This window comes from Alphaproteobacteria bacterium (assembly GCA_019635875.1).
Lineage (GTDB): Bacteria > Pseudomonadota > Alphaproteobacteria > Reyranellales > Reyranellaceae > JAFAZJ01.
The window spans coordinates 1-110,914 of the sequence record JAHBYP010000010.1; the positions used below are offsets into that span (position 1 = coordinate 1).

The window sequence follows — 110,914 nt, forward strand, 5'->3', positions numbered from 1 at the left end:
GCGCTTCGTCTCCCTCCCCCCGCGGGGGGGGGGGGGGTGGGGGTGAGGGGTCGTTTCCGGTTGCGCACGGACAGCGGTGCGCCACCTGCTTCAGCCCCTCACCCCGACCCTCTCCCCGCAGGCGGGGAGAGGGAGGAAGACGACACGCCGCGCGCCGCCGCGATGGCGCGCCAGATGCGTTCGGGGGTTGCCGGCATCTCGATGTGCTCGACGCCGAGATCGGCCAGCGCGTCGACGATGGCGTTGACGATCACGCCCAGCGCCGGGGTGATGCCGCCTTCGCCGCCGCCGCGCATGCCCAGCGGATGGGTGGTCGACGGCACCTCGCTCAGCGCCGTGACGAAGGACGGCAGGTCGAGGGCGCGCGGCGTCGCGTAGTCCATGAACGAGGCGCTCAGCATCTGGCCGTGCGCGTCGTAGACGCAATGCTCCATCAGCGCCTGGCCGGCGCCCTGGGCGATGCCGCCATGGGTCTGGCCGTGCAGGATCAGCGGATTGACCGCGCGGCCGACATCGTCGATGGCGCAGTAGGCGACGATGCGCGCCACGCCGGTCTCGGCGTCGACCTCGACCTCGCAGACATGCCAGCCATAGGGATAGGCGCCGACGCGGCTGTCGACGTCGCCGCTGCCGGCAATCGGCCCGTGCCGCTCGGCCAGCGCCAGCAGGCTGACGCGGCGATCGGTGCCCTTCACGGTGAAATGCCCGTCGGCGAAGGCAAGGTCGGCGGTATCGGCCTCGAGCGCCTCGGCCGCCAGCACTTGCGCGCGCTCGACGATGATACCCGAGGCCTGGTGGATCGTGGTCGCCGCCAGGCGCATCGAGCGGCCGGAATGCGAGCCGCCGCCGGCCTGCACCCGCGCCGTGTCGCCGGCCACCAGGCGCACGCGCTGAGCCTCGATGCCGAGCCACTCGGCGATCAGCTGGGCGAAGCTGGTGGCGTGGCCCTGGCCGGCCGAGAGCGTGCCGATCACCACCTCGACGATGCCCTCGGGCAGCACCGTGACCTCGGCGCGTTCCTGCGGCGCGCCGCTTTGCGCTTCGACATAGCCGGCCAGGCCGATGCCGCGGCGCAGCCCGCGCGACGCCGATCGCGCGCGGCGCGCGGCGAAGCCGTCCCAGTCGGCCAGCTGCAGCACGCGCTCGAGCGCGCCGGGGTAGTCGCCGCTGTCGTAGGTGACGCCAAACGGATTGGTGTAGGGCATCGACGATCGCGGCACGAGATTGCGCCGCCGCAGCTCGACGCGGTCGAAGCCGTGGCGCCGCGCGGCGATGTCGATCAGCCGCTCGATCATGAACATGGTCTCGGGCCGGCCGGCGCTGCGATAGGGCGCGGTCGGCGGCGTGTTGCTCATCACGGCGCGCGCATGCGAGGCGGCGGGCAGGCGGTACAGGCTGGTCATCACCTGCGTGCCCTTGGTCAGCGGGATGAACGAGGCGGTGAAGGCGCCGACATTGGACAGGCCGGCGGCGCGCAGCGCGAGGAAGTTGCCCTCGCCATCGAGCGCCAGCTCGCCGCTGGCGCGCAGATCGCGGCCCTGGTAGTCGCTGACGAAGCACTCCTGGCGCTGCGCCGTCCATTTCACCGGCCGGCCGATGCGCTTCGCCGCCCAGGCGACCAGCGCGAACTCGGCATAGAAGAAGTTGCGGGTGCCGAAATTGCCGCCGGTGTCCTCGGCGATGACGCGCACGCGCTCGGGCGCGATGCCCAGGATGATCGCCAGCTCCCGCTTCGGCCGCACCACGCCGCCGCCGCCGGCCCACAGGGTGTAGCTGTTGTCGGCCGCGTCGTAGGCCGCCAGCGCCGCGCGCGGCTCCATCGGCACGCCGGTGACGCGCTGGATCAGGCTGTCGAGCCGCACGACATGCGCGGCGCCGGCGAAGGCGGCCTCGACCGCCTCGCGCGCGCCGACCTGCGCATCGACGGCGATGTTGTGCGGCCGGTCGCCCCACAGCGGCGGCGCGTCGGTCGCGGCGGCGCATGCGCTGTCGGCGACGGCCGGCAGCGCCTCGTACGCGACCTCGACCAGCTCGGCGGCGTCGCGCGCGATGGCGAGCGTCTCGGCGACGACGAAGGCCACCGGCTCGCCGACATGGCGCACGGCGTCGAGTGCCAGCACCGGCTGGCGCAGCACGCGATGCGCCGAGCCGTCGGTGTTGGGCAGGCGGATGTCGGGCGGGCTCATCGCCGCGGGGATGTGCGGGATCGGCTGCAGCCCGTCGGCGATCAGCTCGGCACCCGTCAGCACGCAGAGCACGCCGGGCAGGGCGCGGGCGGCCGTCGCGTCGATTCCGAGAATGCGCGCATGCGCATGCGGCGCGCGCAGCACCACGGCATGCGCCTGTCCCGGCAGGCAGACATCGTCGCTGTAGCGCCCCTTGCCGGTCAGCAGCCGCGCATCCTCGAAGCGCCGCAGCTCGGTGCCGATGCCGTCTTTCATCTAACTTCCCCTGGAGGGGGAAGGTGGCGCGCAGCGCCGGAAGGGGGATGTCGAAGCCGGACGGCGGTGTCGTTGAACCATCCCCCTTCCGCCCTTCGGGCACCTTCCCCCTCCGGGGGAAGGGAGACGATGGTGGCTCATGGCCGGCGCAGCAGCTCTTCCTCGGGCACGCCGGATTCGTAGCGGCGGACCATGTCGTCGGGGTCGAAGGGCACGCCGATCGGGTTCTTCAGGAACGCCTCGGTCTGCAGATAGGCGGCGGCCGCCTCCTTGGTCGCATAGGCGTCGACCTGCAGCTCGATCGAGGTACCGTCGGGGTCATGGTAGTACAGCGACACCGTGGGCCCGTGGTTGATCGGCCGGTAGGGCACGATGCCCTGCGCCTTCAGTCGTTTGTAGGTCGACAGCAGGTCGCCCAGGGTGCGGTAGCCATAGGCGAAATGCGCCAGGCCCCAGGCCTTGGCGTCGGGCGCCAGCAGGTCGGGCACGTTGACGATGGCCAGCCGGTGGTGCTCCTCGTCGTAGGTCAAAAAGCAGATGCGCCCGTCGTCGAACACGGTGCGCGCATTGAGCACGCGCTCGTACCAGCGGCGCATCGCATCGTATTTCGAGGTGCGCACGACGAAATGCGCGAAGATCGCCGGCGATCGCGGCGTGGTGTCGAGCGGGCGCCTGAGGTTGTCGGCTGTCGAGTCCATGGCGCGCACCTCAGCCGATCGCCGGCGGCGGGCCGTCGGGCCGGCGCATCAATTCCTGCTCCGGCACGCCGGACTCGAATCGCCGCACCATGTCCTCGGGATCGAAGTTCACGCCGATCGGGTTGGCGCGGAACGACTCGCTGGTGAAGAACGCCGAGGCCTCCTGCTTGCTGGCGAAGACGTCGACCTGCAGCTCGACCGAGTTGCCGTCGGGATCGCGGTAGTACAGCGACACCGTGGGCCCGTGGTTGATCGGCCAGTAGGGCTCGATGCCCGCCGCCTTGAGCCGGCGATACGTCGCCAGCAGGTCGCCCAGGGTGGCGTAGGTGTAGGCGACGTGGTGCACGCCGCGCGCCTTCTCGTCGCGCGCCGCGAGGCCGGGCATCTCGATGATGGCGACGCGGTGGTGCTCCTCGTCGTAGGTCATGAAGCACAGCACGCCGTTGTCCTGCACGACGCGCGCGTTGAGCACGGTCAGGTACCACTGGCGCATCGCCGCGAGATTGGATGTCTGCAGGACAAAGTGCGCGAAGAGGCTGGGCGAGACCGCGCGCGCGTCGAGCGGGCGCCTGAGGTTGTCGGCTGTGGAGTCCATGGACGAGCTCCGGATGGCTGGATCAGGCTTCCGACAATACTCCCTTCCCCCGCAGGGGGAAGGTGCCCGAAGGGCGGAAGGGGGATGCCTCAACGACATCGGTGTCCGTCTTCGACATCCCCCTTCCGTCGCTGCGCGCCACCTTCCCCCTCCGGGGGACGGCAGGGCATAGTGGCGCCATGAGCCTCGAATTCCTGATCACCACCTTCATCATCGTCGCCTCGCCCGGCACCGGCGTGCTCTACACGCTGGCCGCCGGGCTGACGCGCGGCTCGCGCGCCAGCGTCGTCGCCGCCTTCGGCTGCACGCTCGGCATCGTGCCGCACATGGCGGCGGCGATCCTGGGACTCGCCGCCCTGCTGCACACCAGCGCGCTCGCCTTCGAGATCTTCAAGTATGTCGGCGTCGCCTACCTGCTGTGGATGGCGTGGAGCACGCTGCAGGAGCGCGGCGCGCTCAGGGTCGAGGAGGGCGCGGTCGGCGGCCGCTCCTTCCTGCAGGTCACGCTCGAGGCGATCCTGATCAACATCCTCAATCCCAAGCTCTCGATCTTCTTCCTCGCCTTCCTGCCGCAATTCGTCAGCGCCGAGGAGGCGCGGCCGCTGGCCAGCATGCTGATGCTCAGCGGCGTCTTCATGCTGATGACCTTCGTGATCTTCGTCGGCTACGGCCTGCTCGCTGCCTCGGTCCGCGACCACGTGATCTCGCGCCCGCGCGTGCTCGCCTGGATGCGCCGCACGTTTGCGGCGGCGTTCGTGGCGCTGGGCGCCAGGCTCGCGGTGGCGGATCGGTAGTCGTTGTCATTCCGAGCGCAGCGAGGAATCCAGTCAGCGTCGCTGGATTCCTCGCTGCGCTCGGAATGACAGAGGAGGATGCGGCGAAGCCCTACGACTCCAGCTCGCTGTCCCAGTACAGGAAGTCGCGCCAGCTCTGGTGCAGGTGGTTGGGCGGGAAGGCGCGGCCGTGGTCCTGCAGCTCGGCGGTCGAGGGCTCGTAGGGCGCGCGGATCGGGTACATGCCGGCCTGCTTGGGCAGCTTGTCGCCCTTCAGCAGGTTGCACGGGCTGCACGCGGTGACGACGTTGCGCCAGGTCGTGATGCCGCCGCGCGAGCGCGGCACGACGTGGTCGAAGGTCAGGTCGGGCGCGTTGAACGGCTCGGCGCAGTACTGGCAGGTGAAGCTGTCGCGCAGGAAGACGTTGAAGCGCGTGAAGGCCGGGCGGCGCTCGGCCGGCACGAACTCCTTCAGCGCGATGACGCTGGGCAGGCGCATCTCGATGCTCGGGCTGCGCACCCGGCGGTCATACTCGGCGACGACGTTGACACGATCGAGGAACACCGCCTTGACGGCATCCTGCCAGCTCCAGAGAGACAAGGGGAAGTACGACAACGGCCGAAAATCGGCGTTCAGCACCAGAGCGGGACAGGACTCGGGCGCCGCGTACATGGCTATCGACTTTGCGCGACAAAGCGCGCGCGTTGTGCTTCGTACTCCATGGCGGGCGCATAGTGGCGGATGCGGCCGCGAAACACAACGGGTTGATTCCGCGCGGGCGTGACGGCGCGGTGAAGTGTCTGTGGCACAGGTGTTACAGCCTTCTCCCTCTCCCCGCGTGCGGGGAGAGGGTCGGGGTGAGGGGCTGATTCAGGTTGCGCACGACCGTGGTGCGTCACTCGATGCAGCCCCTCACCCTAACCCTCTCCCCGCGTGCGGGGAGAGGGAATGACTATTCCGCCGCGACCTTGAGGCTGGTCGGCACGGGCTGTCCGGCGAGCAGCGCGGCGCGGGCGGCCTCGTACTCGCGCGCCAGGCGGTCGACGATCTCCGCCGCCGGCGGGGTGTCGAAGATCTGGCCGACGCCCTGGCCGGCGCCCCAGATGTCGCGCCAGGCCTTGGTCTTCATGTTGCCGCCCGAGCCGAAGTTCATCTTGCTCTTGTCGGCGGTCGGCAGGTCGTCGGGGTCGAGCCCGGCGGCGGCGATCGAGCGCTTCAGGTAGTTGCCGTGCACGCCGGTGAACAGATTCGTATAGACGATCTCCTCGCCCGAGCTGTCGACGATGCACTGTTTGTTGCCCTCGGAGGCGTTGGCTTCCTTCGACGCCGTGAAGCGCGTGCCGATATAGGCGAGGTCGGCGCCCACCGCCTGCGCCGCCAGCACCGAGGCGCCGTTGGCGATCGAGCCCGAGAGCAGGATGCAGCCGTCGTAGAACTGGCGCACTTCGGGGACCAGTGCGAAGGGCGACAGCGCGCCGGCATGGCCGCCGGCGCCGGCGCAGACCAGGATCAGGCCGTCGACGCCGGCCTGCAGCGCGCGCTTCGCATGCTTGGTGTTGATCACGTCGTGGAACACCAGGCAGCCATAGCGATGCGCCGACTTCACCACGTCGTCGGGCGCGCGCAGCGAGGTGATCTGGATCGGCACCTGGTACTTCTCGCAGAGATCGACGTCGTGCTGCAGCCGGTCGTTGGAGCTGTGCACGATCTGGTTGACCGCGAAGGGTGCCACGATCTTCTCGGGATGCTTGGCCTTGTACTCGGCGAGCTCGCCAGTGATTCGCTTGAGCCACTCCTCGAGCAGCTCCTTGGGGCGCGCGTTGAGCGCCGGGAAGGAGCCGACGATGCCCGCCTTGCACTGAGCGATGACGAGATCGGGATTGGACTGGATGAACAGCGGCGCACCGACCACGGGGATGCGCAGCCGGCCTTGCAGCTTGGCGGGGAGAGCCATCGTCTAACTTGCTCCTGTCACTTCAGCAATTCGTAGGCGCCGCCCTTGTCGAGCGCGCGTTTGTAGGCGGGGCGGGCGTGGATGCGCTCGACGAAGGCCGAGAGCTTCGGCAGCTGCCTGAACAGCGGCGAGCGCGCCGCCGCGGCTTCCAGCGGGAAGCTCATCTGGATGTCGGCGGCGGTGAACGCCGCGCCGGCGAACCACTCGTGCTTCTGCAGCTCGCTCTCGAGGAACATGAAGTGATTGCCGAATTGCGGGTTGAGCAGCGTCTTGTCGGCGCCGGCGGCGATCGCTCTGGCCACCGGCTTCATGAACCACGGCACGCGCGCGGGCAGGCGGCCGAACACCAGCTTCATGAGCAGCAGCGGCATCAGCGAGCCTTCGGCGTAGTGCAGGAAGTAGCGGTAGCGCAGCAGCTCCGGCGTGCCGGCGGCGGGCCTGAGCCGGCCGTCGCCGTAGGTCTCGGCGAGGTATTCGAGGATCGCGCCCGATTCGGCCAGCGTCCGCTCGCCGTCGCTGATCACCGGCGCCTTGCCCAGCGGATGCACGGCGCGCAGCGAGGCCGGCGCCTGCATCGAGGGCTCGCGCTCGTAGCGCTTGATCTCGTAGTCGACGCCCAGCTCCTCCAGCGCCCACAGGATGCGCTGCGAGCGCGAGTTGTTGAGGTGGTGGACGGTGATCATGGGGTCAGCCTCTTGCCTTCCCCCGGAGGGGGAAGGTGGCGCGCAGCGACGGAAGGGGGATGCATCAACAACATCGGTGTTCGTCTTCGACATCCCCCATCCGCCCTGCGGGCACCTTCCCCCTCCGGGGGAAGGTAGTCTTCAGAGCGCACCCGGCCGCCAGTTGCCGTGGAAGCCGGCGGGCACGCGGTGCGACAGATGGGCCAGCGCGATCGGCCCCTTGTCAACGCCCGTGGCGTCGAACACCGCGAGATCGCTGCGGTTTTCCGCTGCGCGATAGATCGTCGTCACCAGCCAGCCATCGCCTTCCGCCGCCGTATCGCTGCGCGGCACGAAGATCGGCTCGCCGCAGAAATCGCCGTTGTCGGGCTGCCAGTGCAGCACCTTGCCGGTCGCCAGGTCGATATGCGCCAGCCCGGCGCGCTTCTCGCGCTCGACATCGGTCTCGGTCGGCACGCCGGCCTGAAAATAGCCGTGGCGGTTGGGCAGGCAGGCGAAGCGCTCGTCGAGCCGCGGGAACTCGCCGGGATGATCGTCGAGCGCCTCCTCGCGATACGAATTGCTCGTGCCCGCCGGATCGAAGGTCCAGCGCACCAGGGTCGCTTTCGGCGAGTGCTGCGTCGGCATCGAGCCGTCGGGGCGCGGGAAGAGCGGCGCCACCGGATACTTCATCATGTCGCAGACGATCCGGCCACCCTCGGCGTCGAAGGCGTTGAGCGGATGGAAAACGTAGCAGGCATCGCCGGTGATCCACTTGACGTCGGCCACCGTGCCGTCGCGCGGGATCAGCGCGACATGGGTGCCCTTGTCGGGCTCCCAGGCGAAGGCCGGCTGGCCCTTCATCGCCCGCTCCATCGAGCCGGTCAGCGGGAACACCGGCAGGATGATCCAGCGCTCGGTGACGACGAAGTCGTGGATCATGCTGGAGTAGGGCGCCGCGAAGCGCTCCTTGCGCTTGAGCGTGCCATCGGCGCCGACGACGATGAGGTCGACCTCGGGCGTGAAGCGGCCGGCGGCGGCATAGGCGAAGGCCACCATGTCGCCGTTGCGCGGATCGATCTTGGGATGCGCGGTGAAGCGGCCGACCTCGCCGTTCCAGTCGCGGTAGCCTTTCGGCATGAGCGTTTTCGCATCGACCTCGAAGGGTGCATGCGCCTCTTCGAGCGCCAGCAGGCGGTCGCCGTGCCAGACGACATTGGTGTTGGCCAGTGTCGAGTCGAAGCCCCAGTGCTTCTGGTCGGTCCACATCGGGTTGCCGAAGGCGCCGATCAGCGCCTCGCCGGCCTTGTGCTCCAGCTCCCATTTGGGCGTGCGCACCCAGCGATTGCGATAGGAGACGCGGCCGTCCTCGAGGTGGAAGGCATGCAGCATGCCGTCGCCGGCGAACCAGTGATAGAAGCCGCGCGGCGCGAATTGCGGGTTGGGCCCGTTGCGGTAGAGCGTGCCGCAGAGCGCCTTCGGGATCTCGCCGGTGATCGGCAGATGATCCGCATCGCACTCCATGTGCAGCGGCGCGTAGTAGCCGCGCAGGAAGGGATGGTCGGGGAAAGCCTTGGCCATGAGCGTTCCTCCACGCCGGGAGTTTTAAGGGTAACGCTGTGAATTTATAGAACCTAACAATGTTCAGATGATCGCGCAAGGGGGAAGCGGAGTCTGTCATCCCTCGCTGCGCTCGGGATGACAGGCCAGGTTCCTCAATCGCCGGTGGACGAGTCCTGCGGCGGCACGAACATGCGGCCGAAGTAGAAGCTGCCGGCGAGGCCGACGGCGAGGATGAACAGGCCGCTGGCCAGCACCGTCGAGGTGACGCCCAGGCGCTCGAACAGCACCGTGGCGCCGAGGCTGGCGAGCAGCTGCATGCCGGCCATCAGCGCCATGCGGATGCGAAAGACGCGCGCGATGTCGGCGCCGCGGAACACGGTCTGCAGCCGCGTGATCATCGGGATGAAGAAGAACGGCCCGCCGATGCCGGCGATCAGCGCCGTCAGCATCATCGCCGGCAGGAGCCAGTCGGGCTGGATCGCCCAGGTCGCCAGCGCCATCAGCACGAAGCCGCCGCCCATGGCGATGTAGCCGACATACATCACCTGCAGCGGCCGCCGGAAGCGCACGCTGCCGACATAGAGATTGGCGAGGAGGTCGCCGACGCCATAGGCGCCCATGACCACGCCATAGGCGGCGAGATCCCCGATGCCGAGGAAACGCGGGTCGTAGGTCTTCACCAGCAGCGCCACGCCGAGCATCAGCGTGACCATCCACGGCCCGTTCACCATGGCGTTGCTCAGCATCAGGATGGTCATCACCCGGTCGCGGAACAGCAGCAGGCGATAGCCGATCGCCATGCTCGACAGCAGTCCGCGCCAGCCCGGATCGATCTTGGGGATGTCGGCGGGATCGCGCTGGATGCGCGCGCGGATCGAGAATACCGCCGCCGCCGCCCACAGCATGCCCGCCGCCGTGACGGTGAGGAAATGGATGACCGGGATGATCGCCGAGAGCAGCGCGGCGATCGCCGGGCCGAGCAGGCGCGCCAGCCGCCACGTCGTGTCGAGCAGGCCGTTGACCGCCTGCAGCCAGTCGCGTTCGCGCACCAGGGTGGGCACCACCGATTGCAGGGCCGGGGCGTAGAAGGTGCGCAGCATCGCCAGCCCGACCACGGTGGCGATCAGCAGCGCCAGGGTGACGCTGTAGAGGCTGCCGATGATCACCGGCAGCATGACGATCGCCGCCGACATCAGGCTCACCGCGACCATGGTGCGGTCGGGCTTCCAGCGCTCGGCGATGGCGCCGGCGGTCAGCCCGACGATCAGCATGGTGGCGTTCTGCGCCGCGGTGACCAGAGGCGCCTGGTTGCCGGCGATCTCGACGGCGAGCCAGACGATGGCGACGCGGAAGACATCCTCGCCGATGGTCGAGGCCGCCATGCCGAGCCACAGGATGGCGATGGCGCGGTCCTGGAACGGGCGCAGGATGGGCAGCATCACGCGCTCCGCAGAAGAGAAGACCAACCACAGAGACACAGAGACACAGAGGAAGACCAAGACCACTGCGCGCTGCGCGCGCGCATGAACTTTCTCTTCCTCTGTGTCTCTGTGTCTCTGTGGTGATCCTTCTTCATCATCACAGCCGTCCGGCGAAACTTCCTTCCCCCGGAGGGGGAAGGTGGCGCGCAGCGCCGGAAGGGAGATGTCGAAGACGGACAGCGATGTCGTTGAGACATCCCCCATCCGCCCTTCGGGCACCTTCCCCCTCCGGGGGAAGGTAGGAGATCGTGTTCCTCATCACAGCCGCTTCTCGAGCACGACCTCGTAGTCGCTGAATCCGGCCTTGCGGTAGGCGCGGATGGCCTGCTCGTTGCTGGCGAGCGATCCCAGGCGCAGGCGCGTCACGCCGTGCGGCCGCACGCGACGCTCGGCCTCGGCGACCAGCAGCGCGGCGATGTTGCGGCCGCGCATCCCGGCCACGACAAAGACGTCGGAGATGTAGCCGAAGACGTTGGAATCGGCGGTTTCCGCCGGCGCGTCGTCGGTCTCGATGCGGCAGGCCATGTAGCCGACGCGCTCGTCGCCGTTGAAGGCGACGACGATGCAGCCGTGATCGGTCGCGATCTTGCCGTGGATCTTGTTGAAGTAGGCTTCGGCGATCTCCGCGCCCGGCAGGCGGGTGTCGTGCAGGGCGCGTTCGTGGTCGTTGAGCTGGGCGATGGCGCTCAGCAGGAACGGACGGTCTTCGGGCGTGAAGTCGCGCAGGACGATGCTCAGCGTTTCCACACCCCGGCATCCTTCGAGGTGAAACCGAGCGCGCGATAGGTCGCGTCGACCAGCGACTGGCCACGCTCGTTGAGCAGCAGGCCGGGACCCATGCGGTTCATGCTGTAGCCGAAGCTCAGGCCATTGGCCGGATCGGCGAAGCCCAGCGAGCCGCCGGCGCCGACATGGCCGAACGCCGTCGGCCCCATGATCACGCTGTCGCAGTCCTCGCCCCAGATCGAGGGCGCCAGGCTGCGCCTGCGGTTGTCCATCGACTTCATGAAGCCCAGCGCGAAGCGGGTCGGGATGCGCAATGTCGCATCGTCGTGCGTCGCCATCGACACCTCGCCCATGCGCGCCAGGGTCGCCGGGTCGACCAGCGACCCGCCGCCATTGGCCAGCGGCGCGTACATGCCGGCCAGCCCGCGCGCGTTGGTCACGCCATTGGCTGCACCGATCTCGGCGGCGCGGCCCTCGCGCGTGTTGGCGCCGCCGGTGCGCCACTTGCCGGTGTTGAAGTAGAACAGCGCCGGGATCGACTGCGGCTCCTTGGCCAGCGCGATCATGAACGGCGTGCGCGCGTCCTTGGCGGCATAGACAAAGGGGATGATCGGCGCGACGCGCGGCTCGATCGCCTCAGGCAGGCCGATCCAGAAATCGATGCCCAGCGGTTTGGCGATCTCGTCCTGGAAGAACGTGCCGAGCGATTTCTGCGACACGCGGCGCACCATCTCGCCCACCGTCCAGCCGAAGGTGAAGCCGTGATAGCCGTTGCGCGTGCCCGGCTCCCAGAACGGCGCCTCGGCCGCCAGCCGGCTGGTCATGTAGTGCCAGTCGTAGGACAGGTCCTTGTCGACCGGATCGCGCAGCGCCGGCACGGCCGAGGAATGGTCGAGCATCATGCGCGTGGTGACGCGCTCCTTGCCCTGGGCGGCGAAGGCCTCCCATGTCTCCTTCACCGGCGCGTCGATATCGAGCTGGCCGCGGCTGGCGAGCACATGGGCGCACAGCGCCGTGGCGCCCTTGGTGCAGGAGAAGACGACGCTCACCGTGTCGCGCGTCCACGGCGTGCGCGCCTTGGGATCGGCCAGCCCGCCCCACAGATCGACCTTGGTCTCGCCGCCCACGGTGAGGCAGAGCGAGGCGCCGACCTCGCCGTGCTCGCGGAAGTTCCGGATGAAGGCTTGCGCCACGGCGTCGAAGCCCGACGCCACCGTGCCCTCGACGACGCCATGCTCGCCGATCGTCTCTTTCAGCGCGCTCATCTGGCCCTCACTCCGAAGGCGCGCAGCAGGAAGCGCGCGCATTGCTCCAGGCCCTGGCCGTCGATCGAATGGCCGACGCCCCGGGCGACGTGGCTGCCGACCGTCACGCCCAGCGACCGCAACGCCGTCTCGGCGCGATCCATCATCTCGAACGGCACCATGGGATCGGCGTCGCCATGGATCAGCAGCACCGGCGGCTTCGAGCGGATCTCGTCCGGCAGGGTCTCGATGCCCGGCAGCAGGCCGGAGAAGCCGACGATGCCGGCGAGGGGCTTCTCGCGGCGCAGGCCGACATGCAGCGACATCATCGTGCCCTGCGAGAAGCCGATGAAGGCGGTGTCGGCCTCGCTCAGATCGTACTCGGCCAGCTTGGCGTCGAGGAACGCCTCGACGAAGGGCGCCGAGCCGCGCACGCCGGCCAGCATCAGGTGCGGATCCAGCCGCGAGATGCCGAACCACTGATAGCCGAACGGGTTGCCGTCGCAGGGATAGGGCGCGTTGGGCGCATGAAAGACCACGTCTGGCATCAGCGGCGCCAGCGGCTCGGCCAGCCCGATCAGGTCGTTGCCGTCGGCACCGTAGCCGTGCAGCAGGATCGCCAGCTTCCTCGGCTGACCGCCGCCGGCGGGCGCGTGCACCGGGCCTTCGAGCTCGAACATCAGGACCTCCGGCGCGGTGCGGGCTTCTTCTTCGCCGCCGCCTTCTTTTTCGCGGCGGGCTTCTTCGTCTTCTTCTTCGCAGCCGGTTTCTTCGGTGCGGCGGCGCGTTTGGCCTTGCGCTCTTCCTTCGCCAGGCGCTCGGCGGCGCGGCGCGCGATGGCGGCGGGGCTGTCGCTGAAATCCGGCATGTTGTGGCGATAGTGCCAGAGGAACAGCGAGGCCACCGTGCGCCACGGCCGCCAGGCCTCGGCCATCGTCAGGAGCCGCTTGGGATCGGGCCGCCGGCGCAGGCCGAAGAAATGCTGCGCGGCGACGATGATGCCCAGATCGTTGGCCGGCATCACGTCGGGCCGGCCGAGCGCGAACATCATGTAGATCTCGGCGGTCCAGCGGCCGATGCCCTTGGCCTGGGTCAGCATGGCGATCACCGCATCGTCGTCGAGCTCCGGCAGATGCTCGAAGACGATGCGCTTCTCAGCCGTGTCCAGCGCCAGCGAACGCGCGAACTTCACCTTGTTGTTGGAAAGCCCGCAGGCGCGCAGCTCGGCGTCGCTGAACTCCAGCAGGCGCTGCGGCGTCATCGGCACGACCAGGGCGGCCACGCGATCCCAGATGCTGCGCGCGGCGTAGACCGAGACCTGCTGGCCGACGATGGCGCGCAGGAGCGCGGCGTAGCCTTCCTCGGCGCTGCGCAGGGGCGGCTGGCCGTAGGTTGCGAGCCCGGCGGCGAAGCGCGGATCGATTGCGCCCAGCGCCGTCATGCCCTCCAGCACATGCTCCTCGGTGAGGCGAAAGGGAATCGACATGGCCGGCGACATAGCACGCCGCCACAGGCCGCGCTAACCTCGCGACCCATGACCCCTGTGGTTACCCGCTTTGCGCCCAGCCCGACCGGATACCTGCATCTGGGCCACGCGTTTTCCGCGCTCACCGCCTGGCATGCCGCGCGCGACATCGGCGGCCACTTCCTGCTGCGCATCGAGGACATCGACATCCGCCGCTGCAAGGCGGAATTCAGCGAGGCCATCCTGGTCGATCTCGCCTGGCTCGGGCTGGACTGGGACGGCGCGGTGCGTCGCCAGTCCGAGCACTTCGGCGATTACGGCGAAGCGCTCGACCGGCTGTCGGGCATGGGGCTGGTCTATCCCTGCTTCTGCACCCGCGCCGACATCGCCGCCGCCACCAGCGCGCCGCATGGTCCCGACGGCCCGCTCTATCCCGGCACCTGCCGCCATCGTCCGGCCGGCGAACGCCGTCGCCTGATGCAGGCGGGCACCGAGTTCGCGCTGCGCCTCGACGCGGCGAAGGCGGCAGAGACGGCCGGAGCCTACGCCTTCCACGACGCGCTGCACGGCGACGTCACGGGCGAGCCGCTGCTGCTGGGCGACGTGGTGATCGCGCGCAAGGACACGCCGACGAGCTATCACCTCGCCGTCACGGTCGACGACCATCTGCAGGAGGTCACCCTGGTGACGCGCGGCGAGGATCTCTATTCCGCCACGCATGTCCATGTCCTGCTGCAGCGCCTGCTGGGCTACGCCACGCCGCGCTACGCCCATCACCGGCTGCTGACCGACGCCGAGGGCCGCCGTTTCGCCAAGCGCGACAGGGCGCTCACGCTGCGATCGATGCGCGAGGCCGGCCTCTCGCCCGACGACGTGCGAGCACAGGCGGGATTCGATTGACTCCTGCCCTCCCACGCCAGCGGGGGAAGGAATGAACCGTCACTGCAGCCCGAGCGCCGTCTCGGCCGGCGGCGCGTTGCGCCTCGCCCAGTCGTCGAGCAGCTTGCCGTAGCTGGGCGCCAGCGGCGGATTGACCATCTTCAGGATCGCCGCCAGGGCGTAGCAATTGGCCGGGCGAGAGGCCCAGGAATCGAGCATCGGACCGTAGAGATCGGCGACCGGTGGATTGACCTGCTTGAGGATGTCGACCAGCACGCGCTGGCAGCCCATGCCGGGCGCGCAGGCTGCGAGTCGCACCCATTCGTCCAGCCGCGCGCCATATTGCGGCGCCAGGGCCGGATTGATCCGGCGCACGATGCGCGCGAGGTCCTCGCGTTGCGCGGCCGATCGCAGCCCGCTCATCGGCGTCGCTCGGCGACCAGACGACCGTGCGCTCGTGTGGCGGCCAGCTTGCCCGCCCAGGTGTCGAGCGCCGGGCCATAGGCCAGAACCGTGGGCGGATTGACCAGCCGCAGGATGCGCGCCAGCTCGAGGCGATCGGCCGGCTTGGCGGCCCAGGCATCGAGCAGCGGTCCATATATCGCGGCCGATTCGGGGTTGACCGCCTTCAGGATGTCGGCCAGGGCGCGGCGACTCGCCAGATTGGGGGAGATGCGCGCGAGCAGGCCCCACGACGCAAGCATGGGGCCATACGCGCCCGCGGTGATGGGGTTGATCGTACGGACGATGGTGAGGAGTTCCTCGCGATCGTCGTTGGAGAAGCAGAAATCGGACATCGAAGGCTCCAGCGCTGCGCCATGCGGGAGCCATCGTCGGCGATCCGCACCGGGTCGCGCTGTTCCCTGCGTCACATCCCGGGCGACGGACAGAGGCCCGGAGCCGACCGGGGACCTGGCGGCGTTCGGCTGTCTTCGGGCCGCGTCGCTGGAGCGACGCGGCCCGAACACCTCGAAGGCCGCAAAGGAGAGTCCCTACACCGCCTTGCGCGCGCGCAGGTCGGCGATGGCGGCGGTGTCGTAGCCCAGCTCGGCGAGGATCTCCTCGGTGTGCTCGCCGGCCTCAGGCGCGCCGTGATGGGTGTCGAGCGCCGTGCGGCTCATGCCGATCGGCTGGTTCACCAGATGGATCTCGCCCAGCTTCGGATGCTGGACCGGCACTTCCATCCTGTTGTGGATCACCTGCTCGTCGGCGAAGACCTGGTCCATCGAGTAGATGTGGCCGCAGGGCACGCCGCCCCTGTTGAGCGCATCGACCCAGTGCTGGCTGGTGTTGGTCCTGGTGATCGCGTTGATCTCAGCGTTCATCTCGACGCGGTTTTTAGAGCGATCCGGTGGCGTCCTGAAGCGCGGATCGGTCATCCAGTCCTCGCGCCCCATGATGGCGCAGAAGCGCTCCCAGATCGCGCCGGGCGAGGTGGCGATGTTGATGTGGCCGTCGCTGGTCACGAACACGCCCGTCGGGATGCCCGTGGGATGGTCGTTGCCGGCCTGCGGCGCCACCTTGCGGTCCATGGTCCAGCGCGCCGCCTGGAAATCGCACAGCGCCAGCAGCGCCTGCAGCAGCGAGGTGTGCACCCACTGGCCCTCGCCCGAGGTCTCGCGCTCGAGCAGGGCGGCGAGGATGCCGAAGGAGAGGTAGATGCCGGCGCTGGAATCGGCCACGGCGATGCCGGCGCGCACCGGTCCCTGGCCGGGCAGGCCGGTGACCGACATCAGGCCGCTCATTCCCTGGGCGATCTGGTCGTAGCCCGGTCGGTTGGCGTAGGGCCCGCTCTGGCCGAAGCCGGAGATGGAGCCCAGCACGATACGCTTGTTGATGGCGCGCAGGGTCTCGTAGTCGAGCCCCAGCCGCTGCTTCACGTCCGGCCGGTAGTTCTCGACCACGACGTCGGAGACCTTCACCAGCCTGTGCAGGACGGCGCGGCCTTCCGCGGTCTTGAGGTTCAGCGTGATCGAGCGCCGGTTGCGCTGCAGGTTCTGGAAGTCGCTGCCGTGGCGGCCGCCGCCCAGGATCTCGACCGTGCCGGCATCCTCGATCTTGATGACGTCGGCGCCCCAGTCGGCGAGCTGGCGCGCCGCGGTGGGTCCGGCGCGGGCGCGGGTGAGGTCGAGCACCTTGAAGCGGGCCAGGGGTCCGCTGCGGCGGCTACGCGTATCGGGCATCGGTCGAATGTCTCGTTGTTTCCTCGAACTCTGCTAGCATCGCGCGGAACCAACGCCACTGTCGAGGAGCCGGCCATGTCGCATCCGACGGATCCGAATTGCATCTTCTGCAAGATCGTCGCCGGCACGATCCCGTGCTTCCGCCTGCACGAGGACGACAGCACCATCGCCTTCATGGACATCAACCCGGCCAACGAAGGCCATGCGCTGTCGGTCGCCAAGGGCCACTGGCCGACGGTGCACGACATCCCCGCCGAGGTGCTGGGCGCCGTCGCCGGCACCGCGCAGCGCGTGGCGAGGGCGGTGAACCGGACGCTGTCGCCCGATGGCATCAACCTGATCCAGGCCAACGGCCCGGGCGCGGCGCAGAGCGTGCCGCACCTGCACATCCACATCCTGCCGCGCTGGAAGGACGACGGCCTGTCGATCAACTGGCACCCCAGGCCCGGCGACATGGCGAAGATCAAGGCGCTGCACGAGCGCCTCCTGGCGAATATGGGTTAGTGGGACCGCCGGCGTCCCGCCGGCCTCTTCGCGATGAGCCGGCGGGACGCCGGCGGTCCCAGTCACTGCCGATCCGCCGCCTTCATCGCCTCGACGCGGTGCGCGATCTCGTCGAAGTCGAGCAGGCCGACGGGGTTGTCGCGGCGCGGGCTGAAGAGGCGGGAGTAGGCGAAGCGTTCGCGGCTGACCTGCTCGAGGCGCTTCAGCTCGTCGAGCGGCTCGACGTGATCGTCGACGCGCCAGTCGAAGTCGGGATAGTCCTCGGTCGAGACGATCTTCAGCGCCGCCGATTGCTTGCCGCGCTTGTCGCCGCCCACCGCCTCGCCGGCGCGCAGCGCCTCGATCAGCCGTCGCGGGAAGGACAGAAGCGGATTGGCTTCGTAGAACCGCGCCGTCTCTTCGATCACCTGCGGGCCGGCCAGCATGTTGCCGGCGACCGAGAAGGTGTCGCGCACGAGATGGCCGCACCACTCCACGCAGCTGGCGCCGGTGTGCGCGGCGATGCCGCCGCGCGCGTCCTGGATGTGCAGCTGGCGATGATCGCGGCCGTCATCGGCGGCGGTCAGCAGGCGCACGGCGTCCGCGGCGCCCACGCCCTGGCGCAGCAGGCGCAGGCCGCGCGTGCCGTACATCGCGTTGGTGTTGGCCTGCGTGGCGATGGCGCCGACACCACTCTCCAAATGCGGCACGCGCGAGCCGACACAGAACGACTTGGTGGCGACGCAGACGCCGAACGCGCCACTGCCGGGATCGCGCGCGACGATGGACCAGGTCATGGAGTCCCCCATTGTTGCCTTCCCCCGGAGGGGGAAGGTGCCCGAAGGGCGGAAGGGGGATGTCGAAGACGAACGGAGGAGTCCGTCTTCGACATCCCCCATCCGGCGCTGCGCGCCACCTTCCCCCTCCGGAGGAAGGCAAAACCATATCACGCCGCGGGCGGCAGGCTGATCCATTCCGGCATCAGTGGCTTCAGGGTCGCGTCGCCGGCCGTGAGCCGGGCGCCCGACTCGCGCGCCTTGTCGAGGGCTTCCAGCCGCAGCAGTGCCAGACCCTGCGTGCCCAGGCCCGAGCGCATCTCGCCGGCCTCCTGGCCGTTGATCGTCACCGGCGTGCCGGGCGCCGGCATCGGGCCATCGACCGCGACCGGCAGCAGGCGCTTCTTCACCAGCCCGCGATACTTGGTGCGGGCGGTGAGCTCCTGGCCCATGTAGCAGCCCTTCTTCCAGTCGACGCCGTGCAGCTCGTCGAAGCCGCTCTCGAGCAGCAGCGCCTTCTCGACCGGCAGGTCGCGGCTGCCGTCGGGAACGCCCAGTGTCAGACGGACATGGTCCCAGGTCTCGAACGGCGCGGGCGCGAAGCCGCGGGGCGGCAGCATGGTGGCGATATGGCCGTCGGGCGCGATCACGCGCACGCCCAGGCCGGGCAGCCGCGGATCGACATAGGCGACGGCATCGTCGATGGCGATGGCGGCGCCCGGCTGATCGCGCAGGCCCAGCGCCGCGGCGGCGCCTTCACCGGTCACCGCGACGACCTCCCAGCCGGTGCCGCGGTTCTCGATCGTCACCTTCGAGCGCAGCCTGTAGAGCGTGAGCTTCTTCGCAAGGTCGGCGGCGCGGTCGCGCTCGACCTCGAGCATCAGCGCGCCATTGTGCTCGACGATGAACATGTCGAACAGGAAGCGGCCCTGCGGCGTCAGAAGCGCGGCGTGGATCGCGCGGTCGGGCGCGACGCGGCTGACGTCGTTCGACACCAGTCCCTGCAGGAAGTCGCGGCGGTCGTCGCCGGTCACCGCGATCACGCCGCGGTGACCGAGCGACGAGAATACGAGCGCCGTCATGGTCGGTGACTCCGGTCGGTCTTGACCCATGAAGGTGGGCACCAAGCGCGCCGCCCGCAAGGGCCTTTCGCGGCTGCAGCACGCGCGGTATTTCCTTGTTCCCCGCGGAGGCGAGGAGAAGGAAGGGCGGGAATGGCCGAAACCTACGATCTGATCGTCGCCGGCGGCGAGTGCTTCACCACGGCGGGGCTGGTGCGCGCCGATCTCGGCGTGCGCAACGGCCGCTTCGTGGCGATCGGCGATCTGTCCGCCGCCTCGGCCGGCGAGCGCTTCGACGCGCGCGGGCTCACCGTGCTGCCCGGGGTGATCGACAGCCAGGTGCATTTCCGCGAGCCCGGGCTGGAGCACAAGGAGGACCTCGAAAGCGGCACGCGCGGCGCGGTGCTGGGCGGCGTCACGGCGGTCTTCGAGATGCCCAACACGAAACCCAGCACGCTCACCGCCGAGGACCTCGCGGCCAAGCTGGCGCTGGCCAAGGGCAGGGCATGGTGCGACTACGCCTTCTACATGGGCGGCTCGGCGGAGAACGTCGAACAGCTGCCGATGCTGGAGCGCCTGCCGGGCTGCTGCGGCGTGAAGGTCTTCATGGGCGCCTCGACCGGCACCCTGCTGGTTCCCGACGATCCGACGCTCGATCGCATCCTCGCCCACGGCGTGCGCCGCATGGCGGTGCATTGCGAGGACGAGGAGCGCATGAACGCGCGCAAGAAGCTCGGCCAGGTGCCGGGCGCGACGGCGCATCTGCACCCTGTCGTGCGTGACATGGAATCGGCGCTGATCGCCACCCAGCGCCTCATCCGGCTGGCCCGCAAGCGTGGCCGCCGCGTGCATGTGCTGCACGTGACGACGGAGGAGGAGATGGCCTTCCTCGCCGATCACAAGGACGTCGCCAGCGTCGAGGCGACGCCGCAGCATCTCACCCTGTTCGCGCCGGACTGCTACGACCGGCTCGGCACCTTCGCGCAGATGAACCCGCCGATCCGCGAGGCGCGCCATCGCGAGGGCCTGTGGCGCGCGCTGCGCGAGGGTATCGTCGACGTCATCGGCTCCGATCACGCGCCACACACGAAGGAAGAGAAGTCGCAGCCGTTTCCCAATTCACCTTCGGGCATGCCGGGCGTGCAGACCTTGCTGCCGCTGCTGCTCGATCACCTCGCCGCCGGGCGGCTGTCGCTGGCGCGGCTGGTCGACCTGACCTCGGCCGGCGCGCAGCGCATTTTCGGCCTGGCACGCAAGGGTCGCATCGCGCTCGGCTACGACGCCGACCTCACCGTCGTCGACCTGAAGTCGAGGCGCGAAATCGCCGAGAAATGGATGGCGACCAAGTCGGGCTGGACGCCGTATGCCGGGATGACGGTGACCGGCTGGCCCCGGGCGACGATCATCCGCGGCCGCGTGGTGATGCGCGAGGACGAGCTGATCGGCCCGCCGGCCGGCGAGGCGCTGCGCTTCGTCGAGACGCTGCGGCCCGAGGTTTGATTCACCGCCTTACCTTCCCCCGGAGGGGGAAGGTGCCCGAAGGGCGGAAGGGGGATGTCGAAGACGAACAGAGGAGTCCGTCTTCAACATCCCCCATCCGGCGCTGCGCGCCACCTTCCCCCTCCGGGGGAAGGTAGGATGAGAGGAAAAGGAGATAGTGCGTATGGCGACGTTCAGGGCGCTGGTGTCGGAGCAGGGCGCCGACCGCAAGGTGACGAGCGCGGTGCAGGAGCTCGAGACGGCGACGCTGCCGGCGGGCGACGTGACGGTGAAGGTCGAGCACTCGACCTTGAACTACAAGGACGGGCTGGTGCTGACCTCGGGTGGCGGGCTGGTGAAGACCTGGCCGCATGTCGGCGGCATCGATCTAGCCGGTGTCGTGGAAGAATCGTCGAACGCCGGCTTCAAGGCCGGCGATCGCGTCGTGCTCAACGGCTATCGCGTGGGCGAGCTGCATTGGGGCGGCTATGCGACCATGGCGCGGGTCAAGGGCGACTGGCTGGTGAAGCTGCCCGACGCGATCTCGACGAAGCGCGCGATGGCGATCGGCACCGCCGGCTACACCTCGATGCTGTGCGTCGCGGCGCTCGAGCGGCATGGGCTGAAGCCAGCGCAGGGCGAGGTGCTGGTGACCGGCGCGGCCGGCGGCGTCGGCTCCGTCGCCGTCGCGATCCTGGCGAAGCTCGGCTATCAGGTGGTCGCCGCGACGGGACGGCCGAGCGAGGCCGATTATCTCAAGGGCCTCGGTGCCGCGACGATCATGGAGCGCAAGGAGCTCACCGAGGCGCCCGACCGGCCGCTGCTGTCGGAGCGCTTCGCGGGTGTCATCGACACCGTCTCCGGCGTGATGCTGGCGCGCGCGCTTGCCATGGTGAAGTACGGCGGTGCGGCGGCGGTGTGCGGCCTGGCCGGCGGCGCGTCGTTCCCGGGCAGCATCCTGCCCTTCATCCTGCGTGGCGTGTCGATGCTGGGCATCGATTCGGTGATGCTGCCGATGGCGCCGCGTGTCGACGCCTGGAAGCGTCTCGCCACCGACCTGCCGCTCGACAAGCTCGACGCCATGGTCGTCGAGGCGAAGCTCGCCGACCTGCCGGGCCTGGCGCCGAGGATCCTCAAGGGCGAGGTGCGCGGCCGCGTCGTGGTCGACGTCGCCGCGTAGCGCATGCCTCGACCAAACGGGCCCGCCTGTCATTCCGAGCGCAGCGAGGGATCCACACCCTCGCTGCGCTCGGGATGACAGCGTGACCGCGCCATGGCCGCGCGCCTGCCGCCGTTGGGCGCCATCGAGGCCTTCGCGGCGGCCGCGCGTACGCTCTCCTTCACCGACGCCGCGCGCGAGCTCAACCTCACCGCCTCGGCAATCAGCCGGCGCGTGGCTCAGCTCGAGCACACGCTGGGCGTCGCGCTGTTCCATCGCGTCACGCGCGGCCTGCGGCTGACGGCGGCCGGCGAAACCTATCTCGCCGCGATCGCCCCGGCGCTCGAGCAGCTGCGCGCCGCCGGCGTGGCGCTGGCGCCGGCGACACGCGGCAGGACCGTGCGCCTGGCGGTGCTGCCCTCGTTCACCGCCCTGTGGCTGTTTCCGCGCATTGCCGCCTTCGAGACGGCGCATCCCGACATCGATTTGCGCGTCTCGACGATCGCGCGTGCGCCCGAGGCGACGCGCGAGGACGTCGATCTTGCGATCGCTGTCGGCACCGGCGACTGGCGCGGCTGGACGTCGGAGCGGCTGATGGCAATGCGCTGCCGGCCGGTCTGCGCGCCGTCCTTGCGCGACGGCAGGCCGGGCCTGCGAATGCCCGCCGATCTCGAGCACCACACCCTGCTGAGCGTCAGCCAGCCGCGCGGCTTCTGGCGTCGCTGGTGCCGCGAGGCCGGGCTGCCGGCGTTCACGCCGCGCCGCAACCTGCGCTTCGACGGCCTGCATCTGCTCTACGAGGCGGCCGCCAGCGGCCTGGGCGTGGCGATGGCGTTCGACGATCTGGTCGCGCCCTACATCGCCGACGGCAGGCTGGTCGAGCCGTTCGACCTGAGCTTCGTGCCCGAGCACGCCTACTGGCTGCTGGGGCGGCCGGGCGAGCGGCGGCGCGGCGTGCGCTTCGTGCGCGACTGGCTGCTGCGCGAGACGCGCGCCTGATCGTTGCGCGTGGCGCACGCATGCGTGCGCACGGCGCGTTTGTCGCGGCGCGGCCGCTGGCGTAGCGACGGGCATCGTCCTGGAGCCGACCGATGCTGGCGCTGCCCGAAGGTTACGTCCCGTTCCACCGTTCCGGCCCGTTCCTCGACCTGGTCGGGCCGCTCTACGAGCGTCTCGACGGCGCGGCGCTGCTGCTGGGCCTGCGCGTCGAGGCGCGGCACTGCAATCGCCGCGGCCTGGCCCATGGCGGGCTGATGATGACCCTGGCCGACCTGGTGCTGGGCTACAACCTGGTGCGCGTCGGCGGCCATGGCGGCGGCATCACGGTGAGCCTGACCACCGACTTCGCCGGCTCGGCGCGCGTCGGCGACTGGCTCGAGGCGCGCGCCGACGTGCAGAAGGCCACCGGCAGCGTCGCCTTCGCCAATTGCTACATCAGCGTCGGCGACAGGCGCATCGTGCGCGCCAGCGGCATCTTCCACATCCCCGCGCCGAACGCCTCCGCCGCGCCCTGAAGGGCGAAGCGCCCGCCGCGCGCCTGAAACGATGCCTGGTGGCTTGGACATCCTGTCATCCCTCGCTGCGCTCGGGATGACAGGTGACGCCGCGCTAGAAGAAGACGTACGAGCGGACCACGACGTTCTTGCGGCAGCGCGCGTTGGCCGGCGCGGTCGGGTCGATACAGGCGGTGTGGAACGACCAGCGCGAGACCGAACCGTCGGTCACCGAGTCGTAGCACTTCAGCATCGAGACCTCGGTGCTCTTCTGCTGCGGGAACCAGTACCATTCGTGGTCGGGCCGGTAGGTGAAGCGCGTGGTCTCGCCGACGCGGTCGTCGTAGATGCGGTAGTTGTTGATGTAGGGCTGGTCGGCGAAGGATGGCCAGGCGCAGAGCACGAAGGGGAACTGCTCGACCGTCTCCATCGGCTTGGCGAGATTGAGCGACATGAAGCGCCGCGACATCTTCGCGTCGGCCTCGGCTTCCGTGTAGTGCTGCGGACGCCCGAAATTGCGCAGGTTCTTGGTCAAAAGCTCGCGGCAGCGCACGCGGCCCGAATTGTCGTTGAGGTCGTTGTGCACGAGGTTGACGTAGCGCGCGTTCACGCCGGGGTTCTTGTTGTCCTGGTCCTCCGTCCGGTCGCCGGTGTAGTCCTTGTCGAAGACGTCGTGGTTGTAGACCAGCGCGTCGGTCGCATCGGGGAAGAACTCGAGCAGCAGTTTCTCGATCTCGGGGTAGAAGACACGCTCGACCTCGGCCGAATCGTAGAAGTTCGTGCACTTGGATTCGAGATGGGCCAGCGACACGCCGAGCCGGTCCATGCATTGCGGGCTCGACGGCGACAGACCCGGATAATACTCGCCGATGCGGCGCGCATCGCGCAGGACGTGCGGGAAATAGAGGTTGCGCCGCCGGTTGTCTTCCTCGTTCTGGCGCAGCCGCGCCGCGATCGCGGCCTGCGCCGGGTCGCGCCACACGGCGTTGGACGGAACGATGGAATAGCTCGGCCGCTCGTGGACGGTGTAGGCCAGCGGCAGCACCACGCCGCCCTCCGGTGCCTTGAAGCTGTTTGACTCGCGGATGTAGCGTACGCACTCCTCATACTCGCGGAAGGCGATTCCCCATTTCGTCTTGATCGGACCCGGGGGCGCCTTGTCGATCATGTCGATGACGCGCTGGCTCTCGCCGCTGGCGATCTCGGCCAGCGCGTCCTCGATCGCCCTGGCGGTCCCGGCGTCGCCGTCCCTGTCGAACGTCATGTAGGACAGGCCGCCATTCGCCGCGATCGGCGGCGGCTGCCCTTCGGTGCGCTCGAGCGACGGCACATAGGGAGAGGAAACGGGGGGAGAGGAAACGGGGGGAGACGAAACGGGCTGCTTCCCGCCGGATTCGAGCTGGGCCATGGCGCACCTCCGATGGTTTCGAGGGCACGCTGGCATACCGGGCCCGAGCCTTCCAGAACAGGAATCTCGACGCCTCATGAATCCGCGTCATGCGAAGGCGCGTTGCGCCCGGCCGGGTCAGTCGCAGACCAGCCCGGTTTCGCGCTTCACGGCGGCCGCCTCCTGCGGCTTTTCGCGGGCGAGCAGGGCGCAGAGCGTGAAGTTGCCCACCATGCCCCGCTTGACGTTGGTGAAGCCGTAGTCGACATACATCCAGTCGTAGATCTCCGCGCGCGAGAATCGCACGACCTGGCCCTGGCGCACATTCGTGACCGAGCGCGGCGTATTGTCGATGCGGCCGCTGAAGCCGTCACCGTCGCGGTTCAGGTCGCCGACCCAGAAGAACTCGACCTTGTTGTTGGCCGGGTCGACGATGCGGAGCATCACCGCGTAGACATCGGTGTTCGGCGGCGGCCTGTCGAGCAGGGCGAGGAAGTCGTCAAGCGTGGCGCGCGCCCTGGCGAAGGCGGCCTCCGTCGCCGAATCGCCGCGTGGCAGGCTCACGGTCTGGTCCTGCCGCGCGGTCCAGTGCGGTCTGCGCCGCCGCCATGCCGCACGGCAGCAGAAGCGACGATGCGGCGACAATCATCCGGGCGAATGCCATGCGCACAGCCCAGGACCGGTCTTTGTCTGGTTTGCCGCTCATGTCCCCCACCATGCCCGGGCAACATGATAAGAGATGAGTATTCTATCCGCAATACAACTTAGAAGAGTAGGCCGTTGCCGTTCTAGGCGACCCCACGCCTCAGATAGTCGATCGCGAGATACGCCAGCGCACGCACGCCGTACTTCAGCGCCGGCTCGTGGACGAAGAACAGCGGCGAATGGTTGGCCGGCGCCTGCACCGGGTCCTGCTCCGGCGGCGTGATGCCCAGGAAGAAGAACATGCCCGGCACGACCTGCGCCAGGTAGGAGAAGTCTTCGGCGCCCATCACCGGGCGGATCTCGGTGACGCGCTGGGTGTCGAGGCTGTCCTTGAGGCTGCCGGTGCCCCAGTCGGTGAGGCGCGGATCGTTGTAGGTGACGGGCACGCCCTGGAAGACCGTGACCGTGGCCTTGGCGCCCGCGGCCCCCGCGATGGCGGTGGCGGTCCTGTCGATCCGCTTCCAGATGTCGGCGCGCACAGCCTCGTCGTGGGTGCGGATGGTGCCTTCCATGACCACCGAGTCGGGCAGGATGTTGTTGCGCACGCCGCCATGGATGGTCGAGACCGAGACCACAGCCGGCGACAGGGTGGGATCGAGCTGGCGGCTGACGATGGTCTGCAGCGCCAGGATGATCTGCGCCGAGGTGACCACCGGGTCGACGCCGCGCCACGGCATCGAGCCGTGCGTCTGGCGGCCCTCGACGTCGATCTTCAACCGGTCGGCGCTGGCCATCAGCCCGCCGGGCCGAAGCGCGATCACGCCCGAGCGCACGCCTGAGGTGACGTGCAGGCCGAACACCGCCGATGGCGCGGGATTGGCCATCGCGCCGTCGTCGATCATCGCCTTCGCGCCCGACGGACGGCCGTCGTTGGAGCCTTCCTCGTTGGGCTGGAAGATCAGCTTCACCGTGCCCGGGATCTCTGCCCGCATGCCGGCGAGGATCTCGGCCACGCCCATCAGGATGGCGACGTGGCAGTCGTGGCCGCAGGCATGCATGACCGGGACGGTCTGGCCGAGATACAGCGCCGTGGCCCTCGACGCGAACGGCACCTCGGCGCGTTCCGCGACCGGCAGCGCGTCCATGTCGGCACGCAGCGCGACCACGCCGCCCGGCTTGCCGCCCCTCAGCACACCGACCACGCCGGTGACGCCGATTCCGGTCTGCACTTCGTAGCCCAGCGCCTTCAGGTGCTCGGCCGCCAGCGAAGCCGTGCGGACCTCCTGGTATGAGAGTTCGGGATTCTGGTGGATGTCGCGGCGCCAGGCGATGACCCTGTCCTCGATCCTGAGCGCCGCATCGGAGATGTGCTGGGAGAGTTCGTTGGGGGTCGTGATGTCCATGCGCGCAAGCTTGCCACCGCGGAAGCGCAGATCGCAACCGGCCCGGTCTAGAAACCGTCCGCCGCGTGTGCGAGCCTTTCTTCTCCCGCGAAGGCGGGGAGTAGGGAAACAAGCGGAAAGGATCGACCCGTGACCCTCACCCTTGCGGATGCCAACCGCGTGATCGCCGGTGCCATCGAAAAGGCGAACCAGATCGGCGCCAAGATGAACATCGCCGTGTGCGATGCCGGCGGACGGCTGCTTGCCTTCCAGCGCATGGACGGCGCCATGTGGGCCGGCTCCTTCGGCAGCCAGGGCAAGGCCATGGCCTCGGCCGCATTCGGACGCCCGAGCGGCGATCTGACGCCACGGGCCGACCATCCGACCCTGCGCGGCATCGCCGCGGCCGAAGGCAATCACATGTTCTATGGCCAGGGCGCCGTGCCGATCTTTCGCCAGGGTGTCCTGATCGGCGCCTGCGGCGTGGGCGGCGGCAGCGCGCAGGAAGACGAGGATTGTGCCCGCGCCGGCGTCGAGAAGCTCTGAAACGCTGCTGCGAATTGTCATCCCGAGCGCAGCGAGGGATCTACGATCCGCCCTGGATCCCTCGCTGCGCTCGGGATGACAGGTGTGCTCGAAAGGTAAACCACCATGGCTCAGGGTTCCGGCATTCGCGAAGTCGCCTGGATCGATATTCCCGGCGGCGGCCAGGTCGTCACGGACGGCAACCACGCCTATGTCGGCCACATGCAGCAGCCGCACGGCACGTCGGTCATCGACGTGAAGGACCCGGCGAATCCGAAGGTCGTCGCCTCGATCGACATTCCGCCGGGGCTGCATTCCCACAAGGTGCGCGTGGCCAACGACATCATGGTGGTGAATCGCGAACGGGCGCGCGGCCAGATGCCCGAGGATGATTTCGTCGGCCTGCGCATCTTCGACGTCAGCCGTCCGGACAAGCCGCGCGACATCTGCCATTGGCGGTGCGACGGCACGGGTGTGCACCGCTTCACCTTCGATGGCCGCTACACCTACATCTCCACGGAGCAGGAGGGCTGGCTCGGCACCATCGTCATGATCCTCGACCTGAAGGATCCGGCCAGGCCAGAGGAGGTCGGCCGCTGGTGGATGGAGGGGCAATGGATCGCCGGCGGCGAGACACCCAATTGGCAGGCGAAGAACCACCGCTGCCATCATCCGATCAGGCGCGGCGATCGCCTGTATGTCAGCTACTGGTATGGCGGCGGCGTCATCCTCGACATCAGCGACATGAGTAGGCCGAAGCTGGTCTCGAGCCTCGACTGGAGCCCGCCATTCGGCTGGCCGACGCACAGCCTGGTGCCGATCGATGTGCCGATCGCCGGTCACCGCTGGATGCTGGTCGCCGACGAGCACGTGCAGCCGCTCGATCCCGGGCTCTCGCCGCTTCTGCCGGCGGCGCTGTGGATGGTGAACATCACCGACGAGACCCGTCCGGTACCGGTCGGCTGCTTCCAGCTGCCCGAACTGGTCGGCCGCGAAACACCCCTGATGACGGCATGCCATCAGCCGGTCGAAACCGTCACCGGCAACGAGGTGCCCGCCGCCTGGTTCGCCAGCGGGCTGCGGGTGATCGATATCGCCAATCCGCTGTCGATGAAGCAGGCCGCCTGGTGGATGCCCGACGTGCCGCCGGGCGCCGATCGCGTCTGCAGCAACGACGTCTATGTCGACCATCGCGGCCTGATCTACCTCATCGATCGCATCAGGGGTCTGTCGATCCTCGAACGCGTGTAGGCGGAGCCCCGTCGGATCCTCAGCGACCAGCGACGCTGGACGCGATCGAGGCGGCGACTTCCGTGGCCATGCGGAATTGCGCGCCGCGGTCGGTGATGCCGTGGCGCCTGGCAATCCAGTCGAAGTCGCTGTAGGCGATCCACACCTGACCCGCGGCGTCGCGATAGACGAGCATGCGCACCGGCCAATCGAGTCCCGCCTGCGGCGCCGCGGTGATGAACTGCGTGCCGAGCGGCGGGTTGCCGAAGATCAGCAGGACCGAAGGCTTGAGCGCGATTCCGGCCTTGCCGGCGAGCGCCGCCTGATCGATCTCCTGGAAGAAGACGATGCCCTTGGCGGCGATATCCTTCTTCAGGCGCTCGACCGTCTCCGCGACGCCAAAGGCGCTCCTGGTGGCGATGACGCCGGAAGCGGACACCGTCGGCATTGGCTTCTCGGCGAGGACGGGCGCGGTAGGTGACAGCGTCATCGCCAGGGCGAGGACGGCGGCAGAGCAAACGTGGGCAATACGAACGGGCAAGGCTCTCTCCATCGGTTGAGCGCGTCAGCGCGTGGCCTGAGACTGACGGTCCGGCGCGCGCATCTGAAATGCCGTTGCAACATCGGGTCGATGGTCCGGGGCTATGAGCAATCGCGTCGCGAGGAGCGCGCCGAGCGCCAGCGCAGCGCCTATGCCGAGCACGCACGCCGTCCAGCCGAGACGGTCGAACACCTGGCCGAGAACAGCGCTGCCGATCAGGCCGCCGAGAAAGTAGCTGGCGAGATAGATTCCGCTTGCCGATCCACGGTCGCTCGTCGCCGCGCGGCTGACGAACCCGGTGGCCACCGCCTGGGCGAAGAATGTGCCGATCGCGACCAGGGCAAGGCCCGCGAGCAGCAAACCAAGATGCGCGCTGAGCAGAAGCGGCAGGCCGGCTGCGGCGAGGGCGAAGGACGCCCACAGGGCCGGACGCGTCCCAACATGGACGACGACCCGGCCGGCGAGCGGCGTCGTGAAGATCGAGGGCAGGAACACGAGATAGACCGCGCCCAGCGTCATCATGCCGACGGAGAACGGCGGGCGAACCAGCACGAAATTGACGTAGGTGAACGTGCCGATGAAGCCGAAGAGGATGACGAAGCCGGTCGCGAAGGCGGCGCGAAGCGCGGGATCGGCGAGATGACGCAGCCAGCTCGCAAGCGGCTTGCTGTGGCTCATGTCGACCCGCTCCATCGCCGGTGTGCGCTCGACGGTGAACCAGACCAGCACGGCGCCGGCGAGGTTGAGGAACGCGAAGACATAGAAGCTGGCGGCGAGGCCGAGATGATCGACGGCGCCCGCGGCCAGCAGCCGGCCAAACAGGTTGGAGGCGACGTTGCCGGTGACGTAGGCCGCGAAGGCGCTGGCGGTGTCGCGGGCGCTCGTGTGCTCGCCGAGATAGGCCAGCATCAGCGCGAAGCCCGTCGACATGCAGACACCCTGGACGATCCGCAGTGCCGCGAAGACGGGCAGCGGCGGCATGGTGGCCAGCAGTGCCGTGGGGATCGACAGGATCGCCAGGCTCACAAGAATGCCGCGCCGCTGATCGAGACGGCGGCCGAACAGGGCGACCGCGAAGCCGCCGGCCGCCATGCCGATGGTGCTGGCGTTGACGGCAAAGCCCATGGCCGCCGGCGTCACGCCATAGGCCGAGGTCAGCGCAGGCAAGATGGCCTGCGTCGCGAACAGATCGACGACGGTCAGAAAGGCCGTCAGGCCGATCGTGAACGCGCGCAGGACACTTGTCATGGTCTGGCTCCGCCGAGCGGCATTACATGTTGTGGTCCTTGGGATCGTGCTGGATGTCGAACGACAGCAGCACGACGGGGACCTTGCCGGTGTTCTGCCACCAGTGCGCCGTGGCGTGCGTCTCGCGCGCCACTTCGCCGGCCTGGTGCAGGATCGGCACGGCGCAATTGCTGGCGTACTCGTGGATGGCGCCCGAGATGATGTAGATCAGCGCCGGACGGTCGGCGTGGCTGTGCCATGGCACGATGCCGCCGGGCTGCACCTCGAGGCGACGCACGCGCATGTTGTAACCCTTGAGCGCGAGCTTCTCGTCGGCGAGGTTGATCTGGGCGAGCACCTTGTCGGTGACCGCCTTGGCGGCGACGCTCGACGGCTTGGTGGCGTCGGGGCGCATCTGGCCCGCCGGGCATTCACCGGCGAAGGCCGGCGCGATGGACACGAAGCCGGCGAGCAGCGTCGTGGCGAGGAACGTACGTTTGAGCATTGGTATCTCCATCAGGTGGCACCGCGACCGGAGTGGCCGCGGTCATGGCATCAGCATCGGAGTCCGACGCGACGAACGGAAATGCCAGCTGCGAATTGATTCGATAACCGTGGGTGCCAGCGGGCGGCGCGCGCTGCGCCCGCATCCGACGTTCCGCGACCGCGACGGTGGCGGCGCTCGCCAGGCCGGACGTCTTCCACTACCGTCGCGAGATCGTCGATTCGGGAGGCCAGGTGAAGCTCGGTATCGTCTCCGACCTGCATTGCAACAGCGATGGCCTCGATCGCGCCCTGGAGGCGATGGGCCCAATCGATGCACTGCTGTGTCTCGGCGACAGCATCCACCAGTACAGGTTCTCGAATGCGGTGATCGGCCGGCTGCGCGAGCTCGAGGCGATCACCATTCTGGGCAATCACGAGGAGATCTTCCTCGGCGAGGCCGGCGCACGGGCACGATCCCAGGCGGACGTCGACCGGCAATTGCTCGGCTGGCTCGCCGAGCGGCCGCATCGGCGCGAGTTGCGGATTGGCGGCAAGCGCATCCTGATGGTGCACTCGACGCCGTGGGAACCGCGCGGCAGCTATGTTCTGCCCACCAGCTCCGAGCTGCAGCGCTTTGGCGAGGCCGACGCCGACATCGTGCTCTACGGCCATACCCACCGGCAGGTCGTCCGGCGCATCGGTCGGGTGCTGGTGGTCAATCCCGGCTCGGCCGGTGAGGGCCGCGACCCACGCAATGGCGGGCAGTTGAGCTGCGCCGTGCTGGACACGGCGACAGAGGAAGTCGTGGTGCGAAATTTCCCGGTGCGGCTTGCGATGACTTGGATCAACGACGGCGATGGTCCGGGACGTGTATAGAGTAAGGTTGAAGCGCTCATCCCGATGCAACAGCGTCCAGAGCCCGTTGAGAAAGCAGATCGATGCCTGACACCGCGATTCCGACCCGCGCGCCCCAGACAAAGACCGAGCATTTCGACGTCCTCCTCGTCGGCGCCGGCATCTCGGGAATCGGGGGTGCCTACCACCTGACGCAGCAATGCCCGGGCACCAGCTTCGTGGTCCTGGAGAGCCAGGACAGCTTCGGCGGCACCTGGCTGACGCACCGCTATCCCGGCATCCGTTCCGACAGCGACCTCTACACCTTCGGCTACCGCTTCAAGCCGTGGACCGGCAAGCCGATCGCCAAGGCCCACGAAATCCGCGACTACATGGCCGAGGTGATCGCCGACAACGACCTCGCCCGCCACATCCGCTACCGCCACACCATCACGCGGGCTGCCTGGTCCAGCGCCGACAACCTCTGGACCGTCGAGGGTACGCGTGGCGACACCGGTGAGCCGGTACGCTTCACGACCAACTTCCTGTGGATGTGCCAGGGCTACTACCGGCACAACGAAGGCTACACGCCGCGCTGGCCGGGCATGGAGAACTTCAAGGGTCGCATCGTGCATCCGCAGACCTGGCCGGAGGATCTCGACTACGCCGGCAAGAAGATGCTGGTGATCGGCTCGGGCGCGACGGCGGCGACGCTGATCCCGGCGGTGGCCGACAAGGTCGGGCATGTCACCATGCTGCAGCGCTCGCCGACCTATTTCATCCCGGCGCGCAATGCCAACGATCTGGCCGACACCCTGCGTCAGCTGCAGATCGACGAGACCTGGATCCACGAGATCGTGCGCCGCAAGATCCTGCACGACCAGGCCGTCTTCACGCGACGCGCATTCGAGGAGCCCGAGACCGTCAGGAAGGAGCTGCTGGCCGGCGTGCGCGCCTATATCGGCCCCGACTACAAGCTCGATCCGGACTTCACGCCGAGCTACCGGCCGTGGCGGCAGCGCATCGCCTTCGTGCCCGACGGCGATCTGTTCAAGGGCATCCGCGCCGGCAAGGCCTCGGTGGTCACCGACGAGATCGAGCGCTTCACCGAGAGCGGCATCCTGCTGAAGTCGGGCAGGACGCTGGAGGCCGACATCATCGTCACCGCCACCGGCTTCAACATGAACGCGCTGGGCGACATCGGCTTCACCATCGACGGCAAGGCGCTCGATTTCGCCCAGACCGTGACCTACCGCGGCATGATGTTCACCGGCATTCCCAACATGGTGTGGGTGTTCGGCTATTTCCGCGCCAGCTGGACGTTGCGCGCCGATCTGGTCGCCGACTTCGTCTGCCGGCTGCTCGGCCACATGAAGGCACGCCAGGCCGAGCGCGTCGCCGTGGCGCTGCGGCCCGAGGACAAGGACATGCCGATCCTGCCGTGGATCGATCCGGAGAACTTCAATCCCGGCTACCTGATGCGCGCCATGGACCTGCTGCCCAAGCGCGGCGACAAGCCGGAGTGGCAGCACAACCAGGATTACTGGAGCGAGAAGGACCAGATTCCGCTCATCGACCTCGACGACGCGGCTTTCGTCTACGGACGATCGGCGGATGCGACCAGCACAAGCGGCCTGTCGCGGGCGGCGGCGGAGTGAGGAGCCTGCGCGTGCCTACTCGTCGAACCCGACGAACACCGTGGCTTCCTTGACGGACTTTCGTTCGGACACGACTGCGTTCGCCGGGAAGCTTTCGTCCGGCCAGCCCAGCGCAATGCTCTTCATGATGACCTGATCGTCGGCGATGCCGGCATGCTCGCGCACCACGGGGGACTGCATGATGCCCTGGCTGTTGATCACGGCGCCCAGCCCGCGCGACCAGGCGGCATTGACCAGGGCCGTCGCCACCGCGCCGCAATCGAACGGCGCATCGTCGCTGCCGTCCAGCACGCGGTCATAGGTCACGATCACGCAGACCGGCGCGTCGAACTGACGGAAGCCACGCATCACCCAGTCGTGGCGCCCTTCCTTGTCGTCGCGCGCGATGCCCATGGCGGAGAACAATTGCTTGGCGACACCGATCTGCCTTTCGCGGTGCTGGCCCGTGAAGCCCTGCCCCGTGCGGAACTCGCGCGAGTGCGGTACGCCTGCCAGATTCCGCTCCGTGTTGCCGGCACGGATGCGATCCAGCGGCTCGCCGGTGACGACGTAGAAATTCCAGCACTGGGTGTTCATCGACGACGGCACGCGCATCGCCAGACCGATGATCTCCTCGATCAGCGCCCTGGGCACCGGATCGGGCTTGTATCCGCGGATGCTGCGGCGACCAAGGATGACGTCATCGAACTGCATAGGGCGTGGACTCTTCTGAACGGGCCCGAACCTTCGTGGTTTCCCGGTCCCGGCGCAAGCTGTTGACGCGGGCAGGAAGTTGTCGACCAATTGCCCCAGCCCGCACCGATCCAGGTCCCAGCAGCCATGCCTGTCATCGACGTCCAGGTTCATCCCTTCGAGCGCAATCATCCGGGGCGGCCGTGGGCCGGTCCCTCGCACGGGCTGGATTCCGCCACTGGCGAGGAAATGGTCGCTGCGATGGGCAGTGTCGGTGTCGACGGCGCGGTCATGGTGTCGTCGTTCAGCGCCTATGAATACGATCCAAGCTACGCGCTCGAGGTCTACAACGCCTATCCGGACAAGTTCCGGGTGGTGACGCCGGTCGACGCGACCGATCCGGCGATCGACGACGTGGTGTCCAAATGGGCGGCGACGCCCGGCGCGCGCGGCATTCGCATCCGCATGGGCAAGGGCCTGCCGGTGGACGCCGATCATCCCGGCCTGAGGCGGGCCTTCGCGGCCGCCGCCCGGCATGCTCTGCCGGTCAATCTGCTGTGCTGGGGCATCCTGGACAAGGGGCTGCCGCACATCCGGCAGCACCCCGATACAGTCATCGTGATCGACCATCTCGGCCTGCTGCAACCGATGCGCCCGCCGGTTCCCGCCGATGTCTGGGCCGATCTGCCGAAGCTGCTCGATCTCGCCCAGTATCGAAACGTCAGGGTGAAGATCAGCGGCGCCTGCACGATGTCGCACCAGGCTTTTCCCTACGACGACATATGGGAGCCGGTGCTGCGCATCATCGACGCGTTCGGGCTAGAGCGGTGCATGTGGGGCACCGACTGGACGCGCGCGATCGGCATGCTGACCTACGAACAGGGCGTGGCGCCATTCCGCGACACCACGCGCCTGTCCGAGAGCGACAAGGCGGCGCTCATGGGCGGCACGTTGCAGAAGGTCTACAAGTGGTAGCGTGCCGGAGCTGTCGGCAGGCCCGCGAGCGGACTCAGGTCGTTGCGTACTCCAGGCGGAAGCCGTCTCCCCAGCGCTTGATGTGGCCGGCCGAAGGCGAGGGGAAGTGCATCGTGCAGCACAACGTGTCGGTGTCGCAGTAGCGCTCGAGGAAGCCTCGGCGCGTGCGCACCGCCTGCTCGCGGTCGGTGTCGACGCGCATGACCAGGTCGGGATAGCGCGCCTGGATCGGCGAATGGATCAAATCGCCGGTGAAGACCGCGGCGTCGGAGCCCTTGCCGGCACAGACGGCAAAATGGTCGGGCGTATGGCCCGGGGTCGGGCTCAACCGGATATGGTCGTTGAGCGCATGATCGCTGCTGACCAGCTCGGCGCGGTTGGCCTCGATGATCGGCAGCACGCTGTCGGTGATCTGGTCGAGCGGCGTCTTTTGATGGATCTCGCTCCAGTAGGTGTATTCCTTCTTCGAGAACAGGTAGCGCGCCCTGGGAAAGGTCGGGACCCAGCGGCCGTTCTCCAGCCTGGTGTTCCAGCCGACGTGATCGCCGTGCAGGTGCGTGCACATCACGAAGTCGATGTCCTCGACCCCGAGGCCGGCGGCTTTCAGCGCCTGCATCCAGTTGGGGTCGGTCTTCTTGTTCCAGGCCGGCCGCAGCGGGAAGTTCTTGTCGTTGCCGATGCAGCTGTCGACCAGGATGTTGTGGTGCGGCGTCTTGACGACATACGATTGGAAGCACAGCACGACATTGCCGCTCGAGCTGTCATAGCCACCGGGCGCCAGCCAGTCGAGATTCTCGCCCAGCGTTTCCTTCGACAATGTCGGCAGGAAGTCGAGGATCGGCGTGAAGCCGCTCTCCTGCTCGACGATGCGGTGGATGGTCATGTCGTTGACGGAAAAGCTCGTGCGCATCGCTGGCGTCTCCTCACCGGTGTCTGTCCGGTTTCGCCGGGGCACTATAGCGCGGTCATGCCGCCGTCGACGAACAGGAGCGTGCCCGTGACGTAGGAGGCATCGTCGGAGGCCAGGAACAGGATGGCGGCGGCGACCTCCTCGGCCCTGCCCGGACGCTTCAGCATGGTGCCACGGGCCGCCTGGGCGTTGTACTGCTCGACGGTCTCGCCGGCCGCTGCGATGCGGCGCTGATGGAACGGCGTGAAGATCGGCCCGGGACCCACGGCGTTCACGCGAATGCCCTCCGACGAGTGGTCGGCGGCGAGCGCCCGCGTCAGGCCCGCGATGGCGGCCTTGGTCGTGTCGTACTGCAGGTTGCCGCCGCCTGCGACGATGGAGCGGACGGAGGCGACGTTGACGATGGCGCCGCCCCTGGCGCCGCGCATCAGCGGCACGGCCGCCTTGGCGCAGAAGACGTAGCTCATCAGGTTGACGCTGAGGATCTCGTCCCAGCTCGCCGCGCTCGCCACATCGATCTTCTCGTATTTGCGGATGCCGGCATTGTTGACGAGGATGTCGAGGCGCCCGAATTGCTGCGCGGCGCCATTGACGAATGCAAGACACGCGGCCTCGCTCCCGACGTCGGCCTGGGTGAAGGCGACCCTGGCGCCGGCGCTCTCGAGTTCGCTCGCCACATGCTGGCCGCGATCGCCGTCCCGATCGCAAAAGATCACGCTCGCACCCTCGGCCACGAAGCGCCTGACCGTCGCCTCGCCGATCCCTGATGCGCCACCGGTCACCGCGGCGACCTTGCCGTCGAGCCTTCCCATGTTCGTCCCCTCCATCGCGTTGCCGCGGGCCGACCCGGCGCGCGCTCACGTGCCTTCCTTGCGCAGGCGTTCGATCACCGCCGGCGGTGCGCCGCGGTCGACCACCTCGCGCAGCGCGAAGCTCGACTGGATGCGTGCCACCCGCGGCAGCATCGACAGCTGCGTCTTGTGGATGCGCTCGAAATCTTCGATGTCGCGCGCCAGCACGGTCAGCAGGTAGTCGTCGCTGCCTGACATCAGCAGGCAATGCACCACCGACGGGCAGCGCTTCACCGCCTTCTCGAAGGCATCGAGCGCCGCCTCGCTCTGGCTGTCGAGCGTGATGCGCACCGAGACGGTGGTGGTGAAGCCGAGCTTGCGCAGGCTCAAAGCGGCCTGATAGCCGGCGATGATACCTTGGTCCTCAAGCTGCTTCTGGCGCCTTGCCACCGCCGTGCTCGACAAACCGACGCGTTCGGCAAGCTCGACATGGGTGGCGCGGGCGTCGTCACAGAGGGCTGCGAGCAGAGCGATGTCAATGCGGTCGAGCGTCATGGCGCCGGATTCGTGCGTCAAAGCGACATTCTAGGACGGAAACCGGCGGCGGGCGAGGCCGGCGACGTCGTCTTTGCCGGGAACGCAACATCGCTTCGGGCGTAGCCTTCAGCATCAGGAGGTGGACCATGCGCGTCGGCGTGCCCCGTGAGATCAAGACCCACGAATACCGGGTGGGGCTCACGCCCTCCTCGGTGAAGGAATATGTCGCCGCTGGCCACAGCGTGCTGGTCGAGACCGGTGCCGGTGGCGGCATCGGCGCCGACGATGCGGCGTATGTCGCATCGGGCGCGACGATCGCGCCGGGCGCGGCGGAGATCTTCGCCACCGCCGACATGATCGTGAAGGTCAAGGAGCCGCAGCCCGGCGAGTGGCGCCAGCTGCGGCCCGGCCAGCTGCTTTATACCTATCTGCATCTCGCCTCGGATCCGGCGCAGACCAGGGGCCTGATGGAGTCGGGCTGCACGGCGATCGCCTACGAGACCGTCACCGATGCCCATGGCGGCCTGCCGCTGCTGGTGCCGATGAGCGAGGTCGCCGGCCGGCTGTCGATCGAGGCGGCGGCCTTCGCGCTGCGCCGTCATGCCGGTGGCCGCGGCCTGCTGCTGGGCGGCGTGCCCGGCGTTCCGGCGGCCAAGGTCGCGGTGATCGGCGGCGGCGTGGTCGGCACCAACGCCGCGCGCATGGCCGCGGGGCTGGGCGCCGAGGTCACCATCCTCGACCGCTCGCTGCCGCGCCTGCGCGAGCTCGACCAGCTCTTCACCGGTCGCGTGCGTACCAGCTACTCGACGGGCGACGCCGTGGCGCACGAGATCGCCGCCGCCGACGTCGTCATCGGTGCGGTGTTGGTGCCCGGTGCGCTGGCGCCCAAGCTGGTGAGCCGCGCGCAGCTCTCGACGATGAAGAAGGGCGCGGTGATCGTCGACGTCGCCATCGACCAGGGCGGCTGCTTCGAGACCTCCAAGCCGACTACGCATGCCGATCCGACGTATGTCGTCGACGGCGTGATCCACTATTGCGTCGCCAACATGCCGGGCGCGGTGCCGCTGACCTCAAGCCATGCGCTCAACAACGCCACGCTGCCGTTCGGCCTGAAGCTGGCGTCGCGCGGGCTGGCGGCGATCCTCGAGAACCCGCACCTGCGCGCCGGGCTGAACGTGCATCGCGGCCGGATCACCCATCCTGCGGTGGCCAGCAGCCTCGGCCTGCCGCTGGTCGAGGCCAGCGCCGCGCTGGCGGCCTGACCTGTCATCCCGAGCGCAGCGAGGGATCTAGATCCCTCGCTGCGCTCGGGATGACAGAGTTGTAGTATCCACCGCGTCTCAATCCGGGGAAGTCCAGCCATGTCCGCCGCGCCCACCAAACCCGTCGCCAACAATCTCGACGCCTTCCTGATGCCGTTCACGGCGAACAAGCAGTTCAAGAAGAACCCGCGCCTGCTCGCGAAAGCCAAGGGCGTGCATTACTGGACGCCGGAAGGCCGCCGGGTGATCGACGGCACCGCCGGCCTTTGGTGCGTCAACGCCGGCCATGGCCGCGAGGAGATCAAGGCGGCGATCGCCGCCCAGCTCGAGGAGATGGACTACGCGCCCAGCTTCCAGATGGGCCATCCCAAGGCCTTCGAGCTGGCCGCGCGGCACGCCGCGATGCTGCCGGGCGATCTCAACCACGCCTTCTACTGCAACTCCGGCTCCGAGGCGGTCGACAGCGCGCTGAAGATCGCGCTCGCCTATCATCGCGCCACCGGCCAGGGCACGCGCACCCGCTTCATCGGCCGCGAGCGCGGCTATCACGGAGTCGGCTTCGGCGGCATTTCGGTCGGCGGCATGGTCAACAACCGCAAGGCCTTCAGCGCCGCCACCCTGCAGGGCGTCGACCACCTGCCGCACACCCACCTGCCGTCCAGGAACGCCTTCGCGCGCGGCGAGCCGGCCAACGGCGTCGAGTTGGCCGACGAGCTGGAGCGTATCGTGGCGCTACACGACGCCTCGAACATCGCCGCGGTGATCGTCGAGCCCTGCGCCGGCTCGACCGGCTTCCTGCCGCCGCCCAAGGGCTATCTCAAGCGGCTGCGCGAGATCTGCACGAAGCACGGCATCCTGCTGATCTTCGACGAGGTGATCACCGGTTTCGGCCGGCTTGGCACCGCCTTCGCCGCCGATTACTTCGACGTCATCCCCGACCTGATGACGGTGGCCAAGGGCATCAGCAACGCCACCGTCCCGATGGGTGGCGTCTTCGTGCGCAAGCATGTCTATGACGGGCTGCTGAGCGGGCCGGAGAACGCCATCGACCTGTTCCACGGCTACACCTACTCGGCGCATCCGTTGGCCTGCGCCGCGGCGTCGGCGGTGCTCGACATCTACAAGACCGAGGGCCTGTTCCAGCGTTCGGCCGAGTTGTCGAAGCACTGGGAGGACGGCGTGCACTCGCTCAAGGGCACGTCCGGCGTGATCGACATTCGCAACCTCGGCCTGGGTGCCGGCATCGACCTCGAGCCCCGCGCCGGCGCCGTCGGTGCGCGCGGCTACGATACCTTTGTGAAGTGCTTCGAGCTCGGCCTGATGGTGCGCCAGGGCGCCGACACGCTGGCCATGTCGCCGCCGCTGATCATCGAGAAGGTCCAGATCGACGAGATCATCGACATCGTCGGCAAGGCGATCAAGCAGGCGGCTTAATCTTTGCCTTCCCCCGGAGGGGGAAGGTGGCGCGGAGCGACGGAAGGGGGATGTCGAAGCCGGACTCCTCAGTTCGTCTTCGACATCCCCCTTCCGCCCTTCGGGCACCTTCCCCCTCCGGGGGAAGGTAGTTCTACCCGCCGAGCAAATGCCGGCGAACGTAGCCCTTGAAATCCTCCATCGCCTGCACGCGCGCCTTCTCGTTCGGCCCGCCGCTGACGCCCAGGGTGCGGCAGCCGGCGATTACCTTCATCGCCTGCGGCCCGAGCACCAGCCAGCCATCGGGCGCCGAGGTGCCGACCACCGCGCCGGTGGTGCGCTCGACATAGGTGCCGTCGGGTCGCTGCACGGCGACGCAGCGCGAGTAGTTCTCGCCGCTCGGCGTGTTGTAGGCGACGCCGCCGTCGAAGCCGTGCGGCGCGCCGGGATACACCTTGACCTCGATGCGTGCGCCGGCCCGGCGCAGGCTCTCGCCGTAGCTCGTGCACGGCTCGACGCCGGCATAGGTGTCGGCGCCGCCCAGCAGCAGGTAGATCGGCGCGCCCGTCGTGCGCGGCTGATGGTAGTGCACGTAGCAGGTGGGATAGATCGGGACGTGCAGGGCGTAACGCAGGTCCTCGGGCAGGCCCTTGTCCCGCAGCAGGCGCTCGTGCGAGACCATCAGCGCCGAGACCGCGCCCTTGGAGAAGCCCATGATGCCGATGTGCCGGCGGTGGATGCGCGGATGCCTGGCGAGCGCCTTGAGCGCGCCGATGGCGTCGAGATTGAATTCGGCGCCGTCGACCGCCATCTGGTCGGTCACCGTCTGGCGCACGCCGCGCGGCCCGAACGAATCGATCTGCACTGCCGCCACGCCCATCGCCAGCAGTGCGCGCGCGTACCGTCCCTCGCGCCGCTGGTTGATGCCGGCGCTGCCGTGATGGATCACCATCGCCGGCACGACCGCCGAGCCCGACGGCCAGCTGATGCTTGCCGTGACCTGCACCGGCCGGCCCCGGTGGTGGCTCTCGAAGGCGATGGTTTCCTGTTGCGCGACGGCGCCGGCGGCAAGCGACGTCAGGAGCGCGGCGAGGGGCCCGAGCCGGGCGAAGGAAATCGTCATGCGGCCACAGTTCAGCCCGACACTGTGGCGGAATTTGCGCCGGTCGGGCGCGGCCGGTAGGCTCGACGCAAGGAAGAAGGAGGCGCGCGATGCGCAGGCGGATCGTCGTGCTCGGCGGAGTCTCGATGCTGGCGGTGCTGGCCGGCTGCGATTCGTCGCCGACCAAGGCCGAGATCCTCAAGAAGGCGAGCGGGCTCAAGACCAGCGAGGAGCTCGAGAAGGTGCTGGGCCCACCGGCCAAGTTCGACAAGCTGGGACCGCTGGAGCGCTGGACCTACAATGCCCGCGACGGCGTGGTCGTCTTCACCATCGTGGCCGGCCGCGTCGCGCTCGACGAGACCGGGGATCGCCAGAAATAGGCATGCGCCGTGTCCTGGCGGCCGCGCTGCTGGCAGTGCTCGCGCTCGCCGCGCCGGCGCGCGCCCAGGACATCCGCGGGCAGGAACGCGACGTCACGCGCGCCGAGCTCGACGAGAAGGCCGAGCCCGGGCGCACGACGGAGGAGGTGCGCGCCGCGCTCGGTCGGCCGCTCTACGCGCAATGCGGCGGCCGCATCCAGCTCTGGGGCTATCGCACCGAGAGCGGCCGCATCGACCTGATGTTCGTCGACAACGTGCTGCGGATGACGATCCTCGGCGGCGTCGGCATGTCGGGCGCGAAGGGTTCATGCTGATCGCCGTCCGACGGCGGCGGAGCGATTTCGGCGAACTCCGCTTGATTCCCGGCGGAGCGCCGTTCTAGGGTCCCGGGAACTGCGGCTCGCTGAACGTAGCCGCTGTGGGAGGAAATGTGATGACCACGAAGAGACGGACTTTTCTGCGCGTCTCCGGCGCCGCCACGGTCGCTGCGAGCACGGGCATGGCGAGCATCCTCGCCAGCGGGCGTGCGCCGGTCTATGCGCAGGCCAAGACGGTGCACTGGCTGAAGTGGGTCGACTTCGTGCCGGCGACCGACCAGATGTTCCGGCGCGAGTTGATGCCGGCCGCCGAGAAGGCGCTCGGCATCAAGATGAATCTCGAGACGGTGAACGGCAATGACCTGCAGCCGCGCATCACCGCGGGCATCCAGTCGGGCTCCGGCGCCGACATCATCATGTCGTTCAACAGCTACACGCACCTTTACTCGAACTCGGTGGTCGACCTCAGCGACATCGCCGAGGACGTCGCCAAGCGCGAGGGCGGCCTCTACCCCTACGCCAAGGCGATCTGCTCGGACGGCAAGGCGTACATGGGCATGCCGTGGGCGGTGATCGGCGGCATGATCGCCTATCGCAAGTCGTGGTTCGACGAGGTCGGCGTCACCAAGTTCCCGGAAACCTGGGAGGAGTATCGCGAGGCCGGCAAGAAGCTGAAGGCCAAGGGCCGGCCGATCGGCCAGACCCTGGGCCACACCTTCGGCGACGCGCCGGGCTTCACCTATCCCTACCTGTGGTCGTGGGGCGGCAAGGAGGTCGAGGCCGACGGCAAGACCGTGGTGCTGAACTCCAAGGCCACCGTCGATTCGGTGAAGTTCATGCAGGGGTTCTGGAAGGACGCGCACGACGAGGGCGGCCTCGCCTGGGACGACAGCAACAACAACCGCGCCTTCCTGTCGCAGACCATCTCGGCGACGCTCAACGGCGCCTCGATCTACATCGAGTCGCTGCGCCGCGCCGACCAGTACAAGACCGAGAAGGGCGTGCATCTCAACAAGGACATCCTGCACGCGCCGATGCCCAAGGGCCCGGCCGGCCAGTTCGGCTTCCACCTGCTGCAGTCGAACATGCTGATGAAGTACTCGAAGAACCAGGACGCCGCGAAGGAGTTCCTGAAGTGGCTGCATACCGAGGCCAACTACGAGAAGTTCTTCCTGTCGCAGAAGGGCTTCGCCACGCCGTGCACGGCGAAGTGGGAGAGCCACAAGATGTGGGCCGAGGACCCGGTCATGACGCCGTACAAGGTCGCGGCGCGTCTCGGCCAGGCCATCGGCCATTCCGGCCCGCCCAACGCCAAGGCGCAGGAGGTCCTGTCGAAGTACATCATCACCGACATGTACGCCAAGGCGGTGCAGGGCATGGCGGCCGAGGAAGCGGTGAAGTGGGCCGAGGCCGAGCTGAAGAAAGTCTACGTGTGAGCCCCGCCTAGCGTTCCCGGAGTACGCGTCGTGGTGGCCGTGACCGCGTCGACCGCGGGCGGGAAGCGTCCCGTCCCGCGGTCGCGCATCCTTGAGGACGAGCGCTGGCTGGCGTTCGCGCTTCTCCTGCCGACGGCCATCCTGCTTGGCCTGTTCATCGCCTATCCCTTCGTCAAGGGCGTGATCCTGTCGCTGAGCAGCGCGCGCGTCGGCGTCGAGGGCGAGTTCGTCGGCCTGGCGAACTTCGCCAAGATCTGGAACGACGGGATCTTCCACGTAACCGTGTGGAACACCTTCTGGTACACGGGTGTCACCACGGTCTTCAAGCTGGCGCTCGGACTGTGGCTGGCGCTGCTGCTGAACCGGCACTTCAGGGGCAAGGCGTTCATCCGCGCCTTCATCCTGCTGCCCTTCATCATCCCGACGGTGCTCAGCACCTTCGCCTGGAAGTGGATGTTCGATCCGACGTTCAGCGTCATCAACTGGACGCTCTACAATCTCGGCTTCATCAGCCAGCGCATTAACTGGCTGGGCGATCCCGACCTCGCCATGACCTCGATCATCATCGTCAACATCTGGCGCGGCGTGCCGTTCTTCGCCATCAGCCTGCTCGCCGGCCTGCAGACGATCAGCCCCGAGCTCAACGAGGCCGCGGCGATCGACGGTGCGCGGCCCTGGCAGCGCTTCTGGCACGTCACCTGGCCGCTCCTGCTGCCGGTGACCATGGTCGTGGTGCTGTTCTCGGTGATCCAGACCTTCGCCGACTTCCAGCTGGTCTACGTCATGACCGGCGGCGGCCCGGCCAACGCCACGCATCTCTTCGCCACCTATGCCTATCAGCTCGGCATCGGCACCGGCCTGCTGGCCGAGGGTGCGGCGATCTCGCTGGCGATGTTCCCGTTCCTGTTCCTGATCGTCGTCGTGCAGCTGCTCTACATCCGCCGGGTGGAGGTACGCTGATGGTCGAGGGAGGCCTCTGGCGGCGCTGGGTGTTCTTCTACATCCCGTTGACCCTGTTCGTGTTCGTGCTGCTCTTCCCGTTCTACTGGATGATCATCACGACCTTCCGGCCCGACGGCGAGCTGTACAAGCCGTGGAACGCCGTCGCCTACCAGCCGTTCTGGACCAACAATCCGACCCTCGAGCACATCTTCTACCTCTTCGAGGAGACGATGTTCTCGAGATGGATGGCCAACACGCTGATCATCGCCGCGATATCGACGGTGATCTCGCTGATTTGCGGCGTGTGCGCGGGCTACGCGCTGGCGCGGCTGAACTTTCCGTGGGCCGGCAGCCTCGGCACCGGCATCTTCATCACCTACCTGGTGCCGCAGACGCTGCTGTTCATCCCGCTGGCCGAGATCATCAGGAGCTTCGGGCTGGGCAACACGCCCTGGGCGCTGATCCTGACCTATCCGACTTTCCTGATTCCGTTCTGCACCTGGCTGATGATGGGCTACTTCAAGGCCATCCCGAAGGAGCTCGAGGAATGCGCGCGCATTGACGGCGCCTCGCGCTTCCAGGCCATGTACCACATCATCCTTCCGGTGGCGGTGCCGGGCATCCTGTCGGCCGGCATCTTCGCCTTCACCCTGTCGTGGAACGAGTTCATTTACGCCCTGGTCTTCCTGTCGTCGCCCGAGCAGAAGACCGTGCCGGTGGGCGTCACCTCGGAGCTGATCCGCGGCGACGTCTTCTTCTGGGGGCCGCTGATGGCCGGTGCGCTGCTGGGATCGATCCCGGTGGCGATCGTCTACTCGTTCTTCGTCGAACACTATGTCGCGGGCCTCACCGGCTCGGTAAAGGGTTGAGCCATGGCGCAGGTCACCATCCGGCAGCTCAACAAGATGTACGAAGGCGCCGTGCACGCGGTGAAGGACGTCAATCTGGAGATCCCCGACCGCGAGTTCGTCGTGCTGGTCGGCCCCTCCGGCTGCGGCAAGACCACGACGCTGCGCATGGTCGCCGGGCTGGAGAGCATCACCTCGGGCGACATCCTAATCGGCGATACCGTGGTCAACGATCTCGCGCCGATGGACCGCGACATCGCCATGGTGTTCCAGAACTACGCGCTCTACCCGCACAAGAGCGTCTACGACAACATGGCGTTCGGCCTGAAGATGCGGAAGTTCGACAGGGCCGAGATCGAGAAGCGCGTCAGGCACGCCGCCGACATCCTCGGCATCCAATCGCTGCTCGCCCGCCGGCCGCGCCAGCTTTCCGGTGGCCAGCGCCAGCGCGTCGCGCTGGGCCGTGCCATCGTGCGCAACCCGCAGGTCTTCCTGTTCGACGAGCCGCTTTCCAATCTCGACGCCAAGCTGCGCGTGCACATGCGCGTGGAGCTGCGCAAGCTGCACGAGCGGCTGGGCACGACGGCGATCTACGTCACACACGACCAGGTCGAGGCGATGACGCTCGGCGACCGCGTCGTGGTGATGAAGGATGGCGTGGTGCAGCAGGTCGGCGACCCGATGACGCTGTACAACACGCCGGCCAACCTCTTCGTCGCCGGCTTCATCGGCTCGCCAGCGATGAACTTCGCCAATGTAACGGTCGTCAACGGCGAGGGCGGACTATGGGTCGAGGCTCAGGGCCTGAAGCTGCGTCTGCCCGGCGCGCTGGCATCGCGCGCCCAGCCGCTCGCCGGCAGGCGCGCGACCCTGGGGATCCGGCCCGAGGATCTGCGCGTCGCCAACGGCGCGGATCCGGCGGAGCACTGCATGGAGTGCGAGATCGAGGTCGTCGAGCGGCTGGGCTCGGAGACGCTGCTCGACACGCGCGTGGGCAGCGAGACCATCGTCGCCGCGGTCGAACCCCTGGTCGCCGTGCGCGCCCACGACAAGGTACGGCTGGCGGTCACACCCGAACGGCTCCACCTCTTCGAGGCCGAAACCGAAAAGGCTGTATGAGTGAGCGCTTGCTTTATGTCCGGGGAGGTGTAGAAGACCCGCCGCCCGCTTCCGGGCGTTCGGAGAAAAGACGTGTCGATTCCGGCTTCCATTCGTTTCCAGACCCTGCTGGACCGCTTCTCCACGGTACGCCCGTGGGCCAAGACAGCCTTCGCCGAGTATAACCGCTGCACGATCTGCATGAGTTACACGCTCAGGGTGACGCCCCGGGCCGGCGAGGCCTCGCTCGCCGATCTCGCCGGTTCGCAGGATGCCATCGCCAAGGCGCCGAAGCTGAACGGCGGTCCGGCCGGGATTATCGGTCCGCAGCTCTTCATCCGCGCCGCCGAGCTGCTGCCCGCCGTGCAGCGCGTCTTCGGCGCCGCCGATGTCGAGGGAACGGCCAGCAAGGTCTGGCCGGGTGTCGTCGGCAGGAAGGGCGTGCTCTATATCGAGGACTGCTATGCCACGGCCGGCGACAAGCGCATGACCATCAAGGGCATCTACGAGCCGACCAGCGGCGACCACTGGGACCTGTTCGACGGCCTGCGGATGGTTGCGGCGGAAGAGGGACTGCGCAACAACAGCCATTCCGGCAAGCTCTGGTTCTGGAGGGTTGCCGCCTAACGCGGGAAGGGGCGCGATGAAGGTCGTCATCACCGGCGGGGCCGGGTTCCTCGGCAAGAAGCTGGCGCGCAGGATCCTCGAGGGTTCGGCGCTCGGCGGCGAGCGCGTGTCGGAGCTGCTGCTGTTCGACGTGGTCCGGGCCTCGGGCCCAGGACTCGACGATCCGCGCGTGGTGGCGATGGATGGCGACATCGCCAATTTCGCCACCGTGCAGTCGATCGTGCAGGGCGCCTCCAGCGTCTTCCACTTCGCCGCCGTGGTCAGCGCCGGCGCCGAGGCCGATTTCGACCTTGGCTACCGCGTCAACCTCGACGGCGCGCGCAACGTGCTGGAGGCATGCCGCGCGCTCGGCACCAATCCGCGCGTGATCTTCACCTCCTCGCTCGCCGCCTATGGCGGGGACCTGCCCAGGGCGGTGACCGACGATACGCCGCTGACGCCGCAGACGTCGTACGGCGCGCAGAAGGCGATGGGCGAGTTCCTGGTGCGCGATTACACGCGCAAGGAATTCTTGCGTGGTACGGCAATTCGCCTGCCGACGATCTGTGTGCGCACCGGGCGGCCCAACAAGGCGGCCTCGACCTGGGCCAGCTCGATCGTGCGCGAGCCACTCACCGGCATCGACGTGATCTGCCCGGTGACACCGGACACGCCGATGGTGGTGCTGAGCCCGCGACGCACGGTCGAATCGTTCATCCGCGCGCACGATCTCGATGCCGACGCCTTCGGGCCGGGCCGCACCCTGCTGCTCAACGGCATCAGGGTGAGCGCCGCCGAGCTCGAGGCGGCGATGAAGCGCAACGCGGGCAACCGCAAGCTCGGCAAGGTGTCGTGGGAGCACGATCCGGCGATCCAGAAGATCGTCGACGGCTGGCCGGGCGACATCGATGCAGCGCGCGCGCGTCGCCTGGGTTTCGACACCGACCGCGATCTCGACGAGGTCGTGCGCCACTTCATCGCCGACGACCTCGACGAGCAGCTCCGCTCGATGGCGGCCTGACGTCTTCCTGCTTCCCAAGCTCCGGATCGGCGTGCGGCTTTTCGAACGCAACTGCTGTCATCCCGAGCGGAGCGAGGGATCCAGGATCGGCCTGGATCCCTCGCTCCGCTCGGGATGACAGGGCAGCGCTGATTTCCCGCACGCACCCTATCGCGCCGGCGCGGCCGAGGCGCCCAGCGCCTTGTGCAAGGCGCTGTAGACCAGCCACATGCCCAGGCCCCAGATGCCGTAGACCACGGGGGCGACGATCACGCCGGGCATGCGGAAGCCACCGCCGATCGGCGCGCCCTTGAGCGGCAGGACGATGAACCAGTTGGCGGCGATCACGACGACGGCCCCGAACAGGGTCCAGCCCAGCCAGGCCGGTAGCTTCATCTTCGGCACGACGAAGGCCGCCAGCGCACCCCAAAGCCCGGTCCAGAAGAGGTAGGACACCAGCTGTGGAATGCCCAGCGGCTTGGTGTCGGCCATCGACCAGGTGTTGGCCTTCAGAATGCCGGCCTGCGTCGCCACCCAGAAACCGCCCTGGTGGAAGATGACGAAGGACACGGCGCCGGCGATGAAGCCGCAGGCCAGTGTCCGCACAAGTGTGTTGTCCATTGGTTGCTCCCGGGGGCCGTGCCCCGGAATACGCAACGCGGCGAGGCTTGGATTATTCCCCTGACGGGAAGCTTACGGCCGCATCCAGAACTGCGCCTTGCCCTCGCGCACAGGGGCGGCGAGGTTGGCGAATTCGCACAGCAGGCGGCGCGTGTCGCGCGGATCGACGATCTCCTCGATCCAGAACGCCTCGGCGCTGCGGAAGGGCGAGCGCAGCTTGTTGAGCCGCTCCTCGATTTCCGCGAGCCTGGCCTTGGGGTCGGGCGCGGCGTCGATCTCGGCGCGATAGGCGGCCTCGATGCCGCCTTCCAGCGGCAGCGAGCCCCAGCGGCCCGACGGCCAGGCGTAGCGCAGCGCAACGCGGCCGGTGTTCTTGTGGGCCGCGCCGGCGACGCCGAAATTGTTGCGCACGATGAAGGTGCACCACGGCACGGTGATCTGATGCATCGCCGCCATGGCGCGCACGCCGGCCTTGATTACGCCGCTCCGCTCGGCCTCCAGGCCGATCAGGAAGCCTGGGCAGTCCTCGAGATAGACCACGGGAATGCGGAAGGTCTCGGCGAGATCCATGAAGCGGATCACCTTCTGGCAGGTATCGGCCGTCCAGGCGCCGCCGTAGTGCATCGGATCGCTGGCCATGAGGGCGACCGGCCAGCCGTCGATGCGGCACAGCCCGGTGATCACCGCGCGGCCGTAGAGCTTGTTCATCTCGAAGAAGCTGCCCTTGTCGACCAGCGTGCTGACGATCGAGCGCATGGCGTAGACCTTGCGCGTGTCGCGCGGGATCGCCGAGAGCAGCTTCTCGTCGCGGCGATGCGGATCGTCAGTGACCGGCCCGCGCGGCGCCAGATCGAAGGCCGATTGCGGCATGTAGGACAGGAACCGCTTCGCCGCGGCGAAGGCCTCCTCTTCGCTGTCGACGGCCTCATCAACGGCACCCGCGCGCAGCTGGATCTCCCAGCCGCCGAGCTCCTCCTTGCTGAGCGGCTGGCCCAGCCGGGCCACGACAGGCGGGCCGGCGACGAACATCGCCGACAGGCCCTTGACCATCACCGAGTAGTGCGAGGCCGCCAGCCGCGCGGCGCCCAGCCCGGCCACGGAGCCCAGCCCGAGCGCGACCACGGGCACCGCACCCATGTTGGCGGTGACCACGTCGAAGCCGATGACGCCCGGCACGTTGGCGCGGCCCTGGGTCTCGATGGTTTTCACCGAGCCGCCGCCGCCCGAGCCCTCGATGATGCGCACGATGGGCAGCCGATACTGGTTGGCCATCTTCTCGGCCAGCAGGTTCTTCTCCTTGATCGTGGCGTCGGCCGAGCCGCCGCGAACGGTGAAGTCGTCGCCTGAGACCACGACGGGTCTTCCGTCGATCGTGCCGCGCCCGGTGACCGAATTGGATGCGACCAGATCCTCCAGATCGTTCTTGCCGTCATAGGTCGCCATGCCGGCGACGCTGCCCCATTCGCGGAAGCTGCCGGGATCGAGCAGCCGGTCGATGCGCTCCCGCACCGTGAGCCGGCCGCCATCGTGCTGGCGCTTGACCTTGTCCGGCCCGCCCATGCGCCGGACCATTTCCTGCCGGCGCTTCAGTTCGTCGAGTTCGGGCTGCCAGCTCATCGCGCGTGTTCCCTGCGGTCGTTCGGCGTCGACATTACCCTCCATGCTCACGGGCGCGAAGCCGCGTCAGCCGCGATGCGGGCATGCGACGTCAGGGGCAGACGGCGCAGGAAGCATGGCGGTCGCGCACGTCCGGGCGCATCACTGACGTGGCGCAGGTGCGCGGATCGTGTCTCGGCCATTCGTTCCTGGCCACCGAGCGCGTCACGGCATCAGGTCGACGAGGCCCTGCGCCGGTCCGACGAGCGATCCCCGGTTACGGCGGGTGGCGACGTTCGACGGAGACGCGTGTGCCTGTGATCGCCCGCCCTCACGCCAGCTGCTCACCTGCCGTGATCGGCGACGTCCTGGCGGATCGTCAACTCGGCCTCCACTGCTCCAGCACGGTATCCGTGGCCGCATCGAGCACATGCTGGGCGCTCATGCGGTAGGCGTGTCGTGTCAGCACGGCCTGTGGCGTGAGATCGGGTCGTCCTTCCATCTCGGGAAAGGTCAATCGTCCGTCGGGCATGCTCGCCGAACGGCACTGGGTAAGGAAGAAGGTTTCGTAGCCGATGTCGAGGAACACGCCGAACAGCCCGGCGCCGCCGACGACGGCGAGGGTCGAGTCGGGTGTGAGGCCGAGTCGCCGCCATGCGTCATCGAAGCTGGCGCCGGCGGGATTCCACAGCAGGCCGTGCCGCCGCTTCGGGTCGGGCGCGAGGCCGGCGACCGAGCGTGTCGCGGTCAGACGCGGCTTGTTCCTGGTCTGCGGGTCGCGCTCGGCGGAGCGACGGCCATGGGCGATGGCGTCGGCTGACCGCAGCGCGTCGCGATAGAAGATCTGGTCTGCCTCGATCTTCAGCACATCGGGATAGTGGCCGTCGGCGGTGGCGTAGGCGCCTTCGCGCGAGACGATGACATAGCCCAGGATGAGCGGTCGCATGCGCGCATCCTGCGCGCCGCGGCGCTATTCCGCCATCATCACGCCGGCGGCCATGGTCATGGCGAACAGCCCGGCGACGGCGGCGGCCAGCGGCTTGCTGCGGCCGCGCAGCCTGCGCTCGACGTCGATCAGCGCGGTGAGCGGCTTGGGCACCACCTCGCTGCAGAAGGCGACCTTGCGCACATAGCGAGGCACGTGCCAGCTCGCCTGCGTGCCGACGCGGAAGCTCACGACGTCGCCCGGGCGCAGGTCCCAGTGCGTGCCGTTGGCGTCCACGACATGGGCGCCGCCTTCGAGGATGTGCACGGTCTCATCGACGTCGTAGCGCCAGACGAAGCGGCCCTCGGTGCAGTCCCAGATGTCGGTCCAGCTGAGCCCGTCGGCGCTGCGCGACACCGCGCCGACGCGCGCCATCGGGCTGCCCTCGACGACCCAGGACGGATCGATGGGGGCCGGACGCATCTCGACGGTGGCAGTGGTGGTACGCTGCAGCGGCGCCAGGGACATCAGGGAAATCGCTCGACTATCAACGGCTCAATATGCAGTTGTTGATACCGGAAGTGATGTCTGACGTCAATGTGACCAATTTGCGTGATAATTCACCTTAGGTCAAAGAACGACGCCATCTATCAGATTTTCCTCGTAAAGAGCCTTCAGGTCGATTCCGCCTTCGGGTCGCGTCGGCTTCAGGCCGGCGATCGCTGCGGCCAGCCGGCGTTCCTGGTCGCGGCGCAGCGCCTCGGCCTCGGCGACCGAAATGGCGACGAAGCGCACGCGCATGCCGGGCAGCAGGCGGCAGGTGCGTGGCAGGTCGGCCGAGGCGATGGTGGCGATCTTGGAGTAGCCGCCCACGGTCTGGCGGTCGGCCAGCAGGGCGATCGGCAGGCCGGCCGCCGGCACCTGGATGGCGCCCTGCGCGATGCCGTCGGAGACGATGTCCGGGCCCAGCGCCGAGTGCTCGATCTTCGGGCCCTCGAAGCGGATGCCCATGCGGTCCGCCTCCTTCGACACGACGTACTCGCTGCCCGTAAAGGTGGCATGACCGGATTCGGTGAAGTGGTCGGCCTGCGGCCCTGGCACGACGCGGATCGGGCCGCGGCCGTAGTCGAAGGGCGCCGCAAGCGCCAGCTCGGCGCGCGCGCTGGCGGCCTCGCGCGCCAGCGGCAGGGCGTCGGCTTCCTTTAGCTTGCGGCCCTCCAGCCCGCCCAGCCCGGCGCGGGTGTAGGTGCTGCGGCTGCCCATGAAGGCCGGCACGGCGATGCCGCCCTCGACCGCGAGGTAGGCGGTGCTGACGCCCTCGATGGCGCCCAGCTTCAGGCGCTGGCCGCGGCTCAGCGTGTGCGAGCGGTCGGACGGCAGCGGCCTGGGTGCGGTGCCATCGTTTGCTGTCAGCGCCGCCTCGATCGGCCCGACCAGGCCGATGCGCACCGACTCGGCCTCGACCACCAGGGTCGGACCCAGCACGCCCATCTCCAGTGCCGCGGCATTGGCCTCGGCGGGATTGCCGGCGAGCGCATTGGCCAGTGCCAGCGCGATGCGGTCCATGGCGCCGGCCGTGGGCATGCCCAGCTCCTGGAAGCCGATGCGGCCGCGATCCTGCACCGTGTCGAACAGGCCGGGCCGCTCGACGATCAACCGCGCGCTCATGACCAACTCCTGTCGTCCTGAGCGCAGCGAAGGACCTCGCTGTCCCGCGGCCAGATGGCGACGGAGTGAGAGATCGCACCACCGCTGGATCCGTCGCTTCGCTCAGGATGACGGCGGCATCTCACGACTCCACCTCGACGAAGCGGGCAATGTCGAACGGCGCGTGCTCGGCTTCGGCGCACAGCGAATCGTACGCGGCGCGATCGATGCGGCTGAAGCGCACGGCGTCGCCCGGCGCCAGGGTCGTCGCCTGCTCGCCGCGCCGCGCGTCGAACATCGCCACCGGCGTGCGGCCGATCAGGTGCCAGCCGCCGGGGCTCTCGAACGGGTAGACCACCGTCATCTCGGTGGCGATGGCGACGCTGAGCGCCGGCACGCGCAGGCGCGGCGAGGCGCGCCGCGGCAGATGCAGCTTCTTCTGCAGCCCGGCCATGTAGGGCAGTCCGGGCATGAAGCCCACGACATAGACCCGGAAGTCGGATGCGAGATGCAGGCGGACCACCTCCTCCGTCGTCACCCCGGTGCGCTGGGCGACCTCGGCCAGGTCGGGCGCGAACTCGGCATCGTCGTAGCAGCAGGGCAGGGTGATGTGCCGCGCCTTGGCCGCGACCGCGAGCCCGCCGGCCAGCAGGGCCTCGATCGCCGGCTGCAACTCGGCGCGGCTCGTCGAGAGCGGGTCGTAGATCACCAGGAGCGCGCGCATGCTGGGCACGGTCTCGACGACGCCCGCCAGGGCGTCGCCGGGCCGCCCGGCCGCGCGCGCGGCGGCGATGGCGCCGTGCAGCGCCATGACCCGGGCGTTGATGTCGGGGGCGATGGTGCTGCCGAACTCGACACTGAACGCGGTGTCGCCGCAATCGAGGATCCTGGTGCTCACGCCGTTTCCGTCATGTCGAGGCGGCGCTAGGATAGCGGACCGGCAGGAGGCGAGTCATGGCCAGCGAAGTGAACATCAATTCAGACCTCGGCGAGAGCTTCGGCCCGTGGAAGATGGGCAACGACCAGGAGGTGCTCAAGATCGTGCGTTCGGCCAATGTCGCCTGCGGCTTCCACGCCGGCGATCCCTCGGTGATGTCGGCCACGGTGAAGCTCTGCCTCGACAACGGCGTGTCGATCGGCGCGCATCCCGGGTTCCAGGACCTGCAGGGCTTCGGCCGCCGCGTCATCCGCATGAGCAATGCCGAGATCGAGCATGCCATGGCCTACCAGATCGGCGCCCTGATGGGCGTCGCCGCCCTGCACGGCGCCAAGGTCACCCACGTCAAGCCGCACGGCATGATGGCCAACATGTCGGCCGAGGATCAGGATCTCAGCGACGCCATCGCGCGCGCTATCCGCGCCGTCGACCGCAACCTGATCTTCCTCGCCCAGGCGGTGACGGCGCAGGTGCCGGCGGCCCGCAAGGCCGGGCTGCGGGTGGCCGAGGAGGTCTTCGCCGACCGCACCTACACCGATGCCGGCCTGCTGACCCCGCGCAAGGAAAAGCACGCCATGATCCACGACGCGGCGGCCTCGGTGGCGCACGTCAAGCGCATGATCGAGGAGCAGGCGATCTTCTCTCATGGCGGCAAGAAGGTGCCCTGTCAGGTCGACTCGGTCTGCGTGCACGGCGACGAGCCGACCGCCGTCGCCACCGCGCGCGCCGTGCGCGAGGGGCTGGAGGGCAGCCAGATCCGCATCGTGCCGCTGACCGAGCTCAGGTCGATGAACTAGCCCGGATATCTCAAAGGTAAAGGGTGCATCGGAGTCCTGCCTCTGAGAAAGTTGTTGTGCCGCAACGACTTTCGCGAACAGAGGAAAGAACCCCGATGCCGACAGAGTGTATCGCGGAATTGTTTGGCTTTGCAGCCGTGGAAAGACGCGTGGTCGCGGCGTCGTTCGACGGCGGGTCGATGACGTCGGATGCCGGCGGGCTGCTGCTGGGGGCGACGGACCGGGCGCTGGGTCTGATCGAGCGCTTTGCCGGCTGCTTCGTCGATCGTCGGAACCGCGAGTTGATCGAGCACGAGGTTCGTACCCTGGTCGGGCAGCGCGTCTATGGCCTGGCGCTGGGCTACGAGGATCTGAACGACCACGACTGGCTGCGGCACGACCCTGTGATGGCGGTGCTGGCGGGCAAGCTTGCGGCGCGGCGCAAGGACTGTGCGGCGGTGGCCGGCAAGTCGACGCTGAACCGGCTGGAGCTGAGCCGGCCGGAGCCGACGCGCTACCACAAGATCGGCCACGACGCGGCGGCGATCGAGGCGCTGCTGGTCGAGGTCTTCCTCGAGGCGCATGCCAAGGCGCCCGAGGAGATCGTGCTCGACCTGGATGCCACCGACGATCCGCTGCACGGCGCGCAGGAAGGCCGCTTCTTCCACGGCTATTACGGCCATTACTGCTACCTGCCGCTCTACGTCTTCTGCGGCCGCCACCTGCTGGCGGCCAAGCTGCGGCCGGCCAACATCGACGCCGCGGCCGGCGCACAGGAGGAGATCGCGCGCATCGTCGCCCAGATCCGCGCCCGCTGGCCCGCGGTGCGCATCGTGCTGCGCGCCGACTCCGGCTTCGCCCGCGAGGCGCTGATGGCCTGGTGCGAGGCCAACGCCGTCGACTATCTGTTCGGCCTGGCGCGCAACGCCCGCCTGGTCGGCGAGATCGCCGCGGAACTGGCCATGGCCGCTGCCGAGAGCACCATCACTGGCGCCCCGGCGCGCCGCTTCAAGGACTTCCTGTGGACGACGCGCGACAGCTGGAGCCGCAGGCGTCGCGTCGTCGGCAAGGCCGAGCATACCCAGGACGAGGCCAACCCGCGCTTCGTCGTCACCTCGCTTGGCCCCGACCGCGCCGGCGCCCGCGCTCTCTACGAGGGCCTCTACTGCGCCCGCGGCGAGATGGAGAACCGCATCAAGGAGTGCCAGCTCGACCTCTTCGCCGACCGCACCTCCAGCGCCACCATGCGCGCCAACCAGCTGCGCCTGTGGTTCGCCTCGTTCGCCTATGTCCTGCTCGACGGCCTGCGCCGCATCGCCCTGAAGACCACCGCCCTGGCCGATGCCACCTGCGGCTCGATCCGGCTGAAGCTGCTCAAGATCGGCGCCCTCGTCCGCGTCTCCGTCCGCAGGGTCAGGATCGCCATGGCCTCAGGCCATCCCTGGCAGCGCGACTGGGCCATCGCCTACCACGCCATGGCCGCCGACGCCTGACACGAACCAGACACCGCACAGCCGACATACCTTCCGCTCACCGCTTCCGGCGGCCTTCATCCGCGCTCGCGATCCGGCCAAAATCACCGATATCACTCAGACCATCACGCCACACACCCTGCGCCCATCACTCCACTCTCTCACTTCTTCCCTGTGAGATATCCGGGCTAGGGGCGCCGCGCGACGAGCGCGAGGTCGCCGGCCCGGAGGAGGCGCCGTTCCACGCGCCGGTCCTCGTGCTCACCCCCACGCCGCGCGCGCCCTCGGTGCGCAAGGGCGGCACGACCTTTCACTTGCCTGCGCGCCGGCGCGGCCGACGAGCTGACGCTGCCCGTCGCGCCGATGCTGATGGGCGCCGGGCTGCACCTGTTCGAGGGACTGAAGCCCGGCGAGTTCAAGCTCGAGCAGGAATCGGTGGCATCGCCGCCAAAGACCACCCACATCACCTACCGGATCGTTCGATAGGCCCGCCTGTTATCCCGAGCGGAGCGAGGGATCCAGGAAGCTGGCTGGATCCCTCGCTTGCGCTCGGGATGACACAAACTCCGGGAGGATGCTCATGGCGTCGACGCCGAAGCCGACCATTGTACGCGTCTGGCGCGGTCGCGTGCGTCGCGAGCGCGCCGACGAGTACCAGCGCTACAATTTCGAGGTCGGCGTGAAGCCGCTGATGGAGAAGGCCCTGGGCGTGCAGTCGCTGCGCGAGGATCGCGGCGAGGAGACGGAATTCGTCACCATCTCGTACTGGGAGAGCATCGAGGCGATGTCGCGCTTCACCGGCGGCGATCCGACGAGGATCCACCACCTCGATCGCGACGCCGAGTTCCTGATCGAGCTGCCCAGGGCCGTGCAGGTGCTGCAGCTCTATGCCAGCCACGGGCAGACGTCGTAGTCTCCGCTCGCTCGCGATTCGGCTTGTCGCGCATTTCGCGTGGATCGAACCGTGGATTCTTGCCCTAGGCCGCGGCGAAGCGGCCGATCTCGCCGCTTCTGACGGCGCGCAGTTTCGGCTTCGGCGGAGCCCGCCGCCGCGAGCGCGACAGCGCCGCGAGATAGGCCTCCGCCCACCAGTTGACGTCGCGCGCCTTCAGCCCGGCGAGCAGCGCCGCGTGGCGGCGCTGGCGTTCCTCGAGCGGCATGTCGAGCGCGCTGCGAATGGCTTCGGCGACATCGGTCTTGTCGAACGGGTTGACGATCAGCGCCTCGGGCATCTGGCGCGCCGCGCCGGCGAAGCGCGACAGCACCAGCACGCCGGGACTGGCCGGATCCTGCGCTGCGACATACTCCTTGGCCACCAGGTTCATGCCGTCGCGCATCGGCGTCACCAGGCCGACCGCGGCGTGGCGATAGAGACCGGCCAGCACCTGGCGCGAGAACGCCCGCTTGACGAAGCGCACCGGCGTCCAGTCGAGGCCGCCATGCGCGCCGTTCAGGCGGCCTACGGCCTGGTCGATGCGGTGGCCGAGCTCGGCGTATTCCGGTACTTCCGAACGCGACGGCGGCGTGATCTGCAACAGGATCGGCCCGCCGCGCTGTTGCGGATTGGCGATCAGGAAGCGCTCGAAGGCTTCGATGCGTTCGACGATGCCCTTGGAATAGTCGAGGCGATCGACGCCGATCACCAGCGGGCGATCGCCCAGGCTCTGCGCCGTCTGGCGCACCAGCGGCAGGGCGCCGGCGCGCCCAGCGAAGCGCTCGAACTCCTCGACATCGATGCCGATCGGAAACGCATCGACGCGGATCGTGCGTCCGGCCATGCGCAGCCGGCCGCGCCGGTCGGTCGTGGCGCCGGTCGTCTCGACCAGGCCGCGCACGAGGTTGCCGGCGTCTGTGTCGGTCTGCAGCCCGATGAGATCGTAGGCGCCCATTCCCTCCAGCAGATCCCGGCTCGCGGGAATGGCGCCGAAAACCTCGATGGGCGGCCACGGGATGTGATGGAAATAGCCGATGCGATTCTTCACGCCCAGTTCGCGCAGCACCGATGCGAAGGGCAGCAGGTGATAGTCGTGGACCCAGACGATATCGTCGGGACGCAGACGCGGCGCCAGCGATTCCGCCAGCATGCGATTGACGCGCAGATATCCCGCATAGTCGTTGCGCGAGAACTCCGTGAGGCCAAGCCGGTAGTGCATGCCCGGCCACAGCACGCGGTTGGCGAAGCCGAGGTAATACTCCTGGCGATCGACCGGCGTGAGATCGACCTGCTCGTAGGCGATCTGGCCGCGCACCACCGTGCGCGGTGCGGAATCGGGCGTCTCCGAAACGGCGCCGCTCCACCCGAACCAGATTCCGCCACGCTCGCGCAGCGCGTCGCGCAGCGCCACGGCCAAGCCGCCGGCCGCTGCCATCTCGCGTCCGCGAGGCGATGGAACCCGGTTGGATACGACGACCAGCCGCATCGAGCGCTCCGTGGTGGTGAAACGGGGCCGAGCATAATCCCGCTCGGCTCGCACCTCCTCCCGGCGGCGCGGCGTCTGCATGCCTTTATTTGGTCATTGTGTCGTCAGGTTTCAAGGTGGCATCTGCGTTTACAATGACCTAGATAGGGATTTCCGTGACCGCTCACCGCGCGCAGACGGCATGACTCAGGCGAATGAACAAGTCCGCGTGCTGGATGACTCCTCGGCGGTCGACTCTACCGGCTCGTCCTGGGCCTTGTTTCTCGACTTCGACGGCACGCTGGTCGAGCTCGCCGCGCGGCCGGATTCGGTCGTCGTCGATCCCGACCTGTCGCGTACGCTGGTGCGGCTGGCCGGCTGCCTCGGCGGCGCGCTGGCCATCGTGTCGGGCCGGCCGATCGCGACCATCGATCACTACCTCGGGCCGCATTTCGATGTTGCGGGACTGCATGGCGCCGAGCGCCGCGTCGGCGGCGTCATGCGGCCTGGCCAGACGCCCGATCGCGGCGGCCTGCGTCGCGCTCTCGACGTCCTGCGGCGCCTGGCGCGCGACGAGCCGCGACTGGTGGTCGAGGACAAGCGGCTCTCGGTAGCCTTCCACTGGCGGCTGGTGCCGGCGCTGGAGGCGCTGGCGCTGTCGACCGTCGACCGGGCGCTGGCCGCGGCAGGTGCGGGCTATCGCCTCCAGCACGGCCACGCGGTCGCCGAGATCGTGCCGTCGCATGTCAGCAAGGGCGGCGCCGTCGACGAGTTCCTCACGCTGAAGCCCTATGCCGGACGGCGGCCGGTGTTCTTCGGCGACGACCTCACCGACGAGGCAGCCTTTGCCGCCGTCAACCGTCATGGCGGGGTGTCGGTGAAGATCGGCGAGGGGCCCACGGCCGCTGGCGTGCGGCTGGCGACGCCGGAGGCGCTGCGCCGATGTCTGACGGATTGGGCGGCGGCGGGACACCCGTCACCGGAGCAAATCGGCCGGAGGGAAGATTCGTGAGTTCATTGGATCTGGCGGTCATCGGTAACTGCGCAGTCGCGGCGCTGATCGATCGCCGCGCGCGAATCGTCTGGGGCTGCTTCCCGCGCTTCGACGGCGAGCCCGTATTCTGCTCGCTGATCGACGGCGGCGATGCGCAGAGCGAGGCGGCGCCTTCGCGCGGCGTCTTCGCGCTCGACTTGGTCGGCATGACGCGCTGCGAGCAGGCCTATGTCGACAACACCGCGATCGTCGTGTCGGTGATGTCCGACGACCACGGCAACAAGCTCGAGATCACCGACTTCGCGCCGCGCTTCCTGCGCTTCGAGCGCACCTTCCGGCCGCCGCAGATCGTGCGGCGCGTTCGCCCCCTGGCCGGCAGGCCGCGAATCCTCGCTGCCGTGCGGCCGGTCTTCGGCCTGGGCTCGCGTCCGCCCGACATCACGCGCGGCAGCAGCCATATCCGCTATGTCGGCACGGCGCAGACGCTGCGGCTGACCACCGATGCGCCGATCTCCTACATCCTCGACGAGACGCCCTTCGCGGTCGATCGGCCAATGTCGTTCTTCATCGGCGCCGACGAGCCGCTGCAGTCGGAGGTCGACGCCACGGCACGGGAGTTCCTCGACAAAACGACCGGCTGGTGGCGCGACTGGGTGCGAGCGCTGTCGATCCCCTTCGACTGGCAGGACCCGGTGATCCGCGCGGCGATCACCCTGAAGCTGTGCAATTTCGAGGAGACCGGCGCCATCGTCGCGGCGCTCACCACTTCGATCCCCGAGGCGCCCGGCACCGGGCGCAACTGGGACTACCGCTTCTGCTGGCTGCGTGACGCGTACTTCGTGGTCCACGCGCTCAACCGCCTGGGCACGACCCGCACCATGGAGGAGTATGTCAACTTCATGGGCAATGTCGTCGACACCTTCGGCGCCGAGAAGGAGTTCAATCTGCCGCCGCTGCTGTCGATCACGCGCAACGGCTCGACCGAGGAGTTCATCGCCACCTCGCTCAAGGGCTATCGCGGCGACGGGCCGGTGCGCGTCGGCAACGCGGCGGTGAGCCAGATGCAGTACGACGGATTCGGCGCCGTGGTGCTGGCGGCGACCCACGCCTTTTTCGACCGCCGCCTGATGCGCGGCGGGCATGCTGCGCATTTCGCCCATCTCGAGCGTCTGGGCGAGCGTGCGCTGGCGACCTTCGATCTGCCCGATGCGGGTCCGTGGGAGCTGCGCAACTCGCAGAGCATCCACACCTTCTCCAGCGTGATGTGCTGGGCGGCGCTGGACCGGCTTACCCGCATCGCCACCATCCTGGGTCGCGACGATCGCGCGTCGTACTGGCGGCAGAACGCCGATCGCGTGCACGCGGCAATCGAGCCGCGCATCTGGTCGAAGAAGCGCGGCACCTTCGTCTCGACCTTCGATGGCGAGGATCTCGACGCCAGCCTGCTGCTGCTGTCGGATCTCGACTTCGTGCGCGCAGACGATCCGCGCTTCGTCGCCACGGTCGACGCGATCGGCAAGGAGCTGGTGCGCGGCGACCTGCTGCTGCGCTACGCGACGCGCGACGATTTCGGCCACATGACCAGCGGCTTCCTGATCTGCGCCTTCTGGTATGTCGACGCGCTCGCCTCGATCGGCCGCAAGGAGGAGGCGCGCGCGCTGTTCGAGCGCATCCTCGGCCACCGCAACTCCTTCGGGCTGCTGTCCGAGGACGCCGACGTCGAGACGGGCGAATTGTGGGGCAACTTCCCGCAGACCTACTCGATGGTCGGCCTGATCAACTCGGCGATGCGGCTCAGCCGCAGCTGGGAGGAGGCGATCTGACTTCCCTTCCCCCTCCGGGGGAAGGTATGGGTTGGGACCGTTCCTACCACTTCGCGCCGTGGCGTCCGAGGATGCCGCGCCACAGGGCATCGCGCTCGGCGCCAAAGCCGCCGGGACCCGCGCTGACCGCCTCCTTCTGGGCCGCGGTGATGATCAGCGCGAGCCGCGTTCCGGGATCGACGAAGATCGACTGGCCGTAGACGCCCAGCAGCGAGAAGCGGCGCGGCGTCGACGGGTAGAGCCAGAACTTGTAGCCGTAGCCGTAATAGGCCGTGGCGCGACGCGGGCGGAACGCCATCGGCTGGCGTCCGGCGTCGGTCGCCTCGATCAGGAAGTCGCGCGGGATGATCTGCCTGCCGTCGATCATGCCGTCATCGGCCAGCAGCATGCCGAGCCGCGCCCAGTCGCGCAGCGTCGCATTGAAGAAGCCGTGCGCCAGCTCGACGCCGGCGCGATCGATGATCCAGCTCGCGTCGGCCTCCGCACCCATCGGCCGCCAGAGGCGCTCGGCGACGTAGCCGGAGAGCGACTGCCCGGTGGCGCCCTTCAGCACGTAGGACAGCACCACGGTCTCGATCGAGGCGTACTGGAACCTGGTGTTGGGCGCGTGCTCGCGCCGGTCGAAGGCGCGTATCGCCGCCAGCGTGCCGTCGCGCACCGACAGCATGGCGAATTTCTGGATGTCGTCCTTGCCGTCGTAGCGCTCGCTGAAGGCGATGCCCGAGGCCATGCGCAGCAGCGCGCGGATCGGCGTCTCGCCATAGCCCGAGCCGGCCAGCTCCGGCACGTAGGTTGCCGCCGTGTCGTCGAGCGAGCGGATCTTGCCCTCGGCCAGGGCAAGACCGACAGCGATGGCGGTGATCGACTTGGCCATCGAGTTCGACAGCAGGCGATGCCGGGGCGTGCGGTCGTACTGGTAGCGCTCGAACTGCACGACGCCGTCCTGCACCACCATCAGACCGGTGATGCGGCGCCTTGCAAGGAAATCCTCGATGGTGCGCGTCGCGTGGTCGAACGTGTAGGTATAGTCCTGCTCCTTGGCCGCGCGCGGCAATGGCCGCGGCGTGTCGGACTTCGCGATCACGCGGTGCGGCAGGATGCTGTCCATGTGGCTGAACGAGCCGACCCGAACTGTCTCGTCGTAGAACCAGTTGGAGCGCGTGCCGATCGGATAGCCCCTGGACTTGCCGAGCAGCTCCTCGTCGGGCGCCGCGTGGGCGGGCAGGCTCAGCACCATCGCGGCGAGCGCGACGCGCCAGGCGTGGGCGAAAGTCATGGCGTCCTCCCGACGGGAGCCACGAGGCTAGCACGCAGGAGCCACCGCAGCTTGACGTGACGACGAGCGGTTCCGGCCAGTGCCAAACGGCGGGCAACGTGGTCAGCGGCCGCGCTGCCGGCGCGCGCGCCATTCCCAGGGCGGCTCGAAGGTGCTGCTCCACACGCCGCGCCTGGCCTCGCGCGCATCGGCCTCTTCCTTGGCGTAGGCGTCGGTCTGGCGCGTGTTCATGATCGCGTAGCCATTGACGATCATCCAGCGCGAGAGGCTCTCGCCGCCCAGGGTGCAGTCGCCGACCACCAGCCGGCGGATCTTGTCGCGCACGATCACCAGGCAGCGCACGGTCTTGCCGCCGACCAGCCGGTCGAGGGCGCGCGCGGAATCGCGACCGCAGGCCCAGGCCTTGCCGCCGCGCATGCAGGGTTGGCCGAGGTCGGGCGCGTCGATGCCCCACAGCCGCACGCGCTCGCCGCCGACCGCGATCGAATCCTCGTCAAGGCCGTTGGCCGGCCCGGCGAGAATCTCGGCGCGCGTCGGCGCGAGCGCGAGCAGCATGCACGCCGCGAAGACGATCAACCCAGAAGAACGACGCATCGACGGTCGGGACCACGACGGGGCCCCGACTATAGCCGGCTTTCGGGCTAGGCGGCGAAGAGTTGCTGGGCGCGGCGATTGGGCAGCAGGGCGCGGACGTCGGCAGGAATGCGATCGAGCTCGATCTCGCGGCCGAAGCGCGAGGCGATCCAGTCGGTGCGCTCGAGCCCGATATACTCCCAGCTCATCGAGTCCTCGCTCCAGCCATAGGCCTTGGCGCTCGAACCCCACGGCAACGCGACGACGAACCAGTGACGATCGCAACCGTACCACGCCCTCATGTCGAGCCTCGCAGTCAGCTGCGCCCTTCACCGGTCGGGGGTCGTCCGTGACGCGCAGTGCTGCTGCACTAATGCTCGCGTGAGGCGAGTTGGTCCATGCGCAATGGGTTCAAAATGGAGCGTTCACCCTTTGGCTGGGGATAACCCGCCAGGACGACTCATTCCTTCTTGCGCTTCTGCCGGTAGGGGAAGCGATGCCGCGCCATCGCGCCGATCAGGGACGCCGCCAGCTTGCCCGGGTCAGCCACCACCACCCCCTCGTCGGAGGCGAAGTCGCAGGCCTGCAGCAGGTCGCCGGACTGGTGCGCCACGGCGATCGGCTTTCCATGCCGATAGGCCTCGGCCAGGAAGCGCATCGCGAGGCTGGACGCGGCGAGCGCCTTGCCGACGCCCGACGGCACAAGCGCGGCGTCATAGGTCACCGACGGGGCGTTGGGCGCGGCGCGGTTGACCTTGATCGTCTTGCCCCTGGCGTCCGTGAACAGGCCGGCGCTCGGCGCGATCAGCTCCGCGACGATTCCCGCCTGGTCCAGCGCGTCGACGAGGGCGTTCAGCTCCGCCGCCTCGGCGCCATAGCCGATCAGGATGCCGACCTTGCGTCCCTTCACCGATGGCGCCGGCCGATCCATGCTGAGTGCCGGCGAGCGGAGCGTCACCGCGTCGCGCCTGATGGGCCCCGACGGCGTCGGCGCCGAGGGCGTTGGAGTGTCGGGTGTGCCGGCGGGCTCGAGGGCGATGCCGGTTTGCGCCGACACCAGGGCGGCAAGTTCCGCATCGATATTGACCAGGATCTCGTTCATCATGCGGTTGCGCACGCCTTCGTCGACGACGTTGTTGAGCTCGAAGGAGAAGGCGGCGGCAATGTGGTCCTTCTCCCACTCGCTCATGCTGTTCCAGAACATCGTCGCCTGGCTGAAGTGATCGTCGAAGCTGGGGCTGCGCCGGCGCGTCTTGGCACCCGACTCCTCGCGTGCCAGCGAGCGGAACGCCTCGGCGGCCTGCGGCGAATGCATCGGGCAGCCGCGCGCCAGGCTGTTGGGGAAGTAGCTTACGCGGCCCGTGTTGATGGTCATGCGCGCGAAGCCGTCACGCTGATTGCTGTCGACCGGCGCCAGCGAGCGGTTGATCGGCAGCTCGTGGAAGTTCGGCCCGACGCGCCTGAGCTGCGTGTCGATGTAGGAGAACAGCCGGCCCTGCAGCAGCGGGTCGTTGGTGAAGTCGATGCCCGGGATGATATGGCCGGTATCGAAGGCGACCTGCTCGGTCTCGGCGAAGAAATTATCGGGGTTGCGGTTGAGCGTGAGCCTGCCGACGCGGCGGATCGGCACGACCTCCTCGGGGATGATCTTGGTCGGGTCGAGCAGGTCGAAGTCGAAGGCATGCTCGTCCTTCTCCTCGACGATCTGCAGGCCCAGCTCCCATTCCGGGAAGTCGCCGCGCTCGATCGCCTCGAAGAGGTCGCGGCGATGGAAATCGGGATCGCGGCCCGAGGTCAGCTGCGCCTCGTCCCAGACCTGTGACGCCACGCCCTTCAGCGGCTTCCAGTGGAACTTCACGAAGCGCGACACGCCTTCGGCATTGACCAGCCGGAAGGTGTGCACGCCGAAGCCTTCCATGGTGGCGAAGCTGCGCGGCAGCGCCCGGTCGCTCATCGCCCACATCAGCATGTGCGCGCTTTCCGGCGTGAGCGAGACGAAATCCCAGAAGGTGTCGTGCGCCGCGGTCGCCTGCGGGATCTCGTTGTGCGGCTCGGGCTTCACCGCGTGGACCAGGTCGGGGAACTTGCTGGCGTCCTGGATGAAGAACACCGGCATGTTGTTGCCGACGAGGTCCCACACGCCCGACGTGGTGTAGAACTTCACCGCGAAGCCGCGCACGTCGCGCGGCGTGTCGCTCGAGCCGCGCGATCCCACCACGGTCGAGAAGCGTACGAAGACGGGGGTCTCGATACCCTTGGCCTGCAGCGGTGCCGCCATGGTGAGCTCGCTGAGATCGCCGTACGAGACGAACACGCCGTGGGCACCTGCGCCGCGCGCATGCACGACCCGTTCGGGAATCCGTTCGTGATCGAAGTGCGTGATCTTCTCGCGCATCAGGATGTCTTCGATCAGCGTCGCGCCGCGGCCATGCGCCTTCAGCGAGCTCTGGTCGTCGCCGACCCGGACGCCCTGGTTGGTCGTCAGGCGCTCGCCGGGCGGCTGGCTGTGGTGCGCGAGTTCCTGCGTCTTGGCTGTCTCGACCTTGCCGGTCGCCTGGCCGGCTGTCCGGGCCTGCGAGGCCCCGGGGGTACGCCCTGCCGCTGCCTCGCCCGTCGTCTTCGCCATGGCTCGCTCCATCTCGTCGAGGCATGGAACGGGAGGCCGCGACGGTGGTTCCTGACGGTGGTTCCTATCGCGCGGCCGCAACCGACAGGTCGGTCGACCGTTGGCATTGGCTGGACGGAGGTAGCAATCATGTCGGCCGGGAAGGACAGGAAGACCCTGGGCCAGGAAAGCGCCTCGCCTCCAGGGCCGATCCTGGCGCATGCGGCGAAGATCCTGCCGGCCGTGTCGGTCGACACCTACAACGAGGAACTGCGCGACGACGAAGGCTTCGTCGGCGATCGCGCCAGCGGCCGCGCGTTCCGCGCCATCCTCGACGACTGGCGCGACCTCGTCAGGGAGCAGGGCGACGATCCCTTCGGCGACACGGCCACCGAGAACATCCGCAAGACCCAGATGGACAAGATGCTGGCGGGCGACGACCCCAGGGCGGCGGGCCTCGTGCATACCGTGATCGAGGAATTCGCTGGCGAGCTGGCCACCGTCGTGCGCCGCTTCCTGCGACTTCAGAGCTGGAAGGGTACCGAAAGCATCGTGATCGGCGGCGGCCTGAGCGCCAGCCATATCGGCACGCTGGCGATCGGCCGTGCGGGACTGATCCTGGCCGGCGAGGGGATCGAGGTCATGCTGCGCCCGATCGAGCATCATCCCGACGAGGCCGGCCTGGTGGGCGCCGTGCAGCTCGCCCCCTCCTGGGTGCTGGCCGGCCACGACGCGATCCTCGCGATCGACATCGGCGGCACCAACCTGCGTGTCGGCGTGGTCGAGCTCAACCTCGGCAGGAAGGACAGCCTCGCGAAGGCCAAGGTGTGGAAGCTGCGCCACTGGCGGCATGCCGACGATGAGCCGACGCGCGCGCAGACCTTGAAGCGCCTCAACGCGATGACCGTCGAGATGATCGAGCGCGCCGAGGTCGGCAAGGTGCGGCTGGCGCCCTTCCTTGGCATCGCCTGCCCGGGCCTGATCGACGCCAGCGGCCGGATCCGGAGCGGCGGCCAGAACCTGCCCGGCAATTGGCAGGACGACGACTTCCATCTGCCGAGCAGCCTGGATCTGCCGAGGATCGGCGGCCATGAGCCGGTCGTGATGATGCACAACGACGCGGTCGTGCAGGGGCTGAGCGCCGTGCCGGTAATGAAATCGCTGAGGCACTGGGGCGTGCTGACCATCGGCACCGGACTGGGCAACGCAAGGTTTTCCAACCACCCGCGCGAAGCCTGAGACCCGGCGCCGGAATGGCGCTAGTCTTTGCGGGAGGCCGAGGCCGGCCCGTCCGGGAGCGCGCATGCCATGAGCATCCGCCGTTTGCCGATCCTGCTCGCCTGCGTGCTGCTCGCCGTGCAGGCCCATGGCCAGCCCTCGGGCCGCCGCGGCGATGGCCACGCCGAGCACCACGACTGGTACAAGGACCTGCGCCAGCCAGACAGCGGCGTGGCCTGCTGCAATGGCTCGGTCGATGGCAGGGAGGGTGACTGCCGTCCGGCGCCATCCTACATGGCCGAGGACGGCTTCTACCGCGTCTGGGATGGCCGGAACTGGCTGGTGGTGCCCAAGGGCAAGATCATCACCATGCCGACGCCCGATCGCCGCACCCATTTGTGCGAGCTCTACGGCAAGGTGTTCTGCTTCATCGTCGAGGGGCCGTCGAGCTGAGAACTGGTGCTGCGAGAGAGGATTGAACTCTCGACCTCACCCTTACCAAGGGTGTGCTCTACCACTGAGCTACCGCAGCCTGTCTCAGTTCGTCCGGGCGGCCGGGGTATGCCATACAGCCCCTGACGGTTCAACCCTGTCCCGGCCGGGAGGACAACGTGGCCTATACGACCTTCGACTTCGACGTCAGCGACAATGTCGCGCATATCCGCCTGAACCGGCCGGACAAGCGCAACTCCATGACCCGGGAATTCTGGGAGGAGATCCGCCATGTCTTCGCCGTCGCCATCGGCGAGGAGCGCGCCGAGGTGCGCGTGGCGGTGATCTCCTCGACCGGGCCGCATTTCACGGCGGGCATGGATCTCTCGGTTTTCGGCTCGATCGTCGCCGAGGAGGCCGACCCGGCACGGCGGCGCGAGCGCTTCCGCCGCGGCCTGCTGGCCTACCAGGAGTCCTTCAGCGTCATGGAGAAGGTGCGCGTGCCGGTGCTGGCGGCGGTGCAGGGCGGCTGCATCGGCGGCGGCGTCGACATGATCTCGGCCTGCGACATGCGCTACTGCACCGATGACGCCTTCTTCACCATCAAGGAGATCGATCTCGGCATGACCGCCGATGTCGGCACCCTGCAGCGCCTGCCGCATTTGATCCCGCAGGGCCTGGTGCGCGAGCTGGCCTATACCGGCCGCGCGCTGTCGGCCCAGGAGGCGCTGCGCGCCGGGCTGGTCAACACGGTCCACACCACGCAGGCCGGGATGCTCGAGAGCGTGATGGGAATCGCGCGCACCATCGCGGCGAAGTCGCCGCTGGCGGTGTACGGCAGCAAGGAGATGATCAACTACGCGCGTGACCATTCGGTCGACGAGGCGCTGAACTACATGAGCGTGTGGAATGCTGCCTTCATCCACGGCGCCGACATGCCCGAGGCCTTCACCGCGACGCGCGAGAAGCGCGCGCCGCATTTCGCCGATCTCGATCTGCGCAAGACAATTTGACTACCTTCCCCCGCTGGCGGGGGAAGGTGGCGCGAAGCGCCGGATGGGGGTGGCTCGCGCGACAACTCTGCTCTCCATGACTGGCCGCTATGCCGCCACCCCCATCCGCCCTTCGGGCACCTTCCCCCGCGAAACGGGAGAAGGTAGTTCGTCACTTGCTCACGTAGCTGCGGCGTACCGGTGCGGCCGCGCCGGCCTTGCGGCTTTCGAACACAACGGCCTTGTCGCTGTCGAGCGTGGTGAGCTTCATCTCGGCCGGCAGGCGGCGGTCGCTGGGCCTGCCGGCTTCGCTCTCGACCAGGAAGGCGCGCACGGCGTCGATGGTGGGAGCCGCCTGGCCGTTGGCGGCCTTGCGCTCCGACAGCGCCTCGACCGCGCTGGCGTGCAGCAGCTTGGGCCACATCTTGCGGAACAGCCCGCCCGAGCCATAGACCTCGGCGCTGTTGATCCTGCCGTTGATGGCGAAGACGTAGCCGATGACGTCGGGTTCCCTGTCGATCGAGGGCGTCAGCGCCGCGACCGTCTCCCTGATCGTCGCCTGGAGCTTCTGGTTCTCCAGCGACAGCTGCAGGGAGCTGGCCGAGGCAGCGGCGGCCACCGGCGCCTGCACCGAGTCGCTGAGCTTGCGCTGCATCTCGGCGACGCCGGCCCAGACGCGGCCCTGGCTGTCGGCCGGCGCGCGGCGTGCGATCTGGCGCCGCTCATGCGGATCGCGCGGCTCGGGATCGGGCCGCGCATCGGGCCTGGCCGGCACGCCGCGCGCGGCGAGCTTCAGGTCCTTCGAGGGCAGCGAGGTGGTGGCGCTGGAGAACTGCCGGACGTCCTCGGTGCCGCGCGCCGCCCAGCGGCCGGCCTCGACGCAGAACGCCGCCAGCGGGATGCGGCCCGAGCGCGGCGCCAGCACCAGGTCGAGCTGCACGACGCGGTCCTGCTTGCCGCCCTTCACGATGTCGCCGGCCTGCACGAAGATGTCCTGGTCGCCGACGTTCTCGATGTCGAGCTGGTCGACGTTGCCGGTCTCGCGCACGCGCACGAAGCCGCGCTGCAGCGCCTCCTGCAGGGTGAGCGGCGGCTTGCCGGTGTCGCCCGGCTTGCCGTGGATCATGTAGAGGGTGAGATTGCCGTGGGTGTAGGGCCCGGAGAGCCTGTAGTCGGCGGCCTTGAGATCGGCAGCCCAGAGGTCGCCAATTCCTGCCGCCGGGAGGGCGATGCCGGCGGCCAGCGCCGCCAATGCCGTGATCCTGATTCGCGCGCTGAGCTGCCTCATCGGTGATTTCTCCCTTTCACTCAAGGCGAGGAGAGCATCGGTGGCGTTTGCGGCGCGGCCACGGTTCGTCCGTGGCGGGATCAAGGAGAATGGGGCAGCTACATTGCCGATTACTTGCCCCCGGCCGCGATCCTGACGTAGTCGAATGTATTGGCCCTAGCGCAGACCGGCCAGCAGGCGACGGAAACCTGCCGCCATCGCACCGGCCTGCGCCGGGCGCAGGCGGCGCGCGAACAGCTCGTCGATGGAAGCGCGATAGACCGGCCACATGCGTGCGCGCAGCGCCGCGCCCTTGTCGGTCAGGGCGGCGTAGGTGCCGCGGCGATCGTCCGGGCTGCGGCTGCGTCGAACGAGCCTCGCTTTCTCGAGCTGGCCGACGAGATGGGTGAGGTGGCTGCGGCTCAGCACCATGGTATCGGCCAGCTCGCCCATGCGCAGCCGCCGGCCGGGCGCCCGCTCGAGCGCCCACAGCGCGTCGTACCACAGCAGGGACGGCAGGCCGGCCGCCGACAGCCGCGCGCCGATGGCGTCGGTCAGCGCCGCGTGCGCGCGCAGGAAGAGGGGCCAGGTCTCCGTCGCCGTCATCGCAGCCATCATGTCGATAGTTGAAATTTGAAGCAAGCGCGCCTATGTCGTTCAAGATTGAACTATTGGAGGCCCGTCATGACCGACCTCGTCCTCGTCAGCCACCATCTCTGCCCCTACGTGCAGCGCGCGGCCATCGCCCTGATGGAAAAGGACGTGCCGTTCGAGCGGCGCGATATCGATCTCGCCGACAAGCCGGACTGGTTCCGCGCGATCTCGCCGCTGGGCAGGACGCCGGTGCTGCTGGTCGACGGCAAGCCGCTCTTCGAATCGGCGATCATCGCCGACTATCTCGACGAGACGCGCCCCCCTCGGCTGCATCCCGAGGACGCCTTCGAGCGTGCGCGCCATCGCGGCTGGGTCGAGGTGGCGTCGGCGATCCTCAACGACATCGCCGGCTTCTACGGTGCGCCCGACGCGGCGACGCTCGGTGCCAGGCGCGAGGCGATGGCGGCGAAGTTCGCCCGTGTGGAGGAGGCGCTGGGCGAGGGGCCGTACTTCGCCGGCGCGGCGTTCAGCCTGGTCGATGCCGCCTTCGGGCCGGTGTTCCGCTATTTCGACGTCTTCGACACCATCGCCGATTTCGCTGTCTTCGCCGCCACGCCGAAGGTCCGGGCGTGGCGCCAGGCGCTCGCGGCGCGGCCGTCGGTGCGGGCCGCCGTGGCCGCCGACTATCCAAAGCGGCTGCGGCGCTTCCTGCTGGCGCGCCGCTCCGAGCTCAGCCGGCGCATGGCGCTGGCCGCCTAGAGGATCACGACTGTCATCCCTCGGTGCGCTCGGGATGACAGGACGCCGAATGCTCTAGCTCCGCAGGATCTTCCAGATGCCCTTGAGATCGACCAGGGTGCGGTCGCCGACATAGACGCGCCCGGTGACGAAGACGAGGTCGCGGGTGGTGCGCGTGACCGACCCGGTGCATTCGATCCAGTCGCCGGCGCGGCCAGGTGCCACGAAGGACGAGGCAAGGTCGATGGTCGAGCTCGGCGTCTTGCCGCCGGCGAAGAAGGCCAGCGCGCCGAGGCAGGTGTCGGCGAAGCTCACTAGCATGCCGCCGTGGACGATGCCGCCGGGATTGAGGTGCTTCTCGGTGGCGCGGAAGCCCCAGGCGTAGGCGCGGCCTTCCTTCGGCTTGCGCAGGTAGAGTGGGCCGATCAGCGCGCCGAAGCCGACATTGCCGCGCAGCGGCTCGAAATGCGCGGGGACCTCGACGGCGATGGCAGGCTCGGCGCTCATGCCGGCTTCTTCCAGTCGCGCAGCGCGACGGCGGCGCTGTAGTTCAGCAGCGGCGTGCCGTTCTGCATCACCGTGCCGGTGGGGAAGGCGAAGCGCTCGCTGCTGCGCGCGAGGTCGACCGTGGTTTCCAGCGGCGCGCCCACCGTGCCGGCCGACAGGAACTCCGCGGTGAACATCGCCGTCGACGGCGCCTTGCCCAGCCGCGCGGTGATCGCCGTGCAGAAGGCGTTGTCGGCGAAGGTCATCAGCATGCCGCCATGCACCGAGGCGCCGGAGTTCAGCATGAACTGGAAGGTCGGCTGCACGACGTGCACGCCGTCGGGCTTGTCCTGGAAGAAGGTCGGGCCGGTATGGCGCAGATAGGGGCTCGAGCGCAGCTCGCGGCGATAGCCTTCGGGTGCCGCCAGATCCTCGGGCGGACCGGGCGGGCGGGTGCCGCCGGCGACACGGGTCAGGCCCTCCTCGTCGCGCCGTCCCATCGCCTTGTCGCGCGCGATGTGGCGGGTGACGCCGCTGTAGGTCGCCAACCGCTTGCCGTTCTGCAGCACCGAGCCGCGCGCGAAGGCCATGCGGCCGGTGACGCGCGTGGCCTCGCCCATCGACTCGATGGCCGGTCCGATGGCGCCGGCCTCGAGAAACGACACGGTCAGGCTCACCGTCATGGCGAAGCTACCCGGCATCTGGCCGCCCGACGCGGCATGGCCGCAGGTGGCGCACAGCGCATAGTCGGCGAAGGTCAGGATCGCGCCGCCATGCAGGATGCCGCCGGCATTGGTATGCAGGGCCGAAATCGGCAGGGCGCAATGCACGCCCGTCTCGCGCCGCTGGTAATAGATCGGACCGATGTGATCCTCGAAGGGATCGGACGGATCGAAGATGCTGTGGCCCGACAGGTCATGGGCGGTCAGCGAATCGGGCACGGTCATTCCTCTTGTCGACGCGGGCTGGCGCTGTATTACGGGAAAAGTCGGGGCGCCGGAAGCGTCCGGCGTTTTCGTCAGGCGAACCGGAGGCACAGTGTCGACGTCCACGCACAGAATCGAAGTCGCGCGTGAAGCCCGTGAGGGCGGGACCGTGGCGCATGTCGTCTACGACAATTCCCGGCGGCTCAATGTCGTCGGTCCGGCGGCACTGGATGATCTGACGGCGACCTTCCGCGAGTTGGCGAAGGACCCTGAAATACGCGTCGTGGTGTTCTCGGGCGCCGGCGGCAAGGCCTTTATCGGCGGCGCCGACATCTACCATATGGCCGGCATGAAGACGGCCGAGGAGGCGCGCGCCTTCATCACCAGGATCCATCTGCTGTGCCAGGCGATCCGCGAATGCCCGGTGCCGGTGATCTGCCGCATGGAGGGCTACACTCTGGGCGGCGGGCTCGAGATCGCCGCCGCCTGCGACTTCCGCATCGCCGCCGACAGCGCCGCCTTCGGCATGCCCGAGGTCAATGTCGGCATTCCCTCGGTGGTCGAGGCGGCGCTGCTGCCGCGGCTGATCGGCTGGGGCCGCACCTCGTGGCTGCTGCTGACCGGCCAGAACATCGGCGCGCCCAAGGCGCTAGCGTGGGGCCTGGTCGAGACCGTGGTGAAGCCGCGCGACCTCGACGCGGCGATCGAGCGCGATATCGCGGCCATCGTCGCCGCCGCACCCAGGGCGGTGCGGGCGCAGAAATCGCTGATGCGCCGCTGGGAGGCGCTGCCGCTCGACGAGGCGATCCGCACCGGCATCGAGGCCTTCGCCCAGTCGGCGGCGACGGGCGAGCACACCGAACGCATGGAAGCCTTCGTCAATCGCAAGCGGACGTAGCGCTTCCTTCCCCCGGAGGGGGAAGGTACCCGAAGGGCGGAAGGGGGATGTCGAAGACGAACACCGGTTTCGTTGAGGCATCCCCCATCCGTCGCTGCGCGCCACCTTCCCCCTCCCGGGGGAAGGTATTTTACTGCGGCTTCAGCCCCGCGGCGTCGGCGACCTTCTTCCACTTCACGGTCTCGCTGGCGATGTGCCTGGTCAGCGCCGCGCTGTCGCCGATGATCGGCGCGCAGCCGGCGTCCTTGATGCGCTTCTCGACCTCGGGCGAGCCGACCGCCTTGACGATCTCGTCGCTGAGCTTCTTGACGATCTCCGCCGGCATGCCGGCCGGTCCCGAGACGTACCACCACGGCGCCGCGTCGTAGCCCGGCACACCCTGCTCGGCGATGGTCGGCACGTCGGGCAGCGCGAACCAGCGCTTGGCCGTCGATACGCCCAGCGCGCGCAGCTTGCCGGTCCTGGTGTGCGGGATGTAGGCCGGCAGGTTGTCCATGGTGGCGGGGATGTTGCCGGCCAGCAGGTCCTGCAGCACCAGCGAGCTGCCGCGATAGACGATGTGCTCGAGCTTCATGCCGGTCAGCGCCTGCAGGTACTCCATCGCCAGGTGCCCGGTGCCGCCGATCGCCGGCGAGCCGTAGTTCATCTGGCCGGGCTTGGCCTTCACCATGGCGATGTATTCCTGCACCGTCCTGGCCGGCACGTCGGGATGCACCACCAGCACGTTGGCGACCTCGCCGACCAGCGCGATGTTGGTGAAGGCGGTCGCCGTGTCGAACGGCATGTTCTTGTAGAGGAACTGGTTGGTGACCGCCGAGCCCACCGTGCCGAGCAGCAGCGTGTAGCCGTCGGGCGCCGCCTTGGCGACGAGGTCGGAACCGAGATTGCCGCCGGCGCCGGTCTTGTTGTCGACGATGACCTGCGTGTTCCACGCCTTCGACAGATGGTCGGCCACGATGCGGCCGAGGATGTCGGTGGCGCCGCCGGGCGCGAAGGCGACGATGATGCGGATCTGCTTGCTCGGGTAGGTGCCCTGGGCCAGCGCCGGCGCGGCGAGCAGGCTCGCGGTGCCGGCCATCAGCGCGCGGCGGCGGGTCAGAAACGGACTCGATGGTACACTACGCATGGGACGCCCTCGGTTACTGTTGTCACCCTAGCATGTGTCGCAACGCGGGGTTTCGCAGGGCGCAAGCGGCGCCCTGTTGTCGCACCGCGTTTCGCGCGATAAGCCGATGCGACAGCTGGAGGATCGACCATGGCCGGCAAGACGGTGCGCATCGGCGGCAGCTCGGGATTCTGGGGCGACACCGAGACGGCGCCCGGCCAGCTCGTGCGCCACGGCCGCATCGACTACCTGGTCAACGACTATCTCGCCGAAGTCACCATGTCGATCATGGCGGCGCAGAAGATGAAGAACCCGCTGGCCGGCTACGCCACCGACTTCGTCACCGCCGTCATGGCGCCGCTGGCGAAGGAGATCGCCGACCGCAAGATCAAGGTCGTGACCAATGCCGGCGGCGTCAATCCGCAGGCGTGCGCCGAGGCCGTGCGCAAGGCCTGCGAGGCGGCCGGCGTGACGCTGAAGGTCGCCGTCGTCATGGGCGACGACCTGATGGGCAGGATCGCGGAGCTGCGCGCGGCGGGCATCACGGAAATGGGCGGCGACGAACCGCTGCCGGCGAAGATCGTCAGCATGAACGCCTATCTCGGCGGCTTCCCGATCGCCCGCGCACTGGCCGAAGGCGCTGACGTCGTGATCACCGGACGCTGCGTCGATTCGGCCGTGACGCTGGGCCCGCTGATCCACGAGTTCGGCTGGACGATGGACGACTACGATCGTCTGTCGGCCGGCACGCTCGCCGGCCACATCCTGGAATGCGGCGCGCAGTGCAACGGCGGCAATTTCACCGATTGGCGCCTGGTGCCGGACTACGACGACATGGGTTTCCCGATCGCCGAGGTCTCGCAAGACGGCTCCTTCGTGCTCAGCAAGCCCGACAAGACCGGCGGGCTGATCACCACGGCTACGGTGGCCGAGCAGATGCTCTACGAGATCGGCGATCCGCGCGCCTATCTCGTGCCCGACGTCGCCTGCGACTTCACCGCCGTGCGCTACGAGCAGCTCGGCAAGGACCGCGTGCGCGTCTCCGGCGCCAGGGGCAGGCCGCCGACCGACCACTACAAGGTCTCCACGACCTGGCCCGACGGCTTCAAGATCGCCTCGATCTTCATGCTCTCGGGCCGCGAGGCGGTGGCCAAGGGCCGCCACAGCGCCGAGTCGATCGTCAAGAAGACGCGCCGCATGTTCCGCGAGAAGAACATGGGCGATTACCGCGAGGTCAGCATCGAGGTGATCGGCGGCGAGGATACCTACGGACCGCACGGCCACGCGCAGGATTCGCGCGAGGTGGTGGTGAAGCTCGCCGCGCGGCATGACCAGCGCGAGGCGCTGTCCTTGCTGGGCCGCGAGATCGCGCCGATGGCGACCGGCGGCGTGGTCGGCATGTCGGGTTCCTTCGGCGCTGGCCGCGTCTCGCCGCAGCCGGTGATCCGCATGTTCTCCTGCCTTGTCCCGAAGTCGATGGTGCCGGTCAGCGTCGAGATCGACGGCAGGACGATCGCGATGCAGGAGGGCGCGAAAGCCGGCGGCTTCACCGAGGCGCAGCTGCCGGTCGAGCCGCCCGCCGTGCCGTCTAGCGCGGGCAATGCCACCGAGACGGTGCCGCTGATCGCGCTCGCCTATGGCCGCTCGGGCGACAAGGGCGACAACGCCAATATCGGCATCTTCGCGCGCAAGCCCGAGTTCGTGCCGATCCTCGAGTCGGAAGTCACCGAGGAGGCGATGGCGAAGTACTTCGCGCATCGCATCAAGGGCAAGGTGAACCGCTGGCGCCTGCCGGGCATCGGCGGCTTCAACTTCCTGCTGCGCGAGGCGCTGGGCGGCGGCGGCATGGCCTCGATCAAGGCCGATCCGCTGGCCAAGGCCTTCGCCCAGATGGCGCTCGACATGCCGGTGAAGGTGCCGGCAAGCCTGGCGAAGGAGCTGCGGGAAGCCGAGAAGAACGCGGCGTAGGACCTGGCAGATGACCAAGACTTTCACAGTAATTGGCGCCGGCATCGTCGGTGTCTGCTGCGCGCTTCATCTGCAGCGCGAGGGCTTCAAGGTCCGGCTCGTCGAGAAGGGCGAGCCGGGCATGAAGGCCTCGTTCGGCAACTCCGGCTCCTTCGGCACCGCCTCCTGCGTACCCTTCGCCATGCCCGGCGTGCTGAGGAAGGTGCCGAAGATGCTCTTCGACTCCCAGTCGCCGCTGAAGCTGCGCTGGAGTCACCTGCCGTCGGCGCTGCCCTGGTTCCTGCGCTTCATCGCCAATGCGCGTCGCGCGCGCGTCGAGGCCAATGCCGCCGCGCGCAGCAGCCTGCTGGTGCACACCCACGCCGGCTACGCGCCGCTGATCGAGGGCGCCGATGCCGGCCAGTGGGTCGACCACAACGGCCTGATGATGGTGTTCGAGAGCGAGGCCGCCTTCGACGGCGCGGCCTACGCGCTCGACCTGCGCCGCCGCAACGGCGTGCACATGGACATCCTCGACGGCAACGAGGCGCGGCAGATGGAGCCGGCGCTCTCGAAGAGCGTGGTCAAGGCGGTGTCGCTGCCCGATGTCAGCCGCACCATCGATCCGTTCCGGCTCACCGACTCGCTGGCGAAGGACTTCGTGCGGCGCGGCGGCGAGATCGTGCAGGCCGAGGTCAAGGGCTTCGAGATCGGCGCCGCGGGGCCGACGACGCTCCTCACCGATCGCGGTGCGTTCGACGTCGATCAGGTGGTGATCGCCGCCGGAGTCTGGTCGCGGCGGCTGGCGAAGCAGCTCGGCACCGCGGTGCCGCTGGAGGCCGAGCGCGGCTACCACGTGATGTTCGCCGACCAGGATTTCGCGCTCAAGCGCGCCCTGATCTCGGCCGACCGCAACGTCGCGATCTCCCACATGCACGAGGGCATCCGCGCCACCGGCGTGGCCGAGTTCGCCGCACCCGATGCGCCGCCCGACATGCGCATCGCCGATCGGGTGAAGCGCCACGCCATGGCGCTGCTGCCCGGGCTGGCGGGCGAGCCGGCGTCGAAATGGATGGGGCCGCGTCCCTCGCATCCCGATTCGAAGCCGGTGATCGGCCGCTCGCCGCGCCACGGCAACGTCTTCTTCGCCTTCGGCCACGACCATCTCGGGCTCACCATGGCCGGCATCACCGGCAAGCTGATCGCCGAGCTGGCCACAGGCAAGCCGACCACCGTCGACCTCGCGCCGTTCCGGCCCGACCGTTTCTGAGAGCGCGAGCCATGAGCACCATCGCCCGAGGCGGCAAGGCGATCTACGGCGCGCCGCTGGGCATCCTGATGCTGGAGGCACGCTTCCCGCGCATTCCCGGCGACATGGGCAACGCCACGACCTGGCCGTTTCCCGTGCTCTACAAGGTCGTGCGCGGCGCCAGTCCCGAGAAAGTCGTGTTGAAGGGCGCCGAGGGGTTGCTGCCGGATTTCCTCGAGGCCGCTGCCGAGCTGGTGTCGCTCGGCGCCGAGGCGATCACCACCAATTGCGGCTTCCTCTCGCTGTTCCAGCGCGAGCTGGCGGCGCATGTGAGCGTCCCGGTTGCCACCAGCGCGCTGATCCAGGTGCCCTGGGTGCAGGCGACACTGCCGCCCGGCAAGCGGGTCGGTGTCGTCACTGTCAGCGGCTCGTCGCTGACGCCGCGACACCTCGAAGCCGCCGGCGTGCCGCTCGACACGCCGTTGGCCGGCACCGAGCGCGGGCGCGAGTTCTTCCGCACGCTGATCCTCGGCGAGAAGGAAGACATGGACGTCGCGCGCGCCGAGCAGGATATCCTCGAGGCGGGACGCGCGCTGATGCAGTCGCATCCCGACATCGGCGCCATCGTGCTGGAGTGCACCAACATGCCGCCCTATGCCGCCGCCCTGCGCGAGGCCTTGGGCGTGCCGATCTACGATATCTACTCGCTGATCAGCTGGTTCCACGCCGGCATCCGGCCGCGGCGGTTCTCATGATCCCTTCCCCCGGAGGGGGAAGGTGCCCGAAGGGCGGAAGGGGGATGTCGAAGACGGACACCTTGTGTGTTGAGGCATCTCCCATCCGGCGCTGCGCGCCACCTTCCCCCTCCGGGGGAAAGGAAGGCTATACCCCCTCGGTCTCGCGGCTGGCGGCCTTGCGCTCGACGCGCTTGATCAGCTTGTCGGGCCGGCGCTTCTCGGCGGTCTTGAACAACGAGAAGGTGCGGCGCACGAAGTTGGTCACCGCTTCGGCGCCGTTGGCGAACTCGCTGAGCTCGGGCGTCCATTCGGCCTCGACCAGGCGCACCGGCCGCGTCGGGTCGTCGGTCTCGAAGCGCAGCAGGAACCACGGCTCGCCGCGCTTGAGGATCAGCGGCTTGGTCGTGTCCCACCATTCGAAGGCCCACATCATCACCCGCGGCCAGATGTGGATCGGCAGGCGGCCGCCGATGAAGACGCCGGGAACCGGCGGGTCGCGGTAGGTCAGGTAGGGCGGCAGCTGGTTCATCCAGCAGACATCGTCGGCGACGAAGTAGTAGGGCGTCGAGATCTGGATCACCGGCCGCTGCGGATGGCGCCACTGGCCGGCGCCGTTGAGATGCACCAGCTTCGACAGGTGCTGGCCGGTGATGGCGCTTTGCGGACCGTCAAGGTTCTGCAGCGCCGGCTTGCCCTCCTTGTCGCGCACCAGGCGGATCGACAGGTCGATCGGGCAGGGCACGACGAAATGGCGGCTCTCGTAGTCGACCACGGCGGGGCAGTTCTGCACCGCCTTGGCCGTGCGCGGGTCCTGGTTGTCGGCGCGGCGGAACTGGCGCGGCTCCTCCCAGATGAAGCCGGCCTGCTGCGCCTTGAGCAGCCAGCCGACCTCGACGACGCGGCTCTTGCGCGGCGGTTCGGGGGTCTTGTTGATGTAGTGCAGCATGCGTGCAGTTTGCCGCAACTTCGTGCTTTACGCGAGCCTGAAGGCCTTGAGGGCTGCCGCGGCGATCGATTCTCCCCATTCCTGGACGAAGTGCCCGGCCTCGGCGACCGCCATCGGCGGCGGGCAGCCGCGAATGGATTCGCGCAGGCGCGCCATCACCGGCGAGCCGAGCACGGGGTCCTTCATGCCCACGGCCATAATGCTCTCGCCCGCCCATTCGCGCGACCACCACTGCCGCGCCCGTCGTGATATCGCGGCGCCGTCGGCGTCGGGATGGTCACAGACAAGGTTGGGGAAGCGCCGCACGCCGGCCTTGCAGGCGGCGTCGGGGAAGGGCGCGTCGTAGGCGGCCGCCTCGGCGTCGCTCAGATGCGGGCAGGCGCGCTTGAGCAGCGCGCCGATCGCCATGTCGGGCCGGCTGTTGCTGAAGGCGCGCCAGTCGAGGAACGCCTGGGGCAGCGGCTCGTCGCCGGTCGCCAGCATGGTGTTCATCACCAGCAGCCGCGTAAAGCGCCCAGGCATGTCGGGCGGCAGGGTCAGCCCCAGGAGACCGCCCCAGTCCTGGCAGACCAGCACGATGTTGCTCAGGTCGAGCCGCTCTATGAACGCGACCAGCGACGCGCGGTGGAAGCTGAATGTGTAGGCGGCCTCGTCGGCCGGCTTGTCCGAGCGGCCGAAGCCGAACAGGTCCGGCGCCACGACGCGGTGCCCGGCGGCGGCGAAGACCGGGATCATCCGCCGGTAGAGGTAGCTCCAGGTCGGCTGTCCGTGCAGGCAGAGAAAGGTGGTCTGCGCGTCAAGCGGGCCCTCGTCGAGAAAGTGCATCCGCAGGCCGTCGATCTCGAGGTAGCGCGGCGCGAAGGCATAGCCCGGCAGGTCGGCGAAGCGGTCGTCGGGCGTGCGCAGGGCGGTGGGCATGTGGCTCCTGCCGGGCAAAGGGCTTACAAGTCAGGCCACTATGGCCCAGCCCCCGGCGAAGTCCACGGACCGCACCGAGCGCGAGAAGCGCCTCGCCGATGCCCTGCGTCAGAACCTGCGCCGCCGCAAGGCGCAGGCCCGGGCGCGGCAGGAGGCCGGGACTGGCGAACCGCCGGCGCAGAAGCCGAAGAAGTAGCGCCATCGTCGCTGTGTGCCGCTTGTGACGGCTTGGACGGTAGTTTCCCCCTTCTTTCTGTTGAGAGAGGGGGGCCGCCGCGCCAGGCGGGCGCGGCAAGGGGCGCGGGCGATCCTTCGCCCGCTCAGCCAGCAAATCGCCCGGAAAGTTCATCCAAGCTGTCACAGCCGTCACAGCCGTCACGGGGCGGGAACAATCTGCCGGGCCGGGGGTCTCCTGGATCCATTCGCGCCCAGCAAGCCATGGAAAAGGCCCTCCGTCGATTTCCACCCCTACGGTTGTCGGAAAGGGTGGGAAAGTGTCGATGCCATGCGGAAAAGTCCCGCCACCAATGTTGTCGGAAACGCGACCGATTTGCCTGAGTTTTACCTTCCCCCGGAGGGGGAAGGTGCCCGAAGGGCGGATGGGGGCTGTCGAAGGCGGACGCCGGTTTCGTTGAAGCATCCCCCATCCGTCGCGCTGCGCGCGCCACCTTCCCCCTCCGGGGGAAGGGAAGTCCGAGGAGATCCATGTTCGATCGCCCTGCCCTTGCCAGGAGACGGTGACGGAAGACATTGAGCCGGGGGCGCGGCAGGGTTAGAACCGGCCCACCGGGCGAGCCCCTTCCGCCGCGGTCAAGACGGGGTGCGAGATGGCGATCATGTCGGATCGGTGGATCCGTCGCATGGCGACCGAGCATGGCATGATCGAGCCGTTCGTCGATGCGCAGAAGCGCGCCGGCGTGATCTCCTTCGGCCTGTCGTCCTACGGCTACGACGCGCGCGTCGGGCCGGAGTTCAAGATCTTCACCAACGTCAACTCCGCCGTGGTCGATCCCAAGGAGTTCAGCGACGCCAGCTTCGTCGATCGCACGACCGACATCTGCGTCATCCCGCCCAACTCCTTCGCGCTGGCGCGCACGGTCGAATACTTCCGGATTCCCCGTGACACGCTGGTGATCTGCGTCGGCAAGTCGACCTACGCGCGCTGCGGCATCATCGTCAACGTCACGCCGCTCGAACCCGAGTGGGAGGGGCACGTCACGCTGGAGTTCTCCAACACCACGCCGCTGCCCGCCCGCATCTACGCCAACGAGGGCGCGGCGCAGTTCCTCTTCCTGCAGGGCAACGAGCCCTGCGAGACGTCCTATCGCGATCGCGCCGGCAAGTATCAGGGCCAGCGCGGCGTGACCCTGCCGCGCATCTGAGGCGGAGGCGACGATGGACCGGATCCGCATCCGCGGCGGCGCACAGCTCAAGGGCGCCATCCGCGTCTCGGGCTCGAAGAACGCCGCGCTGCCGCTGATGGTCGCCTCGCTGCTGACCGACCAGCCGCTGACCTTGAAGAACGTGCCGCGGCTTGCCGACATCGACACGATGATCAGGCTGCTGGAGCAGCACGGCACCGAGGTCGGCTGCGCGCCGGGCGAGAACGGCCACAGCCGCGCCACGACGCTCAAGCTGACCACGCGCGACATCGCCTCGACCACCGCGCCCTACGACATCGTGCGCAAGATGCGCGCGTCGGTGCTGGTGCTCGGTCCGCTGGTCGCGCGCTGCGGCGAGGCGCGGGTGTCGCTGCCCGGCGGCTGCGCCATCGGCACGCGGCCGGTCGACCTGCACATCGCCGGCCTGCAGGCGATGGGTGCCACCATCGAGATCGACGGCGGCTACATCGTCGCGCGCGCGCCCGGCGGCCTGCGCGGCGCCAAGTACGTCTTCCCCAAGGTCTCGGTCGGCGCCACCGAGAACCTGCTGATGGCCGCGTGCCTGGCCAGGGGCGTCACCACGCTCGACAACGCCGCGCGCGAGCCGGAGATCACCGATCTCGCCGAATGCCTGGTGGCAATGGGGGCGAAGATCACCGGCATCGGCACCGAGACCCTGCACATCGAGGGCGTCGATGCGCTGCACGCGGCCGAGCACACGGTGATCCCCGACCGCATCGAGACCGGCACCTACGCCATGGCCGTGGCCGTGACGGCGGGCGACGTCGAGCTGGTCAACGGCCGCATCGACCTGCTCGACAGCGCCGTCGCCAAATTGCGCGAGGCCGGGGTCGAGTTCACGCCGACGGCAACCGGCTTTCGCGTCGCGCGTTGCAATGGGGCGCTGCACGGCGTCGACGTGATGACCGAACCCTATCCCGGCTTCCCCACCGACCTTCAGGCCCAGTTCATGGCGCTGATGACGCGCGGCGAGGGCGCCTCGATGATCACCGAGACGATCTTCGAGAACCGCTTCATGCATGTGCCCGAGCTCACCCGCATGGGCGCCAACATCAACATCCACGGCGCCTCGGCCATGGTGCGCGGCGTGCCCAGGCTGCGCGGCGCCGAGGTGATGGCCACCGACCTGCGCGCCTCCGTCTCGCTCGCCATCGCCGCGCTGTCGGCCACGGGCGACACCGTGCTGCACCGCGTCTACCACCTCGACCGCGGCTACGAGCGGCTCGAGGAGAAGCTCGCCGCCTGCGGCGCCGACATCGAGCGCCTGAAGTGAGCCAGCGCCTGAAGCTCAAGGCGCTCGACGCCGAGGATCTCCAGGTCGTGTCCGCCGCGCTGCAGGACTCGCTGGTGGCGGTGCGCGACATCGCCTGGATGGCGCAGGAGAAGCAGTTCGCCTTGGTCGCCAACCGCTTCCGCTGGGAGGCGCTGCCCGACGACAACGGCGCCTGGTCGCGCTGCCACAGCATCCTGGGCTTCGCCGAGGTAAGTGCCGTGCGCCACGCCGACATGCCGCTGTCGGAGCCCGACCGCATCCTCGGCCTGCTGGCGATCGAGAGCGAGGAGGCCGAGGGCGGCGGCGTCATCATCCGCCTGCGCTTCGCCGATGGCCGCATGATCCGCCTGGAGGCGTCGCGCCTGCTCTGCCACATCGAGGATGTCGGCGAGCCCTGGCCGACGCGCTTCCGGCCGGATCATCCGCTGGCGGATGCAACATCCTGATTCTTCTACCTTCCCCGGAGGGGGAAGGTGGCGCGGAGCGACGGAAGGGGGATGTCGAAGACGAACGGCGGTGTCGTTGGGACATCCCCCATCCGCCCTTCGGGCACCTTCCCCCCTCCGGGGGAAGGGTTGGGCGCCCTTGTCGGCTCCTTTCGCATGTGCGAAACCGCCTGCCCGCCCGGGAGTGCCTGACGTGACCATGCAGACCGGGGGCGTCGCCGCCCCCGCCAACGACAAGCTGATCCTGGCCTTGCCCAAGGGACGTATCCTGGGCGAGGCGGCTCCGTTGCTGCGTGAAGCCGGCATCCATCCCGAGCCTGCCTTCGACGACCCCGACTCGCGCCTGCTGCGCTTTACCACCAACATCGACGACCTCGACGTCATCCGGGTGCGCAGCTTCGACGTCGCCACCTTCGTCGCCTTCGGCGCGGCGCATCTGGGCGTCTGCGGCTCCGACGTGCTGATGGAGTTCGACTTCCCGGAGATCTACGCCCCGGTCGATCTGGGTATCGGCAAGTGCCGCCTGGCGGTGGCCGAGCCGGCGGAGATGGCCGGCTCGGACGATCCCAGGAGATGGAGTCATATCCGCATCGCCACCAAGTACCCCGAGGTGACCCAACGGCACTTCGCGGCGCGTGGCGTGCAGGCGGAATGCATCAAGCTCAGCGGCGCGATGGAGCTGGCGCCGAGTCTGGGGCTCAGCCATCGCATCGTCGACCTCGTCGCCAGCGGCAAGACCCTGCGCGACAACGGCCTGGTCGAGATCGAGCACATCACCGACGTGACCTCGCGCTTCATCGTCAACCGCGCCGCGCTCAAGACGCGGCCGGAGCGCGTGAGCCACTGGATCGAGCGCTTCCGCGATGTCGCCCAGGCAGCCTGAAGCGTCGGGCCCGCTGCGGCTCGATACCGGGGCGGCGGAATTCGAGACCGCCTTCGCCGCCTTCCTCGCCAGGGACCGCGATAGCGGTGCCGATGTCGACGGCGTGGTGCGCGACATCGTCGCCGACGTGCGCCGCCGCGGCGATCAGGCGGTGATCGAGTACACCCAGCGCTTCGATCGCCTGACCCTGACGCCGCAATCCCTGCGCTTCTCGCAGCAGGAGATTGCGAAGGCGATTGCCGCCGTGCCGGCCGAGCGGCGCGAGGCCATCGCCTTCGCCGCCCGACGCATCGAGGCCTATCACCGCAAGCTCCTGCCGCAGGATGTCGACTTCACCGACGAGGCGGGCGTGCGGCTGGGCGCGCGCTTCACGCCGATCGACGCGGTGGGCCTCTACGTGCCCGGCGGCAAGGCGGCTTATCCGTCGTCGGTGCTGATGAACGCCGTGCCGGCCAGGGTGGCGGGCGTGCCGCGCATCGCCATGGTCGTGCCGACGCCCGACGGCGCGCTCGACCCTCTGGTGCTGTGTGCCGCCGAGGCCGCCGGCATCGACGAGATCTATCGCGTCGGCGGCGCGCAGGCGGTGGCGGCGCTGGCGTGGGGCACCGCGAGCATCGCGCCGGTCGACAAGATCGTCGGGCCCGGCAACGCCTATGTCGCGGCCGCCAAGCGCCAGGTCTTCGGCAGGGTCGGCATCGACCTGATCGCCGGCCCGTCGGAGATCCTGGTGATCGCCGATGGCCAGAACGATCCGGGCTGGATCGCCGCCGACCTGCTGTCTCAGGCCGAGCACGACGAGGCGGCGCAGTCGATCCTGATCACCGACGATGCCGCCTTCGCCGCCGCCGTCTGCCGCGCCGTCGAGAGCGAGCTCAAGGCGCTGGCCACCGGCGCGCGCGCGCGGGCGAGCTGGACCGGCAACGGCGCGGTGATCCTGGTGCCCTCGCTGCTCGACGCCGCGCCGCTCGCCGACCGCATCGCCGCCGAGCATATCGAGCTGTGCATGGAGCCTGCTCCGGCGGCCGAGCTGCTGAGGCGCATCCGCCACGCCGGCGCGATCTTCGTCGGGCGGCATACGCCGGAAGCCATCGGCGACTACGTCGCCGGCACCAACCACGTGCTGCCGACCTCGCGCACGGCGCGCTTCTCCTCGGGGCTGGGCGTGTCGGACTTCCTCAAGCGCACCTCGATCGTCTCGTGCGACGCCGCCTCGCTCGCCCGCCTTGCGCCGGCGGCGATGACGCTGGCGGAGGCCGAGGGCCTGCCGGCGCATGGCCGCTCGGTGTCGATCCGCACCAACCGCTCGCCGTCGTCCTGAGCGCTGCGAAGGACCTTGCGGTGGTACGGCCAAACACAGCCGAGATACTTTGGGACCGCCGGCGGTCCCAGGGGCTGTCGTGAGTCCCTCGCGCACCGACCTTGTCGTCGACATCGAGCTCGACGACGAGTCGATCCAGTACCGCTCGTCCGAAGCGGAGCACGAGCGCAAGGTCGCGATCTTCGACCTGCTCGAGGGCAACTCGTTCAAGCTGGTGGGTGCCAGGGGACCCTACCGCCTGCGCCTGGCGATCCACGAGAACCGCCTGGTGCTCGACGTCCGCACGGCCAGGGACGGCGGCAAGCTGCGCGACATCGTCCTGTCGCTCACCCCGTTCCGCAAGGTCGTGAAGGACTACTTCATGATCTGCGAGAGCTACTACGACGCCATCAAGCGACTGAGCCCGTCGCAGATCGAGGCGCTCGACATGGGGCGCCGCGGCCTGCACAACGAAGGCTCCGAGCTCCTGCGCGAGCGCCTCGCCGGCAAGATCGAGGTCGACCACGACACGGCGCGCCGGCTGTTCACGCTGATCTGCGCGCTGCACGTCAGGGCCTGAGGCCGGGGATGGCGAAGGGCGAGCTTCCCGACAGCGTGCTCTTCGCCTGCACCCACAACGCCGTGCGTTCGCCGATGGCCGAGGCGCTGGCCAAGCGACTCTACGGCATGCGGGCCTATTTCGACTCCGCCGGCGTGCAGGCCGGCGAGGTCGATCCCTTCGTGCTCGTCGTGCTCGACGAGATGGGCGTCGATCTGCACCGCCACAACGTGAAGACCCTGGAAGACGTCGACCCCGGCGAGTTCGACCTGATCGTCACGCTCTCGCCCGAGGCGCATCACGCCGCCCTCGAGCTGACCCGCGACGTGGCGACGGCGGTCGAGTACTGGCCGACTTCCGATCCCAGCGCCGTGGAGGGCGGCCGCGAGATCCGCCTGCACGCCTATCGCGGCATGCGCGACGCCCTGATGATGCGCATGCGCGGCCGCTTCGGCGCCACCGGCTGGGTCCAGGTCTAGTGAAGTAGCGCTGTCGTCCCGAGCGCAGCGAGGGACGACAGTTTGCTTCAGCCAGGCCAGCCGCCGCCGTCTTGACTCGGCGCGGCGCCGGTAGCAATTTTTCGCGCGATCGATTGCTTGCCCGGACTGCTGTATGGCCAAGGAAGACCTGATCGAATTCGCCGGCACGGTGAGCGAACTGCTGCCCAACGCGACCTTTCGCGTGAAACTCGACAACGACCACGAGATCCTCGCCCACACCTCGGGCAAGATGCGCAAGAATCGCATCCGCGTGCTGACGGGCGATCGCGTCCAGGTCGAGATGACCCCCTACGATCTCACCAAGGGACGGATCGTTTTCCGTTTCAAGTGAGGCCCGCGCGCTGTAGGGATGGCGCGCATGTCCCTGTCCTGTCCTCTTGTCCTGGCGTCCGCGTCGCCGCGTCGTCTCGAGCTGTTGCGCCAGATCGGCATCGAGCCGGTGCGCATCGCGCCGGCCGATGTCGACGAGACGCCGGCCCGCCGCGAGCTGCCGCTCGCCTATGCGCGGCGCATGGCGCGGGCCAAGGCGGCGGCGGTGGTCAGCGCCGGCGACATCGTGCTCGCCGCCGACACCGTCGTCGCCTGCGGCCGGCGCATCCTGCCCAAGGCCGATACGGCGCAGGCGGCGCGCGCCTGCCTCGACCTGCTGTCGGGCCGCCGCCATCGCGTGCTGGGCGCGGTCTGCGTCGTGGCGCCCGACGGCACGCGGCGCGAACGCCTGGTGGCGAGCGTGGTGCGCTTCAAGCGGCTGAGCCCGGCGGAGATCGAGTCCTACCTGTCGTCCGGAGAATGGAGCGGCAAGGCCGGCGGCTACGCCATCCAGGGACGGGCGGCGGGCTTCGTCTCCTTTCTGTCGGGTTCCTACAGCAATGTCGTGGGATTGCCGTTGTTCGAGGTCACGCAGATGTTGCGCGCCGGAGGCTGGCTGAGATGAGTGGCGTCGACCGGGTGGTCTGTCACGAGGGCGAAGCGGCGACCATCATCGCCTCGCTGGCCGGCGCGCGCCTGCTCGACGTCGCGGTGCGTCCGCGCGGCCGGCCCGATTTCGAGGGCGCGATCGTCCTGGGTCGCGTCGAACGCTACTCGCCCGAGCTCGACGCCGCTTTCGTCGACATCGGCCAGGCGCGCGGCGGCTTCCTGCGTCGCCTCGACATGGTGGGCTTCGAGGATGGCCGCCCGCCGCCGGCGGGCATGCCGCTGCTGGTCCAGGTCTCGCGCGATCCGACCGAGGACAAGGGCGCACGACTGACGATGAATCTCGGCCTGGTCGGGCGCTTCGTCGTCTTCAAGCCCTACGAGCAGGGCCTCGCCTTCTCGCGACGCATCGAGGACGACGCCTCGCGCGGACGCCTGGCGGCGGCGATGGCCAATGCCGGCGCCGGCGAGGAGGGCGGCTATACCGTGCGCACCGCGGCGGCGACGGTGGCGCCCGAAGCGGTGGCGCGCGAGGCGCAGGGACTGACGGCGCGCTGGGAGTCGCTGCGCACGCGCGCGCTCGCCTCGACGCCGCCCACGACCCTGCATGCCGAGCCGCATCCGCTGCTGCGGGTGCAGCGCGACCATGGCGGTACCTTGGCCGAGATCGTGGTCGACGATCGCAATCTCGGCCTTCGCCTGCGCCAGGCGATCGACAGCGCCGGCGACCGCACCAATCTGCGCGTGGTCGAGAGCGGCGATGGCGCGGTGCTCGATTCCTTCGACATCGCCGGCCAGATCGAGACGGCGCTGGCGCCGCGCATCGCGCTGGCCTCGGGCGTCGAGCTGCTGTTCGAGCCGGGCCAGACCTTGTGCGCCGTCGATGTCGATACCGGCTCGGCCGGCGCGCGCCAGGGACAGGGGCCGCGCACGCCGTTGCAGGCCAACCTCGAGGCGGTCGACGAGATTGCCCGTCAGCTGCGATTGCGCAACATCGGCGGCATCATCGTCGTCGACTTCATCGACATGCGTGGCCCGCACGACCGCAACCAGCTCCAGGCGGCAATGGCGGCCCGGCTTGCCGAAGACCCGGTGCCGACCCAAGTGGTGGGCATGACACGGTTGGGACTGATGGAGATCACGCGGGCGCGGCGCGGTGCCCCCCTGGCGCGGGCGCTGGGCGAAGCCGGCATGCTCGAGGGCGAAGGCCGATGACGCGTGATCGTCCGCGCCTGCGGCTGGTCGGCGCCAATGCCGCCTGCACGATATGCGGCAAGCCGGTGGACGCGAAATACCAGCCCTTCTGCTCCAAGCGCTGCGCCGATATCGATCTCGGGCGCTGGTTCAAGGAGGACTATCGCGTCGAGACCGACGAAGCGCCCGGCGAGCGCGATCCGGAAGAACGATAGGGCGGCGAGTGGCCCCTGTAGCGCAGCGAGGGATCCAGGGAAGCTGCCTGTTCGTCGCGCCCGGTCAGGGGCGGCAACCGAAGCCGGAGAGTTGCTGGCGCATCTGGTTGCCGTAGTCGCGGCAGGAGCGCGCCAGGGCGGCACGGCCATCGCTGTTGTCCGCCATCGACCGCCAGCCCGAACGCATCTGCTCGAGCGCCGCCTGGAAGATCGGCATCGCCTCCGGGGGGATCGGGGCCGCCCGCATGCAGGCGGCGAACCACACGATGAAGTCATCGCAGTCGCGCACGCCAGTGCGGTCCTGCGCCGCGGCGGGCGAGGCGGCGATCAGCGTCGCCAAGGCTGCGATGGCGAGGAGACGCATGGCGGGCTCCGACAGGATCGCCGACACTATGCCTCATTTTGCGAGCGAGCGCACGCTCATTTTTGCGATGGTCAGCGCTGGCTATCCTGATCCGACGGCTTTGACTAGGGTCGGTGCGCATGCCGGCAATCGCTGCGACGACGAAAACCGAGGGCAATCTGTCTGATGAGGATGAGCAGGGGCGGGCTCCGGAAACAACTCGCGATCGAGTGGAACAAGGGCAGGGTCGCCCGCAAGGCGAGGAAGGAGATCGGCTCCGCTTGCGGCGTCCGGATTGTCGCCCGCCATGACGGGTCCGACACCCACCACCTCGGCTTCTCTCTCGACCGCTCCGGACTGGCGCTCTCGGTGCATGCTTCAAGGCTCGTCGGCGAGGTGTGGCCCACGATGTGCCGCGTGAGTGCCATGGCCGTCGTGCTGTCGCGCTGTCGAGCGGGCATCTCAGGCGTCGCCGAGTTCTCCGACTCCGAAGCATCGGGCCCGGGGATCGTCGGCTTCTGCAGCAATCTGCCCGACAGCATCCTTGTTCCCGATGTCGACTTCGTGCTGAGCGGCGGTTACGCCGCCGAACGGGCCGCGGGAGCGCGAGCGCGGCCCTTCGCCGAGCGGCGCGATGTGGTCCTGTGGCGCGGCTCGACGACCGGGCAGGGCCGGATCTGGGCCGAGGACATGACGGCCGACACGCCGGGTCTCAGCCTGCGCGCGCGGATGTGCCTGATGCTGCGCGACGTGCCCGGCTGCGACGCCAGGTTCGCGACCATCCTGCCGCCCTGGACCGAGGCCGATGTCGAGAAGGTGCGGGCGGCGGGGATTCTCGGGGAGTACATCGCCAACGCCGCCTGGGCCGACGTCCGCTACCATGTCGCGGTCGACGGCAACTCGCTGGCCTGGTCGAGCACCTTCACGCGTCTGCTTCTGGGCTGCTGCATCTTGAAGCCCGAATCGAGCGGCGGGTACCGGCAATGGTACTCCGACGCGCTTGTGCCGTGGCAGCACTACGTGCCGGTCGCGGCCGATCTGGGCGACCTCAGGGACAAGATCGAGTGGTGCCGCGGCCACGAATCGGAAGCCGCGGCGATCGCGGCGCGCGGCCAGCGGCTCGCCATGGCCATGTCGCTGGCGGGCGAGGTGGCGGCGGCGGCAAGGCGGATCGACGACGCGCGCGAAACGATCCGCTCGATCCTGTCGGCCGACCTCGCGGCGATCATTCCGAATCAGCGGTAGAGCGACGAGCCCGAAGTCGGTGCCGCCCTGTCATCCTCGGGGCCGTCCGCGGCCCCTGTAGCGCAGCGAGGGATCCAGGGAAGCTGCCTGGATCCCTCGCTGCGATCGGGATGACAGGTGGGTCCGATTGACCGCTCGATGCTCCAGGCACGGAGTTCACGCGCCGTTCGCGGTCGAGCGGACCGAATTGATCGGGGCGGCGGCTCGGGTGCGTTCGACGAGCGCGAGAACCTCGGCACTGACGTCGTCCCAGCTGCGCGAGCGAAATTCCGCGGCCACGCGCGCCGTTGCGGCGGCAAGGTAGCCGGGCTCGCAAACCAGCCGCCGGATCTCCGCGAGCCACGCGGCCCCGTCGAGCGGATCGGCGTGGAAGACAAGACCCTGACCGGCTTCCGCGAGCGAGGTGTTGTCCGCGGCCAGGCAGTACTTGCCGAAGGAGAGCGATTCGGTGATCGGCAGCCCCCAGCCCTCGGCCAGGGACGGAAAGATGGTGAAAGCGCAATTCTCGTAGAGCCACGCCAGTTCGGCGTCGGTCGGACTCTCGAAGGTCTTGAGCTTTCGGTCCCACATCAGGCCGTCCTGCGACATCAGTCGCAGGGAGCCGCCGTCGACGCCCTGGCCGGCGAAGACGAGCGTCGGCACGGCATCGCCGATCTGCTGCACGGCGCGGCGCCACAGATGATACGCCCACTGGTGGTTCTTGCGCGGATTGACGCTGGAGACGTACAGGACGAAGCCGTTCGGCTGCAGCCCCACCCGGCTGAGCTCGCTCGATTGCGCGGCTGGCGCGCTGCGTCGCAGATCCGAGCAGAGCGCGACGGGCGTGATGGGCCGGATCGTCACGCCGGTTTCCGCCGCATAGGCGGCGAGGTCGTTCGCGACGTACCGCGAGGTGGTGCATATGCCGTCCGCCAGGCGCAGGACCAGGTCGACATGGCGACGGGCTCGATCGCACTGCGAAGGCGCGTGGAAGAACTCGCGATGCCGGATCGGCAGCAGGTCGTGAATCATGCAGACGAAGCGCAGGTCATGCGAGGCCTTCAGGCGTGCGGTGACATCGAACGGCCAATCGTCCCACCATGTGCTCAGCAGGAGGAGGGTGGCGCCGCTCGAGAGCCTGGCTCTCGGATAGAAGAAGACCGGCCGCCGCGGGCCACCACGGCGCCCGCCCAGCACCTGGAGAAATCGGACCAGACGCTGGCGGTCGCGGCTGAGGCCGAGGCGCTCGAGGACGGCGCGTCGCTGCTGCGTCGTCAGACGCGGCCATTCGGCTGCGACCAGACCATGGACGATGCGGGACAGGTTCGCCCAGGGCGGCGAACGCCTCGCCAGCGGACCGAGGGCACGTGCCAGCGCCAGTCGCAGGCGCGGCATCGACGAGTGGGCGGTCGGCGCATCGCAGGCACCATCGACATCGAGCGAGCCGGTTTCGGCGGGCGTTTCGAACATGCGCTCGAAGTCGATCGGGACGAACCTGTTGCGCTCCCACGCCACCGCCTTGGCGCCACGGGCCACCAGGTATCGCGCGACCTCGTACTCGACGCGCGGGATGCCGGTTCGCTTCTCGTATCGGGTTTCCAGCACCGCGTTGACGACGACGTAGATGGCTGAGGTCAACTCGACTGGCTCCCGTGGCTTCCGATCGGCGTGCCATCGCGGCGGTCCGCCTGGATCAGAAGAAATGGTGCGGGCAATATCCCATCGAAGGCTGTCGACCGCACGGTGGTCGGGCGGGCCGGACTGAGGGTCCCGACGGTCGAAGCCACGCGGGACGTGCCCATTGTCGTGGACTTCAGATCCGAATCAAGCGTGTCCGACGAACGCGTCCGGGACCTGCGGTGACAGCGGTGACAGTCGAGCGCGATTGCCGCCATGACCGCAGCGGAAGCGGCGGCGAGGCGGCAGATGGCGGGTCCCCGACACGGGGACCCGCTCTGCGCTTCTGCCGATGCGCGATCCTATGATCGCTCTGGTTGACCGGCGGAGATCAGAACTTGCAGCCGTAGGCCGACATCGACTGGTTCATCGACTCGGCCGTGCTCTTGCAGCTGGTTTCCAGCGCCGCCTTGCTGTTGGCGTCGGTCGCCGCCGCCTTCCAGGCCGAGCGCATCTGCACGATCGAGTCCTTCACCGATTGCTGCGTCGCCGCCGGCATCTTGGTGACGCAGGCCTCGTACTTCATGAGGAAGTCGTCGCAGGCGGCGACGCCGACCTTCTCCTGCGCCAGCGCAGGCAGGGACAGCAGCGAGACCGCGAGCGAGGCGGCGACCGGACGGATGCGCATTTACACTTCTCCCGAAAACGACAGGCGCACCGGGATGGTGCGCCTGAACAAAGTGTGCGCTCACTTTATGACGCCCGGCTGACGGCGTCAACGTTTTCTACTGCACGGTCAGCGAATACAGCTCGGCGACGTTGTCGTGCAGGATCGCGTCGCGCATGTCGGCGCTCATGTGCGCGGTCTGCTCGGCGATCACCTGCTGGCTGTTGGGCCAGGTCGAATCGCTGTGCGGGAAGTCGCTGGCCCACATCAGGCGGTGGTGGTTCATGTCGCCGGCGAACTTGAAGGCGGTCCAGTCGTCCTGGAACGTCATGTAGATGTTCTCGCGGAAGTACTCGCTCGGCATCTTCGGCAGCTCATTGCCGCGCATCCAGTGCCGGTGCCGTTTGTAGGCGTGGTCCATGCGGTACATGAAATGCGGCGCCCAGCCGGCGTCGGCCTCGACGCAGACGATCTTCAGCCCGGGATGCCGCTCGAAGACGCCGGCGTAGACCAGCATGCCCATGATGTCCTGGTTGCCGCGGATGATCGACAGGAACGAGTTGATGCGCGGCCCGCGGTGCTTCTTGACGCCGTCGCTGCGCGACGTGAGGATGTGGAAGGAAAGCGGCATCCTGAGGTCGACGGCGGCCTCCCAGAACGGATCGTAGATGCGGCTGTCGTAGTCCTCGACGCCGGGATCGCCCGGCAGCATGGCGCCCTTGAAGCCCATCGCCTTGATGCGCCGCAGATCCTCGATGCCTTCCTCGACGGTGCGCATCGCCGTCTGGCCGAGGCCGAAGATGCGTTCCGGCGCTTCGGCGCAATAGGTCTGCAGCCAGCGGTTATAGGCCTCCATGCAGGCGCGCTTGTAGTCGAGATCCTTGTGATTGCAGATCAGCATGCCGACCGAGGGGTAGATCATCTCGGCGGCGACGCCGTCGCGGTCCATGTCGGCCAGGCGTGCCTTGGGATCCCAGCCGGAGCGGTGCAGCCGGTCGAAGTCGGCGCCAATGGTGCTGAGCTCCTCGGCCGGCACGCCGGCGCCCGAGGCCAGCGACACCGGCATCGGCGAGCCCATGCCGGGGATCATGAACACGTCGCCCTTCTCGGTGCCGCGCTGCAGGTAGGGCGCGCGGTCGCGGAACGCCGGATCGATGAAGTCGATGAAGCAATTGGGCGGTTCGGTGATGTGCGAATCGGCGGAGATCGGCCGCTTGGTCATGTCGCTTCCTCGGGTGCCGCTTGCTGTTGGCTGGAATGATCCGTCCGTTCCAGGCGGGCTGTAAACCCGCCCGAACCGCGATGCGGACATGTCAGGCGTGCTCGGAGGGCAGCCTGCCGTCGGCCGACAGCAGCACCGCCACCGGGCGCGTGCTCTCGAAGTTCGACAGCACGATCAGCATCACCACCATGATCGGCACGCACAGGAACATGCCGACCACGCCCCAGATCGATCCCCAGACCATCAGGGAGATGATCACCACCAGCGCCGAGAGGTTCAGCGAGCGGCCCAGCATCGCCGGCTCGACGACATTGGCCATGATGATCTGCAGCGGTCCCACGGTGAACAGCACGATCAGGAAGGGCGTGAGGCTGTCGAACTGCACCAGGGTGAGCAGCGTCGGCGCGATGATCGCCAGGATCGAGCCGATGGTGGGAATGAAGTAGAAGAAGAACATCATCACCGCCCAGAAGCCGGCGAAGTCGACGCCGACGGCGGCCATCAGGACGTACGCCGCTGCCGAGGTCAGCGTGGCGAGCGTGGTCTTGATCCTGATGTAGACGCGGATGTCGCGGCTGATGCGGTCGAGCACCGACAGCATGCGCGCCTCCTGCGCCGGGTCGGTGAACATCAGGGTCAGCTTGCGCCGGAAATTGCCGGCCTCGACGAACAGGAAGCCGGTGTAAACCAGCACGATGCCGGCGACGCTGATCAGGGCCGCCACCGCCGAGGCGACGTCGGCCAGCGTGTCGGCGATGCTGATGCGGCCGACCAGCTCGGCCAGCGAGGGCGGCGGCTCGTCGGACGCCAGGCTCCAGGCCTGGTTGATCAGCTTCTCCAGGCGCACCTGGTAGCTCGGTCCGGCGGCGATGACGGCGGTGACGTTGGCCGTGATCGTGCGGCCCAGAACCCAGAGCAACCCGCCCATCGCCAGGATCGCGGCGGTCAGGGCGACCAGGCGCGGGATCTTGATCTTGAGCCGCGGCGGCCGCTCGATCGCGTCGGCCAGGGCGTCGACCATGTACCAGAGCACCAGGGCGAGGACGAAGGGCAGCAGCAGGCTGCGGCCGACGATCAGCAGATAAACAGTGGCGGCGATGACGATCGTCCAGAGGGCCGCGCGCTGCAGGGTCATGGGATGGAACTATACCAGACCGGCGCTTCGCGCGCGCTGGACAAGGCGGAACGGGTTTTCTATAAGCCGCGGGCCAGCACGCAATGGGCCCAGGTAGCTCAGTTGGTAGAGCATGCGACTGAAAATCGCAGTGTCGGTGGTTCAATTCCGCCCCTGGGCACCATTTTCTCCTTCCTAAATCAATGAGTTGTGATGAGGCGCGTCGAGCCTGCGTTCCGCGCATGGTGCTTGTCACTCCGGCATGACTGCGATCGTCGCAGCGATTCACTGGATCGGTGTCGGCCGCGCGGGGATGAATTTGCGTGTTGCCTCAATGCGATCGGGGCCGCACAGTGCGTCACAACAAAGGACAGTCTGTCGACCCATAGAGGCGGGCGATCAGGGGAACCACAATGAATCCACGGGTATCCTTGGCCGCGGCCTGCTGGGCGGCGACGCTCGTCCTGACGGCCGGCATGTCGCAGGCCTTGGCGCAGCAGCCTACGCCCACCCAGTCGATTCCCCAGCGCCCCGGGCAGGTCCAGCCCGGCCCGGGCGAGAATTACGACCCGCCGGGCATCCGACTGGGCGGGTTCCTGCTGTATCCGACGCTCGAGCTGGTGGAGATGTACAACGACAACGTCTTTGCCACGACCAACAACCGGGTCGGCAGGTTCATCACCGTGGTCAATCCGCGCGTCGATCTGCGGTCGAACTGGAACAATCACGCACTGAACCTGTTCGCCGCCGGCTCGATCGGTTTCTATCACGGTGCCAGCAGCGAGAACTTCCAGGATTTCTCGATCGGCGGAACCGGCCGCCTCGACATCCAGCGCAACTGGTACCTGTTCGGCGGCGCCTCGCTCAGCCGCAAGCACGAGGAGCGCGGCTCGCCCAATTCGCTGGCGGGACGTGACCCGAACAAGTATTTCGATAGCCGGGCGAACATCGGCTACTACCAGAAGTTCAACCGTGTCTTCACGCGCCTGGAAGGCCGCTGGGAGCGCGTCAGCTATACCAACAACAAGTCGCTCAATATCGCCGGCGTGGTGAACAACGAGAACCGCAATCGCAACGAGTTCGATGAAACCCTGCGGGTCGGCTACGAGTTCGTCGAAGGCACGGAGCTTTGGGTGCAGGGCGGGCTGAACCAGCGCCTCTACGATTCCCGCTTCGACAATCTCGGCTTCCAACGCAGCTCCACGGGCTGGAACATCGTCGCCGGCGCCACCCTCGATCTCGGCGGCATCACCCAGCTCGAAGGCTTCGCCGGTTTCCGTGCGCAGGACTATCGTGATGCGAGGCTCGGCCAGATCCGCGGCGCGATCTTCGGTCTGTCGGGCACCTGGAATCCGTATCACCCGTTGTTCGTCAGGCCCTATGTCCGGCGCACGATCGAGGAAACCAACGTCGGCGGCTACAGCGGCTACTGGTCGACGCTGGCGGGCGTGAACGTCGACTATCGTCTGCGGCCCAATATCCGTGTCGCTGCCGGCGCCGCCATCGGCTGGGACGACTACCGCCTCAACAACCAGGTCCCCGGCACGCCGGCGCGCCTCGATCGCTACCTGATCCTCGAGATCGGCCTGCGGTACCAGCCGACCGAGAACTTCTTCATCGGCCCGACCTACCAGTACACCAACCGCGACTCCGATGTCGCCAGCCTCGACTTCGGCCGCAACATCTTCATGCTCAGGGGTGGCGTGCAGTTCTGATTCGGCCGACCGGGCAGTGCTATCGCCTATGGCGTCTCTCCCTCTCACCGCTTGCGGGGCGAGGGAGCAGAAGGCCATCCCCATGCGCGATCGCCCGCCCTTCGGGGGAAGGTTGAGCCGCTTCACTCACCTGTCCCGTAGATCGAGGCCTGCAGTTCGGCGATGGCATCCTCGGCTTCCTGGGAATAGCCGAGTGGGTCGAAGTCGCCGGGTTCCGTATCGCGCCGGGCGTTGCCCGAGTCCGGTTCCGGGCGGCGCTGGCGCCCGTTTGTGTAGACGAGCTGGGCGTAAGAATGGAGGCCGGGCGCGAAGTTCGGCGGCGGCGTCGTCGGCATGCCCGGCTCGACCACGCGCTGCGGCTCGACCACGCGCTGCGGCTCGGCTTTCGTCTCGGCAGGCGGCGACTCGGCGGGTGGCGACTCGGCGGGCGGCGACTCTGTAGGCGACTCTGGCGGCGGCTTGCCGGGGCCGGGGCGGATCAGGTTGGCGGCGTCGATGGTGGCGTGCGCCGCCGCGAGCGCGGCGCGCACCTCCTCGAGCTCCTGGCGCCAGCGCCGTTTCTCTTCATCTCTATGGTCGAGCCCGCGCTCGTAGCCGGCGATGCGCTCCTCGTAGCGCTCGCGATCCTCCGGCGTCAGCCCCGGCTTCGGCTTGGCCACCAGCAGGCCGACCTGCTTCGTCAGCATGTTCAGCGCCTGCAGCTTGCCGAGCTTCAGGGTCACGGTCTGCTCTCGTTTGCTATGGTTGCTGACCTTCAGCTCGACGATGCTGGCGCACTGCGCCTGGCTCGCCTTCATCAGGTCGACGCGCACCCGGCCGTCGGCCTCGACGGTGAGGAAGTCCACGACATTGGCGAAGGCGATCCTGGCGTATTCCTGGGCCAGGCGGGTGACGTCGACCTCGAGCGCCTGGGCCATGCGCGCCCGGCCGGCGGTGATGGCGGCCTCGATCCGGGGATCGCGCAGCAGGCGCGAGGCGCTGGGCTGGGCGCCGCGCGGCGAGTAGCCGGCGCGGACATAGGCCTGGGTGGCATTGCCGTCCTTGAGGAACTCCAGGACGAAGCGCTCGTGGCGCGGCGAGAGAGGGGGTGTGGTTTCCGTGCTCATGCCGGCGAAGCTACGCCTCTCGCCGCCGGGAGCAATTTTAACCCCTACGCGTGTCGCCGACGCCCCTTTGGTGCAAGTGGGACAGGGATTATTTAGATTCCTAGCCGTGCTCGGCACGACAGCATCCCTTACCTTCCCCCGCTGGCGGGGGAAGGTAAGAAATGTGTCACACACGATGACCCCGCCCTCCGACCGGTATCGACGGGGTCTGCACGCCCAGACACCGAAAGGTCACTTCCGCTGTCGGCCCGACCGGCAAATGTTGCGGGACACTTGCCTGAAGAGTCGCGCGGGAAGCTTTCGTCATGCTGAAGCTCGTCAAGGATTCCATCCTCAAGGTCAGCCGGTCCTTCGGCTACGACATCGTGCCCCTGCGCGAGATGAAGGAACGCGACTTCGCGCTGCATCTGCGCGAGCTGCTGGCCAGCCAGAAGATCGACTGCGTGCTCGATGTCGGCGCCAATGTCGGCCAGTACCGCGACTTCCTGCGCGATCGCGTGCTCTTCGACGGGCCGATCGTGTCCTTCGAGCCGGTCGGCCGGCACATCGAGATCCTGCGGGCGCGGTCCCGCGAGGATCGCGACTGGCATGTCGAGGGCTATGCGCTGGGCAGCAAGAGCGGGGCGATGCCGATCAACGTCATGGCGTCGGACCAGTTCAGCTCTTTCCTCGAGCCCGATAACACGCGCGTGTCGGAGTACGGCGAGCTCAACATTCCGTGCCGCACCGAGGTGGTCGCGGTGCGCACGCTGGACCGGATCCTGCCTGTCCTGCGACAGCAGCTGGGCTTCTCGCGCCCCTACCTGAAGATCGATACCCAGGGCTTCGACATCGAGGTACTGCACGGCGCCGAGGAGAGCCTGCCCTCGATCAGCGCGCTGCAGACCGAGGCGTCGGTGATCGGCATCTACAAGAGCATGCCGAGCTACATCGACACGATCCGCTACCTCAACGAACGCGGCTTCGAGATCACCGGCCTCTATCCGATCAGCCGCGACCGCAACCTGCGGCTGGTCGAGTTCGACTGCGTGATGATCAACGCCGCGACTGTTGCGCCGGCGCGGTCGCGATCGCACCTTTGCTGATCGACCCTCGCGCACTCTGCGCGGCGGCAGGGCCCGCCGCCTCGAGACGCGTCAGCGCGGCCGACAGCGCCGTCCCATCCTCCTCGGCGACGAAGGTGCTCTGTGATCGGGCGAGCAGGCGGTCGCGCACATCGCGATAGGTGTCGGGCGTCAGCGTCTGGAAGAAGCGGCTCAGCTGTTCCTCGAGCGGACTGCCGAAGGTCCAGCCGATGCGGTGCTCCTCGATGAGGGCTCCGAACTCGAAGCCGTGCACGGCCAGGCACGGAACGCCGAAATGCCCGGCTTCGTAGAAGCGGCAGGGCAGCAGCCAGCGGGAATTGTGGTCGGTGTTCTCGAGATCGATAGCCCAGGCGAGATCGACATCTTCATAGAGCGAAGGCAGGTCCTCGTGCGGCCGATAGGGGCCGCCGTAGGTCATGTTGGGATGCCGTGCCAGCGCGTCGCGAAAGCGCACCTCGTCGACCGTCGTCAGGGCGCCGCGGAACTTGAACACCACCTTGTCGCCCAGGCGGGCCGCGAGCCGCGTCATCAGCTCGAAGGTGGCTTCGCCGCGGATCAGGCCGAAATAGCCAACGACCCACGGGCGGCGGCCGTCATGCTCGAACGACCGATCGCGAATGCCGGCCGCCGCCGCGATCGGAGCATGCAGCTTGTTCTCCATCAGGAACCATTCGCCGCGATACTTCTGGATCATCGAGTAGTAGCCGCGGTGGAAGCCGGGCGAGGAGAGCACGATCAGGCGCACGCGACGCAGGCACAGCCGCTCGATGAAGCGCAGCAGCGCACCACCGGGGCTGCGGCCCGTCAGCGCGGGCTGGACGTCGAGGACCTCGTAGGCGACCGGCGCGCTGTTGCCCGACATCCAGCGGGCGAGCATGGTCAATACCAGCTGGTCGATGTTGCGCGCATAGAAGAGCGAGGCGCGTCGCAACCATCGGCGGTGGGCGAAGATCTTCGGCAGCGCGCCAAGCAAAGCGCGCAAGCGCTGCCAGTAGCGCGCGTCGGCGGTCATGCCGAGCTCGACATGCGGCCATGGTGGCGCGTAGTCGCTGTTGTAGCGCTCGCGCCGGAAGCCAAAGACCGCGACCTGCCGGCCATGTTCGATGAACTGCTGAGCCCGCTTCACCGTCGTGGCGTCGGTGATGTCGGGGCAGAAGAAGAACAGGTGTCCTCCGTCGGCATTGCCGGGGTTTTTCTCATCGATCATGTCGGCGTGCTCCATGCCGTTCTTCCGCGCTACGCAATATCGGTCGCTATCGCCGTGGTTCAAGGTGATCGGAATTATGCCGCGCTAGCGGGCCTTTTTGGGGGGGTCACAGGTTGATCACTGGAGCCCTCGAGGCCGGCGATGCTTGATGCCGGTGATGAACGTCGCGTTCCCGCTGCGCGCGCCCCGCACCCTGCGCTTCGATCGCATCGCCATGACCTCGGTCTTCGGCGACCCGCGCGATCGTCGTTCGTGGTCGGGCGCGCCCGCCAATCTCGCGGACGCGCTGGAGCGCCAGGGCGTTGCCGTCGAGGGCATCCATCCGCGGCTGGGCGTGCTGGGCAAGCTGGGCGTCGCCGTCGGCGACATGCTCGCCGGACACGGACGACCTGTCGATGGCGAGCATCTGCTGCGCAGCGCGCGCTCGCGGCGGAAGCTCGCGCGCCAGGTCGCCGAGGCGGCGGCGCGACTGGGCGTCGAGCACGTGCTGCATACCGGCGCGCTGGATCTTCCGGCGATCGACCTGGCGCGCGGCGTGAAGCACTACCTCTACTGCGACCACAGCTGGGCGCTGGCACGGCTGCATCGCATCGACATCGGCCATTTCACGTCGCGCGCGCTGGCATCCTTCGAGCGCAGCGAGCAGGAATCGCTGGGTGGCCTGACCCACGTCTTCACCTTTGGCGGCTATGTGCGCGACAACCTGATCCGGCACTATGGCCTGGCGCCGGATCGCGTCACCGCGGTCGGCTCTGGCATGGGCGCCATCGAGCCGAACCACGCGCGCAAGGATTTCTCCGGCGCCTCGCTGCTGTTCGTCGCCAAGCACCTGTTTCGCGAGAAGGGCGGCTTTCTCCTGCTCGACGCCTTCCAACTCGCCCGTCGCCGCCGGCCTGATCTGACGCTGACGATCGTCGGCGACCGACGCACCCGCGCCTTCGTGCCCGAGGATCCGGCGATCACGTTCCGGGGGCATCTGCCGTGGGCGGATCTGCAGCAGCTCTTTCGCGACGCGACCCTGCTGGTCCAGCCCATGCTCAACGACCCCTGGGGCCAGGTCTACCTCGAGGCGCTGGCGTCGCGCACGCCGGTGCTGGGCCTCAATCGCAACGGCCTGCCGGAGATCGTCGACGGCGGCCGCTTCGGCTTCCTGGTCAGACATGCCGATCCGGAAGCCCTGTCGCACGCGATCCTCGATGCGCTGGCCGACCCCGGGCGGCTCGAGCGCATGGCGCTGGACGGTCAGCGTCACGTGCTTGGCAACTACTCCTGGGATCGCGTCGCCGAACGCATGGCTTACTGTTGAGCAGGAAAGGTTTCCGTATGGCCGACAAGATCGCCCTGATCACCGGGATCACCGGACAGGACGGCGCCTATCTCGCCGACTTTCTGCTGTCGCGCGGCTACGTCGTGCACGGCGTCAAGCGGCGCACCTCGGCGCTGAACACGGACCGGATCGACTACCTCTATCGCGATCGCCACGAGGCCGACGTGCGGCTGTTCCTGCACTACGGCGACATGACCGACTCGACCAACCTGCTGCGCCTGATCAACGAGACGCGGCCGACCGAGATCTACAATCTCGCGGCGCAGAGCCACGTGCAGGTGAGCTTCGAGACCCCGGAATACACCGCCAACACCGATGCCCTCGGCACGCTGCGCGTCCTGGAGGCGATCCGCATCCTGAAGATGGAAGACCGCGTGCGCTTCTATCAGGCCTCGACCTCGGAGCTGTTCGGCAAGGTGCAGGAAACGCCGCAGCGCGAGGTCACGCCGTTCTATCCGCGCAGTCCCTACGCAGCGGCCAAGCTCTATGCCTACTGGATCACGGTGAACTACCGCGAGGCCTACGGCATGCACGCCTCGAACGGCATCCTGTTCAACCATGAATCGCCGATCCGCGGCGAGACCTTCGTCACCCGCAAGATCAGCCGCGCGGTGGCGGCGATCGAGCGCGGCCTGCAGGAAAGGCTGTACCTCGGCAATCTCGATGCACGGCGCGACTGGGGCCATGCGCGCGACTATGTCGAGGGCATGTGGTGCATCCTGCAGCAGGACAAGCCCGACGACTACGTGCTGGCCACCGGCGAGGCGCACACCGTGCGCGAGTTCGTCGAGCTTGCCTTCGAGCAGATCGGCCGGCCCATCGACTGGCGCGGCAACGACGGCGAGGAGACCGGCTGCTGCCGGCGCAGCGGCGACGTCCTGGTGGCGCTCGATTCGAGCTATCGCCGGCCGACCGAGGTCGACCTGCTGCTCGGCGACCCGTCCAAGGCGCATGCGCGGCTGGGCTGGCGTCACCGCACGAGCTTCCGCGACCTCGTCGCCGAGATGGTCGAGGCCGATCGCGCCCTCCTTCGTGAAGCCGGAGACAACGATGACCACCTCCGCCTCCTATACGCTGCGCAATAAGCGCGTCTGGGTCGCCGGCCACCGCGGCCTGGTCGGCGGCGCTCTGCTCCGCCGGCTGCGCCAGGAGGAATGCGAGATCGTGACGGCGCCGCGCGCGCAGGTCGACCTGCGCGCCCCGGAGCAGCTCGATCGCTGGATGCGCGGGGCCAGGCCGCAGGCGGTCTTCATGGCGGCGGCGCGGGTCGGCGGCATCCACGCCAACGACACCCGGCCGGCGGACTTCATCTACGACAACCTGATGATCGCCGCCAACGTGGTCGAGGCGTCGCGCCGCCACGGCGTCGAGAAGCTGATGATGCTGGGCTCGTCCTGCATCTATCCGCGCATGGCGCCGCAGCCGATCACCGAGGATGCGATGCTGTCGGGGCCGCTGGAACCGACCAACCAGTGGTACGCCGTCGCCAAGATCGCCGCGATCAAGCTGTGCCAGGCCTATCGCCGCCAGCATGGCTGCGACTTCGTCTCGGCTATGCCGACCAACCTTTACGGCCCCGGCGACAATTTCGACCTGCTGGGCAGCCACGTCGTGCCGGCGCTCATCGCCAAGGCGCATGACGCCAGGTCGCGGCACGCGCCGAGCCTCGAGGTGTGGGGCACGGGCCGCGCGCTGCGCGAGTTCATGTATGTCGACGATCTCGCCGACGGGCTGGTCTTCCTGATGCGACACTACTCGGACGAGCCGCTGATCAACATCGGCACCGGCACCGACCTGCCGATCGCCGACCTGGCGGAGATGATCTGCGACGTCGTCGGCTTCCGCGGTGAGCTGCGGTTCGATACCAGTCGCCCGGACGGCACGCCGCGCAAGGTGATGGACGTCTCGCGATTGACCGCGATGGGCTGGCGGGCGCAAACGCCGCTGCGCGACGGGCTCGAGCAAACCTATCGGTGGTATATTGACCACATCGCCCGCGAGCGGCGGCCGGCCGTCGCCTGACGGCGAGCTCGCGACCGACCACCTCGTTCCCGATCTCGGCAGGCGCTCGCGCCGCGGCGGGACGGTGATGATGGCGGCGCAGGTGCTGAGGGTGCTGCTGCAGGCCGGCGCCATCGTCATCCTGGCCCGCCTGCTGCCGCCTTCGGCCTTCGGCGTGCTGGCGATGGTCGCGGCGCTGGGCGTCGTGCTCGATCTCGCCAAGGATCTCGGCCTGTCGTCGGCAACGATCCAGAAGGACGATCTCACCGACCCGCAGATCTCGACCCTGTTCTGGATCAACGCCGGCGCCGGCTGCCTGCTGGCGCTGGCGCTGTTCCTCGGTGCGCCGGCGCTCGCGCGCTTCTACGGCGAGCCCACGGTCGCGCCGGTGACGCAATGGCTGGCGCTGGCCTTCGTGCTGAGCGGGCTCACGGTGCAGCACTGGGCATTGCTGCGCCGGCAGATGCGCTTCGGCGCCATCGCCGCGATCGAGGTCGCCGCCGATCTGGCGGGCTTCGCCGCCGCGATCGCGCTGGCGTTCGCCGGCGCGGGGTTGTGGGCGCTGGTGGCGCAGCGCCTCGTGACGCCCGGTGTGCTGATGGCGGGCAGCTGGCTCGTCTGTCGCTGGCGGCCGGGCCGCCCGGCGCAGGCCGCCGGGCTGGGCGGGCTGCTGCGCTACGGCGCGCAGGTGACCGGCAGCGGCCTGGCCGCCGCGCTCACGCGCAGCGTCGATCAGGTCCTGATCGGCTGGTTGTGGGGGCCGGCCGTCCTGGGCCTCTACGAACGCACCACGCGCTTGCTGCTGCTGCCCATCAACAGCATCAACGCGCCGGTCTACGCGGTCGGCATGCCGGCACTCAGCCGCCTCGCGGCGCACCCCGACTCCTATCGCCGCGCCTGCCGGCAGCTGCTGCAGAAGCTCGCCCTGCTCACCATGCCGCCCTTCGCCATGGTCTGCGTCACGGCCGACTGGGTGGTGCAGATCCTGTTCGGACCGGCCTGGACCCAGGCGGTACCGCTGGTGCAGTGGTTCGCCGTCTCGGCAACCTACCTGCCGGTGGTGATGGCCGTGTCCCTGCTGTACCTCACCCAGGAGCGCACCGGAGAAATGCTGCGCGCCACGCTGATCGACTCGGCGCTGTGCCTCGTCTCGATCCTGCTTGGCCTGGTGTCGGGTGCGGTCGGCGTGGCGGCGGCGATCGCCGTGGTGGGTCTCACCGTGCGCACGCCGATGGCGTTCTGGCTGTCGACGCGACGCGGCCCTGTGCGTCAACGCGACGTCTACAGCGCGGTGCTGCCGGCGGTCGCCGCGGCCGTGCTGAGCGCCGCCGCGGTCTGGGCGCTGCGCCGCTTCTGCCTGCCGGACGCGACGCTCAGCGCCGTCAGCCTGACGCTGGCGGCGCTGAGCGGGCTCGGGGCGATGGGACTGACCGTGCTGGCGTTCGGCGAGATCCGGCGCGAGCTGCTCTCCCTGGTCAGCCGCCCACCGGCGTTCCGTCCTCGTCGTCCGACGGCGCGCCCTTCTTGAGGCGCAGGCGGCCGCGCCGGTCGACCCAGAGGCGGTAGTCGCCCAGCCGCGCCTGGTTCGGGCTGTTCCAGCCGGCCCCGAAGGCGATACCGCCCGTTGCGCCGCCGATCTCCAGGGCCTCGAAGCCGTTGACGTACTCGATCGCGCCGCTGGCGCCGATGATGGTGGCGCGCGCCTTCCTCTCGCCGCCGATGCGCGCCAGGCCGGCCCCCTTGGCGCGCCCGCCGCCGCTGCCGGAACAGCCGATCATCACCAGCTGGCCCACGACATAAGCGCGCAGCAGGCGCTGCTGCTTGAACATGGAGTAGGCGGTGCAGCCGATCAGCGTGGCGAAACCCTGCAGCATCATGCCGGCGTTGCCGGCCTCGAAGCTCGCCGCCGCTTCGTGGTTGTTCTCGAAGCCGCAATTGGCGAGCAGGGTGCAGCCGTTCTCCGCCACCAGGCCGTACTTGCCATTGAGCAGGAAGTAGCAGCCGTGGAAGCCGACATCGTAGCAGCCATTGACCATGGCGACGCCGTACTGGTCGTTCTGTCCGAAGACGCAGCCGAAGGCGTGGATCGCCGAGAGGATGCCGGCGCGCATGCCGTGGCCGAACGTGACGCCGTTGCGCTTGTTGTCGCGGAAATAGCAGTTGATCAGCTGGCCCTCGAAGACGTTGCCGAGCATGCGGCATCCGTCGCCGCCGCAGCCCTGCACCGTCACGTCGCGCAGGCACAGATTGTAGAGGTAGTGCTCCTTGTGCTCGCACTCGAGCCGGATGCCGTCGCCCTCGCGGCCGCGGCCCAGGATGTCGAGACCCTCGATCAGCAGGAAGCGCACGGTAGCGTTGCTGATGAACTCCAGCACGTTGCCGCCGCCGGCAATCGTCGACAGGAGGCGCGCGCCGTGGCCGCTGATGCCGTGATTGCGGGTCAGGTGGCCGCGTTCGCCTTGCGGCGTGTGGATGCGCAGCGTGCGGCTGACGCGATACGTGCCGGGCGGAATGACCAGAAAGCCCGGTCCGCCGGGCGCGAAGCTGGCGTCGAGCGCCGCCTGCAGCGCGGCGGTATCGTCGGCCGTGCCGTCGCCGATCGCGCCGAACGACGCCGCCGACAGCATCTGGCGCGTCGGCGGCGCCTGGCGCTGCGCCGGCTGCTGGGCGAGCGCGGCCACCGGCAGCGCGGACAGCGCCAGCCCGGCGCCCGCCAGCCATCCGCGCCGTCCCGCCGTGTCGCCCATCACGCGGCCCGCCTGCGCGATCGGACGAGCGTGCCGGTCGAGTAGGTCGGCATCTCGACCGGCTGCCGCGGCTGGCCGCTCGGGCGTGTCACGAGGATCGAGGCGGCCGCGGCGGTGAAGAGCACGGCCCAGGTCTTGGGCCCGACATAGGCGCCGGAGGCCTGGCCGAGGATCGTCCAGCAGGCCCAGCAGTACAGCACGCTGGGCACGCCCAGGATCCGGAGCCAGAGCGAGATGCCGACGATGATGACGCAGCCCCAGACCAGGCCGAGGTAGATCCAGTGCAGCCAGAAGTAGTTGGTCAGCACGTCGCCGATCTTCGGAATTCTCCAGGCCGACTGGAATCCGGGCGCGTTCATGTAGACGGTGACCACGTCGTGGGCGATGTACGGTTCGCCGGTCAGCCCGGCTCCCGCCCACGGATGCTTGTCGAACATCTCGAAGGCCACCAGCATCGGCCCCGTGAAGCGATAGAAGAAGCTGGCGTCCCTGCCGCTTGCCAGCTCATTCAGGCGCTCGGCGAAGAATATGCTGCCGACCCAGACCGCGACGCCCAGCACGACCGCCGACAGCGCGATCGCGCCGATCAGGCGCGTCGCCGCCGAGCCGCGCCGCGCACCGTCGGCCGTTCCCGCCAGGAAGATGAAGTAGGGGATCGCCAGCAGCAGCATCAGCACCAGGGTGGGGCCCGGCATCGTGAGCAGCGCGGCACCGATCAGCCCGGCGTAGATCAGCAGCTTGTAGCGCCACGGGCTGGTCACCAGCCAGAGCGAGGCGAAGAGCGTGAAGCCGAACGTCACGGCCGACGGCTCGGAGGTGAACAGCTTGGGCCTGACCTTGCCGTAAAGGATCTCGTCGCGCAGATCGGCGTCGTAGACGTGGGCCGCGTCGAAGATCCTCTCGCGCACCGCGTTGCTGACCGGCCGCAGCCCGCCATGGGTCTCGAGCAGGCAGCCGACGATGATGAAGAGGCAGAAGCCCAGCAGGATCATGGCGATCTGCCCTCGCTCGCCCCGCGCCATCGTCAGGAAGAGGGCGTAGCCGATCACCAGCGAGTAGACGAGCTGCAGCAGCCCGGTGGAGCGCTTGCCGAGAAAGCCGAAATCCGTCGCCGTGAAGATCGAGCCGAGATAGAGGGCGACCACGAGGAAGAGCCCGACGAGGTGCGTCGGGCCGATCTCGTCGCGCCGGCGCCAGAGCATGGCCATGCCGGCGAAGCCCGAGGGCGCGCAGGTCAGCGGGATCTTCGAGGTGATCGGCAGCGACACGCCGAGATACAGCCCGGCGAGAAAGATCACGATCAGGGTCGTGTCGATCCAGTCGAGCGATCGGACGGCGCCGGTCGCGGCCATGGCTCAGCCGATCGCCGCCAGGATCTGGCGGCCGCGCGTCGACCAGTCGAAGCGGTCGCGACAGGCTTCGTAGGCGCGCTCCTGCAACCGGTTGAGCAGGTCGAAGTCGTCGATCATCTCGAGCACGCCGCGGGCCAGCGCGCCGTGGTCCGGGAACACCATCGCGCTCTCGCCATGCCGCAGGGGAATGCCGGCGAAGGCTCCGGCCAGGCCGAAGATGGGGATGCGGTTGAAGACGTACTCGAGCAGCTTGAGCTTGAAGCCGCCGCCGTTGCGCTCGGGCACGATGGCCACGCGTGCGTCGTTCAGGTAGCCGGTTACGTCATCGACCGTGCCGGTGAAGGTGCTGGCCTTCGCCGTCCGCCTCAGTCCCTCGAGAAACGATTCCTCGGCGCTTCCCACCGCCTGAAGCTCGATGCCGGCGGTGGCGAACAGCGGATCGGCGACGCGGACGAACTCCTCGAGGTTCATGCGCTTCGCGACCCAGTCGAAGCTGCCGACGATCACGGCCCGGCGCGGCAGTCGGTCGGTTACCCGCCGGGAGGCGACGCGCCGGCCGTGGTAGCCCGGTGTCAGCACCTCCATCGGCTTGTCCTCGGAGCGCCGGCGATAGAGCGCCAGATCCTCCGGCGTGATCGCCGTCACGACGTCGACGGCGTCGACGAGGTGGCGCTCGAGCCGCGACACCTTGTAGGCGTCGAGCCTGCTCGCCTGCCGCTTGAGGAAATGCCCCTGGCCGTCGGCGATCCGGCTGCGCAGGCTCTCCTCGTGATTGTGCGAGATGTAGAGCAGCGTCGGCCGGTCGGCGCGGTCGGCGTAGCGTTGCAGGACGCGCGGCAGCGCCCAGGCGCAGGAGATGCTGTCGAAGACGATGCCGTCCCAGCCGTCGCGCGCCAGCAGGCTGTCGAGGGTGGCGCGCGCGCTGGCGTTGGAGCAGCGGTGCGCCATGTGCGGCAGGCGCGACAGCAGGCTCGCCCAGCGCGGCAGCGGTGGGTTGTCCGCCAACCACCAGACGACGTGCGGTTCGCGCCATCCGTTGCTGCGCCGCGATTCCGGCCGCGCCAGGCCGAGCACCTCGACCTCGGCGCCGGCCTCTATGACGGCATCGATCAGGCCGCCGGAATAGACGTACTGCCCGTTGTGGCGCGGCTCCGGATCGGACAGCGTCAGCCACAGGCACCGCGGCGCGCGCCCGTTGTGCCGGTCAGAACGCATGGTGCCCCGTGAACCCGCCCAGCGCGGTGCGGGCGATGATCTTGAGGTCGAGCCGTATCGACCAGTTGTCGATGTAGTGCAGGTCGTGCTCCACGCGCTTGCGGATCTGCTCGACCGTGTCGGTCTCGCCGCGCCAGCCGTTCACCTGGGCCCAGCCGGTGATGCCCGGCTTCACGCGATGGCGCGCGTCGTAGTAGCGAATGGCGTCGGTGTAGAGCAGCGTGCCCGCCTTGGCTCGCGGCGCATGCGGACGCGGCCCGACGATCGACATGTCGCCGCGGAGCACGTTGATGAACTGCGGCAGCTCGTCGATGCTGGTGCGGCGCAGGAAGGCACCGATGCGCGTGATGCGCGGATCGTTGCGACGGGTGAGCTGCTCGGCGTCATCGTCCCGCGCGGCGTGATGCATGGTGCGGAACTTCCAGATCTCGATCAGCCGGTTGTTGAAGCCGTAGCGCTTCTGGCGGAAGAACACCGGGCCGGGGCTGTCGAGCTTGATCAGCGCCGCGACGGCCAGCATCAGCGGCGAGATCAGGACAAGAATGACGGCCGCCAGAACGCGGTCCTCGATCTCCTTGGCGATCCACTGCCAGTCGCGCAGCGGCCGATCGATGACGTTGAGGAAGGTCAGCCCGCCGAGGTGGCTGACCTCGACCTGGCCGAGGCCCAGCCCGAAGGCGTCGGGGCACAGCCGCACGTCGACCGGCAGCAGGGCAAGCTTGTTCATCGTGTCGGTCAGCGCGCGGTCGACCGCCAGCGGCATGGCGACGATCACCGTGCCGATGCCCAGTTGCCGCGCCTCCCTCACCAGGTCCTCGACGGTGCCGCGGATCGGATGGCCCATGCAGCGCCGCGGCAGCGACGCGGCGTCGTCGTCGTAAACGCCGACGATGCGCATCGCCGGGCCACCGGAGGCATTGAGCCGGCGCAGCAGCCGCTGGGCGATCGGTCCGGCGCCTACGATGGCGACCAGCTCGCCCAGTCGTCCCTCGCGCCGCCATTTGCGCACCAGGTGAAACAGCACCAGCCGGATCGGCAGCAGCAGGCTCAAGCCTCCGGTGAACCACAGGGTCAGCCAGCTCCCGCCCGCCAATCCGATCGGCGTGGCGAAGTAGGCCACGACACCAAGCGTGCCGAGCGCCAGCAGCCAGGCCGCAAGGACGCGTGACACGCCGTCCTCAAGACGCGCGAAGCGGTCGAAGCCATAGGCGCCGAGCAGGTGCAGGAAATTGATCGCGAGCAGGGTGCCGAGCGGGACGGCCAGCGCCAGCATGCGCCAGTCGAGCCCGCCTGACGCCCAGTGCGTGGCCACGGCGCCGGCGGCGAACACCGAGATGCCGTCGAGGACGCCGACGATGCGTCGCACGATCGCCTCCGACACGGCTCTGCTGCCGGTGAAGGTTTCCTCGAGCTGCTCCGTCGCGTGATCGTCGAACTGCTCGGCGATCCGCGCGCGACGCGCGACGCTGTTCTGCATGGTGCTGTGCTCCTCGTCTGCGGTCCGGGGTTTGCGGTCCCGGGGTAAGAACGCCGCGACGCGGGAGATTCTCCATATCGATCCGGCGGGGTCTTGTGATCAATGTGAGGCGAGTCGAGCGCCGCTCATCACCATCGCCGCGAAGTGCTCGGGCGTATGCGAGGCGACGAAACGCCGGGCGCCCGCGACATCGAACAGCTCCCGCCCGCCGCTCTCGACGATGTGCTCGATGGCGAAAGCAAGGCAGGCGGGATCGGTGGAGTCGGTGACGAGACCAAGGCCATGGTCGCGGGTCAGCCGGCCGATCAGCCCGAAATCCTGGGTCAGGACGGGACGGCCGGCGCGCGCCGCCCACAGCAGCACGCCGCTGGAGCCGACGAAGCGCTGGTAGGGCGCGAGCACGACGCCACTCCTCTGGATCAGGGAATCGATCTCGGCGCTGTCGAGACGACGGTCGGCGATCTGCAGCCAGAGCGAGGGTTGCGCGTGGGCCAGTGCCTGGCGGCGCGCCTCGAGCTCCTGGCCAATCGGCGGATCGACCCGGCCGGCGAGCATGACGGCCACGCGCGCGGCGGTCTGCGGCCGGAGGCGTCCCAACGCCTCGAGCAGCTCGAGTGGCCCCTTGCGCCGCGCGAGATAGCCGAACAGCAGAAGGCCGATGCGCCCGGCTGGTGCATATCCGGCAAACTGCTCGGTGCCGGCAGGCTGGCTCGCGGCGTGCGCCGGGTCGGGCAGCGCCCGCACTTTCTCGCCACCGGCATAGTGCGACATGGCGTAGCCCGGGAAGTACGGATCGAGCGACAGGACCGAGTCCACCGCCGGGTTGCGCAGCATCAGGCGGTAGAGCAGCGCCTTGCGCAGGTCGCGCAAGCGTTCGGCCCGTGTGGGTTCGTAGGCGCCGAGGACCCCGTAGTGCACCGAGGGGCGGAAGAGGATGCCCGACAGCCGGGCACCACTGGCGCCCAGGCCGAAGGCCAGCGGCAGCGACAGATGATCGATCGACAGGAAGAAGCCGCTTCGCGCGCCGCTGCGCCGCAGATGCCGGCGCATCACCCACCAGCGCGCGAAGCCGGAAGCCACCAGCCGCCGATGCGTGCACATGCGGTGCTCGGCGGGCGACAGCGGCGAGAGCGCGATGCGGCGGTGGGCGCCATTCACCAGGGCGGGGCGCAGGGCGTCGCAGAGCGACGCGGGCGCGACGATCTCGAGCCGGTGCAATTCTCCGGCCGCCACGAAGTCGATCAGATGGCGCAGCCACTCCTGGGAATGCCCCTCGCTGTCGGGCTCCAGGACGAGAATTTTCTCCTCATGTGCCGGCGGAGAGGGCATCGAGGCGGCTCACGAAATCGCCCAGTACCTTGGGCTTGGCGCAATGGCGCTCGACAAAGCGTCG

At 68.5% G+C, this 110,914-nt stretch carries 113 protein-coding genes and 2 tRNA genes (1 of these 115 cut by a window edge); 55 read left to right on the forward strand and 60 right to left on the reverse strand.

Going from position 1 to position 110,914, the window contains the following annotated elements; all coding sequences use genetic code 11:
* Positions 1-98: 98 nt before the first annotated feature.
* The 3 genes from KF889_26685 to KF889_26695 form a co-directional block, all read right to left on the reverse strand.
* Positions 99-2,441, reverse strand: coding sequence for a xanthine dehydrogenase family protein molybdopterin-binding subunit (locus tag KF889_26685; protein ID MBX3503046.1), 2,343 nt, complete (start codon positions 2,439-2,441; stop codon positions 99-101).
* Positions 2,442-2,578: 137 nt separating this feature from the next.
* Positions 2,579-3,139, reverse strand: coding sequence for a VOC family protein (locus KF889_26690; protein MBX3503047.1), 561 nt, complete (start codon positions 3,137-3,139; stop codon positions 2,579-2,581).
* 10 nt (positions 3,140-3,149) lie between these two features.
* On the reverse strand, positions 3,150-3,734 hold the full coding sequence (locus KF889_26695; protein MBX3503048.1) for a VOC family protein: 585 nt from the start codon (positions 3,732-3,734) through the stop codon (positions 3,150-3,152).
* Positions 3,735-3,913: 179 nt separating this feature from the next.
* Between KF889_26695 and KF889_26700 the strand changes: the two genes are divergently transcribed.
* Positions 3,914-4,528, forward strand: a complete 615-nt coding sequence (locus tag KF889_26700; GenBank protein MBX3503049.1) for a LysE family translocator — start codon at positions 3,914-3,916, stop codon at positions 4,526-4,528.
* Positions 4,529-4,619: 91 nt separating this feature from the next.
* Here the strand turns inward: KF889_26700 and KF889_26705 are convergent, their stop codons facing one another.
* From KF889_26705 to KF889_26745, 9 genes are all read right to left on the reverse strand, one after another.
* Positions 4,620-5,180, reverse strand: coding sequence for an HNH endonuclease (locus KF889_26705; GenBank protein MBX3503050.1), 561 nt, complete (start codon positions 5,178-5,180; stop codon positions 4,620-4,622).
* 280 nt (positions 5,181-5,460) lie between these two features.
* Positions 5,461-6,462: a nitronate monooxygenase gene (locus KF889_26710; protein MBX3503051.1), complete on the reverse strand. Its 1,002-nt coding sequence runs from the start codon at positions 6,460-6,462 to the stop codon at positions 5,461-5,463.
* 17 nt (positions 6,463-6,479) lie between these two features.
* Entirely contained in the window at positions 6,480-7,145 is a 666-nt protein-coding gene (locus KF889_26715) for a glutathione S-transferase (GenBank protein MBX3503052.1), read from the reverse strand.
* 141 nt (positions 7,146-7,286) lie between these two features.
* Complete coding sequence (locus tag KF889_26720; protein MBX3503053.1) at positions 7,287-8,705, reverse strand: carotenoid oxygenase family protein; 1,419 nt, start codon at positions 8,703-8,705, stop codon at positions 7,287-7,289.
* 134 nt (positions 8,706-8,839) lie between these two features.
* The gene (locus tag KF889_26725) at positions 8,840-10,126 is read right to left on the reverse strand and encodes an MFS transporter (protein ID MBX3503054.1); all 1,287 of its coding nucleotides are present in this window, start codon (positions 10,124-10,126) and stop codon (positions 8,840-8,842) included.
* A 300-nt stretch (positions 10,127-10,426) separates the two neighbouring features.
* On the reverse strand, positions 10,427-10,915 hold the full coding sequence (locus tag KF889_26730; protein ID MBX3503055.1) for a GNAT family N-acetyltransferase: 489 nt from the start codon (positions 10,913-10,915) through the stop codon (positions 10,427-10,429).
* The gene (locus KF889_26735) at positions 10,903-12,159 is read right to left on the reverse strand and encodes a beta-lactamase family protein (protein ID MBX3503056.1); all 1,257 of its coding nucleotides are present in this window, start codon (positions 12,157-12,159) and stop codon (positions 10,903-10,905) included. The genes KF889_26730 and KF889_26735 overlap by 13 nt, the downstream gene beginning before the upstream one ends.
* Complete coding sequence (locus KF889_26740; GenBank protein ID MBX3503057.1) at positions 12,156-12,818, reverse strand: dienelactone hydrolase family protein; 663 nt, start codon at positions 12,816-12,818, stop codon at positions 12,156-12,158. Before KF889_26740 ends, KF889_26735 begins: the two co-directional genes overlap by 4 nt.
* A complete protein-coding gene (locus KF889_26745) occupies positions 12,818-13,624 on the reverse strand; it encodes a DNA-3-methyladenine glycosylase 2 family protein (protein MBX3503058.1) in 807 nt (268 codons plus the stop codon). Before KF889_26745 ends, KF889_26740 begins: the two co-directional genes overlap by 1 nt.
* 48 nt (positions 13,625-13,672) lie before the next feature.
* Between KF889_26745 and gluQRS the strand changes: the two genes are divergently transcribed.
* Complete coding sequence (gene gluQRS / locus KF889_26750; GenBank protein MBX3503059.1) at positions 13,673-14,503, forward strand: tRNA glutamyl-Q(34) synthetase GluQRS; 831 nt, start codon at positions 13,673-13,675, stop codon at positions 14,501-14,503.
* A 39-nt stretch (positions 14,504-14,542) separates the two neighbouring features.
* On the opposite strand, the gene KF889_26755 is transcribed toward gluQRS, so the two are convergent.
* The 3 genes from KF889_26755 to KF889_26765 form a co-directional block, all read right to left on the reverse strand.
* Positions 14,543-14,905: a hypothetical protein gene (locus tag KF889_26755; protein ID MBX3503060.1), complete on the reverse strand. Its 363-nt coding sequence runs from the start codon at positions 14,903-14,905 to the stop codon at positions 14,543-14,545.
* Positions 14,902-15,279: a hypothetical protein gene (locus KF889_26760; GenBank protein MBX3503061.1), complete on the reverse strand. Its 378-nt coding sequence runs from the start codon at positions 15,277-15,279 to the stop codon at positions 14,902-14,904. Before KF889_26760 ends, KF889_26755 begins: the two co-directional genes overlap by 4 nt.
* A 195-nt stretch (positions 15,280-15,474) precedes the next feature.
* Entirely contained in the window at positions 15,475-16,665 is a 1,191-nt protein-coding gene (locus KF889_26765) for a CoA transferase (GenBank protein MBX3503062.1), read from the reverse strand.
* Between the two features lie 75 nt (positions 16,666-16,740).
* Between KF889_26765 and KF889_26770 the strand changes: the two genes are divergently transcribed.
* Positions 16,741-17,169: an HIT family protein gene (locus KF889_26770; GenBank protein ID MBX3503063.1), complete on the forward strand. Its 429-nt coding sequence runs from the start codon at positions 16,741-16,743 to the stop codon at positions 17,167-17,169.
* A 62-nt stretch (positions 17,170-17,231) separates the two neighbouring features.
* On the opposite strand, the gene KF889_26775 is transcribed toward KF889_26770, so the two are convergent.
* Positions 17,232-17,945, reverse strand: coding sequence for a DUF1028 domain-containing protein (locus KF889_26775; protein MBX3503064.1), 714 nt, complete (start codon positions 17,943-17,945; stop codon positions 17,232-17,234).
* Between the two features lie 149 nt (positions 17,946-18,094).
* Entirely contained in the window at positions 18,095-19,006 is a 912-nt protein-coding gene (locus KF889_26780) for a folate-binding protein YgfZ (protein MBX3503065.1), read from the reverse strand.
* Positions 19,007-19,138: 132 nt separating this feature from the next.
* Between KF889_26780 and KF889_26785 the strand changes: the two genes are divergently transcribed.
* From KF889_26785 to KF889_26800, 4 genes are all read left to right on the forward strand, one after another.
* Positions 19,139-20,485, forward strand: a complete 1,347-nt coding sequence (locus tag KF889_26785) for a dihydroorotase (GenBank protein MBX3503066.1) — start codon at positions 19,139-19,141, stop codon at positions 20,483-20,485.
* A 163-nt stretch (positions 20,486-20,648) separates the two neighbouring features.
* Positions 20,649-21,644, forward strand: a complete 996-nt coding sequence (locus tag KF889_26790; GenBank protein ID MBX3503067.1) for an oxidoreductase — start codon at positions 20,649-20,651, stop codon at positions 21,642-21,644.
* Positions 21,645-21,737: 93 nt separating this feature from the next.
* On the forward strand, positions 21,738-22,622 hold the full coding sequence (locus KF889_26795) for a LysR family transcriptional regulator (protein MBX3503068.1): 885 nt from the start codon (positions 21,738-21,740) through the stop codon (positions 22,620-22,622).
* Between the two features lie 95 nt (positions 22,623-22,717).
* Positions 22,718-23,137: a PaaI family thioesterase gene (locus KF889_26800; protein MBX3503069.1), complete on the forward strand. Its 420-nt coding sequence runs from the start codon at positions 22,718-22,720 to the stop codon at positions 23,135-23,137.
* 94 nt (positions 23,138-23,231) lie between these two features.
* Here the strand turns inward: KF889_26800 and KF889_26805 are convergent, their stop codons facing one another.
* The 3 genes from KF889_26805 to KF889_26815 all read right to left on the reverse strand — a co-directional run bounded on the left by KF889_26805 (position 23,232) and on the right by KF889_26815 (position 26,551).
* A complete protein-coding gene (locus tag KF889_26805; protein ID MBX3503070.1) occupies positions 23,232-24,446 on the reverse strand; it encodes a hypothetical protein in 1,215 nt (404 codons plus the stop codon).
* A 195-nt stretch (positions 24,447-24,641) separates the two neighbouring features.
* Positions 24,642-25,067, reverse strand: coding sequence for a DUF2314 domain-containing protein (locus tag KF889_26810; GenBank protein MBX3503071.1), 426 nt, complete (start codon positions 25,065-25,067; stop codon positions 24,642-24,644).
* A gap of 224 nt (positions 25,068-25,291) precedes the next feature.
* Positions 25,292-26,551, reverse strand: a complete 1,260-nt coding sequence (locus KF889_26815; protein ID MBX3503072.1) for an amidohydrolase — start codon at positions 26,549-26,551, stop codon at positions 25,292-25,294.
* A 129-nt stretch (positions 26,552-26,680) separates the two neighbouring features.
* Between KF889_26815 and KF889_26820 the strand changes: the two genes are divergently transcribed.
* A complete protein-coding gene (locus tag KF889_26820) occupies positions 26,681-27,076 on the forward strand; it encodes a heme-binding protein (protein ID MBX3503073.1) in 396 nt (131 codons plus the stop codon).
* A 105-nt stretch (positions 27,077-27,181) separates the two neighbouring features.
* On the forward strand, positions 27,182-28,306 hold the full coding sequence (locus KF889_26825; protein ID MBX3503074.1) for a hypothetical protein: 1,125 nt from the start codon (positions 27,182-27,184) through the stop codon (positions 28,304-28,306).
* A gap of 19 nt (positions 28,307-28,325) precedes the next feature.
* Here KF889_26825 and KF889_26830 read toward each other — a convergent pair whose 3' ends face one another.
* From KF889_26830 to KF889_26840, 3 genes are all read right to left on the reverse strand, one after another.
* On the reverse strand, positions 28,326-28,775 hold the full coding sequence (locus KF889_26830) for a DUF302 domain-containing protein (protein ID MBX3503075.1): 450 nt from the start codon (positions 28,773-28,775) through the stop codon (positions 28,326-28,328).
* 75 nt (positions 28,776-28,850) lie between these two features.
* Entirely contained in the window at positions 28,851-30,074 is a 1,224-nt protein-coding gene (locus KF889_26835) for an MFS transporter (protein MBX3503076.1), read from the reverse strand.
* Positions 30,075-30,096: 22 nt separating this feature from the next.
* Positions 30,097-30,570, reverse strand: a complete 474-nt coding sequence (locus tag KF889_26840) for a cupin domain-containing protein (GenBank protein MBX3503077.1) — start codon at positions 30,568-30,570, stop codon at positions 30,097-30,099.
* Positions 30,571-30,725: 155 nt separating this feature from the next.
* Between KF889_26840 and KF889_26845 the strand changes: the two genes are divergently transcribed.
* Positions 30,726-31,415: a metallophosphoesterase family protein gene (locus KF889_26845; GenBank protein ID MBX3503078.1), complete on the forward strand. Its 690-nt coding sequence runs from the start codon at positions 30,726-30,728 to the stop codon at positions 31,413-31,415.
* Positions 31,416-31,477: 62 nt separating this feature from the next.
* A complete protein-coding gene (locus KF889_26850) occupies positions 31,478-33,031 on the forward strand; it encodes an NAD(P)/FAD-dependent oxidoreductase (protein MBX3503079.1) in 1,554 nt (517 codons plus the stop codon).
* 15 nt (positions 33,032-33,046) lie between these two features.
* Here KF889_26850 and KF889_26855 read toward each other — a convergent pair whose 3' ends face one another.
* Positions 33,047-33,724, reverse strand: coding sequence for a nitroreductase (locus KF889_26855; GenBank protein MBX3503080.1), 678 nt, complete (start codon positions 33,722-33,724; stop codon positions 33,047-33,049).
* Positions 33,725-33,850: 126 nt separating this feature from the next.
* On the opposite strand from KF889_26855, the gene KF889_26860 reads away from it, so the two are divergent.
* A complete protein-coding gene (locus tag KF889_26860; GenBank protein MBX3503081.1) occupies positions 33,851-34,678 on the forward strand; it encodes an amidohydrolase family protein in 828 nt (275 codons plus the stop codon).
* A gap of 34 nt (positions 34,679-34,712) precedes the next feature.
* Here KF889_26860 and KF889_26865 read toward each other — a convergent pair whose 3' ends face one another.
* Genes KF889_26865 through KF889_26875 form a run of 3 tightly spaced genes read right to left on the reverse strand, consistent with a single transcriptional unit; the run spans position 34,713 to position 36,934 of the window.
* Positions 34,713-35,588, reverse strand: coding sequence for an MBL fold metallo-hydrolase (locus KF889_26865; GenBank protein MBX3503082.1), 876 nt, complete (start codon positions 35,586-35,588; stop codon positions 34,713-34,715).
* A gap of 44 nt (positions 35,589-35,632) precedes the next feature.
* Positions 35,633-36,400, reverse strand: coding sequence for an SDR family oxidoreductase (locus KF889_26870; protein MBX3503083.1), 768 nt, complete (start codon positions 36,398-36,400; stop codon positions 35,633-35,635).
* A 45-nt stretch (positions 36,401-36,445) separates the two neighbouring features.
* Positions 36,446-36,934 (reverse strand): Lrp/AsnC family transcriptional regulator, encoded by a 489-nt coding sequence (locus KF889_26875; GenBank protein MBX3503084.1) that lies wholly within the window; start codon positions 36,932-36,934, stop codon positions 36,446-36,448.
* A 128-nt stretch (positions 36,935-37,062) separates the two neighbouring features.
* Here KF889_26875 and ald point away from each other — a divergent pair, with 128 nt between their 5' ends.
* Together ald and KF889_26885 are read left to right on the forward strand one after the other, a co-directional pair.
* Positions 37,063-38,178 (forward strand): alanine dehydrogenase, encoded by a 1,116-nt coding sequence (gene ald, locus KF889_26880; protein ID MBX3503085.1) that lies wholly within the window; start codon positions 37,063-37,065, stop codon positions 38,176-38,178.
* A gap of 99 nt (positions 38,179-38,277) precedes the next feature.
* Positions 38,278-39,612, forward strand: coding sequence for an aspartate aminotransferase family protein (locus KF889_26885; protein MBX3503086.1), 1,335 nt, complete (start codon positions 38,278-38,280; stop codon positions 39,610-39,612).
* 133 nt (positions 39,613-39,745) lie between these two features.
* Here KF889_26885 and KF889_26890 read toward each other — a convergent pair whose 3' ends face one another.
* A complete protein-coding gene (locus tag KF889_26890; protein ID MBX3503087.1) occupies positions 39,746-40,714 on the reverse strand; it encodes a dienelactone hydrolase family protein in 969 nt (322 codons plus the stop codon).
* A gap of 89 nt (positions 40,715-40,803) precedes the next feature.
* Here KF889_26890 and KF889_26895 point away from each other — a divergent pair, with 89 nt between their 5' ends.
* From KF889_26895 to KF889_26930, 8 genes are all read left to right on the forward strand, one after another.
* A complete protein-coding gene (locus KF889_26895; GenBank protein ID MBX3503088.1) occupies positions 40,804-41,073 on the forward strand; it encodes a hypothetical protein in 270 nt (89 codons plus the stop codon).
* Between the two features lie 2 nt (positions 41,074-41,075).
* Positions 41,076-41,387 (forward strand): hypothetical protein, encoded by a 312-nt coding sequence (locus KF889_26900; GenBank protein MBX3503089.1) that lies wholly within the window; start codon positions 41,076-41,078, stop codon positions 41,385-41,387.
* Between the two features lie 119 nt (positions 41,388-41,506).
* A complete protein-coding gene (locus KF889_26905) occupies positions 41,507-42,826 on the forward strand; it encodes an extracellular solute-binding protein (GenBank protein ID MBX3503090.1) in 1,320 nt (439 codons plus the stop codon).
* Between the two features lie 39 nt (positions 42,827-42,865).
* Positions 42,866-43,786 (forward strand): sugar ABC transporter permease, encoded by a 921-nt coding sequence (locus tag KF889_26910; protein ID MBX3503091.1) that lies wholly within the window; start codon positions 42,866-42,868, stop codon positions 43,784-43,786.
* Positions 43,786-44,637 (forward strand): carbohydrate ABC transporter permease, encoded by an 852-nt coding sequence (locus tag KF889_26915; protein MBX3503092.1) that lies wholly within the window; start codon positions 43,786-43,788, stop codon positions 44,635-44,637. Before KF889_26910 ends, KF889_26915 begins: the two co-directional genes overlap by 1 nt.
* A 3-nt stretch (positions 44,638-44,640) precedes the next feature.
* Positions 44,641-45,735 carry a sn-glycerol-3-phosphate ABC transporter ATP-binding protein UgpC gene (gene ugpC / locus KF889_26920; GenBank protein ID MBX3503093.1) on the forward strand — a complete coding sequence of 365 codons (1,095 nt, stop codon included), beginning with the start codon at positions 44,641-44,643 and terminating at the stop codon, positions 45,733-45,735.
* A gap of 72 nt (positions 45,736-45,807) precedes the next feature.
* Complete coding sequence (locus KF889_26925; GenBank protein MBX3503094.1) at positions 45,808-46,341, forward strand: hypothetical protein; 534 nt, start codon at positions 45,808-45,810, stop codon at positions 46,339-46,341.
* Between the two features lie 16 nt (positions 46,342-46,357).
* Positions 46,358-47,341, forward strand: coding sequence for an NAD-dependent epimerase/dehydratase family protein (locus KF889_26930; protein MBX3503095.1), 984 nt, complete (start codon positions 46,358-46,360; stop codon positions 47,339-47,341).
* A gap of 147 nt (positions 47,342-47,488) precedes the next feature.
* Here the strand turns inward: KF889_26930 and KF889_26935 are convergent, their stop codons facing one another.
* The 6 genes from KF889_26935 to pxpB form a co-directional block, all read right to left on the reverse strand.
* Positions 47,489-47,941, reverse strand: coding sequence for a hypothetical protein (locus KF889_26935; protein ID MBX3503096.1), 453 nt, complete (start codon positions 47,939-47,941; stop codon positions 47,489-47,491).
* Between the two features lie 72 nt (positions 47,942-48,013).
* The gene (locus KF889_26940; protein ID MBX3503097.1) at positions 48,014-49,558 is read right to left on the reverse strand and encodes a methylmalonyl-CoA carboxyltransferase; all 1,545 of its coding nucleotides are present in this window, start codon (positions 49,556-49,558) and stop codon (positions 48,014-48,016) included.
* Between the two features lie 358 nt (positions 49,559-49,916).
* Positions 49,917-50,483, reverse strand: coding sequence for a dihydrofolate reductase (locus tag KF889_26945; protein ID MBX3503098.1), 567 nt, complete (start codon positions 50,481-50,483; stop codon positions 49,917-49,919).
* Between the two features lie 24 nt (positions 50,484-50,507).
* A complete protein-coding gene (locus KF889_26950) occupies positions 50,508-50,990 on the reverse strand; it encodes a DUF861 domain-containing protein (protein ID MBX3503099.1) in 483 nt (160 codons plus the stop codon).
* 102 nt (positions 50,991-51,092) lie between these two features.
* Positions 51,093-52,130 carry a biotin-dependent carboxyltransferase family protein gene (locus tag KF889_26955; protein ID MBX3503100.1) on the reverse strand — a complete coding sequence of 346 codons (1,038 nt, stop codon included), beginning with the start codon at positions 52,128-52,130 and terminating at the stop codon, positions 51,093-51,095.
* A 121-nt stretch (positions 52,131-52,251) separates the two neighbouring features.
* Positions 52,252-53,007, reverse strand: a complete 756-nt coding sequence (gene pxpB, locus KF889_26960) for a 5-oxoprolinase subunit PxpB (protein MBX3503101.1) — start codon at positions 53,005-53,007, stop codon at positions 52,252-52,254.
* 56 nt (positions 53,008-53,063) lie between these two features.
* On the opposite strand from pxpB, the gene KF889_26965 reads away from it, so the two are divergent.
* From KF889_26965 to KF889_26975, 3 genes are all read left to right on the forward strand, one after another.
* The gene (locus KF889_26965) at positions 53,064-53,843 is read left to right on the forward strand and encodes a 5-oxoprolinase subunit PxpA (protein ID MBX3503102.1); all 780 of its coding nucleotides are present in this window, start codon (positions 53,064-53,066) and stop codon (positions 53,841-53,843) included.
* 95 nt (positions 53,844-53,938) lie between these two features.
* Positions 53,939-55,315, forward strand: a complete 1,377-nt coding sequence (locus KF889_26970; GenBank protein ID MBX3503103.1) for an IS1380 family transposase — start codon at positions 53,939-53,941, stop codon at positions 55,313-55,315.
* Between the two features lie 559 nt (positions 55,316-55,874).
* On the forward strand, positions 55,875-56,207 hold the full coding sequence (locus KF889_26975) for a hypothetical protein (protein MBX3503104.1): 333 nt from the start codon (positions 55,875-55,877) through the stop codon (positions 56,205-56,207).
* Positions 56,208-56,271: 64 nt separating this feature from the next.
* On the opposite strand, the gene KF889_26980 is transcribed toward KF889_26975, so the two are convergent.
* On the reverse strand, positions 56,272-57,714 hold the full coding sequence (locus KF889_26980) for a trehalose-6-phosphate synthase (GenBank protein ID MBX3503105.1): 1,443 nt from the start codon (positions 57,712-57,714) through the stop codon (positions 56,272-56,274).
* A gap of 181 nt (positions 57,715-57,895) precedes the next feature.
* Here KF889_26980 and otsB point away from each other — a divergent pair, with 181 nt between their 5' ends.
* Both otsB and KF889_26990 read left to right on the forward strand, forming a co-directional pair.
* The gene (gene otsB / locus KF889_26985; protein MBX3503106.1) at positions 57,896-58,705 is read left to right on the forward strand and encodes a trehalose-phosphatase; all 810 of its coding nucleotides are present in this window, start codon (positions 57,896-57,898) and stop codon (positions 58,703-58,705) included.
* A complete protein-coding gene (locus KF889_26990) occupies positions 58,702-60,510 on the forward strand; it encodes a glycoside hydrolase family 15 protein (GenBank protein ID MBX3503107.1) in 1,809 nt (602 codons plus the stop codon). Before otsB ends, KF889_26990 begins: the two co-directional genes overlap by 4 nt.
* A 43-nt stretch (positions 60,511-60,553) precedes the next feature.
* Here KF889_26990 and KF889_26995 read toward each other — a convergent pair whose 3' ends face one another.
* The 4 genes from KF889_26995 to KF889_27010 form a co-directional block, all read right to left on the reverse strand.
* The gene (locus tag KF889_26995; GenBank protein ID MBX3503108.1) at positions 60,554-61,786 is read right to left on the reverse strand and encodes a serine hydrolase; all 1,233 of its coding nucleotides are present in this window, start codon (positions 61,784-61,786) and stop codon (positions 60,554-60,556) included.
* 102 nt (positions 61,787-61,888) lie between these two features.
* Positions 61,889-62,341, reverse strand: a complete 453-nt coding sequence (locus KF889_27000; protein MBX3503109.1) for a thermonuclease family protein — start codon at positions 62,339-62,341, stop codon at positions 61,889-61,891.
* An 86-nt stretch (positions 62,342-62,427) separates the two neighbouring features.
* Complete coding sequence (locus KF889_27005; GenBank protein ID MBX3503110.1) at positions 62,428-62,661, reverse strand: hypothetical protein; 234 nt, start codon at positions 62,659-62,661, stop codon at positions 62,428-62,430.
* A gap of 158 nt (positions 62,662-62,819) precedes the next feature.
* A complete protein-coding gene (locus KF889_27010; protein ID MBX3503111.1) occupies positions 62,820-64,985 on the reverse strand; it encodes a catalase in 2,166 nt (721 codons plus the stop codon).
* 189 nt (positions 64,986-65,174) lie between these two features.
* On the opposite strand from KF889_27010, the gene KF889_27015 reads away from it, so the two are divergent.
* Together KF889_27015 and KF889_27020 are read left to right on the forward strand one after the other, a co-directional pair.
* Entirely contained in the window at positions 65,175-66,203 is a 1,029-nt protein-coding gene (locus tag KF889_27015) for an ROK family protein (protein MBX3503112.1), read from the forward strand.
* A gap of 69 nt (positions 66,204-66,272) precedes the next feature.
* Positions 66,273-66,635, forward strand: a complete 363-nt coding sequence (locus tag KF889_27020) for a hypothetical protein (protein ID MBX3503113.1) — start codon at positions 66,273-66,275, stop codon at positions 66,633-66,635.
* 4 nt (positions 66,636-66,639) lie between these two features.
* On the opposite strand, the gene KF889_27025 is transcribed toward KF889_27020, so the two are convergent.
* A tRNA-Thr gene (locus tag KF889_27025) sits at positions 66,640-66,714 on the reverse strand.
* 79 nt (positions 66,715-66,793) lie between these two features.
* Between KF889_27025 and KF889_27030 the strand changes: the two genes are divergently transcribed.
* Entirely contained in the window at positions 66,794-67,627 is an 834-nt protein-coding gene (locus KF889_27030) for a crotonase/enoyl-CoA hydratase family protein (protein ID MBX3503114.1), read from the forward strand.
* Between the two features lie 151 nt (positions 67,628-67,778).
* On the opposite strand, the gene KF889_27035 is transcribed toward KF889_27030, so the two are convergent.
* Together KF889_27035 and KF889_27040 are read right to left on the reverse strand one after the other, a co-directional pair.
* On the reverse strand, positions 67,779-68,894 hold the full coding sequence (locus tag KF889_27035) for a hypothetical protein (GenBank protein MBX3503115.1): 1,116 nt from the start codon (positions 68,892-68,894) through the stop codon (positions 67,779-67,781).
* A gap of 156 nt (positions 68,895-69,050) precedes the next feature.
* Entirely contained in the window at positions 69,051-69,479 is a 429-nt protein-coding gene (locus KF889_27040) for a MarR family transcriptional regulator (GenBank protein ID MBX3503116.1), read from the reverse strand.
* A gap of 78 nt (positions 69,480-69,557) precedes the next feature.
* Between KF889_27040 and KF889_27045 the strand changes: the two genes are divergently transcribed.
* Positions 69,558-70,226, forward strand: coding sequence for a glutathione S-transferase family protein (locus KF889_27045; protein MBX3503117.1), 669 nt, complete (start codon positions 69,558-69,560; stop codon positions 70,224-70,226).
* Between the two features lie 54 nt (positions 70,227-70,280).
* Here the strand turns inward: KF889_27045 and KF889_27050 are convergent, their stop codons facing one another.
* Both KF889_27050 and KF889_27055 read right to left on the reverse strand, forming a co-directional pair.
* The gene (locus KF889_27050; GenBank protein MBX3503118.1) at positions 70,281-70,712 is read right to left on the reverse strand and encodes a PaaI family thioesterase; all 432 of its coding nucleotides are present in this window, start codon (positions 70,710-70,712) and stop codon (positions 70,281-70,283) included.
* Positions 70,709-71,632 (reverse strand): hypothetical protein, encoded by a 924-nt coding sequence (locus KF889_27055; protein MBX3503119.1) that lies wholly within the window; start codon positions 71,630-71,632, stop codon positions 70,709-70,711. The genes KF889_27050 and KF889_27055 overlap by 4 nt, the downstream gene beginning before the upstream one ends.
* Here KF889_27055 and KF889_27060 point away from each other — a divergent pair.
* On the forward strand, positions 71,589-72,515 hold the full coding sequence (locus tag KF889_27060; protein MBX3503120.1) for an enoyl-CoA hydratase/isomerase family protein: 927 nt from the start codon (positions 71,589-71,591) through the stop codon (positions 72,513-72,515). The two genes, KF889_27055 and KF889_27060, sit on opposite strands and share 44 nt — an antisense overlap.
* 130 nt (positions 72,516-72,645) lie before the next feature.
* Here KF889_27060 and KF889_27065 read toward each other — a convergent pair whose 3' ends face one another.
* Positions 72,646-73,641 carry a tripartite tricarboxylate transporter substrate binding protein gene (locus KF889_27065; GenBank protein MBX3503121.1) on the reverse strand — a complete coding sequence of 332 codons (996 nt, stop codon included), beginning with the start codon at positions 73,639-73,641 and terminating at the stop codon, positions 72,646-72,648.
* A 129-nt stretch (positions 73,642-73,770) separates the two neighbouring features.
* On the opposite strand from KF889_27065, the gene KF889_27070 reads away from it, so the two are divergent.
* Genes KF889_27070 through KF889_27080 form a run of 3 tightly spaced genes read left to right on the forward strand, consistent with a single transcriptional unit; the run spans position 73,771 to position 77,571 of the window.
* Complete coding sequence (locus tag KF889_27070) at positions 73,771-75,588, forward strand: DUF1446 domain-containing protein (protein MBX3503122.1); 1,818 nt, start codon at positions 73,771-73,773, stop codon at positions 75,586-75,588.
* A 10-nt stretch (positions 75,589-75,598) separates the two neighbouring features.
* Complete coding sequence (locus KF889_27075; protein ID MBX3503123.1) at positions 75,599-76,837, forward strand: FAD-dependent oxidoreductase; 1,239 nt, start codon at positions 75,599-75,601, stop codon at positions 76,835-76,837.
* An 11-nt stretch (positions 76,838-76,848) separates the two neighbouring features.
* The gene (locus KF889_27080) at positions 76,849-77,571 is read left to right on the forward strand and encodes an aspartate/glutamate racemase family protein (protein ID MBX3503124.1); all 723 of its coding nucleotides are present in this window, start codon (positions 76,849-76,851) and stop codon (positions 77,569-77,571) included.
* A gap of 127 nt (positions 77,572-77,698) precedes the next feature.
* Here KF889_27080 and KF889_27085 read toward each other — a convergent pair whose 3' ends face one another.
* Positions 77,699-78,499: a hypothetical protein gene (locus KF889_27085; GenBank protein ID MBX3503125.1), complete on the reverse strand. Its 801-nt coding sequence runs from the start codon at positions 78,497-78,499 to the stop codon at positions 77,699-77,701.
* A gap of 27 nt (positions 78,500-78,526) precedes the next feature.
* Positions 78,527-79,417: an alpha/beta fold hydrolase gene (locus tag KF889_27090; GenBank protein MBX3503126.1), complete on the reverse strand. Its 891-nt coding sequence runs from the start codon at positions 79,415-79,417 to the stop codon at positions 78,527-78,529.
* Positions 79,418-79,457: 40 nt separating this feature from the next.
* Here KF889_27090 and KF889_27095 point away from each other — a divergent pair, with 40 nt between their 5' ends.
* From KF889_27095 to yacG, 12 genes are all read left to right on the forward strand, one after another.
* Positions 79,458-79,613, forward strand: coding sequence for a hypothetical protein (locus KF889_27095; protein MBX3503127.1), 156 nt, complete (start codon positions 79,458-79,460; stop codon positions 79,611-79,613).
* A 631-nt stretch (positions 79,614-80,244) separates the two neighbouring features.
* The gene (locus tag KF889_27100) at positions 80,245-80,799 is read left to right on the forward strand and encodes a dCTP deaminase (protein ID MBX3503128.1); all 555 of its coding nucleotides are present in this window, start codon (positions 80,245-80,247) and stop codon (positions 80,797-80,799) included.
* 13 nt (positions 80,800-80,812) lie between these two features.
* A complete protein-coding gene (gene murA, locus KF889_27105) occupies positions 80,813-82,093 on the forward strand; it encodes a UDP-N-acetylglucosamine 1-carboxyvinyltransferase (protein MBX3503129.1) in 1,281 nt (426 codons plus the stop codon).
* Entirely contained in the window at positions 82,090-82,539 is a 450-nt protein-coding gene (locus KF889_27110) for a DUF2948 family protein (GenBank protein ID MBX3503130.1), read from the forward strand. Before murA ends, KF889_27110 begins: the two co-directional genes overlap by 4 nt.
* Before the next feature lie 199 nt (positions 82,540-82,738).
* On the forward strand, positions 82,739-83,422 hold the full coding sequence (locus tag KF889_27115; GenBank protein ID MBX3503131.1) for an ATP phosphoribosyltransferase: 684 nt from the start codon (positions 82,739-82,741) through the stop codon (positions 83,420-83,422).
* A complete protein-coding gene (gene hisD / locus KF889_27120) occupies positions 83,403-84,740 on the forward strand; it encodes a histidinol dehydrogenase (GenBank protein ID MBX3503132.1) in 1,338 nt (445 codons plus the stop codon). Before KF889_27115 ends, hisD begins: the two co-directional genes overlap by 20 nt.
* Positions 84,694-85,299 (forward strand): UPF0262 family protein, encoded by a 606-nt coding sequence (locus tag KF889_27125; GenBank protein ID MBX3503133.1) that lies wholly within the window; start codon positions 84,694-84,696, stop codon positions 85,297-85,299. The genes hisD and KF889_27125 overlap by 47 nt, the downstream gene beginning before the upstream one ends.
* 8 nt (positions 85,300-85,307) lie before the next feature.
* Positions 85,308-85,757 (forward strand): low molecular weight phosphatase family protein, encoded by a 450-nt coding sequence (locus KF889_27130; GenBank protein ID MBX3503134.1) that lies wholly within the window; start codon positions 85,308-85,310, stop codon positions 85,755-85,757.
* Positions 85,758-85,890: 133 nt separating this feature from the next.
* Entirely contained in the window at positions 85,891-86,109 is a 219-nt protein-coding gene (infA, locus tag KF889_27135) for a translation initiation factor IF-1 (GenBank protein ID MBX3503135.1), read from the forward strand.
* A 27-nt stretch (positions 86,110-86,136) separates the two neighbouring features.
* Positions 86,137-86,712, forward strand: a complete 576-nt coding sequence (gene maf, locus KF889_27140) for a septum formation protein Maf (protein MBX3503136.1) — start codon at positions 86,137-86,139, stop codon at positions 86,710-86,712.
* Positions 86,709-87,908, forward strand: a complete 1,200-nt coding sequence (locus KF889_27145) for a ribonuclease E/G (protein ID MBX3503137.1) — start codon at positions 86,709-86,711, stop codon at positions 87,906-87,908. The genes maf and KF889_27145 overlap by 4 nt, the downstream gene beginning before the upstream one ends.
* Positions 87,905-88,102, forward strand: coding sequence for a DNA gyrase inhibitor YacG (gene yacG / locus KF889_27150; protein ID MBX3503138.1), 198 nt, complete (start codon positions 87,905-87,907; stop codon positions 88,100-88,102). Before KF889_27145 ends, yacG begins: the two co-directional genes overlap by 4 nt.
* A gap of 64 nt (positions 88,103-88,166) precedes the next feature.
* Here yacG and KF889_27155 read toward each other — a convergent pair whose 3' ends face one another.
* Positions 88,167-88,466 carry a hypothetical protein gene (locus tag KF889_27155; GenBank protein MBX3503139.1) on the reverse strand — a complete coding sequence of 100 codons (300 nt, stop codon included), beginning with the start codon at positions 88,464-88,466 and terminating at the stop codon, positions 88,167-88,169.
* Positions 88,467-88,862: 396 nt separating this feature from the next.
* Here KF889_27155 and KF889_27160 point away from each other — a divergent pair, with 396 nt between their 5' ends.
* Positions 88,863-89,690, forward strand: coding sequence for a hypothetical protein (locus tag KF889_27160; protein ID MBX3503140.1), 828 nt, complete (start codon positions 88,863-88,865; stop codon positions 89,688-89,690).
* Between the two features lie 156 nt (positions 89,691-89,846).
* On the opposite strand, the gene KF889_27165 is transcribed toward KF889_27160, so the two are convergent.
* The 4 genes from KF889_27165 to KF889_27180 form a co-directional block, all read right to left on the reverse strand.
* Entirely contained in the window at positions 89,847-91,307 is a 1,461-nt protein-coding gene (locus KF889_27165) for a glycosyltransferase (GenBank protein ID MBX3503141.1), read from the reverse strand.
* Positions 91,308-91,677: 370 nt separating this feature from the next.
* Entirely contained in the window at positions 91,678-91,974 is a 297-nt protein-coding gene (locus tag KF889_27170; protein ID MBX3503142.1) for a hypothetical protein, read from the reverse strand.
* Positions 91,975-92,071: 97 nt separating this feature from the next.
* Complete coding sequence (locus KF889_27175; protein ID MBX3503143.1) at positions 92,072-93,175, reverse strand: amidohydrolase; 1,104 nt, start codon at positions 93,173-93,175, stop codon at positions 92,072-92,074.
* A gap of 91 nt (positions 93,176-93,266) precedes the next feature.
* Entirely contained in the window at positions 93,267-94,310 is a 1,044-nt protein-coding gene (locus KF889_27180) for an AI-2E family transporter (protein ID MBX3503144.1), read from the reverse strand.
* An 87-nt stretch (positions 94,311-94,397) separates the two neighbouring features.
* Between KF889_27180 and KF889_27185 the strand changes: the two genes are divergently transcribed.
* Together KF889_27185 and KF889_27190 are read left to right on the forward strand one after the other, a co-directional pair.
* Positions 94,398-94,473 (forward strand) — tRNA-Phe (locus tag KF889_27185).
* Between the two features lie 229 nt (positions 94,474-94,702).
* Positions 94,703-96,004 carry an outer membrane beta-barrel protein gene (locus tag KF889_27190; protein ID MBX3503145.1) on the forward strand — a complete coding sequence of 434 codons (1,302 nt, stop codon included), beginning with the start codon at positions 94,703-94,705 and terminating at the stop codon, positions 96,002-96,004.
* Between the two features lie 122 nt (positions 96,005-96,126).
* On the opposite strand, the gene KF889_27195 is transcribed toward KF889_27190, so the two are convergent.
* Positions 96,127-97,110, reverse strand: a complete 984-nt coding sequence (locus KF889_27195) for a terminase small subunit (GenBank protein ID MBX3503146.1) — start codon at positions 97,108-97,110, stop codon at positions 96,127-96,129.
* A gap of 305 nt (positions 97,111-97,415) precedes the next feature.
* On the opposite strand from KF889_27195, the gene KF889_27200 reads away from it, so the two are divergent.
* Positions 97,416-98,195: an FkbM family methyltransferase gene (locus KF889_27200; protein MBX3503147.1), complete on the forward strand. Its 780-nt coding sequence runs from the start codon at positions 97,416-97,418 to the stop codon at positions 98,193-98,195.
* Here KF889_27200 and KF889_27205 read toward each other — a convergent pair.
* A complete protein-coding gene (locus tag KF889_27205; protein MBX3503148.1) occupies positions 98,146-99,402 on the reverse strand; it encodes a hypothetical protein in 1,257 nt (418 codons plus the stop codon). The genes KF889_27200 and KF889_27205 overlap by 50 nt on opposite strands.
* A gap of 157 nt (positions 99,403-99,559) precedes the next feature.
* Between KF889_27205 and KF889_27210 the strand changes: the two genes are divergently transcribed.
* From KF889_27210 to KF889_27225, 4 genes are read left to right on the forward strand one after another with little or no spacing between them, the layout of a single operon-like run.
* On the forward strand, positions 99,560-100,708 hold the full coding sequence (locus KF889_27210; GenBank protein ID MBX3503149.1) for a glycosyltransferase family 4 protein: 1,149 nt from the start codon (positions 99,560-99,562) through the stop codon (positions 100,706-100,708).
* A 17-nt stretch (positions 100,709-100,725) separates the two neighbouring features.
* Positions 100,726-101,814 (forward strand): GDP-mannose 4,6-dehydratase, encoded by a 1,089-nt coding sequence (gene gmd / locus KF889_27215; protein ID MBX3503150.1) that lies wholly within the window; start codon positions 100,726-100,728, stop codon positions 101,812-101,814.
* Positions 101,780-102,751 (forward strand): GDP-L-fucose synthase, encoded by a 972-nt coding sequence (locus KF889_27220; protein MBX3503151.1) that lies wholly within the window; start codon positions 101,780-101,782, stop codon positions 102,749-102,751. The genes gmd and KF889_27220 overlap by 35 nt, the downstream gene beginning before the upstream one ends.
* Positions 102,711-104,258, forward strand: coding sequence for a lipopolysaccharide biosynthesis protein (locus KF889_27225; protein ID MBX3503152.1), 1,548 nt, complete (start codon positions 102,711-102,713; stop codon positions 104,256-104,258). The genes KF889_27220 and KF889_27225 overlap by 41 nt, the downstream gene beginning before the upstream one ends.
* Here KF889_27225 and KF889_27230 read toward each other — a convergent pair.
* From KF889_27230 to KF889_27255, 6 genes are all read right to left on the reverse strand, one after another.
* Positions 104,206-105,477 carry a right-handed parallel beta-helix repeat-containing protein gene (locus tag KF889_27230; GenBank protein MBX3503153.1) on the reverse strand — a complete coding sequence of 424 codons (1,272 nt, stop codon included), beginning with the start codon at positions 105,475-105,477 and terminating at the stop codon, positions 104,206-104,208. The two genes, KF889_27225 and KF889_27230, sit on opposite strands and share 53 nt — an antisense overlap.
* Positions 105,477-106,829, reverse strand: a complete 1,353-nt coding sequence (locus tag KF889_27235; protein ID MBX3503154.1) for a hypothetical protein — start codon at positions 106,827-106,829, stop codon at positions 105,477-105,479. Before KF889_27235 ends, KF889_27230 begins: the two co-directional genes overlap by 1 nt.
* A 3-nt stretch (positions 106,830-106,832) precedes the next feature.
* Positions 106,833-108,044 (reverse strand): glycosyltransferase, encoded by a 1,212-nt coding sequence (locus KF889_27240; protein MBX3503155.1) that lies wholly within the window; start codon positions 108,042-108,044, stop codon positions 106,833-106,835.
* Positions 108,034-109,521, reverse strand: a complete 1,488-nt coding sequence (locus KF889_27245) for an undecaprenyl-phosphate glucose phosphotransferase (GenBank protein ID MBX3503156.1) — start codon at positions 109,519-109,521, stop codon at positions 108,034-108,036. Before KF889_27245 ends, KF889_27240 begins: the two co-directional genes overlap by 11 nt.
* Before the next feature lie 99 nt (positions 109,522-109,620).
* Positions 109,621-110,850, reverse strand: a complete 1,230-nt coding sequence (locus KF889_27250; GenBank protein ID MBX3503157.1) for a glycosyltransferase — start codon at positions 110,848-110,850, stop codon at positions 109,621-109,623.
* A protein-coding gene (locus KF889_27255; GenBank protein ID MBX3503158.1) for a glycosyltransferase crosses the window boundary here: on the reverse strand, positions 110,828-110,914 show its final stretch. 1,146 nt of this gene lie beyond the right edge of the window; the window shows 87 of its 1,233 coding nt (coding positions 1,147-1,233); its start codon lies off the right edge, out of view; the stop codon is at positions 110,828-110,830. Before KF889_27255 ends, KF889_27250 begins: the two co-directional genes overlap by 23 nt.

What these genes read in the sequence shown, in the direction of transcription:
- KF889_26685 (MBX3503046.1), bottom strand. Translation starts at nt 2,441, where the DNA reads ATGAAAGACGGCATCGGCACCGAGCTGCGGCGCTTCGAGGATGCGCGG.
- KF889_26690 (MBX3503047.1), bottom strand. Translation starts at nt 3,139, where the DNA reads ATGGACTCGACAGCCGACAACCTCAGGCGCCCGCTCGACACCACGCCG.
- KF889_26695 (MBX3503048.1), bottom strand. Translation starts at nt 3,734, where the DNA reads ATGGACTCCACAGCCGACAACCTCAGGCGCCCGCTCGACGCGCGCGCG.
- KF889_26700 (MBX3503049.1), top strand. Translation starts at nt 3,914, where the DNA reads ATGAGCCTCGAATTCCTGATCACCACCTTCATCATCGTCGCCTCGCCC.
- KF889_26705 (MBX3503050.1), bottom strand. Translation starts at nt 5,180, where the DNA reads ATGTACGCGGCGCCCGAGTCCTGTCCCGCTCTGGTGCTGAACGCCGAT.
- KF889_26710 (MBX3503051.1), bottom strand. Translation starts at nt 6,462, where the DNA reads ATGGCTCTCCCCGCCAAGCTGCAAGGCCGGCTGCGCATCCCCGTGGTC.
- KF889_26715 (MBX3503052.1), bottom strand. Translation starts at nt 7,145, where the DNA reads ATGATCACCGTCCACCACCTCAACAACTCGCGCTCGCAGCGCATCCTG.
- KF889_26720 (MBX3503053.1), bottom strand. Translation starts at nt 8,705, where the DNA reads ATGGCCAAGGCTTTCCCCGACCATCCCTTCCTGCGCGGCTACTACGCG.
- KF889_26725 (MBX3503054.1), bottom strand. Translation starts at nt 10,126, where the DNA reads ATGCTGCCCATCCTGCGCCCGTTCCAGGACCGCGCCATCGCCATCCTG.
- KF889_26735 (MBX3503056.1), bottom strand. Translation starts at nt 12,159, where the DNA reads ATGAGCGCGCTGAAAGAGACGATCGGCGAGCATGGCGTCGTCGAGGGC.
- KF889_26740 (MBX3503057.1), bottom strand. Translation starts at nt 12,818, where the DNA reads ATGTTCGAGCTCGAAGGCCCGGTGCACGCGCCCGCCGGCGGCGGTCAG.
- KF889_26745 (MBX3503058.1), bottom strand. Translation starts at nt 13,624, where the DNA reads ATGTCGATTCCCTTTCGCCTCACCGAGGAGCATGTGCTGGAGGGCATG.
- gluQRS (MBX3503059.1), top strand. Translation starts at nt 13,673, where the DNA reads ATGACCCCTGTGGTTACCCGCTTTGCGCCCAGCCCGACCGGATACCTG.
- KF889_26755 (MBX3503060.1), bottom strand. Translation starts at nt 14,905, where the DNA reads ATGAGCGGGCTGCGATCGGCCGCGCAACGCGAGGACCTCGCGCGCATC.
- KF889_26760 (MBX3503061.1), bottom strand. Translation starts at nt 15,279, where the DNA reads ATGTCCGATTTCTGCTTCTCCAACGACGATCGCGAGGAACTCCTCACC.
- KF889_26765 (MBX3503062.1), bottom strand. Translation starts at nt 16,665, where the DNA reads ATGCCCGATACGCGTAGCCGCCGCAGCGGACCCCTGGCCCGCTTCAAG.
- KF889_26770 (MBX3503063.1), top strand. Translation starts at nt 16,741, where the DNA reads ATGTCGCATCCGACGGATCCGAATTGCATCTTCTGCAAGATCGTCGCC.
- KF889_26775 (MBX3503064.1), bottom strand. Translation starts at nt 17,945, where the DNA reads ATGACCTGGTCCATCGTCGCGCGCGATCCCGGCAGTGGCGCGTTCGGC.
- KF889_26780 (MBX3503065.1), bottom strand. Translation starts at nt 19,006, where the DNA reads ATGACGGCGCTCGTATTCTCGTCGCTCGGTCACCGCGGCGTGATCGCG.
- KF889_26785 (MBX3503066.1), top strand. Translation starts at nt 19,139, where the DNA reads ATGGCCGAAACCTACGATCTGATCGTCGCCGGCGGCGAGTGCTTCACC.
- KF889_26790 (MBX3503067.1), top strand. Translation starts at nt 20,649, where the DNA reads ATGGCGACGTTCAGGGCGCTGGTGTCGGAGCAGGGCGCCGACCGCAAG.
- KF889_26795 (MBX3503068.1), top strand. Translation starts at nt 21,738, where the DNA reads ATGGCCGCGCGCCTGCCGCCGTTGGGCGCCATCGAGGCCTTCGCGGCG.
- KF889_26815 (MBX3503072.1), bottom strand. Translation starts at nt 26,551, where the DNA reads ATGGACATCACGACCCCCAACGAACTCTCCCAGCACATCTCCGATGCG.
- KF889_26825 (MBX3503074.1), top strand. Translation starts at nt 27,182, where the DNA reads ATGGCTCAGGGTTCCGGCATTCGCGAAGTCGCCTGGATCGATATTCCC.
- KF889_26830 (MBX3503075.1), bottom strand. Translation starts at nt 28,775, where the DNA reads ATGACGCTGTCACCTACCGCGCCCGTCCTCGCCGAGAAGCCAATGCCG.
- KF889_26835 (MBX3503076.1), bottom strand. Translation starts at nt 30,074, where the DNA reads ATGACAAGTGTCCTGCGCGCGTTCACGATCGGCCTGACGGCCTTTCTG.
- KF889_26840 (MBX3503077.1), bottom strand. Translation starts at nt 30,570, where the DNA reads ATGGAGATACCAATGCTCAAACGTACGTTCCTCGCCACGACGCTGCTC.
- KF889_26850 (MBX3503079.1), top strand. Translation starts at nt 31,478, where the DNA reads ATGCCTGACACCGCGATTCCGACCCGCGCGCCCCAGACAAAGACCGAG.
- KF889_26855 (MBX3503080.1), bottom strand. Translation starts at nt 33,724, where the DNA reads ATGCAGTTCGATGACGTCATCCTTGGTCGCCGCAGCATCCGCGGATAC.
- KF889_26860 (MBX3503081.1), top strand. Translation starts at nt 33,851, where the DNA reads ATGCCTGTCATCGACGTCCAGGTTCATCCCTTCGAGCGCAATCATCCG.
- KF889_26865 (MBX3503082.1), bottom strand. Translation starts at nt 35,588, where the DNA reads ATGCGCACGAGCTTTTCCGTCAACGACATGACCATCCACCGCATCGTC.
- KF889_26870 (MBX3503083.1), bottom strand. Translation starts at nt 36,400, where the DNA reads ATGGGAAGGCTCGACGGCAAGGTCGCCGCGGTGACCGGTGGCGCATCA.
- KF889_26875 (MBX3503084.1), bottom strand. Translation starts at nt 36,934, where the DNA reads ATGACGCTCGACCGCATTGACATCGCTCTGCTCGCAGCCCTCTGTGAC.
- ald (MBX3503085.1), top strand. Translation starts at nt 37,063, where the DNA reads ATGCGCGTCGGCGTGCCCCGTGAGATCAAGACCCACGAATACCGGGTG.
- KF889_26885 (MBX3503086.1), top strand. Translation starts at nt 38,278, where the DNA reads ATGTCCGCCGCGCCCACCAAACCCGTCGCCAACAATCTCGACGCCTTC.
- KF889_26890 (MBX3503087.1), bottom strand. Translation starts at nt 40,714, where the DNA reads ATGACGATTTCCTTCGCCCGGCTCGGGCCCCTCGCCGCGCTCCTGACG.
- KF889_26895 (MBX3503088.1), top strand. Translation starts at nt 40,804, where the DNA reads ATGCGCAGGCGGATCGTCGTGCTCGGCGGAGTCTCGATGCTGGCGGTG.
- KF889_26900 (MBX3503089.1), top strand. Translation starts at nt 41,076, where the DNA reads ATGCGCCGTGTCCTGGCGGCCGCGCTGCTGGCAGTGCTCGCGCTCGCC.
- KF889_26905 (MBX3503090.1), top strand. Translation starts at nt 41,507, where the DNA reads ATGACCACGAAGAGACGGACTTTTCTGCGCGTCTCCGGCGCCGCCACG.
- KF889_26915 (MBX3503092.1), top strand. Translation starts at nt 43,786, where the DNA reads ATGGTCGAGGGAGGCCTCTGGCGGCGCTGGGTGTTCTTCTACATCCCG.
- ugpC (MBX3503093.1), top strand. Translation starts at nt 44,641, where the DNA reads ATGGCGCAGGTCACCATCCGGCAGCTCAACAAGATGTACGAAGGCGCC.
- KF889_26930 (MBX3503095.1), top strand. Translation starts at nt 46,358, where the DNA reads ATGAAGGTCGTCATCACCGGCGGGGCCGGGTTCCTCGGCAAGAAGCTG.
- KF889_26935 (MBX3503096.1), bottom strand. Translation starts at nt 47,941, where the DNA reads ATGGACAACACACTTGTGCGGACACTGGCCTGCGGCTTCATCGCCGGC.
- KF889_26940 (MBX3503097.1), bottom strand. Translation starts at nt 49,558, where the DNA reads ATGAGCTGGCAGCCCGAACTCGACGAACTGAAGCGCCGGCAGGAAATG.
- KF889_26945 (MBX3503098.1), bottom strand. Translation starts at nt 50,483, where the DNA reads ATGCGACCGCTCATCCTGGGCTATGTCATCGTCTCGCGCGAAGGCGCC.
- KF889_26950 (MBX3503099.1), bottom strand. Translation starts at nt 50,990, where the DNA reads ATGTCCCTGGCGCCGCTGCAGCGTACCACCACTGCCACCGTCGAGATG.
- KF889_26955 (MBX3503100.1), bottom strand. Translation starts at nt 52,130, where the DNA reads ATGAGCGCGCGGTTGATCGTCGAGCGGCCCGGCCTGTTCGACACGGTG.
- KF889_26965 (MBX3503102.1), top strand. Translation starts at nt 53,064, where the DNA reads ATGGCCAGCGAAGTGAACATCAATTCAGACCTCGGCGAGAGCTTCGGC.
- KF889_26970 (MBX3503103.1), top strand. Translation starts at nt 53,939, where the DNA reads ATGCCGACAGAGTGTATCGCGGAATTGTTTGGCTTTGCAGCCGTGGAA.
- KF889_26975 (MBX3503104.1), top strand. Translation starts at nt 55,875, where the DNA reads ATGGCGTCGACGCCGAAGCCGACCATTGTACGCGTCTGGCGCGGTCGC.
- KF889_26980 (MBX3503105.1), bottom strand. Translation starts at nt 57,714, where the DNA reads ATGCGGCTGGTCGTCGTATCCAACCGGGTTCCATCGCCTCGCGGACGC.
- otsB (MBX3503106.1), top strand. Translation starts at nt 57,896, where the DNA reads ATGACTCAGGCGAATGAACAAGTCCGCGTGCTGGATGACTCCTCGGCG.
- KF889_26995 (MBX3503108.1), bottom strand. Translation starts at nt 61,786, where the DNA reads ATGACTTTCGCCCACGCCTGGCGCGTCGCGCTCGCCGCGATGGTGCTG.
- KF889_27000 (MBX3503109.1), bottom strand. Translation starts at nt 62,341, where the DNA reads ATGCTGCTCGCGCTCGCGCCGACGCGCGCCGAGATTCTCGCCGGGCCG.
- KF889_27005 (MBX3503110.1), bottom strand. Translation starts at nt 62,661, where the DNA reads ATGAGGGCGTGGTACGGTTGCGATCGTCACTGGTTCGTCGTCGCGTTG.
- KF889_27010 (MBX3503111.1), bottom strand. Translation starts at nt 64,985, where the DNA reads ATGGCGAAGACGACGGGCGAGGCAGCGGCAGGGCGTACCCCCGGGGCC.
- KF889_27020 (MBX3503113.1), top strand. Translation starts at nt 66,273, where the DNA reads ATGAGCATCCGCCGTTTGCCGATCCTGCTCGCCTGCGTGCTGCTCGCC.
- KF889_27035 (MBX3503115.1), bottom strand. Translation starts at nt 68,894, where the DNA reads ATGAGGCAGCTCAGCGCGCGAATCAGGATCACGGCATTGGCGGCGCTG.
- KF889_27040 (MBX3503116.1), bottom strand. Translation starts at nt 69,479, where the DNA reads ATGACGGCGACGGAGACCTGGCCCCTCTTCCTGCGCGCGCACGCGGCG.
- KF889_27045 (MBX3503117.1), top strand. Translation starts at nt 69,558, where the DNA reads ATGACCGACCTCGTCCTCGTCAGCCACCATCTCTGCCCCTACGTGCAG.
- KF889_27050 (MBX3503118.1), bottom strand. Translation starts at nt 70,712, where the DNA reads ATGAGCGCCGAGCCTGCCATCGCCGTCGAGGTCCCCGCGCATTTCGAG.
- KF889_27060 (MBX3503120.1), top strand. Translation starts at nt 71,589, where the DNA reads ATGCTGTGGCCCGACAGGTCATGGGCGGTCAGCGAATCGGGCACGGTC.
- KF889_27065 (MBX3503121.1), bottom strand. Translation starts at nt 73,641, where the DNA reads ATGCGTAGTGTACCATCGAGTCCGTTTCTGACCCGCCGCCGCGCGCTG.
- KF889_27070 (MBX3503122.1), top strand. Translation starts at nt 73,771, where the DNA reads ATGGCCGGCAAGACGGTGCGCATCGGCGGCAGCTCGGGATTCTGGGGC.
- KF889_27075 (MBX3503123.1), top strand. Translation starts at nt 75,599, where the DNA reads ATGACCAAGACTTTCACAGTAATTGGCGCCGGCATCGTCGGTGTCTGC.
- KF889_27080 (MBX3503124.1), top strand. Translation starts at nt 76,849, where the DNA reads ATGAGCACCATCGCCCGAGGCGGCAAGGCGATCTACGGCGCGCCGCTG.
- KF889_27085 (MBX3503125.1), bottom strand. Translation starts at nt 78,499, where the DNA reads ATGCTGCACTACATCAACAAGACCCCCGAACCGCCGCGCAAGAGCCGC.
- KF889_27090 (MBX3503126.1), bottom strand. Translation starts at nt 79,417, where the DNA reads ATGCCCACCGCCCTGCGCACGCCCGACGACCGCTTCGCCGACCTGCCG.
- KF889_27095 (MBX3503127.1), top strand. Translation starts at nt 79,458, where the DNA reads ATGGCCCAGCCCCCGGCGAAGTCCACGGACCGCACCGAGCGCGAGAAG.
- KF889_27100 (MBX3503128.1), top strand. Translation starts at nt 80,245, where the DNA reads ATGGCGATCATGTCGGATCGGTGGATCCGTCGCATGGCGACCGAGCAT.
- murA (MBX3503129.1), top strand. Translation starts at nt 80,813, where the DNA reads ATGGACCGGATCCGCATCCGCGGCGGCGCACAGCTCAAGGGCGCCATC.
- KF889_27115 (MBX3503131.1), top strand. Translation starts at nt 82,739, where the DNA reads ATGCAGACCGGGGGCGTCGCCGCCCCCGCCAACGACAAGCTGATCCTG.
- hisD (MBX3503132.1), top strand. Translation starts at nt 83,403, where the DNA reads ATGTCGCCCAGGCAGCCTGAAGCGTCGGGCCCGCTGCGGCTCGATACC.
- KF889_27125 (MBX3503133.1), top strand. Translation starts at nt 84,694, where the DNA reads ATGGCCGCTCGGTGTCGATCCGCACCAACCGCTCGCCGTCGTCCTGAG.
- KF889_27130 (MBX3503134.1), top strand. Translation starts at nt 85,308, where the DNA reads ATGGCGAAGGGCGAGCTTCCCGACAGCGTGCTCTTCGCCTGCACCCAC.
- infA (MBX3503135.1), top strand. Translation starts at nt 85,891, where the DNA reads ATGGCCAAGGAAGACCTGATCGAATTCGCCGGCACGGTGAGCGAACTG.
- maf (MBX3503136.1), top strand. Translation starts at nt 86,137, where the DNA reads ATGTCCCTGTCCTGTCCTCTTGTCCTGGCGTCCGCGTCGCCGCGTCGT.
- KF889_27145 (MBX3503137.1), top strand. Translation starts at nt 86,709, where the DNA reads ATGAGTGGCGTCGACCGGGTGGTCTGTCACGAGGGCGAAGCGGCGACC.
- yacG (MBX3503138.1), top strand. Translation starts at nt 87,905, where the DNA reads ATGACGCGTGATCGTCCGCGCCTGCGGCTGGTCGGCGCCAATGCCGCC.
- KF889_27155 (MBX3503139.1), bottom strand. Translation starts at nt 88,466, where the DNA reads ATGCGTCTCCTCGCCATCGCAGCCTTGGCGACGCTGATCGCCGCCTCG.
- KF889_27170 (MBX3503142.1), bottom strand. Translation starts at nt 91,974, where the DNA reads ATGCGCATCCGTCCGGTCGCCGCCTCGCTCGCGGTCTCGCTGCTGTCC.
- KF889_27175 (MBX3503143.1), bottom strand. Translation starts at nt 93,175, where the DNA reads ATGACCAAGCGGCCGATCTCCGCCGATTCGCACATCACCGAACCGCCC.
- KF889_27180 (MBX3503144.1), bottom strand. Translation starts at nt 94,310, where the DNA reads ATGACCCTGCAGCGCGCGGCCCTCTGGACGATCGTCATCGCCGCCACT.
- KF889_27190 (MBX3503145.1), top strand. Translation starts at nt 94,703, where the DNA reads ATGAATCCACGGGTATCCTTGGCCGCGGCCTGCTGGGCGGCGACGCTC.
- KF889_27195 (MBX3503146.1), bottom strand. Translation starts at nt 97,110, where the DNA reads ATGAGCACGGAAACCACACCCCCTCTCTCGCCGCGCCACGAGCGCTTC.
- KF889_27200 (MBX3503147.1), top strand. Translation starts at nt 97,416, where the DNA reads ATGCTGAAGCTCGTCAAGGATTCCATCCTCAAGGTCAGCCGGTCCTTC.
- KF889_27205 (MBX3503148.1), bottom strand. Translation starts at nt 99,402, where the DNA reads ATGATCGATGAGAAAAACCCCGGCAATGCCGACGGAGGACACCTGTTC.
- KF889_27210 (MBX3503149.1), top strand. Translation starts at nt 99,560, where the DNA reads ATGAACGTCGCGTTCCCGCTGCGCGCGCCCCGCACCCTGCGCTTCGAT.
- gmd (MBX3503150.1), top strand. Translation starts at nt 100,726, where the DNA reads ATGGCCGACAAGATCGCCCTGATCACCGGGATCACCGGACAGGACGGC.
- KF889_27220 (MBX3503151.1), top strand. Translation starts at nt 101,780, where the DNA reads ATGACCACCTCCGCCTCCTATACGCTGCGCAATAAGCGCGTCTGGGTC.
- KF889_27230 (MBX3503153.1), bottom strand. Translation starts at nt 105,477, where the DNA reads ATGGGCGACACGGCGGGACGGCGCGGATGGCTGGCGGGCGCCGGGCTG.
- KF889_27235 (MBX3503154.1), bottom strand. Translation starts at nt 106,829, where the DNA reads ATGGCCGCGACCGGCGCCGTCCGATCGCTCGACTGGATCGACACGACC.
- KF889_27240 (MBX3503155.1), bottom strand. Translation starts at nt 108,044, where the DNA reads ATGCGTTCTGACCGGCACAACGGGCGCGCGCCGCGGTGCCTGTGGCTG.
- KF889_27245 (MBX3503156.1), bottom strand. Translation starts at nt 109,521, where the DNA reads ATGCAGAACAGCGTCGCGCGTCGCGCGCGGATCGCCGAGCAGTTCGAC.
- KF889_27250 (MBX3503157.1), bottom strand. Translation starts at nt 110,850, where the DNA reads ATGCCCTCTCCGCCGGCACATGAGGAGAAAATTCTCGTCCTGGAGCCC.